Source organism: Microbacterium sp. 1154 (assembly GCF_031455375.1).
GTDB lineage: Bacteria > Actinomycetota > Actinomycetes > Actinomycetales > Microbacteriaceae > Microbacterium.
In genome coordinates this window covers 167,662-280,035 of sequence record NZ_JAVDSN010000002.1, presented here as the reverse complement: position 1 = coordinate 280,035, position 112,374 = coordinate 167,662, and the positions used below count along the sequence as shown (strand labels likewise).

Below are 112,374 nucleotides of genomic sequence, written 5' to 3'. Positions count from 1 at the left end.
CCATGATTCTGACACTCGCGTGCTGGTTTATTTCAGGCGGCAGGGCACGCTTCGTGACCTACGCCATCGAAAACAACGACCTCAGAACCCTGCTCGGCGGCGGCGTTCGGGCCCACCTTCTGCGCTACATCGTCGGCGGGTTTTTCGCTCTCACGCTCCGGCGGGTGGCCTATGGCAGTGAGACGGCCAAATCGACATACGCGTCGCTCCCTTGGTTCGCGAAAGTGCCAAGTTGCGTCATTCTGGAGCTACCTGCAGATGGCCTCACAGCATCTCAGCCGGGGCCGCGGTCTGGTGCTTTGTTCGTCGGACGCCTCGAGGAACGCAAGGGCATTCTGGAGTTGATGGCCGCGTGGGCCGAAGTGGAGCGTGTGTGCGAAGACGACATTCTCATCGTTGGCGACGGACCGTTGCGCTTCTCGGTGGAGTCTTGGGTGGAGGAACGGCCCGAGTCGCGCGCGTACGTGTCACATATCGACCACACGGACCTTGAAGGGACGTACTCATCACGCAGCGTGCTCGTAGCTCCGTCGAAGAGGGATGGGCGGTGGCGCGAGCAGATCGGGCTCCCCATAAAAGAGGGCCTGGCCAGGGGGATGACAATCGTCACCACACCCGAGACGGGACTCGCCCGATGGTTGGAGGAGCAGGGTCATTCGGTCGCGCCGTTGTCGGGCTTGCCTTCAATCCTGCTTGCCGCGATGAAGGCACCACTATCGCCGGTGAGGGTTGTTGGGGCACTCCCGCCTACGGACGGAAGAGAGCAGGCCGACGCTTGGCTTAAGGGAGAAACATGTTGAGCGACGTCGTCGCCATAGTTGTCCACCATAAGCGCCACGGTGACATCGGTTCTGTCGTTCGTTCCCTAGCGTCCGCGGGCATCGAGCACGAGCGCATCGTTGTCGTGGATAACTCTGAGACCCCCGGACTGGAGGCTCAGCTGGAAAGGGACGTGCAGCCAGCCCGTTTGCTCATCGTTGAGAACCGTGGATACGGCGCGGCCGTAAATGACGGGTTGGCTCTCATCGACACGACCTGGCCCGACGTGCCGTTCGTGTTGGTAGCAACGCATGAAGTCTCGGTCGATGGGGCGTCCCTTTCGGCCTTGAGGCAGGCGCTCGTCGACGCCCCAGATCTGTCCGCAACGGGACCGACCCTTCTTTCTGAGGGAACCGACCGTCATCAGGTGTGGTCACAGGGTGGGACATTCACCCGGTGGGGGCGGATGCCAAATCACGTTCGACATGACCGCTCGCGTGCGGCGACGGTGCAGCGTGCCTGGCTGGACGGCGCGATTATCCTCTATAGGCGCAGCAGCCTGACGGCTCGTCCGTTTGACGAAGCTTTCTTCCTCTACATGGAGGAAGTGGACCTGCACCTTCGGCTGGGGTACGCATCGACGCCGGTCGCGTGGGTGCCCGACGCGCACGCGTTCCAAACTTCGAGCGGCACACCGCCACGGCTGTTTGCTCGAAATCTGCGGTACCTTCACGCTAAACATCGTTTGAGCTGGCTCGGAGCACGAGCGCTCTTGCCAGTGATGCGGCGAGCAGCGGGCTTGGCATCGAGGGGCGAATGGCGCCAGGTCAAAGATCTGATGCGCGGGCAGACGGAACGCTTGCCACGAGCCCAACCGCACGTCATCTTCCTCAATCCGCTGGGGACTGCGCTTGCACACTACGCAGCGGAGTTCCGTTCTGTGCTTTCGTCTGCAGGGGTGTCCGCCACCTTCATCTCCATCCCGGAGCCCAGCAGCGCGGGCGACGGTCGGGTGAAGTGGCTCCTCCGCTACGCCCGTAGCCTCCACCGCGCAAAAGCACTCTCGCGCGGGTCGGACGCACATCTCGTGGTCGCTTGGCCCGTGCTGGGGTTTCTTGATTCATTGCTCATCGGCGCTGTCGCCAAGAGCGCCTACCAAGTCATCCACGATCCGACACCGCTCGTGCGGGCGGTCGGGTACGGGAAGGTGAGCCGTCTTGTCGCCAGGTCCTTGGGCAGGAGGGTCGACTACATCACCCACAGTCCGGCCGCACTGGCCGAAATGCGAGAGTTCGGCTTTCCCCTCAGCCGTCTTGCGCTCGTGAAGCATCCGGTCGTTCCGCCTAGTGCACCGTGGCCTCGGAGCGGGCAGATCACCGTGCGGGTTTTGGGGCAGTACAAGGCGGACCGCGACGTCGAACTCATGGGGGCGGTAGCTCGCGAGAACTCCGATGGCTGGCGGTTCGAGGTCTGCGGGCGCGGGTGGCCGAATGTTGAGGGGTGGACGCGAGACCCTCGTTTCCTTACCGAGGTTGAATTCGAGGAGAAGCTGAGGACTGCTCATGTGCTCCTGGTTCCATACCGTCGCTTTTACCAGAGCGGTGTAGCTCTTCGCGCTATGGAACTGGGCACGCCGGTTGTGGCTCCTGCAGGTTCTGTCCTTGATCCGTTGATCGCGCCTGAGCACCGCGTTGCACCTGGCGGCTCTTCGGGCCCTGACGCTGTGCGCGCTGCCGCCCTTTCATCGGAGGATGACTGGAAGCAGGCATTCATTTCCTACCGTGCCTCCGCCGTACGCGAGGTACAGATGCTCTTCGGTGCCACCGGATGATGCGCACTCGAAGCGAGCGCATAGTTGTGGTGACGACGGCCCCCGCTGATCGCGCCAGTGAATGGAGTGGGCAACAGGGCGTGGAGCGCGTCGTCACCCTTCGCAACCCCAGTTTGTCGGGCAGGCGGTTCGGGAAGCTCGCACTTGGGCTGGGGATGGACGCCCTTGCCCTAGCACTGAAGACGCGCCTGAGGGTCGCCTCTCGGACCATGGTGCTCACGACCAATCCGTGGATCGCAGTCTCGCTGCGCTTCTTAGGGCACCGCAACTTGGTCTCGCTAGGAATCTTTGCGACGCCCGGCTCGCGGACGTGGACCCTTTTCCGACGCGTTATCCCGCACTGCTCCATGATTGTCATGTCCACGCTCGAGCGGGACAATTGGCGGGCTGAGGGCGGTACGGCGGCGTATGTGCGGTACGGGAACTCGTTCCCGTACCCGCCGCCGGCGTCGGGGCCTCGTCCGGGGAGCACCGTGCGAATTTTCATCGGCGGGTCCTCCGACCGCGATCACGCCTTGATCGATCGCATCGCAGCGGAGGTGCTCGACTCGGGCGCCGACATCCACCTGACGATTGCCGTCGGCGACGGGCCGACTACCCAGCGGTCAGGCCAAGCCGAGGTTCGAAGGTTGGCTACCTTGTCCCAAGAGGAGTTCGGTGAGGAGCTTCGGAACGCGACTGTGTCTTTCCTTCCTCTGGAACAGAGCGGGCGGTCAGCAGGCCACATGTTCATCGTGGGCTCTCTGCAGGTAGGAACGCCGGTGCTGTATACCGAGACGGAGGGCATGCGCGAATACGGGGATGCACTCTTCTGCCGTCCCATACCGCGCGGTGTCTCGCCCTTGAAGTACTTGCTAGAGGGCGCAGCGTCCTTGCCCTCTGCTCACGACACGCACCAATTCTGGCGAGCGAACTTCTCGCGGAAGAGCTTCGTTGAAGCGGTTCTCGATGCGTCGCGAGCGATGAGCGCACTGAAGAACGCTGATGACTGATTCACCGGACAGACCTCGCAACCTGCGGCGCGGTGCGATGTCGCTGCTGGGTGGTCAATGGGGCAAATACTTGCTCCAGATCCTGTCCTTCGTGGTTTTGGCACGACTGCTGAGCCCGTCGGATTTCGGACTCGTCACGATGGTGACGGCGGTGCTGGGGCTGGCAACCGTGCTGGGCGACATGGGGCTCAGCATGGCAGCTCTTCAGCGGGAGTCCCTGACGCAGGGTGAGAAGAGCAACCTCTTCTGGCTGAACGTGCTCACGGGGCTTATCGCGACCATTCTCGCCGCGGCAGCGTCACCTGTGCTGGCTGTGTTCTATCAGCGCTCGGAAGTGCTATGGATAGGGCTCGCCATCTCGGTGACTTTCCTCCTGAATGGGGCGAGCGTGCAATCGAAGGTCGAGATGAACCGGCGCGGCCGGTTTGGCGCTCTGGCCTCAATCGACCTTGGATCTCAGGCCGTGGCATTCGCCTCTGCCGTGATTCTGGCGCTCGCCGGCGCAGGATACTGGGCGCTGGTGGTGCAGAGCGTGGCGGCGGCGCTTGTGGGGAGTGTCTGGGCGATGGCTCAGGGCAAGTGGATTCCTTCTCGGTGGTCATCTACCGATCCGGTCAAACCGTTCCTTCGATTCGGGTTGAGCACCTTGGCCTTGCAGGCGGTCAACTATGTGTCGGTGAACGTGGCGAACGTCGTGTTGGGGCGCACGATGTCGTCGGCCGCGGTCGGCATTTACGGCCGGGCGACGCAACTTGTGTCGCTCCCCGTTCAGCAGCTGGCCTCGCCCCTTACCCGCATATCGCTCCCTTATTTGGCCGACAAATCGCGCGTGTCGCAGAATGCCCTCCTTTCGGCCGCAGTCACGATCCAGCACGTGCTGGTCGTCGCTCTTCTCGGTGCCTTGAGTCTGCTCGCAGCTACAGCGGACCCGCTCGTGCCCCTTCTGTTGGGTTCTGACTGGGCGCCTGCGGTCCCACTAGTTCAGATCCTTGCCGTAGGCGGAGCGTTTCAAGCCCTCGGTTATCTGTACTACTGGCTCTTCTTGTCCACCGCGCGAACGGCCTCGCTACTCGCATCCGAGCTGCCAGGCAGGATTTTTCTGATGGTGCTGGTTCTCGTGGCCTGGCCCTTCGGCTTGGCCGCGGTTGCGTGGAGCTTCTCGATCGCGCAGATGATCATCTGGCTCACGGGTACGCTCTTCTTCGTTCATCGCACCGGCGTGGCGGCCCGCGTCTTGGTGAGAGCTGCCGCTCCGACGACGTTGCTTTACGCCGCGGCCGCGTCCGCCGCAATTCTCGTCGGGCAACTCGTGCTCATCGACTCGTCGGTACTTCGAGTGATCATTAGCGCGACGGTTTGGCTAGCCGCCTGCGGATTGGGCTTCACGCTTGTTCCGAGCTGCCGTCGCGCAATCCTCAGCGCGGCAGCAGTGATCAAGAATCGGAAGTCCGCATGAGTCCCGACGCGAATTTTGCTGTCCTTGCCTATCCCTCAAACAGAGAGGCTCTGTCGAATCCCTACGTTCGACTGCTTTATGACGAAGCAGCTGGCGGGCATTTCCAGATTGAGTCCTTCTCCATCCGCGGAGCCCTGATGCGGAGGGCAGACATCGTTCATCTGCACTGGCCAGAGTGGACCATCGTGCAACGGTCGCCGTGGAAGGCCTACCCACGGCTTCTCGCCTTCATGGCGGTGATATGGCTCGCAAGGGCTCGTGGCGCAGCGATCGTTTGGACGGTCCATAACCTGCATCCACATCGCCGTGTTTCGCGTCTGCGGGAAGCATTGCTGTATACATTCCTTCGCCGAGCGGTCGACCGCCAAATCCATCTGACGGAGGCCACGCATCGCGCGATGGAGGACACCCAACACCCGGCACGCGTACGGCGCCGCACGGTCATTGAACATGGTGCGCTGGTGGACCGAGCTTCCGTGCCAGAGCCGGGCGCTTTCAGGCAGAAGAACGGTGTTCCCGCTGATGCGCGGCTGATTGTTTTCTTCGGCGGCATAGACCGGTACAAGGGCGTGCCTGATCTCATCTCCGCGTTCGGAGAGCTCGACGACCCGAATAGTCGACTTGCTATCTGTGGCAAGTTCGCTGATAGGAGCATCGAGCGGCAGGTGTTGGAAGCGGCGAGAACCGACAATCGGGTTCTTGTGCGGCCGGGCTACCTCCCGGAGGAAGAACTGGCGCAACTCGCCGCGGATGCTGACCTCATCGTGCTCCCGTATGCCGCCGGCTTGAACTCAGGGAGCGTGTTCTACGCGCTGAGCGTGCCCCGCCCCGTGCTTGTGCCCCGCACGGACACCTTCGTCGCCGTATCGCGAGCAGTCGGAGACGGCTGGGTGCACACATATCGCGGTCTTCTCACGTCTCAAGCCATTGAGGCTGCATTGAGCTCTAGGACGCCTCCAGCGCATCCAAAAATCCCGTCTTGGCGAACCATTTGGTTGCAGACCGAAGCTGTCTACGCCGAAGCGATCGCAGAGCGCCGCGGGCGTGCATGACTGAGCGCGTTCCAGCGCGTTCGGAGGATACGACTGCGCAACCTCGAGGGTGAGAAGCAAAGGCGCAACGGGTTTTCGCGTCTTTTTGCAGTCCGCCCCACATTGATGACGCCGTCGCAGCAGTGTCCACGTCGGTCATCGTGCTGACCTTCGACCCTGCAGTGCCCCGATGCTCCCGGTGTACGGTGCACGGGCGCACAGCTCGTCGTCGGAGCGCTCGTCGTGACTGAGCCCCGCCTTGGCCATCAGCCGACGTCGAAACGCTTGCTGACCGTTTGAAGCGCACTAGCTGAAAGGCAGAAGGCCCCGGATCTTTCGATCCGGGGCCTTCTCTTTGTTGCGGGGGCAGGATTTGAACCTACGACCTCTGGGTTATGAGCCCAGCGAGCTACCGAGCTGCTCCACCCCGCGGCACAAGAGAAAACATTACCCGCAGATGAACCAACCCGCAAATCCGGGCATGCGGCCCGGGAGTGTCGCGACAGAATAGCCAGGTGAGCAGCAATATTGATGATTTCGCCGACGGGCGCCCTGAGACCCCCGCGCAGCGAGCAGACCGCAACTGGAACGAGATTCTGCAGGAGTTACGGGTGCTGCAGACCGGTACACAGATCCTCACGGGCTTCCTTCTGGCCCTGGCGTTCCAAGCGTCGTTCGCCGAGCTCGAGGCCGCCCAGCGGGTGCTCTACCTCGTGCTCATCTGCCTCGCCGCACTGAGCGCGGTGGTTGCCCTCGCACCCGTAGCGCTCCACCGCGCTGTGTTCCACCTCCAGGTCAAGCCGGTGCTCGTGAGGGTCGCGCATGACGCGCTCCGCGGGGCGCTCGCCCTGGTCTCTCTCTTGCTAGTAGGTGTGGTCGCGTTCGTCTTCGACGTCGTCGTGGGTCTTGGGGCGGCCGTGGTGTCCGGGGTCGTGCTCGGTGTGGTCATCCTCGTGCTGTGGATCGTGGTGCCGATGTTCGTCCGGCACCGGGGGAGGGAGAGTGCGCGATGAGATACGAGACCCTGGGAAACGTCGTCGTACAGTTCGCGCCGCCCGCCTCGCGCGAGGGCACCTCGCGGACATCGCTCGCGTGGCTGCAGTTCGCGGAGCCGGCGGCGTCGTCTTCTCGGATTGATCCAGTACTTCGTCGACTCCTTCGGTGCCTCGCTCGCCGAGAACGCTGAGAACCTCGACGGGCCGTGCGTGCGCAGACAGCGCTGGCAGCCGAGCTCGACGTGGGCGTGGTTGCGGGTCTCGTCGAAAAGGAGGATGACGGTCGCCGGGCGCGGAAGACCGTTGTCGCGATCGGATTGGATAACATTCGATTCGCGTAACGGAAGGTACATCTGTACGACGCGTTTGATCAGCTCGAGTCTGATTGGGTGGCGCCAGGGGAAATCGTCCCGCCTGAGGTGTTCGAGGTGCCGGGCCTGCGGTTCGGTCGCATGACGTGCCAAGGCCTGCGGTTTCCTGAGGTGTCGCGAACACTGGCCGACGCACAGGCCCCGACGTCGCACTGGTTCCCGCGGGGTGGGTGCGCGGCCCGCTGAGAGACCACCATTGGAAAACGCTGTTGACCGCGAGGGCGATCGAGAACACGTTCTTCGTGGCCGCGGCTGATCATCCGCCGCCGCTCGAAGTTAAACACTCGATGATCATGGACCCGCAAGGCGTCATGTTGGCTCAGGTGGGCACGGCGGCCGATGTCGCGGTGGCGTGCGTCGATCTGGCTGCGGTTGAATGGGGGCGATATGTGAACCCCCCGCTGGAGCTGCGGCGCTACCGGGTGACAGCTTGACAGAAGCGGTGAAACGTTCGGCGCGTGTTCTCCGTCGCTCGCGGTGCACCTGGTGGCTTCGCCGGGCGGCACTCAGCTGAGCAGGGCGCGCGGCCGGCGCATCGCGGCTCGTTTTTTTGGCAATGAATCCGCCTGAACTGAGCTGCGAAGGGCATTGATTGGCTTTGTTCCTCCCATCGGTTGCTCGGACGATTTGTGATCCTGCTGAGTGAAGCACAGGCCCAAGGCGAGGGCGTAGAGGGAGAAGCCTGCAGGCCACGAGAGCACGTCAAAGGTGAAGAAAAAGATTGTCACCGCTATCAGCGGCTTTCGGATTGCATCGCGCTGGCAAAGAGCGACCACAACGGTCACTACGAGCGTCACAAGACCCAGTATTCCTGTGGTGGCGAGTGTCGTCACGAGTTGGTTGTCGATAGCGAAGAAGTTGCCGGTCTGCAGCAGACCTTGGGTGAACAGGTTATCGACCGATCCGACTCCGTTGCCGATTATCACGTTCGCTGGTTGCTGAGTGATAAGTTTTGGTACCGCCTCCAACGCGCCGCTACGATGGCCAACGGAGTCACCTTCCAAGAAGCTGGTGACTATATTACCGGAAAAAAATCCTGTTGCGGCGAGGAATAACGTAAGCAGAAGCGCGCTGAATGAGCCGACGACTACCCGCGTTGCCCGACTGCCGCCAAGCGAAAACAGAAGTAACGCAACAGCGACAATGATTCCCGATCGGCTTCCCGTAGCAAAAAGGCCGGCTGACAAGAGGATGAAAGATGCGGTTTTCTGAGGGCGTGTGAATTTGGCCTGCTGGCTGAGTACGAGAGCTACGGCTAGCAGAAGTAGGAGAGCCAGCATGAGCGGGTGGCCCATTGTGCCTTCGCCGCGCGTTAGGCCCGGTAATAGCTGATGGGGGTAGATGACGGGGTTTTCCCACAAGCGCGGTGCTAGGCCCACCATCTCGAGCAGCGCGTAGATGGCTTCCAGTGTAGACACGCCGACGATGAGTCGTATCAGGAAGATTCTCTCGCTCGGTAATGAGGCGAGCCAGATGACAAGAAGGCTGGCGCCGGGGAGTGCCGCGGTCACTAGTTCGGTCATTTGTGCGGTTTGCGGATGCAGGACGGTGGCGGCGGCGGCCAACGCGACGTAGGCGGCGACCAACCACGAGCCTCGCCGACGAGACGCGTCGAAGCGGCGACGCAGGAGCACGAGAAGCGCGGCCACCGATGCCACCGCGAGAACCCCGTTCTTCGTGCCCGTTTCGGAAACGTAGAAGGTCGGTATGAGAACCACGGCCGCCACTACGAGGCTCCCCGCTATGGCGGACACCCAATCTCTTCGGCACGTCAGCAGGACAATCACGACGAGCGCGGACACGGCCAACGCGGCGGTTATTTCCAGCACGTCTCGAAGGCTACTCTCACCGAGGGCCTGGTGACGTGCGCGCGCGCAATGGCGGCCAGTCCCGCGCGCTGCGTCGGCCTGTTCGCGCCGCGCCTCGATTGCGATTCGGTGGCGCCTATGCTTCGCATATGCCTGAACGCCGTGCACGCGACAACACGCTCGACTTCCTCCGCTTGTTTGCAGCCCTCGTCGTGGTTGTTGCGCACTCCCAAACTGACCTGCGCGCGCCGTTTGCTTGGGGCGCGTCCGAACTGGTCGACGGTGTCGGAATGTTCTTCATCATCTCTGGCCTGCTCGTCTACAAGTCTGGCGAGAGTATCTATCGTCGGACCGGCCGGTGGCGTGACTTCTTTTGGAATCGGTATCTGCGTGTTGCTCCTGCTATCTACGTTTTCGCTGCGTCCGCGCCTTTCCTCCTCGTCGCACTAGGTGCGGTGGCCCTGCCGGCGCTCGCAAATCCCGAGATGATCGTCTGGTTGGGGGCGTCCTTCGTTCTGCTGCCTAACTACGATCCTTCAGTCTGGCAGGACTTCGGAACGGGGGTAATCAACGGGCAGTTATGGACTATCCCGGCGGAAGTTAGCTTCTATCTAGTGGTGCCGTTGCTGGTCCTCCTTGCGCGTCGCTTTGGCTTCTGGGTGATGCTGACGCCCATGATTGTGCTTTCCATCGTGGGCCCGCTGCTCTCTGCGCAGGGCGGCTTGCTTCAGACGGTCGTGCACCACACCTTCCTCGAGAAGGCTGCATTCTTCACTGTGGGCATCTTCTGGGCGCGCTACTGGGGGCGTGTGCCTGCCAATTGGTGGCTATTCGGTGTTGTTCTCGCCGTCTATCTGCCCGTCAAAGTATTTGCCCTCCAGACTGACGTAGTTGGCCCAATCGAACCTCTTCTCATTGCCGTTCCGCTCGGCTACCTCGTTGTCCAATTCGGCTACAACGGTCCACTGGTTCTGGCGCGGCTCACTCAGCGCCTTGGGGACCTGAGCTACGGCACCTATATCTGGCACGTGCTTGTCATCAACGCCTTTATCTGGTTCGGGTGGACGGACGACTGGTGGCTGGTGCTTATCGTGGTCGGAGTGACCCTTTTCGTGGCCTGGTTGTCATGGCACCTAGTCGAGAAGCGCGCGCTCTCCCTCAAGCGAACGACCTCGCGCGAAGGCGTGGCTGCAGTCGCACAGAGTGCGGCGGACGCGTAGAAATCATGAAGTAACGTGCCTCACGTGGACTCGATGTCCCGGTCCGACCAGGGAGCGTCAGTTACTGGTTCGACTGATGTCGCGCTCGCGACTCCATTGTCGGCAACAACGCAGTGGGTGGCGGTTTCGGCATTCAACCGCAGCCCTCAGTTGAACGTCATCCCCGCCAACCGCCCCGCCGCGTCCTCCAGCACTTCCACCCGCTTGCACGCGGCGAACCGCACCAAGGTCGCGTACTCGCCGCGGTGTGCGGGCGTGACGAAAGCGGTGAGCGGAATGCCGACCACACCGGCGCGGGCGGGCAGCTCGCGGCAGAACGCGTCGGCGTCGGTGGCGCCGAGCGGGGCGGCATCCACCACCGTGAAGTACGACCCCGCGGGGGTCGAGACGTCGAAACCGGCGGCGCGCAGACCGGTGCCCAACAGGGCGGCCTTGGCGGCCATCTCCGACGCGACCGAGGTGAAGAAGGCGTCGGGCAGGCGCAGGCCCACGGCGATCGCCGGCTGGAACGGCGAACCGCCCACGTACGTCAGGTACTGCTTCACGGCGAGCACGGCCGACACGAGGTCGGCGGGCCCGGTGACCCACCCGGTCTTCCATCCGGTGAGCGAGAAGGTCTTGCCGCCCGACGAGATCGACACCGTGCGCTCGAAGGCACCCGGAAGGGTGGCGATCGGCACGTGCGGTCCGTCGAACACGAGGTGCTCGTACACCTCGTCGGTGACGATGATCGCGTCGTGCTGGTGGGCCAGGCGCACCACCTCGTCGAGCACCTCGCGCGAGAACACCGTGCCGGTGGGGTTGTGCGGATCGTTCACGAGAATCACGCGGGTGCGATCGGTGACCGCGGATGCCAGCTGCTCCAGGTCGGGCTGAAAGTCGGGCCACCGCAGGGGCACCGGCACGAGCTTCGCGCCCGAGAGGGCCACGCAGGCCGCGTACGAGTCGTAGTACGGCTCGAACACCACGACCTCGTCGTCGGGGGAGTCCACGAGCGCCAGCAGGGTCGCGGCGAGCGCCTCGGTCGCCCCGACCGTCACGAGCACCTCGCGCTGCGGGTCGAGCTCGATCCCGTAGAAACGCCGCTGGTGCTCGGCGACGGCGGCCAGCAGGTCGGGAAAGCCGCGCCCCGGCGCGTACTGGTTGATCCCCGACGAGATGGCCGAGCGGGCGGCATCCAGAACCGCTTCCGGTCCGTCCTCGTCGGGGAAGCCCTGCCCGAGGTTGAGGGCGCCGGTCGCCGCGGCGAGAGCGCTCATCTCGGCGAAGATCGTGGGAACCGACGAGTTGTCGGGCGCGAGCAGACCCGCGCCTCGAGCGGTGCGCTGCCAGGCGCCGGGAATGTGTCGCATGGATCCAGGATGCCGCACCCTCGTGCAGCGCAAGAGGGAATGCCACGCGGGTCTCTCCTGCTAGACCCATAGAGACGGCCCACGCCCGTCATAGGTGGTCCACAGGATCGGTGGTCATCGTAGAAGCACCTGGAACAAGGAGCATCCCATGAGCGACACCACGGACAACCGTCCCGAGGGCAACGACAACAGCCACCAGAACAACTCGGCCGCGAACGGCGCCGTTCCCGCGTCGCCGCAGCCCGAGTCCACCACCCCCGCCGCCCCGCGCTACGACGCGCCGCCGGTCCCCACCCGCTCGCCGGCCTCGGCCGCCGCAGCCTGGCCGCCGCCCGCCGCGGGTGCTGCGCCCCAGCAGCCCTTCGCGCAGCACCCCGGGTACGCCTCGGCCCCCTCGGGCGCGACGTCGCCCACCGGCCAGGCCTTCGGCCCTGCCGCAACCGACGCGCACCCCACGCTCGCGATGCCCTCGTCGACCTCGACCGCCCCCCGCAAGAAGGGTTCGGCGCCGCGCATCGCGGCCCTGCTGGTCGCGGCCGCCCTCGTCGGCGGTGGCGCGGGCCTCGGCGGCACGTACGCCGGCCTGAACCTCTGGGGCGGGTCGAGCTCGTCCGTCGCCTCGGGACCGCAGGCCATCACGGTCAATAACCCCGACAGCGTCAACAACACCTCCGCGGTCGCCGCGAAGGTGGTGCCGAGCGTCGTCACCATCAGCGCCACCGCCGGACAGTCGGGCGGTACCGGTTCGGGCGTCATCCTCAGCCAGGACGGCTACGTGCTCACCAACACCCACGTGGTCACCCTCGATGGCCAGAGCGGCAGCGCGAAGATCTCGGTCACCACCTCCGACGGCAAGGTCTACGCGGCCACGGTCGTCGGCACCGACCCCACCTACGACCTCGCGGTCATCAAGCTCGACAACGCGTCGGGCCTGACCCCGATCGAGTGGGCCGACTCGTCGAAGCTCAACGTCGGCGACAACGCCATCGCCATCGGCGCCCCGCTCGACCTGCCCAACACGGTCACCACGGGTATCGTCAGCGCGCTCAACCGCTCGATCCAGGTCGCCTCGTCGGCCGCGCCAAGCGACGGGTCCGATCAGCAGCAGGACCAGGGCCAGGGCGGCGAGAGCCCGTTCCGCTTCGACTTCGGTCAGGGCGAGCAGCAGCAGTCGACCAACCAGACCATCAAGATCGCCGTCATCCAGACCGACGCCGCCATCAACCCCGGTAACTCGGGCGGGGCGCTCGTCGACAACCAGGGCAAGCTGATCGGCATCAACGTCGCCATCGCGAGCGCCGGCGGGTCGTCGTCGGGCGGTCAGTCCGGCAACATCGGCGTCGGCTTCTCGATCCCCTCCGACATCGCCAAGCGCGTCTCGCAGGAGATCATCGACAACGGTTCCGCCTCGCACGGCCTGCTGGGTGCCTCGGTTCAGGATGCCGCGTCCATCCAGGGAGCGACCACGACCGGTGCCTACATCGCCGACGTCTCGAGCGGCGGCGCCGCCCAGGCCGCAGGGCTCCAGAAGGGCGACGTGATCACGAAGTTCAACGGCATCCCGATCACGAACTCCATCGACCTGACCGCTCAGGTGCGCGCTCTCGCCGCCGGCAGCAAGGCCGAGGTCACGTACAACCGCGGCAACCAGGAGAAGACGGCCGAGGTCACCCTGGGTTCCATGCCCACGAGCTGACCCGCTCACCACGAAAGAACGCCACCCCGCCGGATCGCGCGGGGTGGCGTTCTTCTGCGCGTCGGGGCGGCGTCAGTGCAGCGGGGCTAGACGCCCGATCGCCGCGAGGGGGATGCCCACCCAATCCGGACGATTGCGCGTCTCGTAGATGGCCTCGTAGACCGCCTTGTCGAGTTCGAACGCCTTCAGAAGCGCGTCGTCGTCGGCGCGCGGGCGGCCCGTCGTTGCGGCGTAGCCGTCGAGAAACGCCTGCTGCGCCGCGATGACCCACGCGCGGACGGCGTCACCGTCATCGTCGGCGACGGCGCCCGAGACGTAGTCGAACGATCGGAGCATGCCGGCGACGTCGCGCACGGCGACATCGGGCTGCAGGCGTTCGTTGATCGGTCGAAGCGGCTCGCCCTCGAAATCGAGCAGCACCCAGCCGTTCGAGGGGGTGTCGAGCACCTGTCCGAGGTGCAGATCGCCGTGGATGCGCTGCAGATCCGGCCACGGACCGTAAAGGGCGTTGTCGTACACCTCTTGAATCTGTTCCGCGTACGGGGCGAGCTGGGGTACTTCCATCAGCGCGATCGTGAGGCGGCGCTCCCAGGCGTTCGTCACCGACGAGCGGTCGGCAGGGCTCGGCTTCAGCGTCGAGAACTGCTGGGCCAGAGCCAGGTGCATGCCGGCGACGCTCGCGCCCAACGCGTAGGCGCGCTCCGAGAAGTCGTCGCCTGCGGCGGCCGCGTCCAGGGCGACGCGCCACGCATCCTCGACCCCCTCGAAGAACTCCTGAGCGAACGCGAGCGAACCGCTCACCGGAACCCCCTCGGGGGTCATCCACGTGCCGCGCACCTCGCCGATCGCTCCGGGGACGAAAGTGGCCCCACCGGCGGCCAGAGCGGACTGAAGTTCGACGTCGGGATTGATCCCGGGGTTAACCTGCCGGAACAACTTGCAGATCACCGGGACGCCCGATTCTTCACCCTCAGGCCGGTAGATGATCGAGGTGTTCGACTGCTCACCGCTCAGCACGCGAGCACTCACGCGTGCGGCCAGGGGGCGTCCGTTGGTCGCTCCGAGCGGGATGCCACGGAACCCGTCTTCCTCCGAACCCGCGTCGCCGCCCGCCGTCACCAGCGCGTACAGCGCATCGGTGAAGGCGGGGTCGGTCGTGGCATCCGTCCACACCAGCGCCTCACCGGCGGCGCCGATCAGGCTTCCCGGGGGAACCGAGCCCTCGGGCCGCCGCGCGACGGGTACCTGGTAGACGATCGCCGGCTGCACGGCTTCGTCGCGCACCAGCAGCAGTCGCGCGTCGACGGCGTCGAGCGGCCAGTCGGCCACGAGAGTCAGCCGCGGGTCGCGGCCCTTCGTGCCGTACCAGCGTTGCCGCGGCATCCAGACAGCGAGGAGTTCGAGGAGGTCGCCCATGCGGCGAGGCTAACGCGCCCCGCCGTCCTGCGCGCAGGTCTTGCGCGCGGCCCCGTCTCGATGAGAGAGGGTGAAATTCAGGATGCCGGCGCCTCCTCCGCGCCGCCCGCCTCGAGCTCCGATGAGTCGGTGCGGCGCGAACGGCGGGGGAGAGCCCGGCGAGCGATGGCTTCGCCGGCGCGACGCACGCCGCCGAACGCGGCGCGCTCGAGACGCTCCGCCCCCGGCTGAGGCTCGAGATCGGCGGGAAGCGTGAGCGGGGGAGCGCCGAACGCCCGCCGCGCGTTGACGAGCACGCGACGGCCGAGGATGTGATTGCCCGCCCCGCCCACCACGGCGCCGACGCCGAACGGCAGGGCCTTGCCGATCCACGACGCACCCCCGCGGGTGGCGAACTGGCGCACGAACGTCGTCTTGAGCCGGTCGACGAGGGGACCGACCATCGCGCGCGGAAGCGTCTTCGTGACCATCTCGCCCCAGTAGCTGGAACGCGTGCCCCCGCGACCGGCGGCTTGAGAGGCCAGCTGCGAGACGAGGTCGATGCCCTCCTTGCCCAGCATGAGCGCGAGCACCAGGGCGCGACCACGGTCGGGGTCCTGAACCACGATCCCGTGCACCTCGGCGACCGACTGCGCGTACAGAGCGGTCGCCTCGAGGAAGCCCACCGTCTCGACGCCGCTGAGCGCGAGTGTCACGCCGGTTCCGATCCCGGGGACCACGGCGGTCGCACCGACGGCGGCTCCGCCGGTGGTGACGGCCGCGAGATAGCGACGCTCGAGGATCTTCAGGATCTCGTCGACCCCGGCATCCGGATGCCGCAGACGGATGCTGCGCAGATGCGCGAGCACCACGGGGCGCTGCACCGACAGCACCCGATCGAGCATGCGGATGGTGCGCGGGTGCTCCTCCGACCCCACCGGGGGGAGGCCGCCCTTCCAGGGGGCGTCGTCGGGCAGGGTGTGGATGCGGTGCACCTTCTCGGCCATGCATCCATCCTCACCCGATGAGCGCGTCGGGCGGGGGTGCTTGACGGCGGGGCGGCGGGTGTCGGGGTCCTCGGGCCTGGGGCGGGGTCTGGGGGCGCCACACATTTTGGCGACTCACGCGGGGGACCGGGGGCGGCGGGATGCCGGAAGAGGGCGTCATTCGTTCGGATGAAATGTTTCACGCTGGTCCCGGGGCTTTTCGTTATCTGTGAGTGTGTGCGGCGCGCGACCCGACGTCGGGCGGTGTCGGAGGGGGTTGGTAGTTTGGTGCGATGACAGCGTCGCTGCCGGTGCCCCCCGAAAAGTCCTCCGCAGATACCGAGGGCGCGTCGGCGAGCGCCGAAGCCTCGGTGTCGCCTCCGCCGAAGCCCCGCACGCCCCGCGCGACGACTCCGCGCGCTCCGCGTAAGCCTGCCGCTGCCGCCGCGACCGACGGTGCGGAAGCCAATTCGGCTGAAGCGCCGAAGCCGGCTGCCAAGCCGCGTGCTCCGCGCACCACCGCCGCCCGCGCCGCCTCGGGTACGGGCACCACGGCCCGCACGCCCGCGGCGAAGAAGCCCGCGGCGCCGAAGAAGCCGGCGGCCCCGCGTGCGACGGCCGCGTCGAAGGCCGCGGGCTCGACCACTGCGAAGGCGGCTGCTGCCGCGAAGCCCGCTGCCGCCAAGCCCGCCGCCGCGAAGCCCGCCGTGCCGAAGAAGCCCGCCGCTCCGCGCCAGACGGCGGCGGCCAAGGCCGCGGCGGCGAAGGCCGCGGCGGCGAAGGCCGCGGAGGCAGCGTCGGCTGCGGAGGCTGCGTCTCTCGACGTGCCGAAGGGTGAGGCGGCCCTCGAGGCGCCGAAGGCCGGCATCCCCCCGCTCCTTCCCGACGACATCGTGGTGCCGCCGCGCCCGCCTTTGCCCGCGACCGAGGCGGCGCTCGCCGGTGCCGCGCCCGCGGACGCTGTGGGGGAGGAATCGGTTGAGGAGACCGTCGCCGACCCCGCGCCGGCGGATGTCGCCATCGAGGAGCCGGTTGTCGAGACTGTCGCTGACCCCGCGCCGGCGGATGTCGCCGTCGAGGAGTCGGTTATCGAGACTGCCGCTGACCCCGCGCCGACGGACGTGGCCGTCGAGGAGCCGGTTATCGAGACCGTCGCTGACCCCACGCCGGCGGATGTCGCCGTAGAGGAGCCGGTTGCCGAGAGCGCCGCTGACCCCGCGCCGGCGGACGTGGCCGTCGAGGAGCCCGCGATCGATGTGGCGGACGCGTCCGAGCAGAGCGCATCGTCGTCTGAGCGAGCTGTGTCGTCGACGGCGGAGGTGGTGACCGAGACGCCCCTCGAGCCCGACGTTCCCGCCGAGCCGACGTCCGAAGACGATGGCGAGACCGCGGATCCCGCGCCCGCCTCCGTCGACCGCGCGACCTCTTCCGAGGATCCGACTCCCGCCGACGTGCGCATCGACGAGGTCGAGTCGGCGCCCACCGACACGGACCTCTCCGTCGTTCCGTCGTCCAGCGATGCTGGCGTCGACGAGGTGGATCCGGTCGCCTCCGACTCCGACCTCCCGGTCGAGCCGACGCCGACCCAGGCGCCCGAGACGACCGTCGTCGGTGCGACGCCCGCCGTCGAAGACGGACAGACGGCCGTCTTCGACGTGGCGCCGGCCGGACCCCTCGCGGAACCCGAGGCGCACGAGGCCCTGACCCACGACGATGACGCCCTCGAACCCGCCGCGACCGTCGCGGAGCCCGCGGTCGAGGTGTCCACGGCATCCGCTGACGAAACCGCCGTCCCGGCCCTGGCCCTGCGCACGATCACGAAGAGCTTCGGCGAGCTGCGCGCGGTCGACGCGGTCGACCTGACCGTGCCCGCGGGCGCGTTCTACGGCCTCGTCGGGCCGAACGGCGCCGGCAAGACCACGACCCTGTCAATCATCGCGGGACTCCTGCGTCCCGACGGCGGCACCGTCACCATCAACGGTGTCGACGCGGCCAAGCGCTCGCGCGAGGCGAAGAAGCTCATCGGTGTGCTGCCCGACCGGCTGCGCACCTTCGACCGTCTCACCGGCCGTCAACTGCTGTCGTACTACGGCGCGCTGCGCGGCCTGCCCGCGGCGCTCGTCGAGAGTCGCATCGCCGACCTCGCCCGGGCCTTCGACCTCGTCGAGGCGCTGTCGCGCCCGGTCTCGGACTACTCCGCCGGTATGACCAAGAAGGTCATGCTCGCCGGCGCCATGATCCACTCGCCGCGCCTGCTGGTGCTCGACGAGCCGTTCGAGGCCGTGGACCCGGTGTCGAGCGGTGTGATCCTCGACATCCTCGGCACCTACGTCGACCACGGCGGCACGGTCATCCTCTCGAGCCACGGCATGGAACTCGTCGAGCGCGTCTGCTCGCGCGTCGCCGTCATCGTCTCGGGACAGGTGCTCGCCGAGGGCACCGTCGACGAGGTGCGCGGTGAAGGAACGCTCGAGGAGCGCTTCCGCGAACTCTCCGGCGGGCTCGGCGACGTGGAGGGCCTCGAGTGGTTGCACACGTTCTCCGCCTGAGGCTCGCGATGATGCTGGGCGCCCTCCGGGGCGACCGGCGCGACGTCGTCCGGCGTGCCATCGGCGTCGTCATCCTGATCGCCGCCACCGTCGTCGCTGCGCGCAGCGCCGCCGGTCTCGCGGATGCCAGCCCCCTCACCACGGCGGTCGTCACCGTTCTCGCGGGCTCGGCGGTGACGCTCGGCTTCGCGGTCGGTCCTCCCGTCACCGCCTCGATCGACCCGCTCGACCCGCGACGCTTCGCCGTCGTCGGCCCGGAACCCCGACCCCTCGCCGGGGCGCTGCTGCTGGCCGGGTTCCTCAGCGTGCCGGTGCTCGTGGTGCTTGTTCTGGGAGTCAGCCTCGCCATCGCCTGGGGCGCGCACGGGGCGTCGGCCTGGGCGAGCGTGGCATCCGTCGTCCTGGGCCTGACCACCTGTGTGCTGTTCGCGCGCGTGAGCATGGCACTCGGCGCGCTCGTGCAGCGGCCGCGGCAGTCGCGCGAGCTGATCGGCGTCTACCTGATCGCCGTCCTCGTGGTCGTCGTGCCGGTCGGCGTCTTCCTCGGGTCGCTCGAATGGCGGGGCGTCGTGCCCTCGCAACTCGCGTCGGCCGCCGAGATCCTCGCCTGGACCCCCATCGGCGCCGCGTGGGGCATCGCCCTGGCGCCCTCGGCGGGGGCGGCCGTCGGCAGCCTCATCGTGGCAATCGCCACCGTCGTCGTCTTGACGCTCGCGTGGTTCGCGCTCGTCGACGTCCTGCTCACCACCACCCGACGCCCGGTCGCCGTGCGCGAGCGAGGCGGACTCGGTTGGTTCGCGATCCTGCCCGGCACGCCCGGGGGAGCGGTCGCCGCCCGCAGCCTCTCGTACTGGCTGCGCGACCGCCGGTACATCGTGAACGTCATCATCGTGCCGATCGCCGCCGTGGTCTCGACGGTGCCGCTCCTCGTCGCCGGCGTCCCGTTCGAGCTCGCCGTACTGCTGCCGGTGCCGATCATGGCGCTCTTCTTCGGATGGCTGCCGCACAACGACCTCGCCTACGACTCCACCGCCCTCTGGATGCACATCGCGAGCGGCATGCGCGGGGCTCCCGACCGCATCGGGCGTCTCGTGCCGGTACTGCTCATCGGCATCCCGATCCTCGCCGTGACCCTGCCGCTCGCCATCGTCGCCCACGGGCGCTGGGCGATCTTCCCCGCCATGGTCGGCGTCTGCGCGGCGCTGTTCCTCGCTGGTCTGGGACTGTCGAGCATCTCGTCGGTCGTCGCGCCGTACGCGGTCTCGCGGCCGGGCGACAGCCCCTTCCAGCAGCCGCAGCGAACCGGCTCGGGCGGCGTCGTCGCCCAGGGGCTCGTGATGGCCGGAGCGATCGCGGCCGCCTCACCCGCAGCGTGGCTCACCTGGCAGGCGGTCAACGGCGAGACCATCGACACGATGTTCGCCCTGTGCGTCGGTATCGGTGCGGGAGTGATCGTCCTCGTCATCGGTGTCGCCATCGGTGCCGCGCTGTTCGAGCGTCGTGGAACGCGTCTCATGGAGTTCGCCGAAGCGACGTGAGCCGGGCCTCGACCGACCCTTCGGGGCCGACCGCGGCTACACTGGCTCTCCATGAGCACGCCTCTCGACAGTCCCGACAGCGGGGGTCTCGCGACCCTGGATCGCGAGCTCGAAGAGCTCATCCGCGAAGAGAACATCGAGCCCGGTGATCACGAGCGCTTCTCCCATTACGTGAAGAAGGACAAGATCCTCGAGTCGGCCCTCAGCGGCAAGCCGGTGCGGGCTCTGTGCGGCAAGAAGTGGACGCCGGGGCGCGACCCCGAGAAGTTCCCCGTGTGCCCGCAGTGCAAAGAGATCTACGAATCCCTCATCAACTGAGCGCCTCGCGCGCGGCGGCCCGGCCCTCACCCCGCGTGAGACGCCACTTTCTGTCGCCGAGCCGCGCCCTGGGCGGCAGTTTTCGGCCCCTCACGCGGGGGTGTAGCGCGTGAGGCGCTCGGGTTCGGGTTCTACGAGGCGTCGACCCCAGCCGACCCACGCGGCAGACCTCTACCCGCGTGAGGGGCCATTTCTTGTCCCCGAGCCGCGTGCTCGGCGACAGTTTTTGGCCTCTCACCCGCAGGCGCAGCTCCCTCCGGCGTGAGGCGCCGGTGGCCTTCACCGCGCTTCGCGGTACTCCGTCGGTAGCGCCGGGTCGGCCTTGCTCAGCGCGAGGGCACGCACGGGCAGCTCCTCGCGGACGCGTGCGTGATGAGCCCGAGCGGCCTGCACCCCGTCGGAGCCGAGAGCGCCGGCATCCGCCTCTCCGTTCTGCATCAGGGTCGCCTGCAACGCGCGGGCGTCGGGGTGCTCGGCCGCGGTCGACAACTCCTCGAAGCCGTCGCTGACGACGATGAGCTCCGAGGTCGCGGTGCCCGAGTCCAGCGTGCGGAACGCGGCCTTGCGTCCGCCGTGCGAGGCCTTCTGCGCGGAGGCCTTGGCGACGCCCACCCACGAGCCGTCGGCGGCCTCGCGAGCGACGAGCTTGAAGACGAGCCCCGCGGTGGGAACCCCCGAACCGGTCGCAACCGACGTGCCGACGCCGTAGGAATCGACGGGGGAGGCCGCCAGGGCAGCGAGGGCGTACTCGTCGAGGTCGCTCGTGACGGTGATCCGCGTCTTCGTCGCGCCCAGGTCGTCGAGCAGTGCGCGCACCTCGCCCGCGACGATCGGCAGGTCGCCCGAGTCGATGCGCACCCCGCCCAGGTCGGGGCCGGCGACGCGCACGGCCGTCTTGACGCCCTCGGTGATGTCGTAAGTGTCGATGAGCAGCGTTGTACCGGCGCCCAGCGCGTCGACCTGCGACCGGAACGCGTCTTCTTCAGTGTCGTGCAGCAGCGTCCAAGCGTGGGCGGCGGTACCCATGGTGGGCACGCCCCAGCGCCGGCCGGCCTCGAGGTTGCTGGTCGCCGAGAAGCCGGCGATATACGCGGCGCGCGCGGCGGCGACCGCGGCCTCCTCACTGGCACGTCGCGAACCCATCTCGGCGAGCGGTCGATCGCCCGCGGCGACACTCATGCGGGCGGCGGCGGTGGCGACGGCGGAGTCGTAGTTGAGGATGCTGAGCGCGAGCGTCTCGAGCAGCACGGCCTCGGCGAACGTGCCCTCGATCGTGAGCAGGGGAGAGCCGGGGAAGTAGACCTCGCCCTCGCGGTATCCCGTCACCGAGCCCGTGAACCGGTAATCGGCGAGGAAGTCGAGGGTCTTGGCATCCACCACCCGGTTGTCGCGGAGGTAGCGCAGCTCGTCGTCGCCGAAGCGGAAGTCGCGAATCGCCTCGAGAAGACGCCCCGTGCCCGCGACGACCCCGAACCGACGGCCACCCGACAGGCGCCGCCCGAACACCTCGAACACGCAGCGACGCGAGGCCGTGCCGTCGCGGAGGGCCGCGTCGAGCATCGTGAGTTCGTACCGGTCGGTGTGCAGGGCGGTGCTACGGCTCATGGCGCCAGCCTATTCGGGCCCTCGCACCGCGCCCGTGCGCCGCGTCGCCGCTTGACACCGGGTCGGTGTGCCGAACTCCGGAGGTCCGGCGGGCGGAGGGGCTCAACGGGAGCTGAACAGCGGTCCGGTCCCGACCATCGGGGCCCGAGACGCCCGGCTCCGGCGCCGTCCCGCGCGTAACTCCTGATTCCTGCGCCCCGTCACCCTCGCCAACGCCCGCGCGAGCCCGCACCGCCCGCGTTCTCAGGAGTTACGGACGCCCCGCCCACCCAAACCGGCGACGCAACCATCCGGACCCCGGCACGCCCCCGGCCCGAGCGGCCCCCGCCCGATAGGCTGGCTCCCTATGAACGACGCGCCGATCGGGATCTTCGACTCAGGGGTCGGCGGACTCACCGTCGCCCGGGCCGTGTCGCAGCAACTGCCGCGCGAGTCAATCCTCTACATCGGCGATACCGCTCGCTCGCCCTACGGTCCGAAGCCCATCGCCGACGTCCGCAAGTATTCGCTCGAGGTGCTCGACACCCTCGTCGAGCAGGGCGTCAAGATGCTCGTGATCGCGTGCAACACCGCCTCGGCCGCCATGCTCCGCGACGCGCGTGAGCGTTACGACGTGCCCGTGGTCGAGGTCATCGGCCCGGCCGTCCGCACCGCCATGTCGACGACCCGCAACGGCCGCATCGGCGTGATCGGCACGGTCGGCACGATCGGCTCGCGCGCCTACCAGGACATGCTCGAGGTCAACGAGCGCCTCACGGTGTTCGCCGAGGCCTGCCCGCGCTTCGTCGAGTTCGTCGAGGCCGGCGTCACCGACTCGCCCGAGGTGCTCGCCACCGCCGAGCAGTACCTCGCACCTCTCCGCCACGCCGGGGTCGACACCCTGGTTCTCGGCTGCACGCACTACCCGTTCCTCGAGGGGGCCATCAGCTACGTGATGGGCCCCGACGTAAGCCTCGTCTCGAGCGACAGCGAGACCGCGAAAGACGTCTACCGCCAGCTCGTGTCGCGGGATCTCCTCGCGACCCCGGATGCCGTGCCCACCGCCCGCTACGAGGCCACGGGATCGTCGGCCGACGATTTCCTGCGCCTGGCGCACCGCCTCATGGGCCGGGAGGTGCGCGAGGTGCAGCTCGTGCAGACCGGCGCCATCGACCTGCCGCGCTGAGTCGCGGCATCCATTCCCGTTCCCCTGGAGGACCCATGACCCGCAAAGACGGTCGCACCAACGACCAGCTCCGTCCCGTCACCATCGAGCGCGGGTGGTCGGCTCACGCCGAAGGTTCCGCCCTCGTCACGTTCGGCGGCACCAAGGTGCTGTGCACCGCGTCGTTCACGAACGGCGTGCCGCGCTGGCTGACCGGCAAGGGCAAGGGCTGGGTCACGGCGGAGTACGCGATGCTCCCGCGCGCGACGAACAGCCGTAACGACCGCGAATCGATCAAGGGCAAGGTCGGCGGTCGCACGCACGAGATCTCGCGACTCATCGGCCGCGCGCTGCGTGCCGTCGTCGACACCAAGGCCCTCGGCGAGAACACGATCGTGATCGACTGCGACGTGCTGCAGGCCGACGGCGGTACGCGCACCGCGGCGATCACCGGTGCCTACGTGGCCCTCGCGGATGCCATCGCCTGGGGCCGCGAGAAGAAGTTCATCGGTCAGCGCGCCGAGGTGCTGCGCGACTCCGTCGCAGCGGTGTCGGTGGGCATCATCGACGGCGAGCCGATGCTCGACCTGGCGTACGTCGAGGACGTGCGCGCCGAGACCGACATGAATGTCGTCGTCACCGGTCGGGGGCTGTTCGTCGAGGTGCAGGGCACGGCCGAGGGTGCGCCGTTCGACAAGCGCGAGCTCGACCAGTTGCTCGAGCTGGGCGTGAACGGGTGCGCCGAGCTGCGCGGCATCCAGACGTCGGCGCTCGAGGGCTGAGATGTCCCGCATCGTCCTGGCCACGCACAACCCGCACAAGGTCGAGGAATTCCAGGCGATCGTCGCCGAGGTGCGTCCCGACCTCGAGGTCGTCGGCTACGACGGCCCCGAGCCGGTCGAAGACGGCGTGACGTTCGCCGCGAATGCGCTCATCAAGGCGCGCGCCGCGGCGGCGCACACGGGGTTGTCGGCGCTGGCGGATGACTCCGGCGTGGCCGTCGACGTCTTGGGCGGTTCGCCCGGGGTCTTCTCGGCGTACTGGGCGGGACACAAGAAAGACGCGACCGCCAACCTCGAACTGCTGCTCGACCAGTTGTCGGATGTCGCCGACCCGCACCGCACCGCGCAGTTCGTATCGGTCATCGCGCTCGTGCGCCCGGACGGCGGCGAGCAGACGGTCGAGGGCCGCTGGCCCGGACGCCTCGCGACAGCACCCGCCGGCCCCGGGGGCTTCGGCTACGACCCCGTCTTCATCCCCGACGGCCAGCCCGCGGGGCGGGAGCGCACGGTCGGTGAGTGGACGGCGGCCGAGAAGAACGCCGAGTCGCACCGGGCCCGCGCGTTCCGGGAGTTGGCGCCGCTTCTGCGCGAGCTCTGAGCGCGAGAGCGACACCCGTTCTCATTCCCGACTACGCCGAACCCCGGCGGCCGGACCTGTGCCCGTTCTAGCCTGGAGCTATGCACGATCACGCGCCCTCCGGCGGCATCCGGGATGCCGGCAATCGGCGCCTGCTCGCGACCGCCCTGGCCCTGACGGCCACGGTAATGGTGGTGCAGATCGTCGGGGCGATCCTCACCGGATCGCTGGCGTTGCTCGCCGACGCCGCGCACATGTTCACCGACGCGGCCGCCCTGGTGGTCGCGCTGATCGCCACCGCCATCGCGGCACGGCCGGCGGATGACCGCCGCACCTTCGGGTACCAGCGTGCCGAGGTGCTGGGGGCGCTCGCCAATGGCGTGATCCTCATCGTGCTGTGCGCGTGGGTGGGTGTCGAGGCCGTGCAGCGGCTGCTCGCTCCGGCCGAGGCGGAGGTGCAGGGCGGGCTCATGCTCGTGGTCGCGACCGTCGGCATGATCGCCAACGCCGTGTCGATGTTCCTGCTGTCTCGCGCACAGAAGCGCAGCATCAACGTGCGCGGTGCCTACCTCGAAGTGCTGGGCGATCTGATCGGGTCGGTCGCCGTGATCATCGCGGCCCTCGTCATCATCACGACGGGATTCGTGCAGGCGGATGCCATCGCCTCCCTGCTCATCGCGGTGCTCATCGTGCCGCGAGCCATCGGGCTGCTGCGCGAGGTCGTCGTGGTGTTGACGGAGTCGGCGCCGGTGGGGGTGCACGTGGCCGAGATCCGCGAGCACCTGCGTGAGGCCGACGGAGTCGTCGATGTGCACGACGTACACGTGTGGCAGCTGACGCGGGGAGCGCCGGTATTCAGTGCCCACGTGATCGTCGAAGACGCCGCGCTCACCGACGGCCGGGCCGCCGCGATCCTCGGTTCCCTGCAGACGTGCCTGGCGGATCACTTCGACGTCGAGCACTCGACCTTCCAGCTCGAACCCGCGGGGCACGTGGAGCACGATTCGCGTCACGCGTGACCGTCGGTGCCGTGCGTTAGCCTGCCGTCAGGCACCCGTACCCACGGAAGGTTCCGCATGTTCTCCTCTCTCGTCATCGACCACTGGCTGCCGGCCGCGTCGGACTCCCTCTCCGACGACGAAGCGATCGTCGTCGTGGACGCAGAGCTTCCGGAGAACCGCTCGGTCTCGGTCCTGCGTCTCGACGACGGAGCCACCATCGTTTCGCTGACGCCCGATCGCGCGGTGCAGATCGGAGCGGTCGACGGTGAGCGGTTTCCCGCGGACACGGCGGGGGAGCGCATCGAGGCCTCCGGCATCGTGCTGAACGATCCCGACCACCTGTTCTACCTGCCGGTGGAAGAGCACGCGAATGTCGCGTCCACTGTCCCCGGCACGAACACGCGCCGCCTCTCGGTCGCCGATGCCGAGGTGTTCGCCGCCCTCGAAGCGGCGGCGCCCGAGGACGATCTCGACGAGGCGTTCGTCGAGATCGACCACTGGCTCGTCTTCGGCACGTTCATCGACGGTCGGCTGGCCGCCGCCGCGAGCATGTACCCGTGGAGCGGAACCCGTCTCGCCGATCTCGGGGTCCTCACACTGCCGGAGTTCCGCGGTCGCGGTCTCGCCCGAGCGACCGTGCTGGCGATGGCCGCCGACGCCCTGGAGCGCGGGTACGAGCCGCAGTACCGATGCCAGCTCGATAACGCGCCGTCGGTGGCGTTGGCCCTGGCCTCCGGCTTTCGCCGCTTCGGTGAGTGGATGGTGATCGACGACTGATGCCCGGGCCATCTCCCGGGCATGAAGGCCGCCACAGCACCAATAGCACGGAGCTGACGCGGGTCGAGACACGCGCCTGACGTCGCGACACCCGCCGGCGACGGTCAGTCCTCCCGCACGACCTCGCCCGGGTCCTTGTCCGGCCGCAGGCCCCGCCACCGCGCCTGCCGCAGGATGCCGCCGGGTGTGAACTCCGCGAACTCCACCTCGGCCACGAGCTCGGGCCGGACCCACAGGGCATCGCGGGCGTCGGCTGCCGGCACTCCGACGAACGGGTCGGTGTCGGCGCGCAGCGGCTCCAAGAGGTCCGTGAGCCGGGCCAGCGTCTGCTCGCCGAATCCCGAGCCCACTCGGCCCGCGTACCGCAGGCCGTCCGCCGTGGGCACCCCGACCAGCAGGGAGCCGATCGTGCCCGCGCGGTTGCCCTTGCCCGGCCGGATCCCACCGATCACGACCTCTTGCGTGCGCGAGTGTTTGACCTTCAGCCACTGCTCCGACCGCACGCGGCGCCGGTAGGTGGAGCCCGGGTCTTTCACGACGACCCCTTCGAGCCCGAACCGGCCGCTCGTCGCGACCGCGGCATCCACGTCGTCGAACACCGGAGGCACGACGACAGGCCCCCCGGCGCGACCGGCCAGCTCTTCGAGCACTTCTCGCCGGTGGGACAGGGGCAGGGATGCCACGTCTCGGCCACCCGCCGACAGCACGTCGAACAGGTACAGGTGCACGGGGGTGCGCTCGGCTTCAAGGGCGATCTCTCGCGGCTTCGCGAGGTTCATCCGTTTCTGCAGCAGCGGGAAGCTCGGCCGACCCTGCTCGTCGAGGGCGACGATCTCGCCGTCGAACACCGCCGGGTCGGAGCCGAGTCCCAGATCGACGCTCGTCAGCTCGGGGTAGGCGGCGGTCAGGTCGTTGCCGTTGCGCGAGCGCAGGCGCAGACGTTCGCCGTCCCAGATTCCCAGACCCCGGATGCCATCCCACTTCATCTCCACCCAGGGCGTGCCGCCCCAGCGCTCAGCGGCGGCGCGGGCGATCCCGGCCGTGGAAGAGGTGGCGAGCATCGGCTTGAGGTCGGCGACGCGGGGCGGCGAGGCGGCGGGTGGGGAAGCCGCGGGTGGCGTAGCGGCTGATGCGGGAGAGGCGGCGCGGCCCCCGTCGGAGGAGCCGTGGTCCAGGGGCACGACGGGCTGTCCGTCGCTCTGCGGTCGGCCCGCGGCATCCGTCTTCATCCGGTGCAACAGCCACTGCGACTTCTCGCCGTGCCCCTCGGTGCGGATGAGGGCGAAACGCACGCGGCCCAGCGGGCCGCCCTCTCGGCCCTCGAGGGTGGCGATCACCTCGTCGTCACGCCACTTCTCGAGGTCGTAGGTGCCGGTGTCCCAGACGGTCATGATGCCGGCGCCGTACTCACCACGGGGGATCTCACCGGCGAAGTCGAGGTACGGCAGCGGATGGTCCTCGGTCATGACGGCCAGGCTGTTCTTCGCCGTCGTCGGCGGAACGCCCTTGGGCACGGCCCAGCTGACGAGCACGCCGTCGCGTTCGAGGCGCAGGTCCCAGTGCAGGCGCGACGCGTGGTGCTCCTGAATGACGAACCGGGGGAGTCCCTCGGGCGCAGGAGCGCCGTGCGGTGTCTCGGGGACCGGTTCGGGAGTCTTCCCGGCCGTGCGCTTCGCGATGTAGGCACGCAGGGGGCCGTGCACCGCGTCGACGGGCGCCAACGGATCATCGGGACGCTCGAGCACCTCGCTGAACAGCAGATGGCGCAGGTCGGGGTCGTCGAGCTCCGCCCACGTGCGCGGGGCGGCGACGTACGGACGCGGGCGCCCGCGCAGGGAGTACGGCGCGATCGTCGTCTTCGAGCCGTTGTTCTGGCTCCAGTCGATGAAGACCTTGCCGGGGCGCGCGGCCTTCGACATCTGACTGACGACGAGGTCGGGATGGTCGGCCTCGATCGCCCGGGCGAGTTCTTTCGCGACGGCGCTCGCCGCATCGCTCGACTGTCTGCCGTCGAGCCGCGCGTACAGGTGGATGCCCTTGCTGCCGCTGGTCACCGGCAGCGGGTCGAGACCGATGTCCTGCAGGATCGCCCGGGCCCACCGCGCGACCTCGGCGCATTCGGCGAGGCCCACACCCGGTCCGGGGTCGAGGTCGAGCACGAGGCGGTCGGGGTTCTGGCGTCCGCCCTCGCTCGAGAACCGCCACTGCGGCACGTGCAGCTCGAGGCTCGCGACCTGCGCGAGGTAGACCAGGGTGGGCAGGTCGTCGACGAGCGGGTAGTCCTTCGCGCCGCTGGAGTGATCGATCGGGAAGCGACGCACCCACGTCGGAGCGCCGGGTTCGAGGGCCTTGGCGAAGAACGGCTCGCCGGGGCTGGCATCCGTCCCCACTCCGTCGGGCCAGCGCTTGCGGGTCAGCGGACGGTCGGCGACGTGCGGGAGCAGCAGGGGAGCGATCCGCGAGTAGTAGTCGACCACCTCGCCCTTGGTGGTGCCGGTCTCGGGGTAGAGCACCTTGTCGAGGTTCGACAGACGCAGGCGGCGACCGCCGATACGCACCGTCTGCTCCGTCATCGCCCCAGCGTAGGGCGAGGACGGTGACGCGTACCCAGGGGGTTGCGAGCGGGCGGTGCCGGGCTCCGGTGAACGGGGGCTAGTCCGGGGCGTGGGGGGTGAGGGGCTGTGGATGCACCGGGGCCTAGGACGGGCGCGAACCCGGTTCGCAAGGGTCTCGGCATCCGCACCCCATCCGGTGTTCACTGGTCGCATGCGATCGATCTGGAAAGGCGCCCTGACCTTCGGCCTCGTCAACGTGCCCGTCAAGGTGTACTCGGCGACCGAAGACCACGACGTCTCGCTGCACCAGGTGCACAACAAGGACGGCGGCCGGATCCGCTACCAGCGGATCTGCGAGGTCGACGGCGAGGTGGTGCCGTACCAGGACATCGACAAGGCCTACGACGACGGCGAGCAGACGGTCGTGCTCACCAAGGACGACCTGGCGTCGTTGCCCAGCGAACGCAGCCGGGAGATCGAGGTCGTCGAGTTCGTGCCGAGCGATCAGGTCGATCTGCTGACGCTCGACAAGGCGTACTACCTCGAGCCCGACTCCTCCTCTCCCAAGGCCTACGTCCTGCTGCGCAAGACACTGGAGCAGACTGACCGCACCGCGATCGTCCGCTTCTCGCTCCGGCAGAAGACCCGGCTCGCGGCCCTCCGCGTGCGCGGCGACGTGCTCGTGCTGCAGACGCTGCTGTGGGCCGACGAGGTGCGCGAGGCGGCGTTCCCGTCGCTCGACGAGAGCGTGCGCATCTCGGCGAAAGAGCTCGAGATGTCGGCATCCCTCGTCGACAGCTTCTCGAAGGACTTCGACCCCGAGGAGTTCACCGACGAGTACCAGGCCGAGCTGCGCACCCTCATCGACGCGAAGCTCGAGCAGGGCGACGCGATCGACACCGACGCGACTTTCGGCAAGAAGGAAGAGGAGGACGGCGGTGAGGTCATCGATCTGATGGAGGCCCTGCGCGCGAGCGTCGAGCGGAGCCGCGCGGCCCGATCGGGCGTCACCGACAGCGGCAAGTCCGACCAGAAAGACAAGGCCGCCGACACGAAGCCGGCGGCCAAGAAGAAGAGCGCGAAGGCGTCTTAGCGCGTCGGCTGGTCGCCGTCTTCGAGGGTCTTCGCGTCGAGGGTGAGCGATTCGGCCTCGGCGGGGGTGACGGCACCCTCACGCTTGGCGGCGGCGCGCTCACGGAAGTAGTGGATCGCGATGAAGATCGCCGTGCCGGCGACGGCGGCGAGCAGGATCACATCGATGTACTCGGTGACGATGTCGCGGATGAAGGGGATGTAGCCGACCAGGTAGCCGATCATCGTCAGGCCGATGCCCCAGATGACCGCGCCGATCAGGTTGTACAGCGAGTACTTCTTCCACGGCATGTGGCCGACACCCGCGGCGATGGGCGCGAAGGTGCGCACGACCGGCACGAAGCGGGCGAGGATGACGGTCAGACCGCCGAACCGCTCGAAGAAGGCGTTCGTGCGTTCGACGTTCTTCTTGCTGAACAGCCCCGACTCTTTGCGCTCGAAGATTGACGGGCCCGCCTTGTGGCCGATGAAGTACCCGACCTCACCGCCGACGAACGCCGCGAAACCGATCGCGAGGGCGACCCACCAGGCGTTGAGCCCGAACACGCCGTTCGGGGCGGCGTCAGTCGAGTGCGACAGCAGGCCCGCCATGATCAGCAGGGTGTCGCCCGGCAGCAGGAAGCCGATGAGCAGACCGGTCTCGGCGAAGATGATGAAGCAGACGACGAGCAGCGCCCACGGCTGCGAGTTGGTGATGATCGTCGCGGGGTCGAGCCACGGGAGCAACGAGCTGGTGGTGTGGATCACATCGGTCCCGTCGGGTCGGAAGGGTGCAGAGAGCGGTTACCGTGCGGAAGGGGGGACTTGAACCCCCACGCCCGAAGGCACAGGAACCTAAATCCTGCGTGTCTACCGATTTCACCACTCCCGCGAGTGTGCTCATTCTAAGCGGGCGACGCGCTCCGACGTTGTGAAGCCGCCGTCAAACGCGGCGCTCGTCCGGTAGCCGCGACACGCCGGAGGAATGTCTCCGCCCGCTTCGACGCTGGATCCGGCATGAAGGCGATCACGTACTCTCAGCCCGGTGACTCCTCCGTCCTCTCGCTCGAGGAGCGGCCTCTGCCCGAACCCGCCGCGGGAGAGGTGCGCGTGCGCCTCACTGTGTCGGGCGTGAACCCCACCGACTGGAAGGCCCGCGCCACGACGGGGCGTCCGCTCCCCTTTGACGAGGTCACCCCGAACCAGGACGGAGCGGGAGTGGTGGATGCCGTCGGCGAGGGCATCGACGAACTGTCGGTGGGACAGCGGGTGTGGGTGTACCTCGCCGCGCACCAGCGCCCGTTCGGCACGGCGGCGGAGTACACCGTGCTCCCCGCGTCGCGTGCGGTGCCCCTGCCGGACAGTGCGTCGTTCGAGCTCGGCGCCAGCCTCGGCGTTCCCGCGATGACCGCGCACCGCGCCCTCACGGTTCACGAGGACGCACCTTCGCGTCTGGCTCCCGGTGCGCTGGCCGGGCGCACGGTGCTCGTCCAGGGTGGTGCCGGGGCCGTCGGTCACGCCGCCATCCAGCTGGCCGCCTGGGCCGGAGCCACGGTCATCGCCACCGTGAGCAGCGTCGAGAAAGAGGCTCTGGCCCGCGCGGCCGGCGCCCACCATGTGCTGCAGTACCCGAGCGAGTCGCTGGCCGACGGCATCCGGGAGCTCGCCCCGAACGGCGTCGAGCACATCGTCGAGGTCGCCATCGCCGACAACGCCGGTCTCGACGTCGAGGTCGTCGCCAATCACGGGACGATCGGCTACTACGCCGACAACGGCGGGGCCGATTTCACCGCCCGGGTGCGCGAGAGCTTCGCCAAGAACGTCCGCTGGCAGGGACTGCTGCTGTACACGGTGGGGGAGCGGGCACTGCTCGCCGCCGCCGAGGACGTCGCGGCGGCCGTCGCCGACGGAGCGCTCCCGGTCGGGGACGACGCCGGGCTGCCGCTCACGTGGTTCGCGCTGGACGACACCGCCGCGGCGCACGACGCGGTGGAGCAGGGCGCGTTGGGCAAGGTGCTGATTCGCGTAGGGGAGTGAGTGCTCCTCTCGCGTGAGGGGTCAGAGTTCGTCGCCGAGGAGTGCCCCGAGCGACGGAGAGTGGCCCCTCAGGCGGGCGTGGCGCGGTCAGCGGGAGCGCGGGACGTAGCGGGGAACCCAGCGGATGAAGCCGGCCGCCCCCAGGACGGCGATCACCCCCATCGCGCCGACGCCGACCGAGAGGGATGCCATGGCCGTCAGGGCCGACACGATCAACGGGGCCACCGCGCCGCCGCCATCGGTCAACGTCCTCCAGGAGCCGAGGAACGCCGCGGGATCCGTGGGGGGAGCCACGTCCGCGCCAAGGGTGAGCAGGATGCCGCTCGACAAGCCGTTGCCGACCCCGAGGACCGCGGCGAACATCGCGTACCACATGGCCGCCGACGACAGATCGTGCGTGAACGACAGGGCAAAGAAGCCCGCGCCCATGAGGACCATCGCCGGGAGGGCCGCCCACAGACGACCGAAGCGGTCCATCACCTGACCGCTCGCGTAGAAGAGGGCGAAATCGATCGCTCCCGAGACGCCCACGACCACGGCGATGGTGCCGGCATCCATCCCGAGGGAGACACCCCACAGGGGCAGGACGACTTGGCGCGCCGAGCGCACGGCCGACAGCGACGAGGCGGCGAGCCCCAGGCGCGCCAGCACTCCGCGGTACCGCCACATCGTGCGGAACACCCCGACACGTTCCACCGTGGGGATCGCGCCGGTGACGGGCTCGCCGGTGTCCTCGGCGTCGCGGGAGTCGCCCGCACCTGCTCGGGTGGGCGCACCCGCGCCGACCGGGATCGCCTTCTCGGGGTCGGGGCCGAAGAACACGAGCAGGATCGTGGCGACCTGGCAGACGGCGAAGAAGACGATGGATGCCGTCTCGGTGCCGAAGACCGCCAGGAGCGCCGCCGAGATGAACGGGCCGACGAACATGCCGAGGCGGAACGTGCCACCCAGCAGCGAGAGAGCTCGCGCCCGGAACGTCAGCGGGACGCGCGTGGTCATGAACGAATGGCGCGCCAGGGCGAACGAGGCCGCGCAGAAACCGATGAGGAACACCGCCGCGGTGAAGAACGCCAGCGACTGAGCGAACACGATGCCGAGGAGCCCCGCGAGCACCACGATCCCCGCCACGCCCATCGTCAGGCGCTCGCCGAAGCGGGCGACGGCCCAGCCCGCGGGGATGTTCCCGCACAGCTGCCCGACCACGAGGGCGGCCGCCACGAGCGCGGCGAGGGCGACGTCGGCGCCGAGGCGGTTCGCGATGACGGGGATGAGGGGGATCACGGCTCCCTCGCCCAGGGCGAAGAGCAGGGTGGGGCCGTAGATCATCGGTGCGAAGCGCACCAGCACGTTCCGGGGAGAGTCGGCTGTCACTGTCTCCACGATAGGCTTGATCTCAAATGCTCGAACTCGATTTGACCGCCGACATCCAGGCGCTGCGCTCGACCTTCGCCGATATCCAGGCCGTGGTCGACGTCGACGCACTCAAAGCCGACATCGAACGCCTCAGCGACGAGGCCGGTGCCCCCGACCTCTGGGACGACGTCGAGAACGCTCAGAAGGTCACCAGCCGCCTCAGCCATCGCCAAGCGGAGCTCAAGCGCGTCTCGGAGATCGAGCAGCGCCTCGACGACCTCGAGGTGCTCGTCGGGCTCGCGATCGAGATGGACGACGAGGAGTCCGCCGACGAGGCCCGCCGCGAACTCGCTTCGCTGAAAGACGTGATCGGCCAGCTCGAGGTGCAGACGCTCCTCGACGGCGAGTACGACCCCCGTTCCGCTGTCGTGACGATCCGCTCCGGCGCCGGCGGCGACGACGCCACCGACTTCGCCGAGATGCTGCTGCGCATGTACCTGCGCTGGGCCGAACGCCACAAGTACCCCGTCAAGGTCATGGACACCTCCTACGCCGAAGGCGCCGGCATCAAGTCGGCCACCTTCGAGGTCGACGTCCCCTACGCCTACGGCACGCTGTCGGTCGAGGCGGGCACCCACCGCCTCGCGCGCATCAGCCCGTTCGGCGGTGCCGACAAGCGCCAGACGAGCTTCGCCGCGGTCGAGGTCATCCCCGTGATGGAAGAGGCCGTCGAGGTCGAGGTCCCCGAGGGCGACATCCGCGTCGACGTGTTCCGGTCGTCGGGGCCCGGCGGTCAGTCGGTCAACACCACCGACTCCGCCGTGCGCATCACGCACCTCCCCACCGGCCTCGTCGTGTCGATGCAGAACGAGAAGTCGCAGATCCAGAACCGCGCCGCGGCCATGCGCGTGCTCCAGACGCGCCTGCTGCTGCTCAAGCGCGAAGAAGAGGCCGCGAAGAAGAAAGAGCTCGCCGGCACGATCACCGCGAGCTGGGGCGATCAGATGCGCTCGTACTTTCTCTACGGTCAGCAGCTCGTGAAAGACCTGCGCACCGGCTACGAGGTCGGCAACCCCGCGGTCGTCTTCGACGGCGACCTCGACGGACTGATCGCGGCCGGCATCCGCTGGCGCAAACGCAAGGACGACGACTGAGCCCGTTCGCTCTCGACAGCAAGCCCTCTGGATGCCGGCACCTCGGCATCCAGAGGGCTTTCTCCGTTTCGTGACACGGCGCGTCCTGTCGGCGTGCCCGGGGCCCGCGCTTAGGCTCGTCGAGCCATGATCCGGTTCGAGAACGTCACCAAGCGGTATCGCGGCACCGCGAAGCCCGCCCTGAACGCCGTCGACTTCGAAGTGCAGCGCGGGGAATTCGTCTTCCTCGTCGGCGCTTCGGGCTCCGGCAAATCGTCGTGCCTGCAGCTCATCCTGCGCGCCGAGACACCCAGCGACGGTCGCGTCGTGGTGCTCGGCCGCGACCTGCGTACGCTGTCGAACCGCAAGGTTCCCTACTTCCGCCGCCACATCGGTTCGGTGTTCCAGGACTTCCGCCTGCTGCCGAACAAGACGGTGCACCAGAACGTCGCCTTCACGCTGCAGGTGACCGGAGCGTCGCGCGGGTTCATCCAGCAGGCGGTGCCCGAGGTGCTCGCGCTCGTCGGTCTCGACGGCAAAGAGAAGCGTCTGCCGCACGAGCTGTCGGGTGGAGAGCAGCAGCGTGTGGCCATCGCGCGCGCCCTCGTGAACCGCCCCCAGGTGCTGCTGGCCGACGAGCCGACCGGAAACCTCGACCCCGGCACGTCGATCGACATCATGCGCCTTCTCGCGCGCATCAACGCCGGGGGGACGACCGTCGTCATGGCGACCCACGAGGCCGGGTTCGTCGACCAGATGCAGCGTCGCGTGATCGAGCTGCGCGGCGGCGAGATGGTGCGTGACGAGCGTCATGGCGGGTACGGCGACACGTCGAGCCTGCCGCGCCTGGCACCCGAGATCGAGCGCGGTGCGGCGGCCGTGGCGGCCCTGACGGCCGTCCTCGAGGTGCAGCGAGAGGTGACCGGGCTCACGGGTCCGGTCGAGCCGCTCACGAAGCCCGGTGCCGAGCCCGCGTCTGCGGCGCCGCGGTCGGATGCGGCTCCCGCCCCCGCGGCATCCGCGGACCCCGCCCAGGATGCCGAGCCCGACGCGCCCGCCGCCGTCGAGCCCCGCGAGCCGGGCACGAACACACGCTCCATTCCGGTCACCCGCCCCGACGTCGATGCTCTCGGTCTCGCCGACCGGCTCGGCTTGGGCGAGAAGAAAGACCGCAACGACGAAGTGGGACCCACGTCATGAGGTTCGGGCTCATCCTCTCGGAGGCCTTCACCGGTCTCCGCCGCAACGCGTCGATGGTGATCTCGGTCATCCTCGTCACCTTCGTGTCGCTGACCTTCGTCGGCGCGGCGATGCTCATGCAGATGCAGATCGGCAAGATGCAGTCGTACTGGGCCGATCGTGCCCAGGTGGCGGTGTTCATGTGTGCGGCGTCGTCGAACGCCCCCACGTGCGTCGCGGGCGAGCCGGCGACGCAGGACCAGATCGACGCGGTGAAGGCGACGCTCGACGGGCAGGCGCTCGCGCCGCTGATCCGCGACTACACCTTCCAGACCAGCGACCAGGTGTTCGAGAACGCGAAGCAGCAGCTTCCCGAGGACATCGCCGGTGTCGTGACGGCGGACCAGTTCAACGCGACCTTCAGCATCAACCTGGTCGATCAGAGTCAATCCGACGTCATCGCCGAGGCCTTCAGCGGCCAGAACGGTGTCGAGGCGGTCACCGACCAGCTGCAGTACCTCGAACCCCTGTTCCAAGCACTCACCGTCGCGACCTACGTGGCCGTCGGCATCGCCGGTCTCATGCTGATCGCCGCCGTGCTGCTGATCGCCACGACCATCCGTCTCTCGGCCTTCGCGAGACGTCGAGAGCTCGGCATCATGAGGCTGGTGGGTGCATCCAACCGCTTCATCCAGACACCGTTCGTCGTCGAGGGTGTGCTGGCCGCGCTCATCGGTTCGGCCCTGGCGAGCGTGGCGGTGTGGGCGATCGTCGGAGTCGGGGTGAACCAGTACCTCCGGGACCGGATCGGGTTCATCACGTCGTGGGTGGACTTCGGCGACGTGGCGATCGTGATTCCGCTCCTCGTCGTGATCGGTATCGTGCTCGCGGCACTGAGCGCGAGCTTCGCCATCCGTCGCTGGCTCCGCGCCTAGCATCCCGCGGCGCCGCGCTCGGCCGGCATCCGGTGGGGGTAAACTGTAAGGCTCTGTGTGCCCATAATCATGAGGAGGTGGCACCATGCCTCGTGAGCAGGGTGAAAAGCTCATCGCGTCGAACAAGAAGGCGCGTCACGACTACGCCATCGAGAAGACGTACGAAGCCGGATTGGTGCTCACCGGCACCGAGGTGAAGTCGTTGCGCCAGGGGCGCGCGAACCTGACCGACGGCTACGCCTATATCGACGGCGGCCAGGCCTTCCTCGACGCCGTGCACATCCCGGAGTACTCGCAGGGGCACTGGACGAATCACTCGGCCAAGCGCACGCGCAAGCTGCTGCTGCACAAGGAAGAGATCATCAAGCTCTCGCACGCGGTGTCGGCGGGCGGATACACGCTCGTGCCGTTGCGGCTGTACTTCCTCGACGGGCGCGCGAAGGTCGAGATCGCGGTCGCCAAGGGTAAGCGCGAGTTCGAGAAGCGCCAGACCATCCGCGAGCGCGAAGACAAGCGCGAGGCCGAGCGCGCGATGCGCACGAAGAACCGTCTGGGCGAGTAAGCCCCGCCGGTCACTCGGCGCGGAAGCGCCCCTCGACGACCGACGTGACGACGATCTCGGGCGGCTGCAAGCTGAACGACGGTCCGCCGCCGGGTCCCGACGCGGCCATCATGCGCGCGCCGAAGGGGGTCGGAGCCTCCGGGTTCGCGGCGAGCAATCCGGCATCCGCGATCTCGACGGCGGAGACGGATGCCAGCCCCAGAGCGTCCGCGTACGCGGTCGCGCGCTCCACGGCCACATGCACGGCGTCGGCGGCGACCTCGCGCTCGACTCGCGCGCGGGTGGTGGGGGACAGGCGCCACTCCACCGCGGTCACCTGCACGTCGTCGGACTCGGCGACGTCACTGAGCCACCACGACAGCGCCCCGGCGTCGGTGAAGGTGGCCGACAGCTCCACCGCCGCGTGATGGACAAGGGGGAGCTGCGCGCCCTCGTTGTTCCACGGGCGGTCGGACCAGACCGAGACGCGGGCGCTCGACCACTCCGACACCTCTCCCGATCGAAGGTGGGCGACCAGACCGTCCTGCACGCTCGCGGCGCGCTCCTGCGCCCGCTCGACGACCGGACCGCGCGACGGACCGTCGGTGGACACGGTCACGCGGACGGCAGCCTCTTCGGCGCGGGCGCGGGCGTTGCTCTCGCCCCGGACGGTGATGACGACGTCGCTCATGCGGTGAGCCTACGGGACAGGGGGAGGCGGCCCCGGTCAGGCGGGCGGCTGGAGCAGGTCGAGTTGGGAGCGCACGACGGCCCAGCGCACCTCGGAGCCGCTGAAAGAGTAGGTCTCGCCCCAGCCGTCGTCGTCCTTCGCGCTGCCGTCGTCGGAACGCATTCCCCACTGGACGGCGTCGGAGGTGTCGACGCGCTGGAAGCCTTCCGCCTCGAGAGCACGTTGAGCGGCAGCGGCTGTCGTGGCGTCGATCGGCGCCCACGCGAGGTCGATGACGTTGTCGGTCGCGACCTCGGGTCCGGCTCCGAAGCGGCAGCTGAGCTGACCGGTGGGCGCGCCCTGGGGGAACCTGTCGAAGGGGCTGTGACCGATCTCACGGCCCACCATGTTCCAGCCCACCCAGCCGTTGTCGGAAACCGTCTGACGGAACGCGGGGGTGATGACGTCGTCGCACGAGGTGTACACGACCGGTGCGACGTCGGGGGTGGCGGTGGGTGATACCTCGGGGCTCGGCGAGATCGTCGCGGTCGTCGTCGGCGACGGGGACGGAGACGGGGTGGCTGTCTCGGCGGCCGGCTCCGGTGACGCGGTGCAGGCGGAGAGAGCGAGTACGCCCCCGAGGACGAGAGTGAGCGGGAGCAGCGAGGGGCGAGTGGTCATGGCTCTGAACGTATCGACAACGCAGCCTCGATGAAGACCCTTTCCGGCGTCGTCATCAGATCGTTGCGCGTCGAGCGGGAATCATCGCGCCCACGATCCGTTATAGACTGTGACGCTCGGGAGCTTCGGCTGCCGAGGTGGTAACTCAACAGTGTGACAACGGCCGCTCCATCACGGAGTTCCTGGGGCTGATCGGTTTCGACAGCGCCTGCGAACCCGCGAGAAGCGGGCCGAGGATGTGGGGTTATCTCGTAAACGCTCCCTGCAAAACAATAAGTGCCAATGCTAAGCGCACTGACTTCGCCCTCGCTGCGTAAGCGAGCCCGATAGTCCGTCAGGCCGTGTGCGACCCCGCCACGGAATCTGGCGTCATTTAGGGGTCTTGCTGTGTGACGGCGTCTGGACGTCACGCGGGACTTTTCCCAGGCTGGGCTTGTCGACTTAGGTGTCTGTGACAAAGGTCGGAGCCGAGTAGAACGTCTGCACAGACTGCGCCCGGAGAAAACGCGGAGACCCAGCGTTGGACGGGGGTTCGATTCCCCCCAGCTCCACGAGCCGTTGTCATATGAAGAAGTCCCCATCTTCGCCCGTTTCGGCGAGGGTGGGGACTTTTTCGTGTGCGCTCAGCCCGCCGCGCGCGTGTGGATGTCGCTCTCACCCGAGACACCGTTGAGCTCGAGGTAGACGCGCCCCTCGGTGCGGGTCAGCGTCGCCGTGTTGCGCCGCTCGATGGCATCCGCGAGCTTCTCGACGAAACCGGGCTCGAAACTGTGCAGCAGCACCTCGTCGGCGCGGTGGATGCGCTTGCCCGCCCAGGGCGCGGCGACCTTCTCGGGGTCGCGGTGCGTGTACACGGCGACCCGTTCGGCTTTCATGCTGCCGGCGTGGAGGCGAGCGGCATCCGGGGCTCCCACCTCGACCCAGGCGACGAGCGCGCCGGTGAGATCGCGGACCATCACGGCGGGCTCGTCGGTGGCGGCGACGCCCTCGCTGAAGCCGATGCCCTCCTCGTACTCGAGGCAGTACGCCAGCACGCGCGTCAGCATGTACGGAGCCGTCTCGGAGGGATGCCGCGCGACGCGCAGCGGCAATTCGTCATAGACGCCGCGGTCAACGTCTGAGAGCTGCACCGTGAAGGTGTGAATGGTCGAGCCGATAGCCACGAGGATCGAGCCTACGCGGTCGGACCCGTGTCAACGGATCGGAGGACGCCCGTGCGTCCCCGTGAACCAGCTAGCGTCGAGGAATGCCCGACCCGCGTACTACCCGCATCGACATCGGTCCGTTCCACCTCGAACCGGTGCCGGACTCGGCGCGGTGGCGGGCCGGCGCGCGCGATGAGGGCGCTCCGGTCGAGGGCGGGTGGAGCGACTGGGTCGCTCTCGCGCACCGCGTGCTGCGCGCCGACGAGCTGTGGCGGGGCCTCGAAGCGCGCGGAGACGCGTGGGACGAAGGGTTCGCGGCGGCGACGGACACCACCGCGGTGAATCCGTACCGGTAGGCCCGCCCTACTGCGGGGTCTCGACGAGGAGCAGGCTCTGGCGGGTGTCGGCGAACTTCACCCAGCCGTCGCCGAACAGGTAGGTCAGGCCGTAGCCGTCGGCTCCACGACCGCCGAGCCAGTCGGGATTCTCGGTGACGTAATCGCCGGTGGCGTCGCGCTCGAGCTTCCAGCCCGAGGCGACGAGGTCTTTCTCGGCCTGCTGGGCAGTCGCGTCGTCGATGGGCGCCCAGCCGAAGATCTGCACGCGGTCGGAGGCGACCTTCGCGTCGCCCCACTTGCACTGGATGCCGTCATCGAGGGTGGTCGCACCGATGCGGAACGGCTCTTCCTGGGAGGTCCACCCGAGGCTCTTGAAGTCGTCGACGGTGGACGTCGGGATGATGTTCTCGCAGGTCGGATCGATGGGATCCGTCGTCGGGGTCGAACTGGCGGCGGCGTCCGGCGTGGGCGCATCGCTCGCCGTGGCGCTGGCGGCGACGCTGGGGGCGGTCTCGGGCATCGAGGTGCAGCTGGCGAGTGTAAGAGCCGCGAGAAGCCCGGCGGCGGCGAGAAGCGGCGAGCGTGAGCGGTTCATCGCGCGTCATCCTCATGCAGCAGGGCGAAGAAGTCGTCGTGCAAGAGGCCGTTCGTCGCGAGCGAGGATCCGGCGTCAAGGCGATCGGTGCCGTCGAACGCGGTGAAGCGTCCGCCGGCCTCGCGGACGATGGGGGCGATCGCGGCGATGTCGTACTCCTTCACGTCGAACTCGGCGACGAGCTCGAGGCGGCCCTCGGCGAGCCACATGTAGGGGAGGGCGTCACCGTACGCGCGGTCGCGCCACACCGCCCGAGCGAGCTTCTCGAGGGTGGGGACGAGATCGACGTCGTCCCACTGCTCGATGCTCTGGAAGCTGATGCTGGATGCCGAGATCTCATCGATCGCGGACACCGAGATGCGTCGGGTGTCGCCGGCGGCGGTGGTGGTCCACGCGCCGTGTCCGGTGGCGGCCCACCAGCGTCGGCCGATGGCGGGTTGGCTGACGACCCCGACCCGGGGGACGCCGTCCACCGTCAGCGCGATGAGGGTCGCCCACACCGGGATTCCCCGCATGTAGTTGTGGGTGCCGTCGATCGGGTCGATCACCCAGCGCCGGGATGTGTCGCCCGAGGTTCCGTACTCCTCACCGAGGACGGAGTCGCCGGGGCGCTCGGCATCCAGGATCTGTCGGATCGCGCGCTCGGTGGCGAGGTCGGCCTCGGTGACGTGCGTGCGGTCGGGCTTCGTGTCGATCCGGAGGTCGGGGGAGTCGAAGCGCTCCATGGCGACCGCGTCGGCGGCGTCGGCCAGACGAAGGGCGAGCGCGAGATCGTCGGTCAGGTCCGCGAGGGGCGCGGCGGGCTCTTCGATAGGAGACACGGGTCAAGGATAACCGGCGTACCTGGCTCGATTTGGTGTGCTCGAGTCACGCCTGGTAGTGTCATTCCTCGGCGCGGAGAGCGAAACTCCGGCCGAACGGAACGCACCTCTAGCTCAATCGGCAGAGCAACTGACTCTTAATCAGTGGGTTCTGGGTTCAAGTCCCAGGGGGTGCACCAAGAAACCGCCTCACACCAGGCATCACTGGTGTGGGGCGGTTTGTCGTTTCGCCCATGCAAGATTACTTGCGGAGCGAGCGGTCGAATCGAGTCGGCCAGGCGAGCGCTGCACTCCTGATGATGACTACCCAGCCCAGGAAGAACGCGGCCAATCCTCCGACGAGCGCGAGCGCGGGCCAGAAGAAGTCATAGGCCGGAATCGGCTTCGGAGATGCTTCGCCGAAGATCGGCACGTAGCTGAACCATGCCCCGAACACCTGGACACCCATGCCGATGATCTGAGACCCCTTGACCACGGTAAGCACCATGCCACCCACGAGGAGGGCTGCGCCGCCGACCAGGAGGCCGGTGATAGCCATGCCGCGCTGCCCAGCCTTCATGTGTCCCCCAATGCAATCGCGTGCCGCGATTGTGGCACGCGCCGCATGCGTTACCGCGTACGCGACGTGCGAAGAGCGGTGAAGACTGCGTCGCGACCCTCGCGCCTGAGTTCTCGGCGGGGGTCGCCCCCTTGGCACGCGCGCATGCGTCAGGCGGCGCGTTGCTCGGTCCGTGCATCGATGAGCGCGATCTCGTGCGGCTGCCATCCGTACTCGTAGATCAGATACGTCGTGAGCGTCTGCAGCGGTGACTGGAGGGTCGTGGAAATGCCGTGGCGCGCATTTCGTGCCTCGGGGTCTCGGTGGCGGACGGCGATCTGAAGGTCGGACACGAGTTCTCGGGCGCGCAGGATCCCGTAGGCGTCGACGACGAGACGCCAATCCGCGATGGTCAAGGTCGTCCACGCTCGCGAGGCCGCTGTGGCGTCGCGAGCGACGGGGAGGAAAAGCAGAAGAATGGCGGCGGCGACGCCGGCGTTGGCGAGGAGCGCCGCAGCCAAGGTGCTCACGCCGAACGGCGCGGCGCCGAAGACGGCGTCCGGCCCGTTGGTCAGATAAGCCAGCGCGCGCGTCGCGCAGTGGAGGGCGTAGAAGACCGTTGCGACGGCGACGACGATGCGGGGTGGCCGGGGTAACGCCCTGTTGCGCAGTGCCAGTGTCGCGCAGGCGCCGCAGGCGAGGGCGAGCGTGCAGAGCAGCACGATGCGCGCTGCGTCGGGTGGAAGCAACACCGAACTCGTGGCGACCGTCAGCCCCGCGAGGAGTGTTGCGCCCGCTGCGGAGCGTGCGAGACGCTCCCGCGTCATGGTCATCGCGACGCACATGAGGCCGATGGACAGAACGAACGTGGTGTCAGCGGGGAAGCTGGCAGCGACGACGTTCACATCGCGGTCTCCGATGAGACGCATGAGGGCCGACCCGACGGAGAGCGCCGCGGCCGCGGCCGCGATTCTCAACGCGGCGGCGCGGGGATCCAGGGGGCGGGGTCGGGCGAAGGAGTACGCAGCGACGACGATGGCGACAGCGACAGAGACGATGACGATCCCCACCGACGACAGCAGCATGATTCCCCGTGACCCCCGGCTCGGAACGCTACTGGGGGATCCCGCGCCTTTCAAATCGCGCGCGGCTACCCCGCGCAATCCTCCTGCGCCGGGTCTGTGCGCCCGGCAGGATGGATCGACGCGCCGCACGCGGCGCACGACGGACCCGGGAGGTTTCGATGGCCGATGACGAGATGTGGGATGTCACCGACATCCAGGGGACCCCGACAGGGACGTTGCACCGACGCGGCGATGGTCCCGTGCCGGCGGGGTCGTTCCACGTCGTGGCATCCGTGTGCCTGGTGTCGTCGAGTGGGCGCGTGCTGATGAGCCTGCGGGCCGCGGGTAAGGACTACCCGTTGGCGTGGGAGTTCCCCGCCGGCAGCGCCCTGCGCGGAGAGACCAGTCGTACGGGCGCGGTGCGCGAGCTCGCCGAAGAGACCGGCATGGTGCGCTCTTCTGACGATCTCGTGCTCGTCGGACGCGTCGTGGAGGAGAGCGCTCTGTTCGACCTGTGGGTGGCTCGCATCGAGGGCGAGCCGGCGCCCGTGCCCGACCCGGAGGAGGTCCAGGATGCCGAGTGGGTCACCCTCGACGTCGTGCACCAGCGGTGGCAGGACGGTGTCTTCGCGACTCCGTGGAACGCCCGTTTCGATCAACTGTGGGAGACGCTGGAGCAACGGGTCGCAGAGATGCGCGACCGCGTCGACGGCGTCTGACACCGCAGCCGGCCGATCCCTTCACCCGGGACACCCACGAAGCATCCCCTCCGCGGCACACGTGCCTGGCGGAGGGGATGTCCGTGTGCGGGATGGGTCATCTCCGCACCTGCGGGGCGTGGCGCTTACGGCACCTGCACCAGGAGGTTCGGCGAGGTGAGGGCGTTGCTGATGCGGCCCGACACGGCATCGCCCAGGATCGTCGAGGTCACGTCCGCGGGAGACGCACCCGGCGACTGCTGGAGGACGAGCGCGGCGACACCCGCGACGTGCGGTGAAGCCATGGAGGTACCCGAGATGGTGTTGGTCGTTCCGTTCAGCCAGGTCGAGGTGATGTCGACTCCCGGAGCGAACAGATCGACGCAGCTGCCGAAGTTCGAGAACGACGCCCGGGCGTCGGTGCGCGAGCTGGCGGCGACCGTCAGCGCCGAGGCGGCGGAGGCCGGCGACGAGGTGCACGCGGGCAGGGAGTCGTTGCCCGCGGCGACGGCGACCGTGATGCCCCTGTCGGTCATGCGCTGGACGGCCTCGTTGGTCGCCGAGCTGTACGTGCCACCCAGGCTCATGTTCGCCACGGCCGGTCGTGCGGCGTTGCTCGCGACCCAGTCCATGCCGGCGATGACGCCCGACGTCGATCCGGAACCGTCGCACCCGAGGACGCGTACCGCGACGAGGTCGACGTCGGTCGCGACCCCCCAGGTCTCGCTGCCGACGGTACCGGCGACGTGCGTGCCGTGGCCGTTGCAGTCGTCCGTGCCGCGCCCGTCGGAGATCGCGGTGTAACCCGGGGTCACTCGGCCCGTGAATTCGGGATCGGCCGGCACGATGCCTGTGTCGATGATGTACGCGGTCACTCCCGCGCCGGTGCCGTCCGGCGTATAGGAGTCGTCGAGCGGCAGGTCGGGCTGATCGATGCGATCGAGTCCCCAGGTGACCTGCGTCGTCATCACGGAGTCGCGCTCCACGCTCTCGATGAGGGGGCTCTGCGAGAGGAGTTCGGCTTGGGAGGGGCTCAGTGTGGCGACGAAGCCGCCGAGGGCGTCGAACGTCCGCGTCACCGCTCCGGCGGGAAGGAGCGCGCCCAGCCGTTGGGAGATGCGGTCGACGGCGGTGCCGCCCTCGAGCATGACGATGTAGTCGTCTTCCACTTCGGGTGCGGCCACCGCTGCCGGGGCGAGGCACAGAGCGGTGAGCGCTCCGGCGACGGTGACGACGGCGGATGCGATGGTCCGCCGGGATCGTGCACGGGTCGTCGATGACATGGGGATCCTCTCTCGCCCGACGTGGCGGGCTCGCTCGGCGCCGACCGGGGGAACGGCGCTGACTCCGGGGGAAGTCATGCACCGAAGGTAGGACGCGGGACGCCGGATCCGAGAGCTTCTCCGAGAGAATTTACGTTACCGAAACGGGACAGCCGTTTCGTTTTCGGTCGTCATGATCGTCCGCGCGTGGAAGTGACGGGAAGTCGGCCTGGCGCAACGGAGGGGCCGAACCCTCCGGTCCGGCCCCTCCGCGGCGGGTGTTGCTGCCTGAGCTCAGGCCGCGTCCCCGATGAGAACGGCGGCGCCCTCGTCGGCGGCATCCGCGTGCGTTCCGTCGACGTGCGCGAGCAGGCGCCGGCCGAACAGGATGCACGCGGCCGAGATCACCACCGACACCGCGGCCATCACGTAGGGCACCCCGGCGCCGTACGCGTGCCACAGCAGCGCTGCGAGCGGGGGAGCGACCGCACCGCCGAGGAAGCGCACGGCCGAGTATGCCGACGACGCCACGGAGCGGGGCAGGTCGGTGGCCTCCATGACGGCCTCGGTGAGCGCGGTGTTCACGACGCCGAGGACGAGACCGCCCACGATGATGCAGACGACCAGGGCCACGGCCGACGAGACGATGAACGCCGCGACGAGCAGGTCGAGAGCCAGCAGGGGGAGGGCGATCAATAGCACCGTCGTCAGACGGAGGCGGCGAAGCAGCAGGGGAGCGACCCACACGCTCGTGATCGCGAGGCCCAGGCCCCACCCGAAGAAGGTCAGGCCGATGCCCATCGCCCCGAACCCCAGCGGGAACGGCGAGAACGCCAGCAGGGTGAAGAAGCCGATGTTGTAAAACAGCGCGGTCGCGGCGAGGATCGCCAGCGCTGGACGACCCAGGGCGCGGAAGGGAGCGCTGAAGGGGAGGGGCTTCCGCTCGGGAGCGGGCCCGCGCAGCAGCGCGAGCACCGCGAGGAACGCGATCGCCATGAGCACCACCACGCCGAAGAACGGCCCGCGCCAGCTGACCTCGCCCAGGATGCCGCCGAGCAACGGCCCCACGGCGATACCGAGGCCCAGAGCGGCTTCGTAGAGGATGATCGCGGCCGAGCTGCCGCCGGACGCGGCTCCCACGATGGTCGCCAGCGCCGTGGAGATGAACAGGGCGTTGCCCAGACCCCATCCGGCGCGGAAGCCGATGACGGCGTCGACGCTCCCGCTGATGGCGCAGAAGAAGGCGAAGACGACGATCAGACCGAGACCCACCAGCAGGGTCGCCTTGGCGCCGATGCGGCTCGAGATCCAGCTCGTGACGAGCATCGCGAGACCGGTGACCACGAGGTAGCTGGTGAACAGCAGCTCGGTCTCGACCGGAGACGCCTTCAGGGCGTCGGCGATCGCGGGAAGGATCGGGTCGACCAGGCCGATGCCCATGAAGGCGACGACGCACGCGAAGGCGACCGCCCACACCTGCGCCGGCTGTTTCCAGACGCTGGGCGCCTTGCTGACTGCTGCGGTACCGGCGCTCACCGGACCACCTCCTCTTCTCGTGCGGCGCCCACGAGGGCTCCGCGATCTTCGGTCGTGTCGGCGTCGTCTTCGTCGTCGGGGGTTTCGTCGTGACCCGTGGCGGTCGGCACCATCCCCACGCGCCGTGACAGCGCGCTGGCGGTGAGGCTCACGGCATCCCATTCGCTGTCCGAGAGGTCGGCGACGTGGGGCGCGAGGGCGGCGCGGAACTGCTCGTACCAGCCGTCCAGCGCAGTGAGGCCCTCCGGGGTCGCGGCGATGACGCTCACCCGCGAGTCCTCGGGGTGCCGTCGTCGCTCGACGAGGCCGGCCGCGTCCAGCTGGTGGACGAGGCGGGTCATGCCGGGCTGCGTCACGCGACTGAGCCTGGCCAGATCTCCCAGGCGCTGCGGGCCGTGGTCCCGCAGCAGGGTCAGCGTGCGCCACTGCGCGGCGGGGGCCTCGGTCTGCGTGTCGAGAGCGGCGATCCGGGTGAGCGCGTGCACCGCGAGCAGCAGGGTCTGCAGGTCGTCGTCACGGGTCATGCATAGAAGTATACCCCCGGTATATACCTGGGGTATCTATCGGTGGCGAGTCAGCGTGATGAGATCCGCGACGACAACTGATGCGCGTGCGCAAGCAGGGTCCGACCCAGCTCCGCGAGGCGCTCGCCGCCGAACCGGAAGTCGACTCCCGTCAGGCTGAGCGCCCACTGCGGGTCTCCCGACCGGGTGAAGACGGCCGCGCCCAGTCCCCAGCTGCCCTCCACGATCAGCCCCGGATTGACCGCGTACCCACGGGCCTGCGTGTCGCGGATCCTCGTGCGCAGGCGCTCGGGGGAGTGCGACGCCCCCCACTTCGCGGGCAGTTCCGGATGCCGCTCCAGGTAGGCGTCCACATCGTGCGGGGGCAGGAACGCCAGGATCGCCAACCCCGCCGAGGCCACTCCGAGCGGGAACCGCACCCCCTCCGACAGGACGAACGAGCGGATGGGGAAGCTCCCGTCCTCGCGAACTAAGCAGACGGTCTCGTCTCCACGTCGCACCGAAAGGAACGCGCTCTCTTCCGTCCGCACGGCGAGCGAGCGCACGATGTCGCGAGCGGTCGAGGTGATGTCGAACCGGGATGCCGCGACATTCCCCATCAGGTACAGCTCGGGTCCCGGGAGCCAGCGCCCCGTCGTTTCGTCGCGGTCCACGAGCCCCTCGGCGCGCAACGCGCTCAGCAGGCGATGCGCGGTCGGCCGGGTCAGGTCGGCACCGCGGGCGAGATCGCCCACGGTGGCTCCGTCGTGGCCGGCGGCCGTGACGAGCCGCAGGAGCCGCGCCGCTCGCGAGATCGCCTGTGCGCCGGGCACGGAACGGGAATCGCTGTCCACGATGTGGACGCTACGCCGCACGCCATCCACATGACAAGCACCGGGTCGCTCGCACGGCGGTCGGAGAGCCACGGTGAAGAGACACCCGATCGAAGGAGTTCGCGTGATCGACAAGACCGTCGCCACCGCCGTCGAGGCGGTCGCCGACATCCCCGACGGGGCCTCGCTGGCCGTCGGCGGGTTCGGATTGTCCGGCAACCCCATCGCCCTCATCGAAGCGTTGCTCGCGCAGGGCACGCGCGACCTCTCGGTCGTGTCCAACAACTGCGGCGTCGACGACTGGGGGCTCGGGATCCTGCTGGGCGCCGGGCGCATCCGCAAGATGACCTCGTCGTACGTGGGCGAGAACAGGGAGTTCGAGCGCCGGTTCCTCTCCGGAGAACTCGAGCTCGAGCTCACCCCGCAGGGCACGCTCGCCGAGAAGCTGCGCGCCGGCGGCTCCGGGATCGCGGCTTTCTACACGCAGACCGGGGTGGGTACGCAGGTGGCCGACGGCGGGCTACCGCAGCGGTACGACGGGTCGGGAGGCATCGCCGTGGCGTCCCCGGCCAAGGACGTCCGCGTCTTCGACGTGGACGGCGAGCCCCGTGAATTCGTGATGGAAGAGGCCCTCACCACCGACTTCTCGCTCGTGCACGCGTGGAAGGGCGATCGCCACGGCAACCTCGTCTTCCGCAAAGCCGCGCGCAGCTTTAACCCCCTCGCCGCGATGGCGGGACGCACCTGCATCGTTCAGGTCGAGCACCTCGTCGAGCCCGGCGAGATCGACCCGGATGCCGTCCACCTCCCCGGCGTCTACGTCCACCGCATCGTGGAGGTCGGCGAGATCGAGAAGCGCATCGAGAAGCGCACGGTGCGCGAGGGGAACCACTGACCATGCCTCTGACCCGCACCGAGATGGCGGCCCGCGCCGCCCGCGAACTCGCCGACGGCTCGTACGTGAACCTCGGCATCGGCCTGCCCACCCTCGTGCCCAATCACGTCCCCGATGGCGTCACCGTCGTTCTGCAGTCCGAGAACGGCATCCTGGGCGTCGGGCCGTACCCGAGCGAGGACGCGGTCGACGCCGACCTCATCAACGCCGGTAAAGAGACCGTCACGACCCTGCCCGGTGCGGCCTTCTTCGACTCGGCGCTGAGCTTCGGCATGATCCGCGCCGGCAAGATCGACGCCGCCATCCTCGGGGCGATGCAGGTGTCGGCATCCGGAGATCTGGCGAACTGGATGATCCCCGGAAAGATGGTCAAGGGCCCGGGCGGGGCGATGGACCTCGTCCACGGCGCCGCGCGCGTGATCGTGCTGATGGAGCACGTCGCCCGGGACGGCTCGCCCAAGATTGTGCAGGCCTGTTCGCTGCCGCTCACCGGTCGCGGCGTCGTCGATCGCCTCATCACCGACCTCGCCGTCCTCGACGTGACGGAGGATGGACTCGTGCTCGTCGAGCTCGCCCCCGGGGTGAGCGTCGACGAGGTGCGGGCGGCCACCGAGCCCCCGCTGACCGTGAGACTCACCGAGGAGATCGCATGACCACCGAGAACGACGTCGTCATCGTCGCCGCGGCCCGCACCCCCCAGGGCCGCCTCAAGGGGCGGCTCGCCCCGCTCACCGCCGTGCAGCTCGGCGCCGCCGCCATCCGCGGAGCGCTCGAGCGCGGCGGCATCCCGGCCGAGACCGTCGATGCCGTGCTCGTCGGACAGGTCCTGCAGGCCGGGGCCGGACAGAACGCCGCGCGCCAGGCCGCGATCGCTGCCGGCATAGGGTGGGACGTCCACAGCGCCACGATCAACAAGGTCTGCCTGTCGGGCCTCACCGCGATCATCGACGCCGCGCGCATGCTGCGCCTCGGCGACGCCTCGGTCGTCGTCGCCGCGGGCATGGAGTCCATGACCCGTGCGCCCCACCTGCTGATGAACTCGCGCGACGGCTACGCGTACGGCTCCGTGGAGGTGCTCGACCACATGGCGTACGACGGCCTGACGGACGCGTACGACCGAGAGAGCATGGGCGCCTCGACCGAACGCGCGAATGCCCGGTACGAGGTCACCCGGGAAGCCCAGGATGCCGTGGCCGCCCGCTCCCACCAGCGCGCTGCCCGAGCGCAGGCCGAGGGCGTCTTTGACGCCGAGATCGTTCCGGTCGAGATCCCGCAGCGCAAGGGCGATCCGGTCGTCGTCACCGCCGACGAGGGGATCCGCGCCGATACCACCGTCGAGACCCTCGCGAAGCTGCGACCCGCTTTCGCGGAGGGCGGCTCGATCACCGCGGGAAACGCCTCGCAGATCTCCGACGGCGCCTCCGCGGTGGTCGTGACCACTCGCGCGGTGGCCGAGCAGCACGGGTGGGACGTGTTGGCCGTCGTGGGGGCCGCGGGCCAAGTCGCCGGTCCCGACAACTCCCTGCACGATCAGCCCGCCCGCGCGATCGCCCGGGCGCTCGAGAAGCAGGGCATCTCGGCACCCGACCTCGATCTCGTCGAGATCAACGAAGCCTTCGGCGCCGTCGTCGCCCGTTCGCAGGCCGAACTCGGGCTTTCCGACGACGTCGTCAATCCGCACGGCGGCGGCATCGCGATCGGTCACCCCATCGGAGCCTCGGGCAACCGCCTCGTCGTGCACGCCGTGCACGAGCTGGTGCGGCGGGGGAGCGGCACGGCCGCGGTGGCGCTCTGCGGCGGCGGCGGTCAGGGCGACGCGCTGATCCTGACCCGCTGACCTCTCGCGCACAGACGACGGACGGATGCCGCGACCGCGAGGTCCCGGCATCCGTCCGACGTTCTGTGGGTCAGCGCGCGAGGCGCTTCTTGAACAGCTTCTCCTGCTTCTTCGACACGGGGGAGTCGCCCGCGATCACGCGGCCGCGGCGTGCCCGACGCGTGTCGACGACGGCCCCGATCGCGAGGGCCAGCGTGATGCCCCAGCTGAGCCAGGCGAGAGCGGTGCGCCAGGTGAACGGCTCGTCGTTCTTGAGGCTCCGCAAGAGGGTGACGCCGCCGGTGATGGCGCTGAGAAGACCGGTTCCGAAGATGTACTGCCGCATGCGCCCAACCTATCGAGCGGCACGGCCGGGCGCGGCACCTTGACACGAGAGGCGTCGGCCGTCGGACCGCTCTATCGCATGGCGTCCACCCCCTCGACGGATCCGAGCGCGCTGTTAGCCTGAGGACGATCCCCGAGGAGGACCTGTGACCCAGGCCGATTTCGTCGTCGTCGCCAACCGACTGCCCGTCGATCGCACCCCCGACGGAGAGGGGTGGAGACGCTCACCCGGCGGTCTCGTCACCGCTCTCGAACCCGTGATGCGCCGCGCCGAGGGCGCCTGGGTGGGGTGGGCCGGACAAGCCGACGCCACCGTCGAGCCCTTCGACTTCGAGGGCACGCACCTCGTTCCGGTGACCCTGTCGGCCTCCGACGTGCAGCTGTACTACGAGGGCTTCTCGAACGACACCATCTGGCCGCTGTACCACGACGTCATCGCCGAGCCCACCTACAAGCGCGCTTGGTGGGACGCCTACGTCAAGGTCAACGAGCGCTTCGCGAAGGCGGCGGCCGACGTCACCGCCGAGGGCGGCATCGTCTGGGTGCAGGACTATCAGCTCCAGCTCGTCCCCAAACTGCTGCGCGAGCTGCGCCCCGACCTCACGATCGGGTACTTCCACCACATCCCCTTCCCCGCCTACGGCTTGTACTCGCAGCTCCCGTGGCGCCGGCAGGTGCTCGAAGGACTGCTGGGCGCCGACGTCATCGGCTTCCAGCGGGTCGCCGACGCGGGCAACTTCGCCCGGGCCGTCCGGCGGCAGCTGCGGTACGAGACCAAGGCCAGCGGCATCCTGGTCCCCGACGCGTCGGGCGGCACGCGCGTGGCCCTCGCGAAGGCGTTCCCGATCTCGATCGACGCCGACTCGTACATCGAACTCGCGCAAAAGCCCGAGATCCAGCAGCGCGCGAAAGAGATACGCGAGGGGCTCGGCAACCCGCGCAAGATCCTGCTCGGCGTCGACCGTCTCGACTACACCAAGGGCATCCGCCACCGTCTGAAGGCGTGGGGCGAGCTGCTCGAAGACGGCCGCGCCACGGTCGAGGACGCCACCCTCGTGCAGGTCGCGAGTCCCAGCCGCGAACGCGTCGACGCGTACGTCCAGCTGCGCGACGAGATCGAGATGACCGTCGGACGCATCAACGGCGACTACGACACCACGACGCACACCGCGATCCGCTACCTGCACCAGTCGTATCCGCGCGAAGAGATGGTGGCGCTGTTCCTCGCCGCCGATGTGATGCTCGTCACCGCCCTGCGCGACGGCATGAACCTCGTCGCCAAGGAGTACGTCGCCAGCCGCATCGACAACCGCGGAGTGCTCGTGCTCAGCGAGTTCGCGGGTGCGGCCGACGAGATGGGCAGCGCGCTGCTGATCAATCCGCACGACATCGACGGCCTGAAAGACCAGATCGTGCGGGCGATCGACATGCCCGCCGCCGAACAGGGTCGCCGCATGCGGGCCCTGCGCAAGCGCGTGCGCGACCACGACGTCGAGGACTGGTCGCGGGAGTTCCTCGAGGCTCTGTCGGTCTTCCACGAGAAGTCGTCGAGCGCCGCCGCGGCGGCCGAGGTCGGCGAGGGCGACGACGGCTCGACCCCCGAACGCGAGCCCATCGACGAGACGGATGCCGAATGACCGCCGCCGACGCGGCCATCGAGGCCGTCGCCACCACCGAGACGCTGCTGATCGCGCTGGACTTCGACGGCACCCTGTCGCCGCTCGTCGACGAGCCGATGTCGGCGCGGATGACGCCGGGTGCGCGGGCCGCGATCGACGCCTTGGCCGCGCTGCCGCGCACGGTCGTCGCTCTCGTGTCGGGCCGCTCGCTCGGGCACCTGCGCGAGATCTCCGAGCACGACGACGCCTCCCCGATCTGGCTCGCCGGCTCCCACGGCGCGCAGTTCTGGGTTCCCGGGGAGGGAATCCAGGCCGCCGGTGACGACGAGACCGACATCGCATTGCGCGACCGCCTGCAGAAAGAGGTCACGGACCGCACCGCCGACATGCACGGGGTCTGGATCGAGCCGAAGGAGTACGGCCTCGGCGTGCACACGCGCACCGCGGATGCCGGCACCGCCGACGCCGCGCGCTCGCTCGTCGATCAGCTGCTCGCCGACGAGGCGCCCTCGTGGCGTCGACGCACCGGACACGACATCCTGGAGTTCTCGTTCCGACACGAGGGCAAGGACTCGGCGGTCGCGCACCTGCGCGAGCGGGTGGGCGCCTCGGCCGTGCTGTTCGCCGGAGACGACGTCACCGACGAAGACGCCCTGAACTCGCTGAACGCCGGTGATCTCGGCGTGCGCGTCGGTGGGGGAGAGACCGCGGCGACGCTGCGTGTCGCGGACATCGACGCTTTCGTGGCGGTGCTGGAGGACGTCGCACGGCTGCGCCGCGCGCACATCCACTGAATCGACGCCGGATCGACCGGCCCTGTTCGCATCACGTCCTCGGCGCGCGCAATAGACTTCGACAATGCCCGCACCGCAGAATCCGAACACCGGCGAGTTCGACATCAAGCCCCGCAGTCGCGTCGTCACCGACGGCATCGAAGCCACCACCTCCCGCGGAATGCTCCGCGCGGTCGGCATGGGCGACGAGGACTGGGACAAGCCCCAGATCGGCATCGCGTCGAGCTGGAACGAGATCACCCCCTGCAACCTCAGCCTCGACCGCCTCGCGCAGGGCGCGAAAGAGGGCGTGCACGCCGGCGGCGGCTACCCGCTCCAGTTCGGCACCATCTCCGTCTCCGACGGCATCTCGATGGGCCACGAGGGCATGCACTTCTCGCTCGTCTCGCGCGAGGTCATCGCCGACAGCGTCGAGACCGTCATGATGGCCGAGCGCCTCGACGGTTCGGTGCTGCTCGCGGGCTGCGACAAGTCGATCCCGGGCATGCTCATGGCATCCGCCCGACTCGACCTCTCGAGCGTCTTCCTCTACGCGGGCTCGATCGCACCGGGCTGGGTCAAGCTCAGCGACGGCACCGAGAAGGACGTCACGATCATCGACTCGTTCGAGGCCGTCGGCGCGTGCCTCGCCGGCAAGATGAGCGAGGCCGACCTCAAGCGCATCGAGTGCGCGATCGCCCCCGGCGAGGGAGCCTGCGGTGGCATGTACACCGCGAACACGATGGCGTCCGTCGCCGAGGCCCTGGGTCTCAGCCTCCCGGGCTCTGCCGCCCCGCCGTCGGCCGACCGCCGCCGCGACTACTTCGCCCACCGTTCGGGCGAGGCCGTGGTCAACCTGCTGCGTCAGGGCATCACCACGCGAGACATCCTCACCAAAGAGGCGTTCGAGAACGCCATCGCTCTCGCCATGGCGCTCGGCGGCTCGACCAACGTCGTGCTGCACCTGCTCGCCATCGCGAACGAGGCCGAGGTCGAGCTGAACCTCCACGACTTCAACCGCATCGGTGACCGCACGCCGCACGTGGCCGACATGAAGCCCTTCGGCCAGTACGTCATGAACGACGTCGACCGTCACGGCGGCATCCCCGTCATCATGAAGGCGATGCTCGACGAGGGCCTGCTGCACGGCGACGCGCTCACCGTCACGGGCAAGACGCTCGCCGAGAACCTCGCCGACCTGAACCCCGACCCGGTCGACGGCAAGGTCATCCACTCGTTCGACGACCCGATCCACGCCACCGGCGGCATCACGATCCTCCACGGTTCGATGGCCCCCGAGGGTGCCGTCGTGAAGTCGGCCGGCTTCGACGGCAACGTCTTCGAGGGTCCCGCGCGCGTTTTCGAGCGCGAGCGCGGCGCCATGGACGCCCTCGAGGCGGGCGAGATCACCGCCGGTGATGTCGTGGTCATCCGTTACGAGGGTCCCAAGGGCGGCCCCGGCATGCGCGAGATGCTCGCGATCACCGCCGCCATCAAGGGCGCCGGGCTCGGAAAAGATGTACTACTGTTGACGGACGGACGATTCTCAGGCGGCACAACCGGCCTGTGCATCGGCCACATAGCTCCCGAAGCGGTGGACGCAGGTCCTATCGCCTTCGTGCGCGATGGTGATCTGATACGGGTCGATATCGCCGCTCGCACTCTCGACTTGATCGTCGATGACGCCGAGCTGAGTTCCCGCCGCGAAGGCTGGGAACCGCTTCCCCCGCGCTATACCCGTGGCGTTCTGGCCAAGTACTCCAAGCTCGTGCACTCCGCCGCGGAGGGCGCTGTCACGGGCTGACGGCCGTCCCCCTTCTCACCTTCTCCCGGTTCTCGAGGTACTCCCATGTCCATCGATTCCCCTACGGCGGCCGTGCCCCGGCCGCCCGCCCGCACCGCTCCGGCGCCCGTGATGACGGGAGCGCAGGCGGTCGTCCGCTCGCTCGACCTGCTCGGCGTCACCGACGTGTTCGGTCTGCCGGGCGGCGCGATCATGCCCGTCTACGACCCGCTCATGGATGACAAGCACGTGCGCCACATCCTCGTGCGCCACGAGCAGGGCGCCGGCCACGCGGCCGAGGGCTACGCCGCGGCATCCGGAAAGGTCGGTGTTGCGATCGCGACATCCGGCCCCGGCGCGACGAACCTCGTCACCGCGATCGCCGACGCCTACATGGACTCGGTCCCGCTCGTCTGCATCACCGGCCAGGTCTTCTCGACCCTCATGGGGACGGACGCCTTCCAGGAGGCCGACATCGTGGGCATCACGATGCCGATCACGAAGCACTCGTTCCTGGTGAAGTCGGCCGACGAGATCCCCGGCGCGATCGCCGCGGCGTTCGAGATCGCCTCGACCGGCCGTCCCGGCCCCGTGCTCGTCGACATCACCAAGGACGCGCAGCAGGCCGAGGCGCCGTTCGTGTGGCCGCCCAAGGTCGACCTGCCCGGGTATCGACCGGTCACCAAGGCGCACGGCAAGCAGATCCAGGCCGCGGCCCAGTTGCTCGCCACCGCCAAGAAGCCCGTGCTGTACGTGGGTGGAGGCACGATCCGCTCGAACGCGTCCGCCGAGCTCAAGGTGCTCGCCGAGGCCACCGGTGCGCCGGTCGTCACGACGCTCATGGCGCGCGGCGCGTTCCCCGACTCGCACGAGCAGCACCTCGGCATGCCGGGAATGCACGGCACCGTGCCCGCGGTCCTCGCCCTGCAGGAGAGCGACCTCATCGTCTCGCTCGGCGCCCGCTTCGACGACCGCGTGACCGGCAAGGCGGCCCTCTTCGCGCCGCACGCGCAGGTGGTGCACGTCGACATCGACCCCGCCGAGATCTCGAAGATCCGCACGGCCGACGTGCCGATCGTAGGCGACCTGCGCGAGGTCCTCGTCGACCTCGACGCCGCTTTCCGCGTCGCCGATGCCGAGCACCCGCACGACTACACCGAGTGGTGGACGTACCTGAACGGCCTCCGCGAGGAGTTCCCGCTCGGCTACACGCCCACGACCGACGGTCTGCTGTCGCCGCAGCACGTGATCCAGCGCATCGGCGAGATGACCGGTCCCGAGGGCGTCTACGCCTCGGGCGTCGGTCAGCACCAGATGTGGGCGGCGCAGTTCATCAAGTATGAGCGTCCGAACGCGTGGCTGAACTCCGGCGGCGCCGGCACGATGGGCTACGCGGTCCCCGCGGCCATGGGTGCCAAGGTCGCCCAGCCCGAGCGCGCCGTGTGGGCGATCGACGGCGACGGCTGCTTCCAGATGACGAACCAGGAGCTCGCGACCTGCGTCATCAACGACATCCCGATCAAGGTCGCGATCATCAACAACTCCTCGCTCGGCATGGTGCGTCAGTGGCAGACGTTGTTCTTCGACGGCCGCCACTCGAACACCGACCTGAACACGGGACACGGCACGCGCCGCATCCCCGACTTCGTCAAGCTGGCCGAGGCCTACGGATGCCTGGCGATCCGCGTCGAGAAAGAAGACGAGATCGACGCGGCCATCCAGCTTGCTCTCGACACGAACGACCGTCCGGTCGTCATCGACTTCGTCGTGAGTGCCGACGCGATGGTGTGGCCCATGGTCCCGCAGGGCGTCAGCAACAGCTACGTCCAGTACGCGCGCGACCACTCGCCCGCTTTCAACGAACAGGAGGACTGAGATGTCACGTCACGTTCTGAGCCTCCTCGTCGAGGACAAGCCCGGTCTGCTCACCCGCGTCGCCGGCCTCTTCGCCCGACGCGGCTTCAACATCGAGTCGCTCGCGGTCGGCGTCACCGAGGTGCCCGGCCTCTCGCGCATCACGGTCGTCGTCGACGTCGAGGGCCTGCCGCTCGAGCAGGTGACCAAGCAGCTCAACAAGCTGATCAACGTCATCAAGATCGTCGAGCTCGACCCCGCGAGCTCGGTCCAGCGCGAGCACGTGCTCGTGAAGGTCCGTGCCGACAACGCCACGCGCTCGAACGTGGTCGAAGTCGTCAACCTGTTCCGTGCTTCGGTCGTCGACTACGCCCCCGACGCGATGGTCATCGAGATCACGGGCGACTCCGGCAAGGTCAGTGCCTTCCTCAAGGCGATCGAGCCCTTCGGTGTGAAGGAGCTCGCGCAGTCGGGCCTTCTCGCCGTCGGCCGCGGTGGCAAGAGCATCACCGAGCGCGTCCTGCGCGGCTGAAACTTTCCCGACTTCCACTCACCAGCGGCCCCTGAGCGGGGCCACGATTCAAGGAGAAACATCCTCATGGCAGAGATCTTCTACGACGACGACGCCGACCTCTCGATCATCCAGGGCAAGAAGGTCGCGATCGTCGGCTACGGCTCGCAGGGTCACGCGCACGCGCAGAACCTCCGCGACTCCGGCGTCGAGGTCGTCATCGCGCTCAAGGACGGCTCGAAGTCGGCCGCCAAGGCGCAGGAAGACGGCTTCGAGGTCAAGAACGTCGCCGACGCCGCCGAGTGGGCCGACCTCATCATGATCCTGGCGCCCGACCAGCACCAGCGCTCGATCTTCGCCGACTCCATCAAGGACAAGCTGACCGAGGGCAAGACCCTGGCCTTCGCGCACGGCTTCAACATCCGCTTCGGCTACATCGACGCCCCCGAGGGTGTCGACGTCATCCTCGTCGCCCCGAAGGCCCCCGGCCACACCGTTCGTCGCGAGTACGTCGCCGGCCGTGGCATCCCCGACATCATCGCCGTCGAGCGCGACGCCTCGGGCTCGGCCTGGGACACCGCACTGTCGTACGCCAAGGCCATCGGCGGCACCCGCGCCGGCGTCATCAAGACGACCTTCACCGAAGAGACCGAGACCGACTTGTTCGGCGAGCAGGCCGTGCTCTGCGGTGGCATGAGCCACCTGGTGCAGGCGGGCTTCGAGACGCTCGTCGAGGCGGGTTACCAGCCGCAGATCGCCTATTTCGAGGTCCTGCACGAGCTCAAACTCATCGTCGACCTGATGTGGGAGGGCGGCATCGCCAAGCAGCGCTGGTCGATCTCGGACACCGCCGAGTACGGCGACTACGTCTCGGGCCCGCGCGTCATCTCGTCCGACGTCAAGGCCAGCATGAAGGCCGTCCTCTCCGACATCCAGTCGGGTGCGTTCGCCGAGCGCTTCATCGCCGACCAGGACAAGGGCGCCCCCGAGTTCCTCGAGCTCCGCGAGAAGGAGCAGGGTCACCCCATCGAGGCGACCGGTAAGGAGCTGCGCGGTCTGTTCGCGTGGAAGCAGCAGGACACCGACTACGTCGAGGGCTCGGCCGCGCGCTGATCTCTCCGTCACGAACGCCCCGGGACCCCGCCGTCCCGGGGCGTTCGCTTTTCGAAGGGGACGGATGCCGCGGACCCGGCGAACGGCGGGGCGCAGCCCCATCGCGGGGAACGCCGCTACCGTGGAGCCGTGAGCACTCCGCGTGATGACGACGCCCTCTCCTGGGACGGTGACGACGACCCCACGCTCGACGTCGGCGAGAAGCACGTGCCGACGCGCCCCGCAGGCGGGGAGTCGGGGGTCGAACCCGAGCCTCTGCAGCCCGAGGCGTCCGGCCCCGCGCCGGCCACTCGGCATCCCGAGCCCGTCGCCCCCGAGCCGGTCGCTGCCGACGCGACCGACGATGACGGTCCGGATGCCGCCCACGCGGCGCCCCTCGGGAACGTCGGCCTCGTCGGGATCGGCATGGTCGCCGCGACCTTCCTGCTGTTCGCGATCGGGTGGCTTCTCGCGGGACTGCGCCTGAACGGCCTGGGTCTTCCCATCCCGTCGGTGACCGTCATCGCGCTCACGATCGGTGCCGCTCTCGCACCCGTCGTGTGGTTCGTCGCCGTGCTCGCACTGACCCGTAGCTGGCGCACCTGGCAGCGGTTCCTGCTGCTGATCGTGGGGATCGTGCTGCTCGTTCCCTGGCCGTTCCTGTCGTTGGGAGCCTTCGCATGAGCACTCCCGCCCGCACCCGCCACCTCCCGACCTGGCTCCTCGTCACGATCTCTGGCCTGTTCGGCCTGTTCTACGCGTACGTCGTGTGGAGTTCGGTGGCTCTGCTCATCCAGCAGGTCAACGGCCCCCTCGGGCTGAACGGTCTGGGCTGGTTCGTGTACATCCTGCCGATCGTGTTCCCGCTCATCGCCTTCGGTGTCGCCTTCGCGATCGGCCAGCGCCGCAGGGCCGGAGAACTCGCTATCGCGCTCCTGGCGGGTCTGACCCTGTCGGCGGCGTTCTGGCTCGCGATCGTCGGCTACGGCACGACCTCGTACGGGCTGTACGGCGGCTGATCCGCCCGGGTCGCGGCATCCGGTATCCGATGCCCGCCGCGCGCGCGTCGCCCCGGGTCGCTGTCGCTCCTCTGGTCGCGAGACTGCATCTCGCCGACATCTCGGTGTCAGGCTGACGCGCGTTTGTCAGCGGGTTGCCGCCTCACAGTCTTGGATGGCGCGGCTGCGGGGCGCGTCGTCGTCGGCCGTCACACGGTCGGGGGCGGCTCCGCCCCCGCGCTAGGCTGGCAGACGGCCCGCACGGGTCGCGCGCCCGGTTCGCGCCGGTGGTGTGCGACGGTGCGCGGCAGACCCCAGCACCGTTTCGAAGGACGCATCCGTGACGAAGCCCGTCGTGCTCATCGCCGAAGAACTCTCTCCCGCCACGATCGACGCGCTCGGCCCCGACTTCGACGTGCGCAACGTCGACGGGACCGACCGCCCCGCACTGCTCTCGGCTCTGGCCGAGGCTCACGCGGTGCTCGTGCGCTCGGCCACTCAGATCGACGCCGAGGCCCTCGCGGCCGCGCCGTCGCTCAAGGTGGTCGCCCGCGCCGGTGTCGGCCTCGACAACGTCGACATCAAGTCGGCCACCGCAGCCGGCGTCATGGTCGTCAACGCGCCGACCTCCAACATCATCTCGGCCGCCGAACTCACGGTCGGCCACGTGCTGAGCCTCGCGCGCCGCATCCCGGCCGCGCACGCCTCGCTCGCCCAGGGGCTGTGGAAGCGCAGCTCGTTCACCGGCACCGAGCTGTTCGAGAAGACGATCGGCATCATCGGCCTCGGCCGTATCGGCGCGCTCATCGCGGCGCGCCTGCAGGGCTTCGACATGCGCGTGATCGCGTACGACCCCTATGTCACCGCGGCTCGAGCGCAGCAGCTCGGAGTGCAGCTCGTCTCGCTCGACGAACTGCTCGAGCAGAGCGACTTCGTCACCATCCACATGCCGAAGACGCCCGAGACCACCGGCATGATCGGTGCCGAGCAGCTGCGCCGCATGAAGAAGACCGCGTACGTCATCAACGTCGCCCGCGGTGGCCTCATCGACGAAGAGGCGCTGTTCGAGGCGCTCACCACCGGCGAGATCGCGGGAGCGGGTCTCGACGTCTTCTCGACCGAGCCCCCGGCGGAGGGCGGCCCCGCGCGCAAGCTCCTCGACCTGCCGAACGTCGTCGTCACCCCACACCTCGGTGCGAGCACCGAGGAAGCGCAAGAGAAGGCGGGCGTCTCCGTCGCGCGCTCGGTGAAGCTGGCGCTCGAGGGAGACCTCGTCCCGGATGCCGTGAACGTCGCCGGCGGCGCGATCGACCCCTTCGTGCGTCCCGGCATCGCGCTCGTCGAGATGCTCGGCCAGTTCTTCAGCGGTCTCGCCGATAGCGCCCTCACCAGCCTCGACATCGAGGTGCGCGGTGAACTCGCGCAGTACGACGTCAGCGTCTACCGTCTCGCGGCGCTCAAGGGGTACTTCAGCCGGATCGTCAGCGAGAGCGTGTCTTACGTCAACGCCCCGCTGTTCGCCGAGCAGCGCGGCGTCGAGGCGCGTCTGGTCGTAGAGGCCGAGAGCCCGCTCTACCGCAACATCACGATCCTCCGCGGCACGTTGGCCGACGGTTCCACCCTCGAGGTCGCGGGGACGCTGGCCGGCACGCGGATGGTCCCCAAGGTCGTCTCGATCAACGGCTACGAGATCGAGGTGCCCATCGAGCAGCACCACGTCGTCATGCGCTACGCCGACCGTCCGGGCATCGTCGCCATCTACGGCCAGAAGCTGGGGGAGGCGGGCATCAACATCGCGGGCCTGCAGGTGGCGGCTCCAGATGCCACGGGCCGGGCGCTCTCGGTGCTGACGGTGGACTCGCCCGTTCCCGACGAGATCCTCGGCGCGATGCGCGAGGCCGTCGGCGCCGACCTGTTCCGGCAGATCGACATCGTCGAGGGCTGAGGCCCCGGTCGTTCGGGGGAGGGGGTCGCTGCGGCGGCCCCCTCTTTCGTCGGTTCTGGGTGGGCGCGTCGGCAATTCTGGGCTCGCGCACAACCGTCCGGTTCACACTGCGCGAGTGGCTCTCGTCCTTCGCGTCGTCTCCGCCGTTTTCGGCATCCTGTTCCTGGTCGCGGGGGTGGCCGACGTCGTGCGCCGCACCCCGTGGGGCTTCCTCGGCGTGATCGGGGGAGCGCTGATCCTGCTCGGTGTCGTCCTCGACCTGCGGCGCGAGCGCCGGGAGCGTCGCGCGCAGCGAGAGAGAGCGCGGGAGGAACTCTAGGTCGCCGCGGCGACGACCCGGGCGATCAGTGCGTCGAGGTCGGCGCCTTCGAGCGCGGGACCGGCGACGGCGTTCAGATCCAGGACGGCGTTGAAGTACAGCCCGTCGCTGACCAGTAACACCATCTGCAGCGCCGTCTCGTCGCGCGTGTGCGCGCGCAGGCTCTCTTCCCAGAGCTCGCGGACACGGCGGAGGGATGCCGAGGCGGCATCGCTGCCGTTCTGGGCGAGGCGGGACACGGCGAGGATGGTGACGTCCAGCGGCGACCCGGTGTTCTGTGAGGAACGCAGGTGTGCCGCGACGACCCCCTCGTCGGATCTTTCGATCTCGGCAACGTCTTCTTCGGCGAGCCGCTCGAGCCGTTCGACGAGGGCCGCCTCGAGAGCGCTCTTCGAGCTGAAGTGGTAGAGCAGGCCGCCCTTCGACACCCCGGCGCCGCGAGCGGTGGCATCCACCGTGGCGGCGCGCTCGCCCTCGTCGACGAGGATGCGGCTAAAGGCGTCGAGGACGGCTTCGCGGGCGAGAGGGGGTCGGCTCATGACTCCTCGATCGTAGTGGCGGCGGGGTGGGTTGCTCTGATACTATACCGGCTGGACGGTTTAGAAACGGACTCCCTCATGCTCACCACGTTGCCCACCTCGGAAATCGCCGTGACCCGCGCCGGATGGCGGGGGTGGTTCGCGCTGGCCGTGCTCATGCTGCCCGTGCTGCTCGTCTCGGTCGACAACACGGTGTTGAGCTTCGCGCTGCCCGAGATCGCGCTGTCGCTCCAGCCCTCGAGCATCGAGCAGCTGTGGATCATCGACGTCTACCCGCTCGTCCTCGCCGGACTCCTCGTGACGATGGGCACGCTGGGCGACCGTTTCGGCCGCCGCCGCATGCTGCTCATCGGGGCGACCGGTTTCGCGGCGGTGTCGGCGCTGTCGGCGTTCGCCCCCACCGCGGCGCTGCTGATCGCCGGTCGCGCGCTCATGGGCGTGTTCGGCGCCATGCTCATGCCGTCCACCCTGTCTCTGCTGCGCAGCATCTTCCGCGACCGGGACCAGCGTCGGGTCGCGATCGCCGTCTGGGCCTCCGGGTTCTCTGCGGGAGCGGCGCTCGGCCCGATCGTCGGCGGGTTCCTGCTCGAGCACTTCACCTGGGGCTCGGTCTTCTTGATGGCCGTGCCCGTGCTCGTCCCGCTGCTCGTCCTCGCGCCGTTCTTCGTGCCCGAGAGCCGCGACCCGAAGCCCGGCCGGTTCGACCCCCTCAGCGTTCTGCTGTCTCTCGCGACGATGGTTCCGATCGTTTACGGCATCAAGAAGCTCGCGGTCGACGGACCGATGTCGCTCGCTCCGGTGCTCTTCGTCGTCGGCGTGGTGTTCGGGTGGCTGTTCGTGCGCCGCCAGCGCCGTTTGGCGACGCCCATGCTCGACATGACCCTGTTCCGCCAGGGGACGTTCTCGGGCGCCATCCTGGTCAACCTGCTCAGCGTCGTCGGCCTCGTCGGCTTCCTGTACTTCGTCGCGCAGCATCTGCAGCTGGTCGTCGGTCTGTCCCCGATGGTCGCGGGCTTCGCCCTGCTGCCGGGACTCGTGCTCATGATCGTCTCGGGGCTCGCGGTCGTGCCCGTGGCGAAGAGATTCCCCGCGCGCATCGTCGTGCCCGTCGCCCTGTCGTTCTCGGTGATCGCCTACGTCATGGTCGCCCTGTCCACGGCCGACCTGGTGCTGCTCATCGCCGCCTTCGCCCTGCTGGGCGTCGGTATCGGCGCCGCTGAGACCGTCTCGAACGAGTTGATCCTCTCCAGTGCCCCTTCGGCCAAGGCGGGCGCGGCCAGCGCCGTCTCCGAGACTGCGTACGAGGTCGGCGCCGTCCTCGGCACCGCCGTGCTCGGCGGCATCCTCGCCGCGTTCTATCGGGCGCAGCTCGTTCTGCCCGCCGGGCTTCCGGATGCCGCGGCTCACGCTGCCCGCGAGACCCTCGCCGGAGCGGTCTCCGTCGCCGACACCCTCGACGACGTCGCGCTGGCCGAGGCCCTGCGTGCCGCCGCCGCACACGCCTTCGACTCGGGCGTCGTCGTCACCGCACTCATCGGCGCGGCGCTGATCGTCGTGGCCGCGGTCGTCGCTGCCACTACCCTGGGAGGATCCCGCAGCGCGTCGAAGAAGTGACGTGCCCGAGCTCTGAGGAGAGCGATGTCGCGTGTCGTGAAGCTGGCCGTCATCCCCGGTGACGGCATCGGTCCCGAGGTCGTCGCCGAGGCCGTGAAGGTGCTCGACGCCGTCACCGCCGGATCCGACGTGTCGTTCGACAAGACGCCGTTCTCGCTGGGGGCGGGTCGCTTCCTCGAGACCGGAAACACTCTCACCGACGACGACCTCGCCGCGATCGCCGCACACGACGCGATCCTGCTCGGCGCCGTCGGGGGAGTGCCCGGCGACCCCCGCCTGAAAGACGCGAACATCGAGCGCGGCCTGCTGCTCAAACTCCGCTTCGAGCTCGACCATTACGTCAACCTGCGCCCGTCGAAGCTCTACCCGGGGGCCACCGGACCGCTTGCGGAGCCGGGCGAGATCGACTTCGTCGTGGTGCGCGAGGGAACGGAGGGGCCGTACGTCGGCAACGGCGGATCGATCCGCCGCGGCACGCCCCACGAGGTCGCGAACGAGACCTCGGTCAACACCGCCTACGGCGTCGAGCGCGTGGTCCGCTACGCCTTCGCTCTCGCTGAGCGCCGCCGCCACAAGCTCACGCTCGTGCACAAGACGAATGTGCTCGTGCACGCGGGTGGCATGTGGAAGCGGATCGTGGATGCCGTGGCATCCGAGTTCCCCGGGGTCGACGTAGACTACCTGCACGTCGACGCGGCAACCATTTTCCTGGTCACGAACCCGAGCCGCTTCGACGTGATCGTCACCGACAACCTCTTCGGCGACATCCTGACCGACCTGGCCGGCGCCGTCACCGGTGGCATCGGCCTCGCCGCTTCGGGCAACATCAACCCCGACGGCGCGTTCCCCTCGATGTTCGAGCCCGTGCACGGTTCGGCGCCCGACATCGCGGGAAGTCAGAAGGCCGACCCCACGGCTGCGATCCTCTCCGTCGCCCTCCTGCTCGACCACCTCGGGCTCACCGACGAGGCCGCCCGCGTGACCCGCGCGGTCGAGGACGACATCGCCAGCCGCGACGGGGTCCGCACCACCGCCCAGATCGGCGACGCCATCGCCGAGCGCGTCCAGGCGTAACCTGGACCGATCGGCGAGCATCGCCTCCGGCACTCGAGAAGCTTTGGACAACGAATGACCACCATCGACACCGATCCCGACACCGGACTCGAGCCCCTCGAGTTTTCCGTCACGCGCAACCTCGCCGCCAAGAACGCGGCCGACCGCGACGCGATCCTCGCCAACCCCGGCTTCGGGCAGAGCTTCACCGACCACATGGTCGACATCTGCTGGTCGGTCCGCGGCGGCTGGCACCGCCCGCGCGTCTCGCCCTACGGCCCGATCTCGCTCGACCCCGCCGCGGCGGTGCTGCACTACGGCCAGGAGATCTTCGAGGGCATCAAGGCCTACCGCCACGCCGACGGCTCGGTTCACACCTTCCGCCCCGACCAGAACGGCCGCCGTCTGCAGCGTTCGGCCCGCCGACTCGCGCTCCCCGAGCTGCCGGTTCCGTACTTCCTGCAGTCGCTCAAGGAGCTCATCGCCCTCGACGGCGCGTGGGTCCCCTCGGGCGACGACCAGAGCCTGTATCTGCGCCCGTTCATGTTCGCGAAAGAGGCGTTCCTCGGCGTCCGCCCCGCGCACAAGGTCGCCTACTACCTGATCGCGAGCCCCGCGGGCGCCTACTTCAAGGGCGGGGTGAAGCCCGTCTCGATCTGGCTCAGCGAGGACTACTCGCGTGCCGGCAAGGGCGGCACGGGTGCGGCCAAGACCGGCGGCAACTACGCCGCGAGTCTGCTTCCCCAGTCCGAGGCGTACGAGAACGAGTGCGACCAGGTCGTCTTCCTCGACCAGGACCACAACGTCGAAGAGCTCGGCGGCATGAACGTCGTCTTCGTCTACAAGGACGGCACGATCGTCACACCGCAGTCCGACTCGATCCTCGAGGGCATCACGCGCGACTCGCTCCTGCAGCTCGCCCGCGACCGCGGTCACCACGTCGTGGGACGCAACGTCTCGCTCGACGAGTGGCGCGAGGGAGTGGCATCCGGAGACATCGTCGAGGTGTTCGCGTGCGGCACCGCCGCGGTCGTCACCCCGATCGGCGTGCTCAAGGGTCGCGACTTCATCGACGAGCAGCCCACGGGCACCCTCGCGCTCGAACTGCGCGAGGAGCTCACCGACATCCAGTACGGCCGCGCCGAAGACAAGCACGGCTGGCTGTATCGCCTCGACGCGTAGCGTCGCGCACACGGAGGGGCTCCCGGATGCCGGGGGCCCCTCCTCCGTTTCGTCGCGCGATGGACGTGTGGGCGAGAGACCCCCGTGGCGCGTCCCCGGGAACTCGCTCTGCACGTGTTTATGCGCGTGGATAGCGTTTATGCGTTGGGTGCTGGCGCCCCGCGGGGTCGCGCATGACCGCGTGTGGGCAAGCGTGGGCGGGCAAGCGTGGGCGGGCGAGTGTGGGTGGGCGAGTGCATCGGCGTCTCGGCGGAGCCGGGAGGTGTCGGGGGCCGTGGATAGGCTGGCACCGTGAAGATCGCTCGATTCAGCTACCAGGATGCCCTTCGCTACGGAATCGTCGACGACGGCGAGCTCGTAGTCCTCGCCGGCGACCCGATGTTCGCCGGGTTCGACACGACGGGGGAGCGCGTGCCGCTCGCCGACGTGACCCTGCTCGCACCGGTGATCCCGCGCTCGAAGGTCGTCTGCATCGGCAAGAACTACCACGACCACGCGGCCGAGATGGGCGGCGAAGCACCGGCAGAACCGCTGATGTTCCTCAAGCCCAACACATCGGTCATCGGCCCCGACGACGTCATCGTGCGCCCCACGAGCCTGAGCTCACACACCGAGTACGAGGGCGAGCTCGCCGTCGTGATCGGCCGCATCGCCAAGAACGTGCCCGCCGAGCGCGCGAGCGACTACATCTTCGGCTACACCGTGGCCAACGACGTCACGGCCCGCGATCTGCAGCGCACCGACGGACAGTGGTCGCGCGCCAAGGGCTTCGACACGTTCTGCCCGGTCGGGCCGGTCATCGAGACCGACCTCGACCTCGACGCCGCCGCGATCACCACGCGCGTCAACGGCGAGGTGCGACAGCAGGGTCCCGTCTCCGACATGATCCACGGCATCGGCGCGCTCGTCGCCTACGCCTCCGCGGTGTTCACGCTGCTCCCCGGCGACCTCATCCTCACGGGCACGCCGGCCGGTGTCGGTCCGTTCGCAGCGGGCGACACCGTCGAGGTCGAGGTCAGCGGCATCGGGATCCTGCGCAACACCGCGCGCGATGCCTGACACCCGCGCGGCGGCGGGAACGGTGCTGACAGAGCGCGATCTCGCCGCCACGCAACGCCGCACGGTCCGGGTGCTGGCGGCCGGTCAGGTGCTCACGGGGGTCGCTTTCGGTGCGACCCTCTCGCTCGGGGCGCTCCTCGCCGCCGACCTGTCGGGTCAGGAGGCGCTGTCGGGCTTCGCGACGGCGTCGGTCACCCTGGGCGCGGCCCTCACCGCGATCCCCCTGGCTCGTCTGGCCGGTCGCCGCGGCCGACGTGTCGCGCTCACCACGGGCAACATCGCGGCCCTGATCGGCATCGCCGTCGTCATCGCAGCCGCTGCGCTCCGACTCTTCCCGCTTCTGCTGGTCGGGATCGCCCTGATAGGCGCCGGCAACGCCGCGACGCTCCAGTCGCGTTTCGCCGCCACCGACCTCGCGACCACCGCGCGCCGCGGGCGCGACCTGGCCACGGTGGTGTGGGCGACGACCGTCGGCGGGGTCGTCGGTCCGCTCCTGCTCGCGCCCGGCGAACTCATCGGGGCGAGCATCGGGATGCCGCGCCTCACGGGTGCGTACCTCTTCTCGTTCGCGGCCCAGGTCTGCGCGTTCGCGCTGTACGTGCTCGTCCTCCGGCCCGACCCGCTGCTGCTGGCCCAGCGCGTCGAGCGCGAGAAGTCGGCATCCGTCGCCTCTCCCGCCCCTCGGGCGGACCGGCCGGGTCTGGCGCGCTTCGCCATGGTGGCGGTCGCTGCGTCGCACGTGACGATGGCGTCGGTCATGGCGATGACCCCGGTCCACCTTTCGCACATCGTCGCCCCGGATGCCGTGACTCTCGCGGTGGGCGTCACGATCGCCGCGCACGTGTTCGGGATGTACGGGCTGTCACCCGTCTTCGGCGCTCTCGCCGACCGCTTCGGGCGCGTCCGTGTGATCATCCTCGGCCAGGTGCTGCTCGCGGCGTCCCTGGCGGTTGCGGCGACGCTGCCCGACTCGCAGCTCGGGGTGCTCGTCGCCCTCGTGCTGCTCGGCCTCGGGTGGAGCGCGGCGACCGTGTCGGGGTCCGCTCTGCTCACCGAGGCGACGTCCCTCGCGCTGCGCCCGCGGCGTCAGGGCCGCAGCGACACGCTCATGACGGCCTGCGCGGCCGTGGGCTCGGTGCTGGCCGGTCTGATCCTGGGGGCCGTCGGATACGACGGCCTCGCGCTGTGGGCACTGGTGCCGGTGGCCGTCGTCTGCGCGGGCGCGGTCGTCGTGCGCGTGCGTCAGCCCTCGCCACAGGGTGAGTGACCGGGGCCCCTCGCTCCGGCATCCGCCCCGGGATTGACGCACACTCGACGCAGCGCGCCGCCGGTCGCTCAGATCGCGTAGACCAGGCCATCGAACGCCGACAGGTCCTCGCCGCCGCGGACACCGAGGGCGTGCAGCGCCCGGTCGACGTCGAGCTCGTCGTTGAAGACGTGGAACGCCACGCGGGCGCGTCCCGCGCGACCCGACGCCGTGATTCCGTGGGCCGTGAGCTGCGCGAGGGCCTCGCCCGTGGCATCCGGCCAGGTGACGATCGCCGAGGGGCGCTCGGGGTGCTCGAGGCCGAGGCCGTCGCGGAAGCGCGCCGCGAGTCCCGTCACGTGCGCATAGGTCGCGGTGATGTCGGCGTCGGCGAAGAGGGCGAGGGCGGGAGCCGCCCCGGTGAAGGCCTGCCAGGCGGGTGAGACGTCGAAGCGGCGGGCATCGGCGGCGAGCGTGCCCCCGGTGCCGTAGCAGGACGACCACGGGTCGGCGCCGGAGTACCAGCCGGCCTGTACGGGACGGATCTCGCCGCCGAACGCGGGAGTGAGCGTCAGGAACGACACCCCGCGCGGGCAGCAGAGCCACTTGTAGGCGTGGCAGACGGTCGCGTCGAACATCGTCGCGTCGACGGGGAGCCACCCGGCGGCCTGCGTCAGGTCGCACAGTGTGCGCGCTCCGGCGCGGGCGGCCGCGGCGGCGATCCCGACGGCATCCGCCACCTCTCCGGTCGCCGACTGCACGAGCGAGAAGGCCACGAGCCACGTTTCGGGCGAGATCGCGGCGGCCAGTTCGCGCAGGGGAGCGGTGCGCAGCCGCACGCCCCGGCCCACGTGGGCGAACGGCGCGACGAGCGACGAGAAGTCTCCCTCGGCGCACAGCACCTCGGCGCCGTCGGGCACGGACGCGGCGATGAGAGACACCTGCACCGAGGTCTGCGAGCCGATCGCGACGTCGCCGACCGGAGAGCTCACGAGGTGCGCGTACGACGCCCGGGCCTCTTCGACCGCCTGCGACGCGGCGACCACGTCGGGGCGACCGGATGCCGCGGACTCGAGGTCGGCGCGGACCGCGTCCACCGTGGCGCGCGACGGCAGGCCGAGGGTGCAGGCCGCGAGATAGTCGCGACCACCGGCGAAGTGCGAGGCGAGGTTGCTCATGAATCCAGGATCGCGTCGCCCATGTCATTGCACTAGAACAGGTGTTGCATGAGAACCATCACTTCTGCTTATGTATGGCCATGCCCGACATTGACGACTCCCTCGACGCGAACGCCCTGCGCGTGGTCAAGGCGATCGCCGACACCGGGTCGATCACCGCCGCCGCCCGCCTTCTCGGCTACAGCCAACCGGCCGTGAGTCAGCAGCTGCGCCGTCTGGAGCGGCGCGCCGGGATGCCGATCGTCGAACGTGTCGGGCGAGGCGTGCGTCTCACCGAGGCGGGGTCGATCCTCGCCCGCCACGCCGCCGCCGTCACCACGGCTCTCGACGCGGCCGCCGGAGACCTCGCCGAGCTGCGGGGTCTGCGGGCCGGTCGCGTACGGATCGCCGCGTTCCCGTCGGCGTCGTCGACGGTCGTTCCGCGCGTCATCGCCGCCGTGACCGCTCGCCGACCGGGTGTGTCCATCAGTTTCGTCGAGGCCGAGCCGCCCGAGGCCATCGCCGCCGTTCGCGAGAACCGCGCCGACATCGCCCTCACCTACAGCTACCCCGGCGACCGCCGCGAACATCTGGAGTCCGCGGCATCCGGACTCGCGGCCCGGCTCATCGGCGCCGACGACACCGTGGTGGTCGTTCCCGCCGACCACCCCGCGGCAGCCCATGACCCCATCGATCTCTCGCGACTCGCGGGGGAGCGGTGGATCGCGGGCTGCCCGCAGTGCCGCGGCCATCTGCTCGAGGCGTGCGGACGCTCGGGGTTCATCCCCGACATCGCTTTCGAAACCGACAACTTCATCGCCGTCGAGAACCTCGTCGCCCAGGGTGTGGGCATGGCGATCCTGCCGCGGATGGCCGTGGCATCTCTCCCGATGCTGTCGGGCATCGCGGCGCCGCGGCTGCCCGCCGCCGAAGCGCGGACCCTGCACGTGATCACCGCTCGGGGAGCCGAGCACGTGCCCGCGGTCGGAGCCGCACTCGAGGTCATGGGCGAGGTCCTGGCCGATCATCTGCGGCACTCGGGAAGCGCCACCGCCCGCCGATAGGATCAAGGGGATGTCTGCCACGCCCGATCCCCGCACCACGACCGCCTCCGGCACCGACGTTCGCGTCCGCTTCTGCCCCTCACCCACGGGGTTGCCGCACGTCGGTCTCATCCGCACCGTCCTGTTCAACTGGGCCTACGCCCGGCACAACGGCGGCAAGCTCGTCTTCCGTATCGAAGACACCGACGCCGCGCGCGACAGCGAAGAGAGCTACCAGCAGCTCCTCGAGGCGCTGCGCTGGATGAACATCGACTGGGACGAAGGCGTCGAGGTCGGCGGTCCGCACGCGCCGTACCGTCAGTCGCAGCGCCACGAGATCTACCGCGAGGTGCTCGACAAGCTCATCGCCGCGGGAGCGGTGTACGAGAGCTACTCGACCGCCGAAGAGATCGACGCGCGCAACGAGGCCAACGGCCGCGCCAAGCAGCTCGGCTACGACAACTACGACCGCGACCTCACCGACGAGCAGAAGGCCGCCTTCCGCGCCGAGGGGCGCGAGCCCGCGTGGCGCGTGCGCGTACCCGACGAAGACCTCACCTTCGTCGACCTCATCCGCGGCGAGGTCACCTTCCCCGCCGGATCGTTCCCCGACTTCGTGATCGTGCGCGCCGGCGGCATCCCGCTCTACACCTTCGTGAACCCGGTCGACGACGCGCTCATGGGCATCACCCACGTCATCCGCGGCGAAGACCTCATGCCCTCCACCGCGCGTCAGCTCGCGTTGTACCGCGCGCTGCTCGACGCCGGGGTGACCGACTACCTGCCGCGCTTCGGGCACATGCCGCTCGTGCTCGGCGAGACGGGCAACAAGAAGCTGTCCAAGCGCGACCCGCAGGCCGACCTGTTCCTGCAGCGCGAGAAGGGCTTCATCCACGAGGGTCTGCTCAACTACCTCTCGCTGCTCGGATGGTCGCTCTCGGCCGACCGCGACGTGTTCTCGCTCGACGAGATGATCGCCGCCTTCGACATCGCCGACGTCAACCCGAACCCGGCGCGCTTCGACCAGAAGAAGGCCGAGGCCATCAACGGCGACCACATCCGGATGCTGGATGCCGAGGACTTCGCCGCCCGCATCGTCCCGTACCTCGCAGGTGCGGGGTACATCGCCGAGCAGCCGAGCGACGAGCATCGTGCGCTCATCGCGCAGGCGGCTCCTCTCGTGCAAGAGCGCGTGCAGCTGCTGGGCGAGGTGCCGGGGATGCTGGGCTTCCTCTTCGTCTCCGACGTCGACTACGCCGACGACGCCCTCAAGGGTCTGCCCGCCAACGCGGCCGAGGTGCTCACGGCATCCGTCCGCGCTCTCGAAGGTGTCGACGACTTCACCGCCGCTGCCGTCCAAGAGGCGCTGTCGGGTGCGCTCGTCGACGATCTGGGCCTCAAGCCTCGTGTGGCTTACGGTCCGCCCCGCGTCGCCCTCACCGGACGCCGTATCTCGCCGCCGCTGTTCGAGTCGATGGAACTGCTCGGCAAGGCCGAGTCGATCCGTCGCCTCGAAGCGCTGGTGGCGCACCTGGGCTGAGCACACCGCGCGACGATCCCCGTGACCCTGACGGTCGCGGGGATCGCGTGTTTTCGGGCGCTCGGAGGCGCTGGACTCGGAGAATGCGACGCAGATCGGAACTTTCGCGCCGGACGTCCGCGTTCCGCGCGATTCTCCGTCATCGGCGCCCGGCGAGGAGCGGCCCGGGACGCGCCCGGGACGCGCGCAGCGAGGCGCCGGTTTGGTGCACGGCCCGCTGTCGCGTAAGCTTGATCCTCGGCACGAGTTACGGCTCGAAGCCATTGGGGTATGGTGTAATTGGCAACACGGCGGTTTCTGGTTCCGTTGTTCTTGGTTCGAGTCCAGGTACCCCAGCTTCACGAAAAGGCCCGGTGATCGTTCAGATCCCGGGCCTTTCGCGTGCGTGCGAAGAGCCGGCATCGGCCGTTTCGAGGCGAACCGTAGGATGACCCGATGCGCCTCCGCTCGCTCGCCGTCCTCGCCGCGATTATCGCCGTGGCCGTCCTCGCGGGGTGCAGTGCAAGCCCGGCGGGAGCGCCCACGCCGTCCGGCTGCGACGCGACCCCGTCCCTCGAGCCGGGCACGAGCACCCCCCTCTCGGTGACGGTCGACGACGCGCCCCGCAGCTACACCGTGCACGTCCCCGCGACGCTCGCGGCGACCAGCCCGACGCCGCTCATCCTCGCCTTCGCGGGATACCGCATGCCGGCCGGGCAGTTGGAGCAGCTCACCGCCCTCGACGACAGCGGCGCGGTCGTCGTCTACCCGCAACCGGCGAGCACCGCGGCGGGCACCGGGTGGCAAGGGGCGCCGTACTCCTCGGGCGCCGACGACATCGCTTTCACCTCCGCGTTGCTCGACGATGTCGCGTCGCGCTTGTGCATCGACGCGAAGCGCGTGTTCGCCGCGGGCATCTCGAACGGTGGCGGCTTCGTGTCGCTGCTGTCGTGCGCAATGCCGGAGCGCATCGCCGCCTTCGCGGTGGTGTCCGGAGCCATCTATCCCGCGACCAACGCGCCCTGCCCGAGCGGGCCCCCTGTGCCCGTGATCGAATTCCACGGCACCGCCGACGACGTCATTCCCTACGACGGCGGCACGCGGCACGAGGCGACGGTCGCGCCCGTACCGCTGTGGCTGTCGCAGGTGGCGACGCGCAACGGCTGCGCGTCCGACCCGCGGTCCGACACCGTCGCACCGGGCGTGACGAGACAGACCTGGACCGGATGCCGTGACCGCGGCGCCCTTATCCACTACCGGCTCAACGGGGGAGGGCACGTCTGGCCCGGCGGCCCGGATCCGAGCCAGCTCGCGGCCACGCCCCTGATCGAAACGTTCTTCACAGCCCACCCCCTGCCGTGACGCGCCGGGCGGAGAGAGGATAGGGACATGGGACTCTTCGTACAGCGACCCGAGGAACCGAGCGAGTGGGCGGGGCTCCCCGGCGAACCTGCTCGACCGAAGACGCGGGCGGAGCTCCTCCCCGACGACGAACAGCCCGCGCCCGTTCCGGGACTGCTCGACCTCGGCGGCTCGTCGGTCACCTCCGTCGAGATCCCCCTCGGGGACTGAGCCCGGCGCGCGCTCGGCGCGATCAAAGACTTCCGGGGTTAGCATCCGAGCGAGGGACGCAGACCGCGCCCTCTCGGCGGAAGAAGGTCCCCGTGCAGCGCTCCCTCGCTCTCCGGCTCGCCCTGGTCGTCACGGCGGTCGTCGTGCTCGCGGGGTGTGCGCCCACGGCATCCGACGCTCCCGCCGTTCCCGCCGTCGAGGCGCCCAGCCCCGCCGCATCGATGGACGATCAGGCCTTTGCGCCGACGGTCGCCTCGCCCGAGGACCTCGACGGCAAAGACGCGACGGTGAAGATCGGCACCTCGCTCGTGGTCGCCGTTCCCGACGGCACCGAGGCCGAGTGGACCGGGTCGACGGCCGATAACGCTATCGCCGACTTCTCGCCCGGAGGACCGTCCGAAGGGTCGGTCTTCCGCCCCGGGTTTCTGCCGCACGCGGTCGGGAAGACCGACGCCACCCTCACAGGTCCCGACGGCAAGACGATCCGCTTCACCCTGTCCGTCGTCGCGCCCTGAGCGCCCGCGTCGGGGGCCGCGCCAGGATGCAGGCGGCCCGTTCGAACGGGATCGTGGAGCGCCCCGTCACGGCAACCGGGCAGGCCTTCCTGCTGCCCTCGCCCGGCCTTATCGTGCACCGGCTCGGTGTCGTACGAGACCGAGCCGAGTGCCAGATGAGCCCGTGACGACTCGTCCCGGACCTGGCTCGTCGTCGAATGGGCGACCTCCGACGCGCGTCGGCGAGCGCCACGCCCGAGAATCTGTTGCCCCGTGTGGTTTCGTGTTGTATCGTGTGGGAATCTTCGAAGGAGATCCCCGTGTACGCAATGGAGCGCCAACAGCTCATCGAGCGCGAACTGCGCGAGATCGGACGTGTCAGCGTCGTCGATCTGGCTCGCCGCTTCGACGTCACCACGGAGACCGTTCGTCGCGACCTCGACCGTCTCGAGGGGCTCGGCTCTCTGCGCCGCGTGCACGGCGGCGCCGTCGACATCGGTCGTGCGAGCACGGCGGAATCACCGCTCACCGAGCGTCGTGAGCGTCATCGCGACGCCAAGCGCGCCATCGCCGCCGAGGCTGTGACCCTGCTCGGCCCCGACTTCCGCGGCTCGATCTTCCTCGACGCCGGTAGCACGCCCGCCGCGGTCGCCGCGCTCCTCCCGGCCGCCCTCGGGGCGGGGATCGGCGGTGTCGAGGTCGTGACGCACTCCCTCGAAGCCGCACACCTGCTCGCCGGTGAAGAGCGTGTCCAGCTCACCACGATCGGCGGACGCGTTCGCGGCGTCACCGCCGCAGCGGTCGGGGCTCACACTGTGCGCACCATCGGTCAGCTGCGTCCCGACATCGCGTTCGTGGGGACGAACGGCCTGAGTGCCGGTTTCGGTCTGAGCACCCCCGATCCCGACGAGGCCGCCGTCAAGGCCGCGATCATCCAGTCCGCTCGTCGCGTCGTGCTCCTCGCCGACGCGGCCAAGTTCGGCGAAGAGCTTCTCGTGTGCTTCGCCCGACTCGACGAGCTCGACGTGCTCGTCACCGACGCCGCCCCTCCCGCGGCGCTTTCCGAGGCCCTCGAGGCCGCCGATATCGAGGTACGCGTCGCATGATCGTCACCCTGACCGCCAACCCGTCCGCCGATCGCGCCGTCGTGCTGTCCGAGGCCCTGCAGCCCGGCGAGGTGCAGCGCGCCCTGTCGTCGCGTGAGGACGCCGGGGGCAAGGGCGTGAACGTCGCCCGCGTGGTGTCGGCAGCCGGTGCACCCGCCCGCGCGGTAGTGCCCGTCAACGCACACGACCCCTACCGCCTGCTGCTCGAGGACACCGGCATCGCCCTCGACGTGATCGAGGTGGCCGGGCGTGCCCGCGCCAACCTCACCATCACCGATCCCGTGGGCGAGACCACCAAGCTCAACCTGCCGGGTGCCGAGCTCTCGGCCGCCGAGGCCGAAGCTCTCGTGGCGGGAGTCGTCGCCGCCTCCGAGGGCGCCACGTGGCTGGTCCTCGCGGGATCGCTGCCTCCCGGCGTGCCGACCTCGTTCTACGCGGACCTCATCACCGCCGTCCGTGAGCGGTGGGGGAGCGCGGCTCCTCTCGTCGCGGTCGACGCCTCGGGTCCGGCTCTCGCCGCGGTCGTCGAGACCGCCCGCCCCGACCTCATCAAGCCCAACCACGAAGAGCTGGCCGAACTCGTCGGCGAAGAGCCGCAATCCGACGACGACGTGATCGCCTCCGCGTCACGCCGCGCGCAGTCGCTGGTCCCGGACCGCGTGGCATCCGCCCTCGTCACTCTCGGCGCCAATGGTGCCCTGCTCTTCACCGCCGAGGGCACCTGGCGCGGACGCGCCCCCAAGATCCAGGTCTCCAGCACCGTCGGCGCGGGCGACAGCTCGCTCGCCGGCTACCTGCTCGCCGACCTCGAGGGGACCGCGGCCCCCGACCGTCTCGCGCGCAGCATCGCTTACGGAGCGGCCGCCGCCACTCTGCCGGGCACGCAGGCGCCGACCCCCGACGATCTGCCTTCGGGCGCGATCGCCGTCACCGAATTCCCCACCCCCATCGCAACATCCTGACCACGGAGGTCACTGACAATGTCCGACATCATCACTCCGGAGCTCGTCACTCTCGACGTGCCCCTGGGCACCGACAAGCAGTCGGTGATCCGCGCCCTGGCCGAGCGCGTCGTCGCGCAGGGCCGCGCGCGCAGTGCCCAAGAACTGTTCGACGACGCCTGGGCGCGTGAGCAGAAGGACGAGACCGGCCTGCCCGGCGGCATCGGCATCCCGCACGCGCGCAGCGCCTCGGTCACCGAGCCCACCCTCGCCTTCGCCCGGCTGACCCCCGGGGTCGACTTCGGCGCGCCCGACGGTCCGGCCGACATCGTGTTCCTGATCGCCGCCCCCGAGGGCGCCGACGAGGCGCACCTGTCGGTGCTCTCGCAGCTCGCGCGCAGCCTGATGAACAACGACTTCATGTCGGGTCTGCGCTCGGCGCAGACGCCCGCCGAGGCCGTTCGAATCATCACGGATGCCATCACCCCCGCCGACGCCCCGGTCGCTCCCGCAGCTCCCGCCGCAGCCGCCCCGGCCGCGACGCGCGCCGAGGCCCGCACGACCGTCAAGACGAAGAAGATCGTCGCCGTCACAGCCTGCGCCACCGGCATCGCCCACACGTTCATGGCCGCCGACGCGCTCACCGCCGCCGGTGCCGAGACCGAGGGTGTCGACCTCATCGTCGAGCCCCAGGGTTCCAGCGGATACAAGGCTCTCCCGCAGAGCGTCATCGACGACGCCGACGCCGTCATCTTCGCGGTCGACGTCGACGTGCGCGAGCCCCAGCGCTTCGCGGGCAAGCCCGTCGTCCGCGCCGGCGTCAAGCGCGGCATCGAGCAGCCGAAGCAGCTCATCGCCGAGGCCCTCGCCGCCAGCGAGAACCCCAACGCCGCACGCGTGCAGGGCGGTGCCGCCGCGGCATCCGCGTCCGACGCTCCCGCGGCGCAGCAGTCGGTGGGCCGTCGCATCCAGCGCTGGCTGCTGACCGGTGTCAGCTACATGATCCCGTTCGTCGCCGGTGGCGGTCTGCTGATCGCGCTCGGCTTCCTGCTCGGCGGCTACCAGGTGACGGCGAACGCGTCGAACGTCATCATCCAGAATTCGCTGTGGGATCTGCCGACCGAGGGCATCACCTCGCCGCTCGGCCCGATCGGCCAGTACCTGGGTTCGGTCGCGTTCATGATCGGCGCGACCTCGATGGGCTTCATCGTCGCGGTCCTCGCGGGCTTCATCGCCTACGCCATCGCCGACCGCCCCGGCATCGCCCCCGGTTTCGTCGCCGGTGCCGTGGCCGTGCTCATGAACGCCGGCTTCATCGGCGGCATCATCGGCGGTCTGCTCGCGGGCTTCATCGCCTGGTGGCTCGGCCGCTTCGACGCTCCGCGTTGGTTGCGCGGTCTCATGCCGGTCGTGATCGTGCCGTTCCTCGGGTCGATCTTCGCCTCGGGCCTGATGATCCTCTTCCTGGGCCGCCCGATCGCGGCTCTCATGGCCGCTCTCACCGAGGGCCTGACCGGTCTCGCCTCGAGCGGAGCCGGAGCCATCGTGCTCGGCGTCATCCTCGGCCTCATGATGTGCTTCGACCTCGGCGGACCCGTCAACAAGGTCGCCTACGTCTTCGCCACCACGGGCCTCGCCGCCGCGACCCAGACGAACACCACCCCGTATCTGATCATGGCCGCGGTCATGGCCGCCGGTATGGTGCCTCCGCTCGCGATGGCGCTCGCCTCGACGCTGCTCGCCCGCAAGAAGTTCACGCCGGTCGAGCGCGAGAACGGCGCGGCCGCCTGGCTGCTCGGTGCCTCGTTCATCTCCGAAGGCGCGATCCCGTTCGCCGCGGCCGACCCGCTGCGCGTCATCCCCGCCTCGATGGTGGGCGGCGCGATCACGGGCGGTCTGAGCATGCTGCTCTCGGTGCAGTCGTTCGCCCCTCACGGTGGCATCTTCGTGTTCTTCGCGATCAACCCCTTCTGGGGTTTCGCCCTCGCAATCGTGGCGGGTACCGTCGTGACTGCGCTGATCGTCGTCGCCCTCAAGGGCATCGGCCGCAACACGCAAGACGCCGCCGTCGCCGAGGCTGCTCCCGCAGCCACGGTCGCCGCGTAACACCCCGTCGAATCGGAAGGATTCACCATGGCAGAACGTCAGGCCACTATCGCGAGCGCCTCGGGCCTCCACGCCCGCCCCGCGAAGCTCTTCGTGCAGGCCGTGCAGGAGAAGAAGATTCCCGTCACGATCGCTGCCGAGGGCGGTGCCGACCTGAACGCCGGCAGCATCCTCTCGCTCATGGGCCTCGGGGCCGGTCACGGCACCGTCGTGACGCTCAAGGCCGAGGGCGAGGGCGCCGAGCAGGCGCTCGACGAGCTCGTCGCCCTTCTCGAGACCGATCTCGACGCACAGTAAGCACTTCTCGGTAGAACACCGGATGCCACGGGCCTGAGGCTCGTGGCATCCGGTGTTTTCGTGTGTCGGTGTGTGCCGTGCTCCGGACGACTCCGTCTCGCGGGGCGTTGCTGCGCTGAACGGGAGCGCAGGTGCTGGAAGGTTCCGGAGCCCGGTGTGCCGGGTTCGTCAGACCTCGACGGAGTCGCCCGGCTTCAGGTCGACGAACGAGCCGCCGTTCTGCTCCACCGCCCACGTCAAGCGTGCGTCGCCCATCTGCTTACCGGCGACCGAGAGGGTCATGTCGTGCGTGGCGAAGACGCGCTCGGGCTTGACGTCGAGGACGTAGTCGATGGCGTCGCCGACCTTGAGCCACGGCGCTCCCACGGGGGCCGCGAGCAGAGCGATCTTCTTGTGCTTGGGAACGGTGAAGGAGTCGCCGGGGTAGAAGAACGTGTCGTTCACGAGAACGCCGACGTTGTCGACGACGGGGATCGAGGAGTGGATGACCGCGTGCTTCCCGCCGAAGAACTCGAGGTGGAAGGGCCCGAGGTCGAGGGTGTCGCCCGGGTTCACCACGGTGACATCGAAGCCGGCCGCGGCGTCGCGCACGCCCTCGGGGCCGTAGATCGGCACGCCGGGGTGGGCCTTCTGCAGGCGGGTGAGGTGCTCCGGCGTCCAGTGGTCGGCGTGCTCGTGGGTGATGACGATGCCGTCGAGGTTCGTGAGCTCTTCGAGGGGCGAGGTGAAACTGCCCGGGTCGATCACCAGCGAGTGACCGGATTCGACGAGGACGAGGGCGGCGTGTTCGTGCTTCGTGAGGCGCATGATGAAAGTCAACTCCTGTCGCCGCGAGACAGGCAAGCTCTGGCGCTGCGGGTGAACAGCGTGCAACGGGTCTTCCGTCCGGAGCCGTCCCGCGGTACCGTGGCCGGACACGCCCGAGAAGTCGATGGCTCGGCCTCGATTTTGCGTGGGCGTCAACTGTCATGCATACTTAGATGGTTGACGACGCGGCCCCATCGTATAGCGGCCTAGTACGCCGCCCTCTCACGGCGGTAACGCGGGTTCGAATCCCGCTGGGGTCACCAACACGAAAGAAGCCTCGACCGAATGGTCGGGGCTTCTTTCGTTGCCGGGGGTGCCCGGACTCCGCAACAGAATCGGAGACGTGCACCACAATCGGATGCCAGGACTCCCGGCATCCGATTCCGTTGCTCCGATCCGACTCCGGTGCAGAGTAAGCGCGGCTCAGCTTTCGCGTTCGGCTCGGCGGCGCCGCACCAGGAGGCGAACCCCCCACACCACCGCCAGGACCACGCCCGCCACCGCGAGCCACGGCAGCAGGAACCCGAGGCCGATCACGATCCCGTTCATCGTGGCGACGAGACCGTTCCAGCCGGCGCCGAGGCCGTCGCCGAAGCCGGCGGGGTCGGCGGCGACGGCGGGGGAGCGCTCGACGAGTTGCACGCTCAACGACGACATCGCGACCTGCGACTCGAGCGACTGCAGCACCTGCCGGTCGGAGTCGAGCTGCGCCTGACGCTCGGCGAGAGCGGACTCGGCGGTGATCAGGTCCGACACCGAGCCGGCCTGCGCCAGCAGCTGCGTCAAGCGCGCCACCAAGGCCTCGCCGGCCGCGACGCGTGCGCGCAGGTCGACCGTCTGCTCGGTCACATCGGAGCGACTGACCGTGGTGCCGGTGACCTCTCCGACCTGGCGAAGGCCGTCCATCGTGCTCGTGAGCGCGGCTGCCGGAACGCGCACGGTGATCCAGCCCGAGGATGCCGCGGGGCCCGTCGCCGAGCCCTCGAAGGGCACCGCGCCGGTGGCGCCGCCGAGCTGCGACGACTCGACGTACCCGCCCGCCCCGGTCGCGGCGGCACCGATCTCGTCGATCGCCGCCGCGATGTCGTCGACCTCGACCGTGCCGGACCCGGTCGCGACGATGTAGCGGGTCGCGGCGTCACGTGCCGCCGCGTCGCCGGAGGCCGCGTCTGCTGAAGAGGACGACGACCCCGCGGCATCCTGACCGGGAACGACGGGAACGATCGGTGCGCGTTCGAAGCCGTCGGCGTATTGGTCGGTCAGCCCTTCGCCGCTGGCCCCCACGATCGCCGACCCGCCCGCCCCGGAGGAGGAGGCCAGCGAGGGTCCGATGACGGCGGCGACAACGACGACGGCCGCGGCCGCCCCGACGCCCGTCCAGATGCCGCGGTGGCGCCGACGTGTGCGCTGGCGGTCGTCGGCGATGCGGCCGAAGACCGCCTGCTCGATGGCGTCCCTCCGCTCGTCCGAGAACGGGGGAAGCGTGGGCGCGGTCATGGGGTCTCCGTCTCGATCGCGGTGGCGCGCACCCGGGAGCGGATGCGCGAGAGCCGGTTGCGGACGGTGCCGTGAGAGACGCCCAGCGAGACGGCGGCGGCTTCGTATCCGTAGCCCTCGGCGGCGCACAGGCGGAAGATCTCGCGGTCGAGGTCGCTGAGCCGGTCGACCTCGGCGAGGATGGCCGACACCGTCTGCGCCTGCACGACCTGTGCCTCCACGTCGACCGCCGAAGGGATCTCTTCGCTCAGCGCGTCGTGCGAACTGTGACGGCGACGAGCCCGCAGCCGGTTCTGCGCCTGCAGCCGGCAGACGGTCGCGAGCCACGGCAGCAGGGACTCGCCCTCCAGCCGGAGCGACGGGATCTTGCGCCAGGCGACGACGAACGTCTCCTGCACGACGTCTTCCGCGTCCGCCGCGTCACCGACCAGGCCGAAGGCGATCCAGTACACCGGCCGCGCGTACGCCCGGTACAGCTCGCGATAGGCGACCTCCGACCCGCCGGCGGCGCGCGCCACGAGGGCCCTGTCGTCGATGACGTCGTGGGTCATGGCATCCGTTCCGCTCTCCGGGTGAGCCCCGGGAGCACTCTCTCATCCAGAGGTGTCCGACCGCGCCGGATCGTCTCACGGATGTACGCACGGAATGAGCAGTACGTGCACAAGCCGCGGCGCGAGCGGGGCGGGCGGATAAACTCGAGCGTTTCCCCCCGATGAAAGGCCCGCGATGGAGCTGCAGCTCGACCCTCTCTTCCAGACGATCACGCTCGTCGTGCTCGTGCTGATCCTGGTCGCCGACCTGCTGATCATCCTCAAGCGGCCTCACATTCCGGCGCCGAAGGAGTCGACGCTCTGGGTCGTGTTCTACGTGACCCTCGCGCTGATCTTCGCGGGGGTGTTGTGGATCGTGGCCGGGGGAGAGGTCGCCGGGCAGTTCGTCGCGGGCTGGCTGACCGAGTACAGCCTCTCGATCGACAACCTGTTCGTCTTCGTGCTGATCATGGGCCAGTTCTCGGTGCCCCGCCGCTACCAGCAGGAGGTGCTGATGGTGGGCATCATCATCGCGCTCATCCTGCGCGGTGCGTTCATCCTCGTCGGCGCGACGATTATCGAGAACTTCAGCCCGATCTTCTACCTGTTCGGTGCGTTCCTCGTGTACACGGCCATCCGCCAGGCCTTCCCGGGAGACGACCACGACGACGACTCACAGAAAGAGAACCTGATCGTCCGGACGCTTCGCCGTCTCCTGCCGATGAGCGACGCCTACGACGGTAAGAAGGTGATCACGCGGGTGAACGGCAAAAAGCTCTTCACGCCCATGATCATCGTCTTCGTCGCGATCGGCGTGACCGACCTGCTGTTCGCAATCGACTCGATCCCCGCGATCTTCGGTATCACGCAGAGTCCGTTCATCGTCTTCACTGCGAACCTCTTCGCGCTGATGGGTCTGCGGCAGCTGTACTTCCTGCTGGGCGACCTGCTCGACCGCCTGAAGTTCCTGCACTACGGCATCGCCTTCATCCTCGCCTTCATCGGCGTGAAGCTCATCCTGCACGCGATGCACGTCAACGAACTGTCGTTCATCAACGGCGGCGAACCGATCGAGTGGGCGCCCGAGATCTCGACGTGGGTCTCGCTCGCGGTGATCGTGGTGTCGATGGCCGTCGCGACCATCGCGAGCCTGATCGCCGCGCGTCGCGAGCCCGCTGCGGGGGAGTCTCAGGATGCCGCCGCCGCGGTCGCCGACGAGAAGGGGACGCCGAAGACGGTGGAGCAGCCCGAGCGCGACTGACGCGGCCGCTGTGTCGCGGGCCCCTCAGCGCAACCGACGGGGGCGTCGGGTGCCGGCATCCGGGACCTAGAACGCCCGCAGATTCGCGTGCAGGCCGCCGTCGACGAACTCCTCACGGAGGATGCCGCGCCGCCGGAGGATCGGCACGAGGTCGTCGAGAACGCGGTGCACGGTGACGGGGTGCAGGTCGCCCCACAGCAGGACGCCGTCGTTGCCCCACTCGCCGAGTTCCTCGATACGGTCGGCGAACTCGTCCGCCGTGCCCACGAAGCCGGAGCCGTCGTTCAGACGCCCCAGCCGTGCATGCGCACCCAGGAGCGTCCGCAGCGGAGCGTCGTCGTCGTGCTTCCCGACGAGCCGCTTGATGCTGCCCTCCGACACGTGGTCGCCGAAGATCGACCGATCGAGCGGTTTGTCGAGATCGAGCCCGGTCAGGTCTGTCTCGAGATCGCTCGATTGCCTGCGTGCGATGGCGATCAGGGCCTCCTCGTCGGGGTGGGCGGACGCCGCGACCAGACGATCCGCCTCGTCCGACGATGACACAAGTACCGGCTGGATCGCGAAGAGGATCTTGATGTCGGACGCGGCGCGCCTGGCCGCCCGTGCGGCGGTGTGGATCCGCTCGCGGTATCCGCGGATGCTGGCCTCGTCGAGAGGCGCGAGGGCGAGCTGCACGTCGGAGTTGTGCCCGGCGAACGAGAGACCGCGCCCCGACCCCCCGGGCGAGACGATCGCGGGCTCGCCATCGGTGAACGGGATCGCGTTCAACGGCCCGTCGAACCCGAAGTACTCGCCGCGGTGGCGGGTGGCATCTAGTCTCGTCCCGTCGGCGTAGACGCCGGACTCCTCGTCGACGACGAGGGCGCCCTCGCCCCAGCTGCGCCAGAGCTGACGGATGCCGTCGAGCCACTCCTCTGCCCGGTCGTACGCCGCGTCATGCCCGAGCTGCGGCGCGGTCGAGAAGTGGCGTGCGCTGCCGGTGTCGGTCACGACGTTCAGGCCCAGACGGTGCCCGCTGAGGTGCTGAAGCGTCGCGAACTGCCGGGCCGCCGTGTACGGCAGGTACGCCGCGGGGTTCACCGTGGGCACGACCCCGAGATGTCTCGTCGCGGCGAAGAGGTACGGGGCGAGCAGCAGCGGATCGTGCTTGGGCCCGCCGAACGCGTGCCGGACGCGCAGGTCGATGGTCTCGGCGCTGCCGAGCGAGGGGGCGTCCTCGATGATCAGCAGGTCGAATCCGGCCTGCTCGAGCGTGCGCGCCGAGTCCTGATAGAGCCCCGGCTCGGTCCAGCGATGATTCCACCGGAGGTACGGGTGGCCCCATCCGTGCGGACCGAAGCCGCGCGCCAGGAACCAGCCGAAATGCTGCAGCCGGCTCACAGGACGACCGTCTCGCGCTCGACGACGGGGACGCCCACGAGCGCCTGCTCGAGGTCGGCGAGCAGATCGTCGATGTCCTCGATCCCGATGGACAGACGGATCGTGCCGGGGAACACCCCCGCGCTCTCACGCTCTCCGACAGTCCGTGCCGAGTGCGAGGTGCTCTGCGGGTGCAGGACGAGCGAGCGCACGTCGCCGAGGTGCGTCATGTGCGTGATGACCTCGACCGACTGCACGACGTGGCGCGCCGCCTCGAGGCCGCCCCGCAGCGTCACGGTGAACACCGACCCGGTGCCGCGCGTGAGGTACTGCTTTCCGAGGTCGAAGTCGGGGTGCGACTCGAGACCGACGTGGTCCACGCGCTCGACCTCGGGGCGCTGCTCGAGCCATCGCGCGACGGTGAGGGCGTTCTGCGACTGCCGCTCCACGCGCAGGCTCAGCGTCTCGATGCCCTGGCCGATGAGGAAGGCGTTCAACGGAGACGGCGACGGACCGAATCGCGGCGCAGCGCTCTCGCGGATGTACGCGCCGCGGGCACGAGGGCCGTGCTTCTCGGCGTAGCTCGCCCCGCCCAGGCGGTCGGTCTGCACGAGGTGCGGGAAGAGGTGACCGGATGCCGCGGCGTCGAAGCGACCGTCGTCGACGATCACCCCGCCGAGCACCGCACCCTGTCCCGCGAGGAATTTGCTGGCGGAGTGCACGACGACGGCGGCGCCGTGCTCGATCGGGCGAAGGAGGTAGGGGGTCGTGAAGGTGCTGTCGACGACGAGGGGGATGCCGTGCTCGCGGCCGATCGCCGAGACGGCGGCGATGTCGAGGACGTCGTTGCGGGCGTTCGAGAGCGTCTCGGCGAATAGGGCGCGGGTGCGCGGGGTGATGGCGTCGCGCCAGGCGGCGAGATCACCCGTGGGGACGAAGGTCGTCTCGATGCCGAGGCGTGCGAGATTGTCGAGGAGCAGTCCGCGCGTGCCCTCGTAGATGTGCTCAGAGACCACGACGTGGTCGCCCGCCCCGGCCAGAGCCAGCAGGGCGACGGTGACCGCCGCCTGGCCGCTCGAGACGAGGACGGCCTGGTCGCCGCCCTCGAGTGAGGCGAGACGCTCCTCGACGGCCTGGATCGTGGGGTTGCCCGTGCGGGTGTAGCCGAAGCCGGCGCCGGTGCCGAAGTGCTCGGCCGAGGCGTCGAGGTCGTCGAAGGTGAAACCCGCCGTGAGGTAGATCGGCGTGGCCCGCGGCGAGGCCTGCGCGGTGGCCGAACCCGCGTGCACCTGGCGGGTCGAGAATCCGGTGTCGGCTTTCGCGGTCATGGGTCACGCTCCGTTTCGCGGGGTCGGGGCGGGCTCTCGGGTCGGGCCCTTCCCGACGGGGTGACGGGATCGGCCCAGGCTCGCACGGCGGAGTCGCCGACGGCGAAATGTGCGGCGCTCTATTACACGTGCCGCTCACGACGCGGACATCGTGGCGCGGCCGGCGCGGGTGAGCCCGGTGGTATCGTGACCGGGTGCGGATCGCTCGCCTCCTCCTTAGCGGCCGCGACGAGACCTTGTTCTAGGCCTCTCTCGTCGCGGAGTTCGTCGCGGGCCTCACACCCCTCCCGAGGAGAAACGCAAACATGAGCACCACCCCGATCGACGGCATCCGGATTCCGGACCGCCCCCGCACCCTGGCCGAGAAGGTCTGGGACGACCACCTCGTGGTCAAGGGCGAGAACGGTCAGCCCGACCTCATCTACATCGACCTGCACCTCGTGCACGAGGTCACCAGCCCGCAGGCCTTCGACGGTCTGCGTGCCGAGGGCCGACCGGTGCGCCGGCTCGATCTGACGATCGCGACGGAAGACCACAACACCCCGACACTCGACATCGACAAGCCGATCGCCGACCTCACGAGCCGGACGCAGATCGACACCCTGCGCCGCAACGCCGAGGAGTTCGGCGTCCGCATCCACTCGTTGGGTGACAAAGAGCAGGGGATCGTGCACGTCGTCGGTCCGCAGCTCGGGCTGACGATGCCCGGCATCACGGTGGTCTGCGGCGACTCGCACACCTCGACGCACGGCGCTTTCGGCGCGATGGCGTTCGGTATCGGCACGAGCGAGGTCGAGCACGTGCTCGCCACGCAGACGCTGCCGCTCAAGCCCTTCAAGACGATGGCGATCACGGTCGAGGGCGACCTCAAGCCCGGCGTCACCGCGAAGGACATCATCCTCGCCATCATCGCGAAGATCGGCGCCAACGGCGGGCAGGGCTACGTGCTCGAGTTCCGCGGGAGCGCCATCCGATCCCTCTCGATGGAGGGGCGCATGACGATGTGCAACATGTCGATCGAGGCCGGCGCTCGCGCGGGCATGATCGCCCCCGACGAGACGACGTTCGCCTACGTGAAGGACAAGCCGCACGCCCCACAGGGTCAGGACTGGGACGACGCGGTCGCCTACTGGCGCACGCTCCCCAGCGACGAGGGCGCAGTCTACGACGCCGAGGTGTTCCTGGATGCCGACGAGCTCGAGCCCTTCGTCACGTGGGGGACCAACCCGGGTCAGGGCGTGTCGCTGTCCGACGTCGTGCCCATCCCCGCCGACATCGCCGACCCCAACGAGCGCGCCGCCGCCGAGCGGGCCCTCGAGTACATGGACCTCGAGGCCGGCACCCCGATGAAGGACATCCCCGTGGATGCCGTGTTCATGGGCTCGTGCACGAACAGCCGCATCGAAGACCTCCGGGCCTTCGCGTCCGTCATCCAGGGTCGCACCAAGGCCGAGAACGTCCGCGTCATGGTCGTTCCCGGTTCGGCGCGCGTGCGCCTCGAGGCCGAGGCGGAGGGCCTCGACAAGGTCTTCGTGGATTTCGGTGCCGAATGGCGCTTCGCCGGGTGCTCGATGTGCCTGGGCATGAACCCCGACCAGCTGGCTCCGGGGGAGCGCTGTGCGTCGACCTCGAACCGCAACTTCGAGGGTCGCCAGGGCAAGGGAGGCCGCACGCACCTCGTGTCGCCGCTGGTCGCCGCCGCCACCGCCGTGCGCGGGACGCTGTCCAGCCCGGCGGACCTGGATCCCGTCCCCGCGGAGACCGTTTCGACCGGGGCGGAGGCCTGACATGGAGAAGTTCACCACGCACACCGGTGTCGCCGCGCCGCTGAAGCGTTCGGCGGTCGACACCGACCAGATCATTCCCGCGGTGTTCCTCAAGCGCGTCACCAAGACCGGCTTCGACGACGCGCTGTTCGCGAACTGGCGTCAGGATCCGGACTTCATCCTCAACCAGGACGCCTACCGCTCGGCATCCGTCCTCGTCGCCGGTCCCGACTTCGGCACGGGGTCCAGCCGTGAACATGCCGTGTGGGCCTTGCGCGACTATGGCTTCCAGGTGGTACTGAGCCCGAAGTTCGCCGACATCTTCCGTGGCAACTCGGGCAAACAAGGCCTGGTCACCGGAGTGATCACCGAAGACGAGGTTGAACAGATCTGGGCGGTGATCGAGGCGAACCCCGGCATCGAGATGACCGTGGACCTTACCGCGAAGACCGCCTCGGTGGGAGACCTCCAGGTCTCGTTCGAGATCGACGATTACACTAGGTGGCGGCTTCTCGAAGGGCTCGACGACATCGGGCTCACGCTGCGTGACGAAGACAAGATCACGCAGTTCGAGGCGCGCCGCGAGGCATGGCGGCCGCGGACCCTCCCGGTCCGCTGAGCCCGATCGACCCGATCGGGTCGATCTGCCGCCCCTCGTCCACGAAGTGAGGTCCACCCCCCTATGAGCACACTCGTTTCCGACACCGGAGAACACCCCATCGGGCAGCCGGACTGGGAGGCAGCGGAGACGCTCGCCATCCGCGGCGGTCGTCCTCTGCGCGGAACCGTCGAGGTCAAGGGGGCGAAGAACCTCGTCACCAAGGCGATGGTGGCGGCGCTCCTGGGCGAGACCACGAGCACGCTGCGTGACGTGCCGATGATCAGCGACGTCAAGGTGGTGCGTTCGCTCCTCGAGGTGCACGGCGTCACCGTCACCGAGGGTGACGAAGAGGGCACTCTGCACCTCGACCCCTCCGGCGCGGTCGCCGCGCACTTCGAAGAGATCGACGCGCACGCCGGTGCCTCTCGCATCCCGATCCTGTTCTGCGGGCCGCTGCTCCACCTGCTCGGTGAGGCCCTCATCCCCGACCTGGGGGGATGCCGCATCGGCGACCGCCCGATCAACTTCCACATGGACGCGCTGCGCGCTTTCGGCGCCGTCGTCGACAAGAGCTACGAGGGGATCCGCATCACGGCCCCCAACGGCCTGCACGGCGCCAACATCACGCTGCCGTACCCGAGCGTCGGCGCCACCGAGCAGGTGCTGCTCACGGCCGTCCGCGCCAAGGGCGTGACCGAGCTGCGCAACGCCGCGATCGAGCCTGAGATCATGGACCTCATCGCGGTGCTGCAGAAGATGGGCGCGATCATCTCCTACGAGCCCAACCGCGTCATCTTCATCGAGGGCGTCGACAAGCTCGTCGGCTACGACCACCGCGCGATCTTCGACCGCAACGAGGCCGCGTCCTGGGCGTGCGCCGCCCTGGCGACCGACGGCGAGATCTTCGCCAAGGGCGCTCGCCAGCAGGACATGCTCACCTTCCTCAACGTCTTCCGCAAGGCCGGCGGATGGTTCGACGTCCGCGAGGACGGCATCCTGTTCCGTCGGGGCGATTCGCTCAAGCCCGTCATGGTCGAGACCGATGTGCACCCCGGCTTCATGACCGACTGGCAGCAGCCTCTGATCGTCGCCCTCACGCAGGCTCCGGGCACCTCCACCGTGCACGAGACCGTGTACGAGAACCGCCTGGGCTTCACCGAGGCGCTGAACAAGATGGGCGCCGACATCGTCGTGCACCCCAAGGGCATCTCGAGCCCCGACCGCCGGGTTCCCCGCCGCGACCTCGAGCAGGCCGCCGTCATCAACGGACCGACGCCGCTGCACGGCGCCGACGTCGAGGTGCCCGACCTGCGCGGTGGCTACAGCTACGTCATCGCCGCTCTCGCGGCCGAGGGCGAGTCGACGGTGCGCAACATCGGCATCATCCGCCGCGGGTACGAGAAGTTCCTCGAGAAGCTCACCGCGCTCGACGCCGACTTCGACGTCGTGGGCTGACGCCGGTGGCCTCGACCCCCGAGAAGAGCCGGCCGAGCGCCTTCTGGCCGCTCGCGGCGATCATCGTCCCAATCACGGGGCTCTTCGCCCGGATCGAGATCCGCGGCGCGGAGAACCTCCCGCGCGAGGGCGCATACGTGCTGGCTCCGAACCACAACTCGGAGTTCGACCCCGTGATCGTCGCGGTCGCCGTCTGGCGACTGGGCCGCGCTCCGCGGTTCATGGCGAAGGAAAGCCTCTTCAAGGTCCCCGTGCTGGGGACCGCACTTCGGGCGACCGGCATGGTCCCGGTGCCGCGCACCTCGACGAGCGCGAACCAGTCGATGAAAGCCGCGGAGCAGATCGCCCGCGACGGACGCGGCGTCATCGTCTACGCCGAGGGCACGCTCACGCGTGATCCCGAGCTCTGGCCGATGCGCGGCAAGACGGGCGCGGTGCGACTGGCCCTCGCGGGCGATCTGCCGCTCATCCCCATGGCGCAGTGGGGCGTGCAGCAGATCCTGCCACGCTACGGGAAGCTGAAGTTCCCGCGCCGCGCGCACGTCATCGTCGAGTTCGGCCCCGCGATGGACATGAGCGCCTACACGGCGACACCCACGCAGCCGGCCACGCTGACGAAGGCGACCGACGCGATGATGAACGAGGTCACGGCGATGCTCTCCGGCATCCGGGGTCTTCCCGCCCCCGCAGAGCGCTGGAACCCGTCGCAGCACGGGCAGAACGAGACGGGCCGTCTTGAGTCGTAAGAACGTGCTCCCCGCCGCGGGCCCCCGGGTCGCCGTCGTCGGCGCCGGAAGCTGGGGCACGACGTTCGGCAAGATCCTCGCAGACGGCGGAGCCTCGGTCGTCATGTGGGCGCGTCGCCCCGAGCTCGCCGCCGAGATCACCGAGTCCAAGCGCAACAGCCGCTACCTCTCGGGCATCAACCTGCCGCGCACGATGACGGCGACGACCGATCTGGCCGAGGCCCTGCGCGGTGCCGAACAGATCTACCTGTCCGTGCCGAGCCAGTCGCTGCGTGAGAACCTCGCCGCGATCCGTCCGCTCGTCGAGCACACGGGCGTGCCTCTCGTCTCGCTCATGAAAGGTGTCGAGAAGTCGAGCGGCCTGCGCATGAGCCAGGTCATCGAGCAGGTTCTGCAGTGCGACCCTGCCCGCATCGCGGTGGCATCCGGTCCGAACCTCGCGCTCGAGATCGCGCGCGAGCAACCGACCGCCGCCGTCATCAGCTCCCTGAGCCCCGAGACGGCCGAGGCGGTGGCCCGTCGCGCGCGCAACCGGTACTTCCGCTCGTTCGTGAACACCGATGTGATCGGCACCGAGTTCGGCGGAGTGCTGAAGAACCTCATCGCGGTGGCCATCGGCATCGTCGACGGCGTCGGCTACGGCGAGAACACCAAGGCTTCGATCATCACGCGCGGCCTCGTCGAGATGACCGACTTTGCCGTGGCTCAGGGCGCCCAGCCCGAGACGCTGCAGGGTCTCGCCGGCCTCGGCGACCTCATCGCCACGTGCCAGTCGCCCCTCAGCCGCAACAACACCGCCGGGCGGCTGCTCGGCCAGGGGTACGGCTACAAAGAGGTCGTGGCCCAGATGCAGCAGACCGCCGAGGGGCTGGCATCCGTGGCTCCCGTTCTCCAGCTCGCGAAGCAGGTCGGCGTCGACATGCCCATCGTGCAGCAGGTGAAGATGGTGCTCGATGGGACGATGGACCCGCGCGACATCGCACCGCACCTGACGACAGACGACGACCAGCCGCAGGGCGAGAGGACGCAGAATGATCAAACCGGTGGTGGTGGTGCTCTTCGGCGGGCGCTCCAGCGAGCATTCGATCAGTTCCGCCACGGCGGGCGGGGTGCTGCGGGCGATCGACCGTGACCGCTTCCGGGTGATCCCCGTCGGCATCACCCGCGACGGCGCCTTCGTCCTCGAAGACGACGACCCCGACAAGTTCGCTCTCATCCCCGATGCGCTGCCCGAGGTGCGCGACAACGGTACGCGCGTGCGCCTGCCCGATTCGACGCTCTCGCGCGAGTGGACCGTGACCGACGGCGAGGTCACGCGCTCCCTCGGAGACGTCGACGTCGTGCTGCCGATCCTGCACGGACGTTTCGGCGAGGACGGCACGGTGCAGGGTCTGCTCGAGCTGCTCGGCATCCCGTACGCCGGCGGCGGTGTGCTCATGTCGGCGATCGGCATGAACAAGCACGTGACGAAGCAGGTGCTCCGGGCTGCGAACGTCCCCGTCGTACCGTGGGTCGCGGTGACCCGCCGCGACCTCGCCCGCGACCGCCAGCTGTGGGAGCGCCGCATTCGCGCACTCGACCTCCCCGTGTTCGTCAAGCCGAACGAGGCCGGCTCGAGCGTCGGCGTCACGAAGGTCTCGCGCTGGGAAGACTTGGATGCCGCTCTCGACACCGCCTTCGCCGAGGACGGCCTCGTGCTGGTCGAGAAGGCGATCGTTGGCCGTGAGGTCGAGTGCGGCGTGCTGCCCGGGCGCGACGGGGGTCCGGTGCGCGTCAGCGTGGCCGGCGAGATCGTCGTCACGGGTCGGGAGTTCTACGACTTCGAGGCCAAGTACCTCGGCGCCGCCGGCGTCGAGCTCGTGTGCCCCGCCGACCTCCGCGACGGCGAGCTGGCCGAGATGCAGCGCATCGCCGCCCAGGCGTTCGAGGCGATCGGAGGCCAGGGGCTGGCACGCGTGGACTTCTTCTACACCGGCACCGAGTTCTACGTGAACGAGGTGAACACCATGCCCGGGTTCACCCCGATCTCGATGTTCCCCACGTGCTGGATCGCTTCGGGCCTGTCGTACCCCGACCTCATCAGCGATCTGCTCGACGCGGCGCTCGAGAGGGTTTGAGTCGCGCGTACCCGTTGCGGCAGCCGCGGGCATTGGGAGCGGATGGCGGCGGGGCGTGGATGCGCGTTCATCGCGCTGACCCGTCTCCCGCCGTCGCGCGTCCGGCTCTGCCGGACCCCGGTTACGGGGTCGGCGTCGGCGTCGGCGCGGCGGTGGCGTCGGATGCCGAGGTGCACACGGCACCCGTCGCCGGCAGGTACGAGCGGATGAGGGGCCCGAGGGCCTGCGCGACATCGGCGCTGCTCGCGGCCTGATAGTCGAGGTAGACCTGGATCGCGGGGCTCCGTCCGAAGGTCGTGAGCGTGTAGCGGTTCTCAGACGCCTGGGATTCGTCGACGAGCCAGTCCACGCCGTCGAACGCCCGGCAGGGCAGGGTCGAGGGCCCCGGCGTCTCGAGCCCGCAGGTCATGAGGATCGCTGACGGATCGCCCCACGCGCCGGTCGACTGCGCGTCGGTCCAGCGGCGCTCCTGGCCGGAGATCGTCTTCGGCAGGCGCGAGGTGATCTCGGCGCACGCGGGGTTGTTCGCGTCCTTCGCCGGCTGCATCGCGACCGTCGTGCTGCACGCAGCGAGTCCCGGGAGGAGAGCTGCGGCGGCGAGGAGCGCGAGGAGGCGGGAGGAGCGGGGCACCCCTCCAGGCTAATAGCGTGGGGGAGTGACCGACGCCGAGACCACCCGTGCAACCACTGTGGGAGAACTGTCCGAGGGACAGATCCTGCGCGGCATCCTGGATCGTCTTCCCGCCTCGACCGCTCCGGTCGGTCCGGGGGACGATGCCGCCGTGCTCGCCGTTCCAGACGGGCGGGTGGTCGCGACGACCGACACGCTCGTGCACGGCCCGGACTTCCGCTTGGCGTGGTCGTCGCCGTTCGACCTCGGCTTCAAATCGGCGGCGGTCAACCTCGCCGACGTCGCCGCGATGGGTGCACGGCCGGTCGCCCTGCTCGTGGCGCTCGCGATGCCCGATGACACGCCCGTCGCATTCGTTCGCGGGTTCGCCGACGGTCTCGCTGCCGCATGCGCGGAGCTCGCCCCCGGGTGCGCGGTCGAGGGCGGCGATCTCACCGTCTCCGACACGCTCACGATCGCCGTCACCGCCCTCGGCAGCCTCGACGGCCGTGACCCGGTGCGCCGATCCGGTGCGCGGGCGGGCGACGGGGTGTACGTGATCGGTGAGCTCGGCGAGGCGGCGCGGGGCCTCGAGGTGCTGTTCGGGCGGTTCACGGATGCCGAGGATGTCCCTGTGGTCGTCACGCCCGAGGCGCGCGCGGCGCTCGGCGCCGACGATGCGCGCGGACTGTCGCGTCAACTCGCACCGCGCCCCCCGATCGCCGATGCCCTCCGCGCGGCGGACGCGGGCGCCACCGCCATGATGGACATCTCGGACGGCCTGGTGCTCGATGCCACGCGCCTGGCGGACGCCTCGGACGTCACGATCGCCCTCGACTCCGCGACGCTCGGCGACGACGTCGAACGCGCGCTCGGCGGGGGAGAGGACCACGGGTTCCTCGTCACCTTCTCGAGCGATGCCGAACCGCTGGGTCGTCGAGTCGGGACGGTCGTGGCGCGTGAAGCGGACGCGGTCACCGTCGACGGTCAGCCGTGGTCCGGTCGCTCGGGGTGGGACCCCTACCGCGACTGGGACGCCGGCCGCGGCTGATGCTCACGGTTCCTGCGGTCGCCCCCACCACATGGTGGTGTCGCCGTAGGCGCGGTCGCGGTCGGCTTCCAAACCGGCGGCGGCCCAGTCCGGGGCGGCAGAGCGCTTCGCGCGCTCGACGATCACGGTGGCGTCGGCGCTGAGGCGCGGCGCGAGGGCGATGAGAGCTCGGGTCAGGTCGTCGTCGCTGAGGTCGTAGGGCGGGTCGAGGAACACGAGATCCCATTCAAGCCCGGATGCCGTGAGGAACGTCGTCACGTTGGCCCGGTGCACACGCGCGGGGGCATCGACGCCCGCGGTCCGCACGCGATCGGCGTTCTTGCGGATCAGAGCGGCGGCGGGGGCCGACAGCTCGACGAGGTCCGCCGAGGCGGCGCCGCGGCTGAGGCTCTCGAGCCCGAGAGCGCCGGAACCCGCGAAGAGGTCGGCCACGCGGGCATCGTCGAGGAGCCCGGCGGACTCGAGGGCTCCGAACAGCGACTCCCGGACGCGGTCGCTCGTGGGGCGAGTGCCCTTGGGGGGAACGTCGAGAAGGGTGCCTCCGGCGCGGCCCGAGATGATGCGCGTCACCTCTTCAGCCTAGAGTCCTCGATGCCACGGCCCCGTGCGCGCACGCGCGGTGATGTCGGAGGGCCTGCCTAGACTCGGAACATGCCCGGATTCTCGCTCGCCTCGCGTCTGGACGGCGCCATCGGCGGCAAGACGGCGACGGCGTTCGAGAAGGCGTTCAGCGTGAAGACGGTGGGCGAGCTCCTCGAGCACTACCCCCGGCGCTACGCGCGACGAGGCGAGCTCACGCTCATCGACTCCCTCCCGCTGGGAGAGCCGGTCACGATCGTCGCCGAGGTCGTCAGCGCCAACGAGCGTCGTATGCAGAACCGTCGCGGATCGCTCCTCGAGGTCGTCATCAGCGACGGAGACGGGCGCATGTCGCTGACGTTCTTCAACCAGCCGTGGCGCCTGAAAGACCTGACGCCGGGACGCCGCGGCATCTTCTCGGGCAAGGTCGGCGAGTACCGTCGTCAGACCCAGCTGACGAACCCCGATTACGAGCTGTTCGACGACATCGCCGAGGCCCGCGCCGAGGCCGAGGTGACGGCGAAGCGGCCCATCCCGATCTACCCGGCGACGAGTTCGATCCCGAGCACGCTCGTGCAGAAGACGATCTCCCTCGTCCTCGACGGACTCGGAGAGGTCGACGACCCGCTGCCCGACGACGTGAGAGCGCGCCGGGGGCTCCTCCCGGCCCGAGCGGCCCTCGAGCAGATCCACAGGCCCGAGAGCGACGACGACATCCCGCCCGCCATCGCGACGTTGCGCATGCACGAGGCCTTCGTCCTGCAGACGGCGCTGCTGCAGCAGCGCCAGTTCGTCCGGGCCCTGTCCGCAACGAAACGTCCCGCCGCCCCCGGAGGCCTCCTCGAACGCTTCGACGCCATCCTGCCGTTCGAGCTGACCCCCGACCAGCAGAGCGTCGGCGCCCAGCTCGAGGCCGATCTCGTCGCCGATTGGCCGATGAACCGCCTCGTCCAGGGCGAGGTCGGCTCGGGCAAGACCCTCGTAGCGCTGCGTGCCATGCTGCAGGTCGCCGAGTCCGGCGGGCAGTCCGCTCTCATCGCCCCCACCGAAGTTCTGGCGGGCCAGCATCTGCGCTCGATCGCCCGCATGCTCGGCCCCGAGCTCGCCCCCGAGATCATGCCGACGCTCCTCACCGGGCAGATGCCCGCCGCCGAACGGCGCAAGGCGGCGTTGCGGGTCGCGTCGGGCCAGGCGCGCATCGTCGTGGGCACCCACGCGTTGCTGAGCGCCACCACCACATTCGCCGACCTCGGTTTCGTCGTCGTCGACGAGCAGCACCGCTTCGGCGTCGACCAGCGCGAGGCCCTCCGCGCCAAGGGCAGCTCCCCGCACACGCTCGTCCTGACGGCCACCCCGATTCCGCGCACGGTGGCGATGACGGTGTTCGGCGACCTCGACGTCTCGACCATCCGCACCATGCCCGCCGGGCGCGCCGGCATCCAATCGTTCGTGGCGCCTTTGGCCGAGAAGCCGGCCTGGTTCGCCCGCGTCTGGGACCGCGTCGCCGAAGAAGTCGCTTTGGGGCGCCAGGCCTTCGTCGTGTGCGCGGCGATCGACTCCGACCAGCTCACCGCCGACGAGAAGACCGACGAACCGGCCGACGCGCCCGCCGCGTCAGCGGAGAGCGCGCGCACGCGCTGGGGGGTCGTGCAGGTCGAGGCGCTTCTCACGCGGTTGCCCACGTTCGACGGCATCCGGGTGCAGATCCTGCACGGCAAGATGCCCTCCGACGAGAAGGATGCCGTCATGCAGGCCTTCGCGCGCGGAGACATCGACGTGCTGGTGGCCACCACCGTGATCGAGGTCGGCGTCGACGTGCCGAATGCCTCGACGATGGTCATCCTCGAGGCCGACCGCTTCGGCGTCTCGCAGCTGCATCAGCTGCGCGGACGCGTGGGTCGAGGCGGTCTCCCGGGCCTCTGCCTGCTCGTGACCGAGGCCTCGCCCGGCACGTCGGCGCGCGCCCGCGTCGAGGCCGTGGCCGCGACGCTCGACGGCTTCGCCCTGGCCGAGGTCGACCTCGACCTCCGCGGAGAAGGCGACGTGCTCGGCGGCGCGCAGTCGGGGGCGCGCTCTTCGCTGCGCCTGCTGCGGGTCGTCACCGACGCCGATCTCATCACCGAGGCCCGCGCCGAGGGAGAGCGGCTTCTCGCCGACGATCCGGGTCTGCTCCGGCATCCCGGACTCGCCGCGGCTCTCGAACGCCGCGTGGGTGTCGAGGAGCGCGCCGCTCTGGCGAAGTCCTGACCGCCGGGTCGTTCCGAGGGTCGCGTCGGTAGGCTGGCCGCATGGACCCCCGGATCGCCGTCGTTCCCGGCTCATTCGACCCGCCCACCCTCGGCCACCTCGACGTCATCCGCCGCGCGGCCGGCCTTTTCGACCAGCTGCACGTGCTCGTGGTCCACAACCCGGGCAAAGAGGCGATGCTCCCGATCGCGCAGCGGCAGAGCCTGCTCGAGCGGTCGATCGCCGAGGCCGGCGTCGAGGGCGACGTCATCGTCGCCGCGTGGAGCATGGGCTTGCTCGTCGATTACTGCACCGAGGTGGGGGCGAAGGTGCTGGTGAAGGGCATCCGCTCGCAGGTCGACGTGGCGTACGAGACGCCGATGGCGATCGTGAACCGCGACCTTGCGCACGTCGAGACGGTATTCCTGCTGCCCGACCCCTCGCACGCGCTCGTCTCGAGCTCGCTCGTGCGTCAGGTGGCCGGGCTCGGCGGCGACGTGTCGCCCTACGTCCCTCCCGCCGTCGCGCGCTTCCTCGACACGGGGGCCCGCGGCATTTGACGCGCCGCACCGCCCGTCCAGAACCCCGGCATAAACGCGATCCGTGCCGAGAAACGCGCTCTGCCCGCGTTTATGAGCGTTGAAGGCGTTTATGCGTGATCTGCGGGAACCCCCGGGCGCGCCGACCCGGCCCGGCCCGCACCCAGGGGCGCACGGGTAGCATTGACGACCGTGAGAACCCGCCGACCCGGACCCTTCCAGCTCCCCGTACGCGACATCGAGCGCCACCCGGGCGAGATGCGCGAGCACACCCTCGACATCCCGACCCCCGAGAAATGGGGTGAGGGCCTGACCGCCGTCGCCGAGGCCGAGGTGCTCGAGCTCGACGTGCGTCTCGAGTCCGTGCACGAGGGCATCCTCGTGTCGGGCACCGTGGACACGACCGCGACGGGCGTGTGCGGACGCTGCCTCATCGACATCACCGAGCCTGTCGAAGTCGAGTTCCAGGAACTTTTCGCGTATCCTGGGAACGAAGCGAGTGACTTCGACGTTCAAGACGACCACGTGGATCTTGAAAATCTGGTCCGGGATGCCATTGTCCTGTCGCTTCCGTTCCAGCCGGTGTGTCAGCCGGACTGCCCCGGGCTCGACCCGAACACGGGCGAGAGGCTGACGGAAAGCCCCGGCACCACGGAGCAGGAGCCTGTCGATCCTCGATGGGCTGCGCTCCAGCAGTACACCCCAGACGAAGGCGATGCGCTCCGCGCCGCCCCCAAGACAGAGAAGAGCTAGTCATGGCAGGTAACCCCCCGAAGCGGAAGGTCTCCCGCTCGAACACCCGCTCGCGTCGTGCGCAGTGGAAGGCTGAAGCCCCCGCGCTGGTCAAGACCATCGAGAACGGCAAGGTCGTCTACAGCCGTCCCCACCAGGCGAAGGTCGTCACCGACTCGCAGGGCACCGAGCTCTTCCTCGAGTACAAGGGCCGCAAGGTCGCCGACGTCTGATCGGCGATTCGTGACGCGTAAGAACGTCGAGCGCACAGCGCTCACCGAGAAGCTCGGGGTCGAGATCGACCCCGAGCTTCTTTCTCTTGCTTTGACGCACCGCTCGTTCGCCTACGAGAACGGCGGCATCCCGCACAACGAGCGTCTCGAGTTCCTCGGCGACTCGGTGCTGGGCCAGGCGGTGACGGTGCGGCTGTTCACACGGCATCCCGACCTCGACGAGGGAAGCCTGGCGAAACGCCGTGCGAGCGTGGTCTCGACCGTGGCGCTGGCCGAGGTCGCTCGCACCATCGGCCTCGGTGAGCATGTCCTGCTCGGCCGCGGTGAGATCCTCACCGGCGGGCGCGACAAGGACTCGATCCTCGCCGACACCATGGAGGCGCTGATCGGCGCGACCTTCCTGTCGGCCGGTCCCGACGCCGCCACCGCGATGGTGCTGCGCCTCGTCGAACCGCTCCTGGCTGATCCGGAGCGTTACGGCGCGGCGATGGACCCGAAGACGAGCCTGCAAGAGATCGCCGCCCGCCTGGGACTCGCCGCTCCCGCATATGTGGTCGAGGCGACCGGCCCCGACCACGACCGGCGCTTCACCGCGACCGTCACGACGGGCGACGTCGTCACCACGGGTGTCGGGTCGAGTAAGAAGCACGCCGAAATGGCCGCCGCCCTTGCCGCGTGGCGCGAACTCGACGCGCGTGCCTGAGCTCCCCGAGGTCGAGGTCGTCCGAGCCGGGCTCGAGCCCGCCGTGACGGGGGCCCTCATCGCGTCGGTCGACGTACGAGATGAGCGTGCCCTGACCCGCCACACGGGGGGAGCCGCGCATTTCGAAGCGGAGCTCACCGGGAGGCGCATCACGTCCGCCGTGCGGCGGGGCAAGTTCCTGTGGATGCCGGTGGCCGACGACGAAGCCATCGTCACCCACCTCGGCATGAGCGGGCAGATGCTGCTTCGTTCCCCCGGAGCGCCGGAAGAGCGCCACGAGCGCATCCGCATCGAACTCGAGCACCCGACCCACGGTGCCCTGTCGGTCGTCTTCGCCGACCAGCGCACCTTCGGCTCGCTCGCGGTCGACCAGCTCGTCGATACACCGGACGGTGCGGCGGGTGGGCGCGGTTCCGACCTGACTCGTGTGCCGACGCAGGTCGCCCACATCGGTCGCGACCCTCTGGACCCCGCATTCGATGCCGCAGGGTTCCGCGCCCGCCTCGCTCGGACGTCGTCCGGGATCAAACGCGTGCTCCTCGACCAGACGGTGGCGAGCGGGATCGGCAACATCTACGCCGACGAATCGCTGTGGGCCGCGCGCATCCACCCCGAGACCGCGGCATCCGATTTGCCCACCCGCGCCGTCAACCGCCTCCTCGGCGAAGTGCAGGCGGTCCTCGAGAAGGCCCTCGCCGAGGGCGGGACCAGCTTCGACGCGCAGTACGTGAACGTGAACGGTCAGGCCGGGTACTTCGCGCACTCGCTGAACGCCTACGGGCGCACGGGGCAGCCGTGCCCACGATGCGGGCGCCCCATCGTGCGGGTGTCGTTCATGAACCGCTCGAGCCATTTCTGCCCGCATTGCCAGAAGCGGCGCTGAGAAAAGAGACGTCATGTGGTTCTCGCGAGCACGTTCCGATACCTCACGGCTCGCGGTTCCCGCGGTCTCGGCATCCGTCGTCGACCTGACGACGGATGACCCGTCCGAGAACCGCGTACACCGGATGCTCGACGAACTCGGGGTGCCGTGGGCCGTGCCCCTGCGCGAAATGCCGACTCGGTTCGGTGTAACGCGTCATCCCGTCTACGACTGGGATGTCATTACACTTCCGCTTCCGAGGCTCGCCCTGCCCGGCATGCTGTTCCCCTTGTCGAAGAACGCTTCTCGTCTCGCGGCGCCCAGCCCCGCCGACGTTTTCTCCACCGCCGTATCCGTGGCAGATGACCCCCGCATCAATGTCGAGGCGGCCGTCGAGTTCTTCTCCGCATGGCTCGGTGAAGCACCCATCGAGGCTTTCGGCCGCTCCGCGTTCCGTGCGGCGTGGACCGCAGGTCCTGCGTCCGTGTCCCTTCAGGCGACCGGACCCGATCCGTGGTACCCCCTCGAACCGTCGGAGGCGGACCGACGTGAACCTCGACTTCGTCAGGCGTGCTCCGTCGTGATCGAACCAGGTTTTCGCCCGGCGCTCTCCGTCCTCGAGCGGGAGCAGCTGGGTGGCTCCAGGCTTCTCCTGCGCCTCGACGATGACGCGGCTCTGCGCACTCTGGACGACCTCAGCCGCCAACGGTCCTCCGTGACCAGCGCGCCGTTCGCGCGCGAACCGGATGATTCGTGCCGGCGTCTGCTGGCCGGTCTGCACGTTTCTGCTGACGGACGGATGCTCGTCGTCTGTCGCGAGCAGCTCCTCGTCATCCCTCGAGACCGAGTCACCGCGGTGCGAGTGAGCAAGCTCACTCGAGCGCGGGGTCCGGCGGGAAGCTGGCTTGATCTCATCTGCGTGGACGAGGCGGCGGACGACGGCCTGAGCGCCGTCACCGTCCTTGAGAAGGGCCGAGCCGACCAACTGGACGGACGGGCGCGAGGTCTTGGGGCCAAGCTCGGAGTCCCGGTGGACATCCGGCCCGCGCAGCCGAACGCGTGACGCCTGGCACCCTACGATGAAGGGACCGCCGGGGCGGCGAGACAGGGGAACCCATTCCGCTGCGTCCGGCACGGCAGTGGTCGAAGGACGAGGTGTGAGGTGGGGCGTCACCGACGAGGAGCCATCGCGGTCGTCGTCGTTGCGGGAATGATCGGATTGACGAGCTGTGGCCCGTCGCGGGCCGACCTCATTCCGCACGACGCTGCCAGCGGTGGCCAGACGCTCAGCGAGGCGCGGTCCGCAATGGATCAGATCCCCGGTCTGACCATCGACTTCCAGGGTGGGGAACGCCCGAACATCAAGGGCAACACCGGCTACGACATCGCGGTCACGGTCGATCCCGGTTATCGGATCGTCGATGGTCCCGCCCTGGTAACCTTCCTGACAGAATCGGCGTGGTCGGTGCGGGACGGATACCTCCCCAACACCCAGGTCTCTCTGACGGTGACGGACGACCCGGCGAACGGTTTCGACGTCGCGAAGGCCGCTGCTGCGGCGGAGTGGATCGAGCCGAGAGGCCCTGTTTCTGCGCCGGACGGCTTCACCGTGGCCAATGTCAACACTGTCGAGGGGTCACCTGCCCGCGTGCGGTTGGGCGATTGGCCCGGCCAGGTTCCGGCCGTCCCGACCGGGGTCACCGCCGCGCGATGACAGCGCGGTGGAGGGACGAGCGCCCCGCCCCTCCACCGCGTCACAGAACCTTCTTCCACACTCCTTCGTACGAGATCGGTGCGAAACCGATCGCCTCGTTGATCGAGAGCATGGGCCGGTTCTCTTCCGCGTTGTACGTCATGACCCGCGGCGAGTCCGGTGCGATGTCGTGCCAGGCGAGAAGCCCGGCGCACTTCACCAGCATGCCGAGGCGGTGACCGCGGTGGGCGGCGACGACGAGCGTGTCCTCCTGGCTGGTCGCCGTGGTGCGGTCCTTACCGATGACGAGTTCGTTGAAAGCCGCGAGCTCGCCGGTATCGACGTGCTGTGCCGCGGTGACGAGCATGTGCCTCCCGGCGTCGAGGTACCCGGCCTCGTATCGGCGGACGCGGCCGGCATCCCAGACCTCCTCGTCGAACTCGAGGTCCGCCGACGGGGCATCCGTCACCATGCGGGACTTCATCCATGCGAAGGCGTCGACGAACTCGTCGGGCGTGGGCAGTGCCCATTGGACGACCCGGTAGCCCGAGGCCGCCTGCTCCGCCTCGGCAAGAAGGGTCTCGAGCCGCGGTCGTGCGCCGGCGAGATCGAGCGAGCTGACGCGCACGATCTGTTCGAGCGAGAATCCGGATGCCAGCAGGAACCGCGCCGCGTGATCCCGCGGGATCGAACCGAACCCCGTCGGTGCGTCGAGGCGCGGTCCGTCCGCGGCGGGATGCTCGGCCCACGACTGCAGGACGGTACGTCCGTTCTCGCGGGCGACGTTCTCGATGACGGCGTACGCGGCGCGTCCGATCCCGTTGCCCCACGCGGAGCGGCGCAGTTCGATGAGCCAGAACCCGGTGCGGGCGCCTTCTTCTTGCGGGAAGTCGAGACCCACGCGCCCGACGACCTCGCCGTGGAAGACGGCGATCCACGCGTACCGCTTCATCTCGGGCTGGGGCTGGTACAGGGGGAGGAGCTCGTCGGCGGGCATGGACGAATCGTCGTGCCCTGAGATCTCGGAGTAGACCAGGTTGCGGAGGCGGACCATCTCGCGGAAGTCCGCGGCATCCGGATCGTCGATGCGGGCGGGGATGTGAAGCGGGCGCAGCTCGAGGCCGGCGGGGAAGGAAGTCATTCGAAGGTCTTTCGTCGGATGAGACGGGGGAGGGGTGGGGTCGGCCGAGAGGCCGACCCCACCGGGATCAGAACGGCGGGCGGCTGAACGCCGCGGCGCTCTGCCAGGCACGCTCGCGGCGATCACGCTCGGCAGCGGCGTCGCGCGCCCGGAGGGCTTCGATCGCACGGTGGTCGAGGGCGCGAGCCCGGTTGGCGTGGCGGGTCAGCAGCCACAGACCCAGGCGCAGCGACAGCCGGTCGAAGAGGCCGAGGGGTCGGTATGCCGTCGTGTCGAACGTGACGGTCGACGGAGTGGCAGGGGTGGAAGGCGCGGCCGAGGAGTGCTGCGGCGCACGCGTGAACAGGGCGTTCATGCGGAAGCTCCGTAAGAAGATCTAGCGAGAGAGAAGCGCGTCGAGCAGAGAGCTCACGCGGGGCGGACGCAAAGGGTCCGGGTGGCCGACGTCGAAAAGACGCCGCTCACGAGAAGCGGAGACGCGAGGCGTCTCGACGCGACGGAACTATGCCTGACGAGGGGGCATGCCGACGGCGGTGGTCACTCCCGTGGCGTATGCGGAGAGCACGGAGACGGCGGTGAAGCCTGAGGCGGTGAAGCCGGTCGTGGTGCGAATCATGGAAGTAACCTCCTTTCGACGTCGGTTGCGACCTCAGACGCTAGCGAAGGCTGTCAGGCAATGTCAAGCTTTTGCCCAGATTCGATCGCCTCCCGGGCGGGTCGGGCATGACGGTCCGGCCCGCCGCCGCGGAATCCCGCGGATCTTCGACTACCGTGAGGCGAGGCCCGCGTAGGGGTCGGGGCGGGGAGAAGGGCGGGTGACATGCACCTGAAGAGCGTGACGCTCAAGGGCTTCAAGTCGTTCGCCCAGTCGACCACCTTCGCCCTCGAGCCGGGCGTGACGTGCATCGTGGGCCCCAACGGATCCGGAAAGTCCAACGTCGTCGACGCGCTCGCGTGGGTGATGGGGGAGCAGGGGGCGAAGACCCTCCGCGGCGGCAAGATGGAGGACGTCATCTTCGCCGGCACTTCGACACGTGGTCCGCTGGGCCGCGCCGAGGTGCAGTTGACCATCGACAACGCCGACGGGGCGCTGCCGATCGACTACAGCGAAGTCACGATCAGCCGCACGCTCTTTCGCACCGGTGCGAGCGAGTATGCGATCAACGGGCAGACATGCCGCCTGCTCGATGTCCAAGAGCTCCTGAGCGACTCGGGTCTCGGCCGCGAGATGCACGTGATCATCGGGCAGGGCCGCCTCGACACGGTCTTGCAGGCTTCGGCGGAAGACCGACGCGGCTTCATCGAGGAGGCCGCGGGCATCCTCAAACACCGCCGCCGCAAAGAGAAGACCGTCCGCAAGCTCGAGGCGATGGAGACCAATCTCACGCGCCTCAGCGATCTCGCCGGTGAACTCCGCCGGCAGCTGAAGCCGCTGGGCAAGCAGGCCGAGATCGCCCGCGAGGCGGCCACGATCGCAGCGGTCGTGCGCGACGCGAAAGCGCGTCTGTATGCCGATGAGCTCGTGCGTCTGCGCGCGGAACTCGCGGACGCGGCCCGCGCCGAGAGCGAGCGGCACACCGAGCGACTGGGCCTGCAGGAGCAGTCCGAAGGACTGCGCGGGCGAGTGGAGCGCCTCGAGAACGATCAGCGATCCGAGGCGGTCGACCGCGCGCGCGGTGTCGCCTTCGCGCTCGAGCAGGTGCAGGAGCGGCTTCGCGGGCTCTACACGCTGGCGGGCCAGCGTCTCACCCTCCTCGGCGACGCCGAGGTGGACCCGTCGGACTTCGCCCCCACGGTGACGCAGTCGATGATCGACGACGTCCGCGCCGAGATCGACGACATCGCCGCGGGCCTCGGAGATGCTCAGGATGCCGCGGCCGAGGCGGCCCGCGCGGTGACGCGCGCCCGCGCTGACCTCGACGCGCTCGACGTCGAGATCGCCGCACAGAGTGCCCTGGTGTCCGAGCACGACATGAAGATCACGAGTCTGCGGGGCGCGGCGAACGCGGCGAACTCCGCCCTGACGGCGGTCCGCGCCGGCGTCGACCGGCAGCAGCGGGCGCTCGACGCTGCTCTCGCCCGACGGGCGGAGGCCGAACAAGCCCTCGCCGAGCTCGACCCCGACGTAGTGCCCGAAGCGTCGACCGCGGAGCACGCGGCCGCCTACGAGCGGGCGCAGCGCGACGCCAACGACGTGGAGGCGCGCGTGTCCGGTCTGCGCGAGCGCTTGCATGCCGCCGAGCGCGAGCGCGACGCGCTCACCGCGCAGACCACCGCTCTCGGGCGGGCCCTGGACGTCCGTAACGCGGCCGCCGACCTCATTGCGGCGGGGGGCCCCGGCATCCGGGGTCTGGTCGGCGATGACGTCAAGGTCAGAGCGGGCTACGAGGCGGCGGTGGCCGCGGTGCTCGGTACCCTCGCGGAGGGGCTGCTCGTCGACGACGCGGCGGCGGCGTTCACCGCGGCGCGAACGGCAGCAGAAGCCGACCTCGGTCTGGTCGAGATCGCGCTGGCGGACGCCCCGGCACCGACGGCCGACCTGCCCGTGCTCGACGGCGGCGTCGCCGCGTGCGATGTCGTCACGGCGTCGCCCGGGGTGCTCGGCATCCTGGCCCGAGTTCTCATCGTCGACGATCTCGACGCGGCGCACTCCGCGCAGCCGCGTCTGCCGCACGACGTCACGGTCGTCACCCGCGCGGGCGAGGTCGTGACCGCACGGACCGTCCGCGCGGGCTCGGGGTCGGGGCGGTCGCGCCTCGAACTCGCCGCCGAGCGCGACGCCGCCGCCGAGCGGCTCGACGAGATCGTCGTGATCGCCGACTCGCTCCGCGAAGCCCTCGCGGACGAGCAACGTGCCCAGGTCGATGCGCGACAGCGCACGAAGGACGCCCTCTCGACCCTCCGGTCCCACGACGCCGCTCTCGCCGCTCACGCCGAGAAGGTCAACCGCGTCACCGTGCGCCACGAAGCCGCCGTCGCCGAGTGCGACCGGCTGGCCGCGGGCCTCGCGCAGACCGAGGGCGCCGTCGCCGAGGCGGAGGACGCGGCGCGTCGCGCCGACGAGGCGCTCGCGCGCGCCCTCGAGGCTCCGCGCCCTCTCCTGGACGCTTCGGCGCGCGAGGGGATGGCGGCGGACGTCGAGGCTGCGCGCGAGACCGAGATGCGCTCCCGCCTCGACATCGAGACGCTGAAGGAGCGGGTCCGAGCGGGCGAGGCGCGCATCGTGCAGCTCGAACAGCAGCGGGAGCGCGAGCGCGCAGCCGCCGCGGAAGCGGCTCGGCGCGCCGTGCTGCGTCGCGCGCAGCGGGAGATCGCCGCCGAGGTCGCGGGAGAACTCCCCGCCCTCCTCGACTCGGTCGACCGATCGGTCAGTCAGGCGCGCGTCGAACTCGCCGCGGCGGAGTCCGCCCGCACCGCCATCACCGAAGAGCTCGCGCGGGCACGAGCCGACGAAGCCCTCGTGCGCGAGCGCCTCGCGAGGCTGACCGAGAGCGTCCACGGGCTCGAGCTGCAGATGCACGAGAAGAAGCTGCACGTCACGGGGCTTCTCGAGCGCGTCCAGTCCGAACTGGCACTGGACGAGAGCATCCTCGTCGCGGAATACGGCCCCGACCAGCTCATCGCGACGGACGACGCGGACCAGGGCGTCCGCTTCGAGCGCGCCGCTCAGAAGCGCAGACTCCAGGATGCCGAGCGCAAACTGTCTCAGCTCGGTCGCGTCAACCCGCTGGCTCTGGAGGAGTTCGCCGCGCTGGAACAGCGACACGCTTTCCTCACCGAGCAGCTCGCCGATCTGCAGCAGACCCGTGCCGATCTGCAGACGATCATCGCCGACCTCGACGAACGGATGCAGACGATCTTCGTCGCCGCCTTCGAGGACACGCGTGCGGCTTTCACCGAGATCTTCCCGATTCTCTTCCCGGGTGGGGCGGGCAGCATCTCGCTCACGGATCCCGACAACCCGCTGACCACCGGCATCGAGGTCTCGGTGCGCCCGGTCGGCAAGAAGATCGAGCGACTCTCGCTCCTCTCGGGAGGCGAGCGGTCGCTCGCGGCGGTGGCGTTCCTCACCTCGATCTTCACGGCACGCCCCAGCCCGTTCTACATCCTCGACGAGGTGGAGGCAGCGCTCGACGACGCGAACCTGGGCCGGCTGCTCGGGGTGTTCGAAAAGCTGCGTGCGAGCAGTCAGCTCATCGTCATCACCCACCAGAAGCGCACGATGGAGATCGCCGACGCGCTCTACGGAGTGTCGATGCGCCAGGACGGTGTCTCCGCGGTGGTGGGCCAGAGGATCGGCGATCGAGCGGTCTCACGCGCGGCGCGAGAGCCTGTCGCGAAGGCCCCCGACGAAGCGGCCCCCGTAAGCTGAAGCAATGGCTGAGAACTCCTGGTCGCTGGGCCGCGCGCTGCGCGGGCTGTTCGTCAAACCCACGATCGATGAGACGACGTGGGACGACCTCGAGACGGCGCTGCTCACGGCCGACTTCGGCCCCGACGTGACCGAACGCCTCGTCGACGAACTCCGCGAGAAGGTCGAGCGCTTCCGCACGACCGATCCGCGCGACCTGCAGCGCATGCTGAAAGAGACGCTCGAAGAGCACTTCGCGAAGTTCGATACGACGCTACGGCTCACCGAGCGGCCCGCGGTCGTCCTCGTCGTCGGTGTGAACGGCGTGGGCAAGACCACGACGATCGGCAAGTTCGCGAAGTTCCTGCAGCGCTACGGCCGCACGGTCACGGTGGGAGCCGCCGACACCTTCCGTGCAGCCGCCGTCGACCAACTTGCGACCTGGGCCGAGCGCGGGGGAGCGACCATCGTCCGCCCGCAGCACGAGGGCCAGGATCCGGCATCCGTCGCCTTCCAGACCGTCGCGCATGCGAAAGAGACCGGCACCGAGATCGTGCTCGTCGACACGGCCGGTCGACTGCACACCAAGGGCGGGCTCATGGACGAGCTCGGCAAGATCAAGCGCGTCATCGAGAAGCAGGCCCCGATCGCCGAGGTGCTCCTCGTGCTGGACGCCACCACCGGCCAGAACGGCCTCATGCAGGCCCAGGCCTTCCTCGACAGCGCCGGAGTCACCGGTCTCGTCCTCACGAAGCTCGACGGCTCGGCGAAGGGCGGCTTCGTGCTCGCGGTGCAGGAGCGCACCGGCATCCCGGTGAAGCTCCTCGGTCAGGGCGAGGGCATCAACGACCTCACGGGCTTCACCCCGCACGTGTTCGCGGCCTCTCTCGTCGACTGACCTTTACCGCACGCATCGACCCGGGCGGGTCGTCTTCCCGAACACCGGGCGGAATGCTTACATGGAGTCATGGCCATCGAGCACGACTTCTTCGGACTCCTCGAGTCGGGCCCCGACGGGTCGATCTTCTGGAGCGAGAACGTCGAGTTCGGCGATCAGAGCGTCACGGTCGACCTGACGGCCCCCGACCAGGACGACGTGTCGGCTGAGGCGCTCGACGTCGCGGCATCCATGATCTCTTCCCTCGAAGCCATCGATTTCGCCGCTCGCAATGCGATGGTGAACGAGCTCGACTCGCGCACGAGCGAGGTGACCGAGTACATCCTGCAACAGCAGGCGACGCTGGGCGAAGAGCTCGAGGACCTGCTCACCGACGTCTCGGGAGACACCCACATCGACGTCATCAAGGCGCTGCAGCTGATGAGCATGACCATCCTCGCCGACGAGCACGGTGGTGCCGACCCCTTCGCGGTGCTCGAGTACGCGCTCGACCCCGACGCCACCGACGACGTGCTGCTGGTCAACCTCGCCTCCGACGGCAGCGTGCAGTCGGTCACGAGCGCCGACTGAGCGCATGCAGACCTTTCTGCCGTACCCCTCGTTCGTCGACTCCGCCCGCGCCCTCGATCTCAAGCGCCTCGGCAAGCAGCGGGTCGAGACGTTCCAGCTGTTGCGCGCGCTGACCGTCCCCGATCACGGCTGGCGGCACCACCCCGCGGCGAAGATGTGGGACGGACACCTTCCCGCCCTGGTGTCCTACGGGCTCGTGATGACCGACGAGTGGATCGCCCAGGGCCGCGCCGACACCGTCCGCGAGAAGATCCGTGTCTTCGCGCCCGAGGTGGACGGCCTCGCGCAGACCGAGCTCGATCTTCCGCCCTGGATCGGCGACGAGGCGTTCCACCTCGCCCACCGCTCCAATCTCATCCGCAAGGATGCCGAGTTCTACGTCCCGCGGTTCGGCGACGTCCCCGACGACCTGCCGTACGTCTGGCCCGTGTGAGGTCGACCGTCACACCGCCTGGGCGAAGCCGGCGTCGGCCGAGGCGATGTCCTTCGCCAGGTGCGCCAGGTGCGGGGGGATCTCGCGCCCCTTCGACACCATCGACTGCGCCCACAGGCGTCCGGCGCGGTACGACGAGCGCACGAGGGGGCCGGCCAGGACTCCGAGGAAGCCGATGCGCTCTGCTTCCTCCTTGAACTCGACGAATTCGGCGGGCTTCACCCAGCGCTGCACCGGAAGGTGACGCGGGGTGGGGCGCAGGTACTGGGTGATCGTGATGATGTCGGTACCGGCGGCGTGCAGGTCTTCGAGGGCCTGGACGACCTCTTCGGGCTCCTCGCCCATGCCGAGGATGAGGTTCGACTTCGTGATGAGCCCCGCGTCGCGCGCGGCCGTCAGCACTCCGAGCGAGCGCTCGTACCGGAACGCGGGCCGGATCCGCTTGAAGATGCGGGGAACCGTCTCGACGTTGTGGGCGAACACCTCGGGTCGCGACGAGAAGACCTCGTCGAGGTGGGAGACGTTGCCCGAGAAGTCGGTCGCGAGGATCTCGACGCCGGTGCCCGGGTTCTCGGAGTGGATGCGTCGCACCGTCTCGGCGTGCAGCCACGCGCCCTCGTCGGGGAGGTCGTCACGGGCGACGCCGGTGACGGTGGCGTAACGCAGCTGCATGCGCGTGACGCTTTCGGCCACGCGGCGCGGCTCGTCGCGGTCGTAGTCGGCGGGCTTGCCGGTGTCGATCTGGCAGAAGTCGCATCGGCGCGTGCACTGCGAGCCGCCGATGAGGAAGGTCGCCTCGCGATCCTCCCAGCATTCGAAGATGTTGGGGCAACCGGCCTCCTGGCAGACCGTGTGCAGCTCCTCGGTCTTCACGAGATTCTGCAGGGCGGTGTACTCGGGCCCCATCTTGGCCTTGGTCTTGATCCACTCGGGCTTGCGCTCGATCGGCGTCTCGGCGTTGCGCACCTCGAGCCGGAGGAGCTTGCGGCCGTTGGGAGCGGTGGATGCCGGGGCCCCGGCGTTCCCGGTGCCGCAGGCGGTCACGCCGCCACCGCCGCGTACTCGGCGCGGAACACGCTCTCGATGGCCGGGACGAGATCGGCGGGGGACACGTCGGCCCCCCGCACCTCGCTGACGGTGGTCACTCCGGCATCCGTGATCCCGCACGGCACGATGTGCCGGAAACCGGCGAGGGTGTTGTCGCAGTTAACGGCGAAGCCGTGCATGGTCACTCCTTTTTCGACGCGGACACCGATCGCCGCGACTTTGTCGACGCCGAGCGGACGGCGAACCCATACGCCGCTGCGCCCGTCGACGCGGAAGCCGTCGACCCCCAGCGTGCCGAGGGCCGTGATGAGAAGGGCCTCGAGCCGGCGGACGTGAGCGACGACGTCGAGGGGTTCGGGAAGGCGCACGATCGGATAGCCCACGAGCTGACCGGGGCCGTGCCAGGTGATCTTGCCGCCGCGATCCACGTCGACCACCGGCGTGCCGTCGTCGGGGCGCTCGTGCGCCTCGGTGCGCTTGCCGGCCGTGTAGACGGCCTCGTGCTCGAGCAGCAGCAGGGTGTCGGGCCGGGTGCCCGCCACGATGTCGGCGTGCACACGACGCTGGTGCGCCCACCCGTCGAGGTAGGGGACGTAGTGCGGGGCCAGGCCCATGTGGTGGATGTCGATCATCGACCGCCTCCGATGTTGGATTGCGTCCAACAATACACGCGGGATCGGCCCCTAGGCTGGGGCCGTGACCCCCGAGCCCCGAAGCGGACGACCGCGCGCCTCGTCGCGCGAAGTGCTCTCGGAGGCGGCGTGCGAGCTGTTCCTCGAGCAGGGGTACGACGCCACGAGCGTGTCCGACATCACCCGCCGCGCGGGCGTCAGCCGTTCGAGCTTCTTCAACTACTTCTCGGCGAAGAGCGACGTCCTCTGGTCGGGTCTCGACGAGCAGATGGATGCCGCCGCCCGGCGCCTGCGGGAAGGTGACACGGTCGACGAGGCGGTGACCGGCATAGGAGCGGGCCTCGCCGCCGATGCGCTCGCTCTCGCGATCACCAATGCCGAGGCGATGGGCATTGCGATCGAGCTCGACCGGGACCGTGCCGTGCGACAGTTCCGGCTGCAGCGCGAGCTCGCGGCGCGCCTCGTTCGCGACGGCATGCCCGCTCTCGCCGCGGAGGTCAGGGCGGGTGCTCTGTCGGCCGCGGTGCTGGCCGCGGTGTGGGCGTGGGCGGATCGCACGGGTGCGGGGCGTCCGCTGAACGAGGTGCTGGCGGAGGCCGTGGCGCTGGTCTGATGCGCGCGGATGGGGCCGCGGTGCGCGACTCCACCGATTCGCGCAGAGTCCGCGGCATCCGGTGCCGACGGGCGGAGGTCGTGCAGATCGTCGAGGTCGCGCGGGGCGCGGCGGGGATGGCGGCAGCGCCACCGGCGGCACCCGCGTAAACTCGACTCATCATGGCGACTTTCGGCACCCTCTCCGACCGGCTCACAGAGACCTTCCGCAACCTCCGGAAGAAGGGCCAGCTCACTCCCGCCGACGTCGACGGGACGGTGCGCGAGATCCGCCGTGCCCTGCTCGACGCCGACGTCGCGCTGCCCGTGGTCAAGGAGTTCACCGCCGCCGTGCGCCAGCGTGCCCTCGGCGATGAGGTCAATCGTGCGCTGAACCCGGCGCAGCAGGTCGTGCAGATCGTCAACGACGAGCTCATCGGCATCCTGGGCGGTCAGCAGCGTCGTCTGCAGTTCGCGAAGAACCCGCCCACGGTCATCATGCTCGCCGGCCTCCAGGGTTCGGGTAAGACCACCTTCGCCGGCAAGCTCGCCAAGATGCTCGAGAAGGACGGTCACACCCCGCTCCTCGTCGCGTGCGACCTCCAGCGCCCCAACGCCGTCAACCAGCTCCAGGTCGTCGCCGAGCGCGCCGGGGCCACCATCTACGCTCCCGAGCCGGGCAACGGCGTCGGCGACCCGGTCAAGGTTGCCCGCGACGGCGTCGCCTACGCCACGCGTCAGCAGCACGACATCGTCATCATCGACACCGCCGGCCGCCTCGGCGTCGACGCCGAGCTGATGAAGCAGGCGTCCGACATCCGCAAGGCGACGAGCCCCGACGAGGTGCTCTTCGTCATCGACGCGATGATCGGTCAAGATGCGGTCAACACGGCGAAGGCGTTCCAGGACGGCGTCGACTTCACCGGCGTGGTGCTGTCGAAGCTCGACGGTGACGCTCGCGGTGGCGCGGCCCTCTCGGTCGCTTCGGTCACCGGTCGTCCCATCATCTTCGCCTCGACCGGTGAAGGCCTCGACGACGTCGAGCCCTTCTACCCCGACCGCATGGCATCCCGGATTCTCGATCTCGGTGACATCCTCACCCTGATCGAGCAGGCGCAGTCGGCTTTCGACGAAGCCGAGGCGATGAAGGTCGCCGAGAAGCTCGCGACCGAGACCTTCACGCTCGAGGACTTCCTCGAGCAGATGCAGCAGATGAAGAAGATGGGCTCCATGAAGAAGATGCTCGGGATGCTCCCGGGCATGGGAAACATGAAGCAGCAGCTCGAGAACTTCGACGAGCGCGAGATCGACCGCACCGAGGCGATCATCCGGTCGATGACCGTGGTGGAACGCCGGAACCCTAAGATCCTGAACGGCTCGCGTCGCCTGCGCATCGCGCGCGGCTCGGGCATGACCGTCACCGACGTCAACCAGCTCGTCCAGCGCTTCGACCAGGCGGCGAAGATG

The 112,374-nt window shown here is 69.2% G+C and carries 108 protein-coding genes, 5 tRNA genes and 1 other RNA gene (2 of these 114 cut by a window edge); 79 read left to right on the top strand and 35 right to left on the bottom strand.

Features of this window, described 5'->3' with window-relative positions:
* From J2X55_RS10600 to J2X55_RS10580, 5 genes are all read left to right on the top strand, one after another.
* Positions 1–800, top strand: the 3' portion of a protein-coding gene (locus J2X55_RS10600) for a glycosyltransferase (protein WP_309823318.1). The gene continues 217 nt to the left of window position 1, outside the view; the window shows 800 of its 1,017 coding nt (coding positions 218–1,017); its start codon lies beyond the left edge, outside the window; it ends in the stop codon at positions 798–800.
* Positions 794–2,590 (top strand): glycosyltransferase, encoded by a 1,797-nt coding sequence (locus tag J2X55_RS10595; protein WP_309823316.1) that lies wholly within the window; start codon positions 794–796, stop codon positions 2,588–2,590. The genes J2X55_RS10600 and J2X55_RS10595 overlap by 7 nt, the downstream gene beginning before the upstream one ends.
* An 80-nt stretch (positions 2,591–2,670) precedes the next feature.
* The gene (locus J2X55_RS10590) at positions 2,671–3,582 is read left to right on the top strand and encodes a hypothetical protein (RefSeq protein ID WP_309823314.1); all 912 of its coding nucleotides are present in this window, start codon (positions 2,671–2,673) and stop codon (positions 3,580–3,582) included.
* On the top strand, positions 3,575–5,038 hold the full coding sequence (locus J2X55_RS10585) for a lipopolysaccharide biosynthesis protein (RefSeq protein WP_309823312.1): 1,464 nt from the start codon (positions 3,575–3,577) through the stop codon (positions 5,036–5,038). The genes J2X55_RS10590 and J2X55_RS10585 overlap by 8 nt, the downstream gene beginning before the upstream one ends.
* The gene (locus J2X55_RS10580) at positions 5,035–6,090 is read left to right on the top strand and encodes a glycosyltransferase (RefSeq protein ID WP_309823310.1); all 1,056 of its coding nucleotides are present in this window, start codon (positions 5,035–5,037) and stop codon (positions 6,088–6,090) included. The genes J2X55_RS10585 and J2X55_RS10580 overlap by 4 nt, the downstream gene beginning before the upstream one ends.
* A gap of 337 nt (positions 6,091–6,427) precedes the next feature.
* Here the strand turns inward: J2X55_RS10580 and J2X55_RS10575 are convergent.
* Positions 6,428–6,501, bottom strand: a tRNA-Met gene (locus J2X55_RS10575).
* Positions 6,502–6,584: 83 nt separating this feature from the next.
* On the opposite strand from J2X55_RS10575, the gene J2X55_RS10570 reads away from it, so the two are divergent.
* The 3 genes from J2X55_RS10570 (at position 6,585) to J2X55_RS10560 (ending at position 7,869) form a co-directional block, all read left to right on the top strand.
* Entirely contained in the window at positions 6,585–7,082 is a 498-nt protein-coding gene (locus J2X55_RS10570; RefSeq protein ID WP_309823309.1) for a DUF6328 family protein, read from the top strand.
* Between the two features lie 371 nt (positions 7,083–7,453).
* Entirely contained in the window at positions 7,454–7,621 is a 168-nt protein-coding gene (locus J2X55_RS10565; RefSeq protein ID WP_309823307.1) for a hypothetical protein, read from the top strand.
* Entirely contained in the window at positions 7,606–7,869 is a 264-nt protein-coding gene (locus J2X55_RS10560) for a nitrilase-related carbon-nitrogen hydrolase (protein WP_309823306.1), read from the top strand. The genes J2X55_RS10565 and J2X55_RS10560 overlap by 16 nt, the downstream gene beginning before the upstream one ends.
* Before the next feature lie 72 nt (positions 7,870–7,941).
* Here J2X55_RS10560 and J2X55_RS10555 read toward each other — a convergent pair whose 3' ends face one another.
* Positions 7,942–9,264, bottom strand: coding sequence for an O-antigen ligase family protein (locus tag J2X55_RS10555; protein WP_309823304.1), 1,323 nt, complete (start codon positions 9,262–9,264; stop codon positions 7,942–7,944).
* Between the two features lie 128 nt (positions 9,265–9,392).
* On the opposite strand from J2X55_RS10555, the gene J2X55_RS10550 reads away from it, so the two are divergent.
* Entirely contained in the window at positions 9,393–10,463 is a 1,071-nt protein-coding gene (locus J2X55_RS10550; protein ID WP_309823302.1) for an acyltransferase, read from the top strand.
* 146 nt (positions 10,464–10,609) lie between these two features.
* Here J2X55_RS10550 and J2X55_RS10545 read toward each other — a convergent pair whose 3' ends face one another.
* Positions 10,610–11,815, bottom strand: a complete 1,206-nt coding sequence (locus J2X55_RS10545; RefSeq protein WP_309823300.1) for an aminotransferase class I/II-fold pyridoxal phosphate-dependent enzyme — start codon at positions 11,813–11,815, stop codon at positions 10,610–10,612.
* A 148-nt stretch (positions 11,816–11,963) separates the two neighbouring features.
* Here J2X55_RS10545 and J2X55_RS10540 point away from each other — a divergent pair, with 148 nt between their 5' ends.
* The gene (locus J2X55_RS10540; RefSeq protein WP_309823298.1) at positions 11,964–13,511 is read left to right on the top strand and encodes a trypsin-like peptidase domain-containing protein; all 1,548 of its coding nucleotides are present in this window, start codon (positions 11,964–11,966) and stop codon (positions 13,509–13,511) included.
* 72 nt (positions 13,512–13,583) lie between these two features.
* Here J2X55_RS10540 and J2X55_RS10535 read toward each other — a convergent pair whose 3' ends face one another.
* Together J2X55_RS10535 and J2X55_RS10530 are read right to left on the bottom strand one after the other, a co-directional pair.
* On the bottom strand, positions 13,584–14,927 hold the full coding sequence (locus tag J2X55_RS10535) for a maltokinase N-terminal cap-like domain-containing protein (protein ID WP_309823295.1): 1,344 nt from the start codon (positions 14,925–14,927) through the stop codon (positions 13,584–13,586).
* A 77-nt stretch (positions 14,928–15,004) separates the two neighbouring features.
* The gene (locus J2X55_RS10530; RefSeq protein ID WP_309823294.1) at positions 15,005–15,913 is read right to left on the bottom strand and encodes a hypothetical protein; all 909 of its coding nucleotides are present in this window, start codon (positions 15,911–15,913) and stop codon (positions 15,005–15,007) included.
* Positions 15,914–16,185: 272 nt separating this feature from the next.
* Between J2X55_RS10530 and J2X55_RS10525 the strand changes: the two genes are divergently transcribed.
* Genes J2X55_RS10525 through J2X55_RS10515 form a run of 3 tightly spaced genes read left to right on the top strand, consistent with a single transcriptional unit; the run spans position 16,186 to position 20,297 of the window.
* The gene (locus tag J2X55_RS10525; protein ID WP_309823292.1) at positions 16,186–18,441 is read left to right on the top strand and encodes an ATP-binding cassette domain-containing protein; all 2,256 of its coding nucleotides are present in this window, start codon (positions 16,186–16,188) and stop codon (positions 18,439–18,441) included.
* An 11-nt stretch (positions 18,442–18,452) separates the two neighbouring features.
* Positions 18,453–19,979, top strand: a complete 1,527-nt coding sequence (locus J2X55_RS10520; RefSeq protein ID WP_309823290.1) for a hypothetical protein — start codon at positions 18,453–18,455, stop codon at positions 19,977–19,979.
* 51 nt (positions 19,980–20,030) lie between these two features.
* Positions 20,031–20,297, top strand: a complete 267-nt coding sequence (locus J2X55_RS10515) for a DUF3039 domain-containing protein (protein ID WP_056230575.1) — start codon at positions 20,031–20,033, stop codon at positions 20,295–20,297.
* A 279-nt stretch (positions 20,298–20,576) separates the two neighbouring features.
* Here J2X55_RS10515 and J2X55_RS10510 read toward each other — a convergent pair whose 3' ends face one another.
* Complete coding sequence (locus tag J2X55_RS10510; protein WP_309823288.1) at positions 20,577–21,902, bottom strand: nicotinate phosphoribosyltransferase; 1,326 nt, start codon at positions 21,900–21,902, stop codon at positions 20,577–20,579.
* A 346-nt stretch (positions 21,903–22,248) separates the two neighbouring features.
* Here J2X55_RS10510 and murI point away from each other — a divergent pair, with 346 nt between their 5' ends.
* The 5 genes from murI to J2X55_RS10485 all read left to right on the top strand — a co-directional run bounded on the left by murI (position 22,249) and on the right by J2X55_RS10485 (position 26,183).
* The gene (gene murI / locus J2X55_RS10505; RefSeq protein ID WP_115917828.1) at positions 22,249–23,067 is read left to right on the top strand and encodes a glutamate racemase; all 819 of its coding nucleotides are present in this window, start codon (positions 22,249–22,251) and stop codon (positions 23,065–23,067) included.
* Positions 23,068–23,102: 35 nt separating this feature from the next.
* Positions 23,103–23,828, top strand: coding sequence for a ribonuclease PH (gene rph / locus J2X55_RS10500; protein ID WP_115917830.1), 726 nt, complete (start codon positions 23,103–23,105; stop codon positions 23,826–23,828).
* 1 nt (position 23,829) lies between these two features.
* Complete coding sequence (gene rdgB, locus J2X55_RS10495) at positions 23,830–24,426, top strand: RdgB/HAM1 family non-canonical purine NTP pyrophosphatase (RefSeq protein WP_309823287.1); 597 nt, start codon at positions 23,830–23,832, stop codon at positions 24,424–24,426.
* Between the two features lie 80 nt (positions 24,427–24,506).
* The gene (locus J2X55_RS10490; RefSeq protein WP_115917834.1) at positions 24,507–25,424 is read left to right on the top strand and encodes a cation diffusion facilitator family transporter; all 918 of its coding nucleotides are present in this window, start codon (positions 24,507–24,509) and stop codon (positions 25,422–25,424) included.
* Between the two features lie 57 nt (positions 25,425–25,481).
* Positions 25,482–26,183 carry a GNAT family N-acetyltransferase gene (locus tag J2X55_RS10485; protein ID WP_309823286.1) on the top strand — a complete coding sequence of 234 codons (702 nt, stop codon included), beginning with the start codon at positions 25,482–25,484 and terminating at the stop codon, positions 26,181–26,183.
* 104 nt (positions 26,184–26,287) lie between these two features.
* Here the strand turns inward: J2X55_RS10485 and J2X55_RS10480 are convergent, their stop codons facing one another.
* Positions 26,288–28,756, bottom strand: a complete 2,469-nt coding sequence (locus J2X55_RS10480) for an ATP-dependent DNA ligase (protein WP_309823284.1) — start codon at positions 28,754–28,756, stop codon at positions 26,288–26,290.
* A 193-nt stretch (positions 28,757–28,949) separates the two neighbouring features.
* Between J2X55_RS10480 and J2X55_RS10475 the strand changes: the two genes are divergently transcribed.
* Complete coding sequence (locus J2X55_RS10475; RefSeq protein ID WP_309823282.1) at positions 28,950–29,831, top strand: Ku protein; 882 nt, start codon at positions 28,950–28,952, stop codon at positions 29,829–29,831.
* On the opposite strand, the gene J2X55_RS10470 is transcribed toward J2X55_RS10475, so the two are convergent.
* On the bottom strand, positions 29,828–30,577 hold the full coding sequence (locus J2X55_RS10470) for a DedA family protein (protein ID WP_115917842.1): 750 nt from the start codon (positions 30,575–30,577) through the stop codon (positions 29,828–29,830). The two genes, J2X55_RS10475 and J2X55_RS10470, sit on opposite strands and share 4 nt — an antisense overlap.
* A 42-nt stretch (positions 30,578–30,619) precedes the next feature.
* Positions 30,620–30,701, bottom strand: a tRNA-Leu gene (locus J2X55_RS10465).
* Between the two features lie 125 nt (positions 30,702–30,826).
* On the opposite strand from J2X55_RS10465, the gene J2X55_RS10460 reads away from it, so the two are divergent.
* Complete coding sequence (locus tag J2X55_RS10460) at positions 30,827–31,846, top strand: NADPH:quinone reductase (RefSeq protein WP_309823279.1); 1,020 nt, start codon at positions 30,827–30,829, stop codon at positions 31,844–31,846.
* A gap of 87 nt (positions 31,847–31,933) precedes the next feature.
* Here the strand turns inward: J2X55_RS10460 and J2X55_RS10455 are convergent, their stop codons facing one another.
* A complete protein-coding gene (locus J2X55_RS10455; RefSeq protein ID WP_309823568.1) occupies positions 31,934–33,172 on the bottom strand; it encodes an MFS transporter in 1,239 nt (412 codons plus the stop codon).
* Between the two features lie 71 nt (positions 33,173–33,243).
* On the opposite strand from J2X55_RS10455, the gene prfB reads away from it, so the two are divergent.
* From prfB to smpB, 4 genes are all read left to right on the top strand, one after another.
* Entirely contained in the window at positions 33,244–34,353 is a 1,110-nt protein-coding gene (gene prfB / locus J2X55_RS10450; protein ID WP_115917846.1) for a peptide chain release factor 2, read from the top strand.
* 126 nt (positions 34,354–34,479) lie between these two features.
* Positions 34,480–35,532, top strand: coding sequence for a cell division ATP-binding protein FtsE (gene ftsE, locus J2X55_RS10445; protein ID WP_115917848.1), 1,053 nt, complete (start codon positions 34,480–34,482; stop codon positions 35,530–35,532).
* Complete coding sequence (gene ftsX, locus J2X55_RS10440) at positions 35,529–36,446, top strand: permease-like cell division protein FtsX (RefSeq protein WP_115917850.1); 918 nt, start codon at positions 35,529–35,531, stop codon at positions 36,444–36,446. The genes ftsE and ftsX overlap by 4 nt, the downstream gene beginning before the upstream one ends.
* Before the next feature lie 85 nt (positions 36,447–36,531).
* Positions 36,532–37,008, top strand: a complete 477-nt coding sequence (smpB, locus tag J2X55_RS10435; RefSeq protein ID WP_074696877.1) for an SsrA-binding protein SmpB — start codon at positions 36,532–36,534, stop codon at positions 37,006–37,008.
* A 10-nt stretch (positions 37,009–37,018) separates the two neighbouring features.
* On the opposite strand, the gene J2X55_RS10430 is transcribed toward smpB, so the two are convergent.
* Together J2X55_RS10430 and J2X55_RS10425 are read right to left on the bottom strand one after the other, a co-directional pair.
* Positions 37,019–37,678, bottom strand: a complete 660-nt coding sequence (locus J2X55_RS10430) for an SIMPL domain-containing protein (protein WP_309823274.1) — start codon at positions 37,676–37,678, stop codon at positions 37,019–37,021.
* 36 nt (positions 37,679–37,714) lie between these two features.
* The gene (locus tag J2X55_RS10425) at positions 37,715–38,338 is read right to left on the bottom strand and encodes a hypothetical protein (RefSeq protein WP_115917854.1); all 624 of its coding nucleotides are present in this window, start codon (positions 38,336–38,338) and stop codon (positions 37,715–37,717) included.
* Between the two features lie 184 nt (positions 38,339–38,522).
* On the opposite strand from J2X55_RS10425, the gene ssrA reads away from it, so the two are divergent.
* Positions 38,523–38,892: a transfer-messenger RNA gene (gene ssrA / locus J2X55_RS10420) on the top strand.
* A gap of 69 nt (positions 38,893–38,961) precedes the next feature.
* On the opposite strand, the gene J2X55_RS10415 is transcribed toward ssrA, so the two are convergent.
* Entirely contained in the window at positions 38,962–39,501 is a 540-nt protein-coding gene (locus J2X55_RS10415; protein ID WP_309823272.1) for a YaeQ family protein, read from the bottom strand.
* 83 nt (positions 39,502–39,584) lie between these two features.
* Here J2X55_RS10415 and J2X55_RS10410 point away from each other — a divergent pair, with 83 nt between their 5' ends.
* Positions 39,585–39,839: a hypothetical protein gene (locus J2X55_RS10410; protein WP_115917858.1), complete on the top strand. Its 255-nt coding sequence runs from the start codon at positions 39,585–39,587 to the stop codon at positions 39,837–39,839.
* 7 nt (positions 39,840–39,846) lie between these two features.
* Here the strand turns inward: J2X55_RS10410 and J2X55_RS10405 are convergent, their stop codons facing one another.
* Together J2X55_RS10405 and J2X55_RS10400 are read right to left on the bottom strand one after the other, a co-directional pair.
* Positions 39,847–40,416 (bottom strand): hypothetical protein, encoded by a 570-nt coding sequence (locus J2X55_RS10405; RefSeq protein ID WP_115917860.1) that lies wholly within the window; start codon positions 40,414–40,416, stop codon positions 39,847–39,849.
* Positions 40,413–41,237: an inositol monophosphatase family protein gene (locus tag J2X55_RS10400; protein ID WP_115917862.1), complete on the bottom strand. Its 825-nt coding sequence runs from the start codon at positions 41,235–41,237 to the stop codon at positions 40,413–40,415. Before J2X55_RS10400 ends, J2X55_RS10405 begins: the two co-directional genes overlap by 4 nt.
* 103 nt (positions 41,238–41,340) lie before the next feature.
* Between J2X55_RS10400 and J2X55_RS10395 the strand changes: the two genes are divergently transcribed.
* Positions 41,341–41,416 (top strand) — tRNA-Lys (locus J2X55_RS10395).
* 62 nt (positions 41,417–41,478) lie between these two features.
* Here the strand turns inward: J2X55_RS10395 and J2X55_RS10390 are convergent.
* Both J2X55_RS10390 and J2X55_RS10385 read right to left on the bottom strand, forming a co-directional pair.
* Positions 41,479–41,796, bottom strand: a complete 318-nt coding sequence (locus tag J2X55_RS10390) for a hypothetical protein (protein WP_309823270.1) — start codon at positions 41,794–41,796, stop codon at positions 41,479–41,481.
* Positions 41,797–41,945: 149 nt separating this feature from the next.
* A complete protein-coding gene (locus J2X55_RS10385) occupies positions 41,946–42,860 on the bottom strand; it encodes a hypothetical protein (protein WP_115917866.1) in 915 nt (304 codons plus the stop codon).
* A gap of 158 nt (positions 42,861–43,018) precedes the next feature.
* Between J2X55_RS10385 and J2X55_RS10380 the strand changes: the two genes are divergently transcribed.
* Positions 43,019–43,558, top strand: a complete 540-nt coding sequence (locus tag J2X55_RS10380) for an NUDIX domain-containing protein (protein ID WP_181906447.1) — start codon at positions 43,019–43,021, stop codon at positions 43,556–43,558.
* A 125-nt stretch (positions 43,559–43,683) separates the two neighbouring features.
* Here the strand turns inward: J2X55_RS10380 and J2X55_RS10375 are convergent, their stop codons facing one another.
* From J2X55_RS10375 to J2X55_RS10360, 4 genes are all read right to left on the bottom strand, one after another.
* Positions 43,684–44,820 carry a S8 family peptidase gene (locus tag J2X55_RS10375; protein ID WP_309823267.1) on the bottom strand — a complete coding sequence of 379 codons (1,137 nt, stop codon included), beginning with the start codon at positions 44,818–44,820 and terminating at the stop codon, positions 43,684–43,686.
* A gap of 273 nt (positions 44,821–45,093) precedes the next feature.
* Positions 45,094–46,335 carry an MFS transporter gene (locus J2X55_RS10370; protein ID WP_309823265.1) on the bottom strand — a complete coding sequence of 414 codons (1,242 nt, stop codon included), beginning with the start codon at positions 46,333–46,335 and terminating at the stop codon, positions 45,094–45,096.
* Positions 46,332–46,859 (bottom strand): MarR family transcriptional regulator, encoded by a 528-nt coding sequence (locus tag J2X55_RS10365; RefSeq protein WP_309823264.1) that lies wholly within the window; start codon positions 46,857–46,859, stop codon positions 46,332–46,334. The genes J2X55_RS10370 and J2X55_RS10365 overlap by 4 nt, the downstream gene beginning before the upstream one ends.
* Positions 46,860–46,909: 50 nt before the next feature.
* Positions 46,910–47,692, bottom strand: a complete 783-nt coding sequence (locus tag J2X55_RS10360; protein WP_309823263.1) for an IclR family transcriptional regulator — start codon at positions 47,690–47,692, stop codon at positions 46,910–46,912.
* 103 nt (positions 47,693–47,795) lie between these two features.
* Between J2X55_RS10360 and J2X55_RS10355 the strand changes: the two genes are divergently transcribed.
* The 3 genes from J2X55_RS10355 to J2X55_RS10345 are packed head-to-tail and all read left to right on the top strand — an operon-like array spanning position 47,796 to position 50,403.
* The gene (locus J2X55_RS10355) at positions 47,796–48,566 is read left to right on the top strand and encodes a CoA transferase subunit A (RefSeq protein WP_309823261.1); all 771 of its coding nucleotides are present in this window, start codon (positions 47,796–47,798) and stop codon (positions 48,564–48,566) included.
* Between the two features lie 2 nt (positions 48,567–48,568).
* A complete protein-coding gene (locus J2X55_RS10350; RefSeq protein WP_309823259.1) occupies positions 48,569–49,219 on the top strand; it encodes a CoA transferase subunit B in 651 nt (216 codons plus the stop codon).
* Positions 49,216–50,403: an acetyl-CoA C-acetyltransferase gene (locus J2X55_RS10345; RefSeq protein ID WP_309823257.1), complete on the top strand. Its 1,188-nt coding sequence runs from the start codon at positions 49,216–49,218 to the stop codon at positions 50,401–50,403. The genes J2X55_RS10350 and J2X55_RS10345 overlap by 4 nt, the downstream gene beginning before the upstream one ends.
* A 70-nt stretch (positions 50,404–50,473) precedes the next feature.
* On the opposite strand, the gene J2X55_RS10340 is transcribed toward J2X55_RS10345, so the two are convergent.
* The gene (locus J2X55_RS10340; protein ID WP_115917882.1) at positions 50,474–50,728 is read right to left on the bottom strand and encodes a hypothetical protein; all 255 of its coding nucleotides are present in this window, start codon (positions 50,726–50,728) and stop codon (positions 50,474–50,476) included.
* A gap of 145 nt (positions 50,729–50,873) precedes the next feature.
* On the opposite strand from J2X55_RS10340, the gene J2X55_RS10335 reads away from it, so the two are divergent.
* The 10 genes from J2X55_RS10335 (at position 50,874) to J2X55_RS10290 (ending at position 61,621) form a co-directional block, all read left to right on the top strand.
* Positions 50,874–52,364, top strand: coding sequence for a trehalose-6-phosphate synthase (locus J2X55_RS10335; RefSeq protein WP_309823256.1), 1,491 nt, complete (start codon positions 50,874–50,876; stop codon positions 52,362–52,364).
* Entirely contained in the window at positions 52,361–53,140 is a 780-nt protein-coding gene (gene otsB / locus J2X55_RS10330) for a trehalose-phosphatase (RefSeq protein WP_115917886.1), read from the top strand. The genes J2X55_RS10335 and otsB overlap by 4 nt, the downstream gene beginning before the upstream one ends.
* Positions 53,141–53,204: 64 nt before the next feature.
* Complete coding sequence (gene ilvD / locus J2X55_RS10325) at positions 53,205–54,923, top strand: dihydroxy-acid dehydratase (protein ID WP_115917888.1); 1,719 nt, start codon at positions 53,205–53,207, stop codon at positions 54,921–54,923.
* Between the two features lie 45 nt (positions 54,924–54,968).
* On the top strand, positions 54,969–56,777 hold the full coding sequence (locus tag J2X55_RS10320; protein WP_309823254.1) for an acetolactate synthase large subunit: 1,809 nt from the start codon (positions 54,969–54,971) through the stop codon (positions 56,775–56,777).
* 1 nt (position 56,778) lies between these two features.
* Positions 56,779–57,288 (top strand): acetolactate synthase small subunit, encoded by a 510-nt coding sequence (ilvN, locus tag J2X55_RS10315; RefSeq protein WP_115917892.1) that lies wholly within the window; start codon positions 56,779–56,781, stop codon positions 57,286–57,288.
* A 66-nt stretch (positions 57,289–57,354) separates the two neighbouring features.
* Entirely contained in the window at positions 57,355–58,380 is a 1,026-nt protein-coding gene (gene ilvC, locus J2X55_RS10310) for a ketol-acid reductoisomerase (protein ID WP_056230637.1), read from the top strand.
* Positions 58,381–58,509: 129 nt separating this feature from the next.
* Entirely contained in the window at positions 58,510–59,043 is a 534-nt protein-coding gene (locus tag J2X55_RS10305; protein ID WP_115917896.1) for a DNA polymerase III subunit gamma/tau, read from the top strand.
* Complete coding sequence (locus tag J2X55_RS10300; protein WP_115917898.1) at positions 59,040–59,378, top strand: bacitracin resistance protein; 339 nt, start codon at positions 59,040–59,042, stop codon at positions 59,376–59,378. Before J2X55_RS10305 ends, J2X55_RS10300 begins: the two co-directional genes overlap by 4 nt.
* Positions 59,379–59,697: 319 nt before the next feature.
* Positions 59,698–61,302 carry a phosphoglycerate dehydrogenase gene (serA, locus tag J2X55_RS10295; RefSeq protein WP_309823253.1) on the top strand — a complete coding sequence of 535 codons (1,605 nt, stop codon included), beginning with the start codon at positions 59,698–59,700 and terminating at the stop codon, positions 61,300–61,302.
* Between the two features lie 115 nt (positions 61,303–61,417).
* Complete coding sequence (locus tag J2X55_RS10290) at positions 61,418–61,621, top strand: hypothetical protein (RefSeq protein ID WP_115917902.1); 204 nt, start codon at positions 61,418–61,420, stop codon at positions 61,619–61,621.
* Here the strand turns inward: J2X55_RS10290 and J2X55_RS10285 are convergent.
* A complete protein-coding gene (locus tag J2X55_RS10285; RefSeq protein WP_309823250.1) occupies positions 61,618–62,160 on the bottom strand; it encodes a TetR/AcrR family transcriptional regulator in 543 nt (180 codons plus the stop codon). The two genes, J2X55_RS10290 and J2X55_RS10285, sit on opposite strands and share 4 nt — an antisense overlap.
* Positions 62,161–62,238: 78 nt before the next feature.
* On the opposite strand from J2X55_RS10285, the gene J2X55_RS10280 reads away from it, so the two are divergent.
* From J2X55_RS10280 to J2X55_RS10260, 5 genes are all read left to right on the top strand, one after another.
* On the top strand, positions 62,239–63,774 hold the full coding sequence (locus J2X55_RS10280) for an MFS transporter (RefSeq protein ID WP_309823249.1): 1,536 nt from the start codon (positions 62,239–62,241) through the stop codon (positions 63,772–63,774).
* A gap of 24 nt (positions 63,775–63,798) precedes the next feature.
* Entirely contained in the window at positions 63,799–64,848 is a 1,050-nt protein-coding gene (locus J2X55_RS10275; RefSeq protein WP_309823247.1) for a 3-isopropylmalate dehydrogenase, read from the top strand.
* Positions 64,849–64,902: 54 nt separating this feature from the next.
* The gene (locus J2X55_RS10270; RefSeq protein ID WP_309823246.1) at positions 64,903–66,009 is read left to right on the top strand and encodes a branched-chain amino acid aminotransferase; all 1,107 of its coding nucleotides are present in this window, start codon (positions 64,903–64,905) and stop codon (positions 66,007–66,009) included.
* A 291-nt stretch (positions 66,010–66,300) separates the two neighbouring features.
* Positions 66,301–67,068 carry a fumarylacetoacetate hydrolase family protein gene (locus J2X55_RS10265; RefSeq protein ID WP_309823244.1) on the top strand — a complete coding sequence of 256 codons (768 nt, stop codon included), beginning with the start codon at positions 66,301–66,303 and terminating at the stop codon, positions 67,066–67,068.
* The gene (locus tag J2X55_RS10260; RefSeq protein ID WP_309823242.1) at positions 67,061–68,335 is read left to right on the top strand and encodes an MFS transporter; all 1,275 of its coding nucleotides are present in this window, start codon (positions 67,061–67,063) and stop codon (positions 68,333–68,335) included. The genes J2X55_RS10265 and J2X55_RS10260 overlap by 8 nt, the downstream gene beginning before the upstream one ends.
* Before the next feature lie 68 nt (positions 68,336–68,403).
* Here J2X55_RS10260 and J2X55_RS10255 read toward each other — a convergent pair whose 3' ends face one another.
* Complete coding sequence (locus J2X55_RS10255) at positions 68,404–69,492, bottom strand: aminotransferase class V-fold PLP-dependent enzyme (RefSeq protein WP_309823240.1); 1,089 nt, start codon at positions 69,490–69,492, stop codon at positions 68,404–68,406.
* A gap of 80 nt (positions 69,493–69,572) precedes the next feature.
* Here J2X55_RS10255 and J2X55_RS10250 point away from each other — a divergent pair, with 80 nt between their 5' ends.
* The 10 genes from J2X55_RS10250 to J2X55_RS10205 all read left to right on the top strand — a co-directional run bounded on the left by J2X55_RS10250 (position 69,573) and on the right by J2X55_RS10205 (position 78,549).
* Entirely contained in the window at positions 69,573–70,535 is a 963-nt protein-coding gene (locus tag J2X55_RS10250) for a LysR family transcriptional regulator (RefSeq protein ID WP_309823237.1), read from the top strand.
* Between the two features lie 10 nt (positions 70,536–70,545).
* Entirely contained in the window at positions 70,546–72,054 is a 1,509-nt protein-coding gene (gene gltX, locus J2X55_RS10245) for a glutamate--tRNA ligase (RefSeq protein WP_309823235.1), read from the top strand.
* 264 nt (positions 72,055–72,318) lie between these two features.
* Positions 72,319–72,390: transfer RNA gene (locus J2X55_RS10240), tRNA-Gln, on the top strand.
* 99 nt (positions 72,391–72,489) lie between these two features.
* Complete coding sequence (locus J2X55_RS10235) at positions 72,490–73,395, top strand: PHB depolymerase family esterase (protein ID WP_309823233.1); 906 nt, start codon at positions 72,490–72,492, stop codon at positions 73,393–73,395.
* Between the two features lie 27 nt (positions 73,396–73,422).
* Positions 73,423–73,605 carry a hypothetical protein gene (locus tag J2X55_RS10230; protein WP_115917922.1) on the top strand — a complete coding sequence of 61 codons (183 nt, stop codon included), beginning with the start codon at positions 73,423–73,425 and terminating at the stop codon, positions 73,603–73,605.
* Positions 73,606–73,697: 92 nt separating this feature from the next.
* Positions 73,698–74,120, top strand: coding sequence for a hypothetical protein (locus tag J2X55_RS10225; protein ID WP_309823230.1), 423 nt, complete (start codon positions 73,698–73,700; stop codon positions 74,118–74,120).
* A gap of 299 nt (positions 74,121–74,419) precedes the next feature.
* Complete coding sequence (locus J2X55_RS10220) at positions 74,420–75,205, top strand: DeoR/GlpR family DNA-binding transcription regulator (protein ID WP_181906450.1); 786 nt, start codon at positions 74,420–74,422, stop codon at positions 75,203–75,205.
* A complete protein-coding gene (locus tag J2X55_RS10215) occupies positions 75,202–76,167 on the top strand; it encodes a 1-phosphofructokinase family hexose kinase (RefSeq protein WP_309823228.1) in 966 nt (321 codons plus the stop codon). Before J2X55_RS10220 ends, J2X55_RS10215 begins: the two co-directional genes overlap by 4 nt.
* A gap of 18 nt (positions 76,168–76,185) precedes the next feature.
* Positions 76,186–78,252: a fructose-specific PTS transporter subunit EIIC gene (locus J2X55_RS10210; protein WP_309823227.1), complete on the top strand. Its 2,067-nt coding sequence runs from the start codon at positions 76,186–76,188 to the stop codon at positions 78,250–78,252.
* Positions 78,253–78,279: 27 nt separating this feature from the next.
* Positions 78,280–78,549 carry an HPr family phosphocarrier protein gene (locus J2X55_RS10205; protein ID WP_056230686.1) on the top strand — a complete coding sequence of 90 codons (270 nt, stop codon included), beginning with the start codon at positions 78,280–78,282 and terminating at the stop codon, positions 78,547–78,549.
* 168 nt (positions 78,550–78,717) lie between these two features.
* On the opposite strand, the gene J2X55_RS10200 is transcribed toward J2X55_RS10205, so the two are convergent.
* Positions 78,718–79,356 (bottom strand): MBL fold metallo-hydrolase, encoded by a 639-nt coding sequence (locus tag J2X55_RS10200; protein WP_309823225.1) that lies wholly within the window; start codon positions 79,354–79,356, stop codon positions 78,718–78,720.
* Between the two features lie 187 nt (positions 79,357–79,543).
* On the opposite strand from J2X55_RS10200, the gene J2X55_RS10195 reads away from it, so the two are divergent.
* A tRNA-Glu gene (locus J2X55_RS10195) sits at positions 79,544–79,619 on the top strand.
* Between the two features lie 160 nt (positions 79,620–79,779).
* On the opposite strand, the gene J2X55_RS10190 is transcribed toward J2X55_RS10195, so the two are convergent.
* Together J2X55_RS10190 and J2X55_RS10185 are read right to left on the bottom strand one after the other, a co-directional pair.
* The gene (locus J2X55_RS10190; protein WP_309823224.1) at positions 79,780–80,853 is read right to left on the bottom strand and encodes a DUF4349 domain-containing protein; all 1,074 of its coding nucleotides are present in this window, start codon (positions 80,851–80,853) and stop codon (positions 79,780–79,782) included.
* The gene (locus J2X55_RS10185; protein WP_309823222.1) at positions 80,850–81,404 is read right to left on the bottom strand and encodes a sigma-70 family RNA polymerase sigma factor; all 555 of its coding nucleotides are present in this window, start codon (positions 81,402–81,404) and stop codon (positions 80,850–80,852) included. Before J2X55_RS10185 ends, J2X55_RS10190 begins: the two co-directional genes overlap by 4 nt.
* Positions 81,405–81,579: 175 nt before the next feature.
* On the opposite strand from J2X55_RS10185, the gene J2X55_RS10180 reads away from it, so the two are divergent.
* Positions 81,580–82,644: a TerC family protein gene (locus J2X55_RS10180; protein WP_309823220.1), complete on the top strand. Its 1,065-nt coding sequence runs from the start codon at positions 81,580–81,582 to the stop codon at positions 82,642–82,644.
* 66 nt (positions 82,645–82,710) lie between these two features.
* Here J2X55_RS10180 and J2X55_RS10175 read toward each other — a convergent pair whose 3' ends face one another.
* Complete coding sequence (locus tag J2X55_RS10175; RefSeq protein WP_309823218.1) at positions 82,711–84,024, bottom strand: LLM class flavin-dependent oxidoreductase; 1,314 nt, start codon at positions 84,022–84,024, stop codon at positions 82,711–82,713.
* A complete protein-coding gene (locus tag J2X55_RS10170; protein ID WP_309823216.1) occupies positions 84,021–85,331 on the bottom strand; it encodes a PLP-dependent transferase in 1,311 nt (436 codons plus the stop codon). Before J2X55_RS10170 ends, J2X55_RS10175 begins: the two co-directional genes overlap by 4 nt.
* Before the next feature lie 305 nt (positions 85,332–85,636).
* Between J2X55_RS10170 and leuC the strand changes: the two genes are divergently transcribed.
* From leuC to J2X55_RS10140, 6 genes are all read left to right on the top strand, one after another.
* On the top strand, positions 85,637–87,118 hold the full coding sequence (gene leuC / locus J2X55_RS10165) for a 3-isopropylmalate dehydratase large subunit (RefSeq protein WP_309823213.1): 1,482 nt from the start codon (positions 85,637–85,639) through the stop codon (positions 87,116–87,118).
* 1 nt (position 87,119) lies between these two features.
* Positions 87,120–87,716 (top strand): 3-isopropylmalate dehydratase small subunit, encoded by a 597-nt coding sequence (gene leuD / locus J2X55_RS10160; protein ID WP_309823212.1) that lies wholly within the window; start codon positions 87,120–87,122, stop codon positions 87,714–87,716.
* 63 nt (positions 87,717–87,779) lie between these two features.
* The gene (gene murA / locus J2X55_RS10155) at positions 87,780–89,153 is read left to right on the top strand and encodes a UDP-N-acetylglucosamine 1-carboxyvinyltransferase (RefSeq protein ID WP_115917947.1); all 1,374 of its coding nucleotides are present in this window, start codon (positions 87,780–87,782) and stop codon (positions 89,151–89,153) included.
* Between the two features lie 5 nt (positions 89,154–89,158).
* Complete coding sequence (locus J2X55_RS10150) at positions 89,159–89,899, top strand: 1-acyl-sn-glycerol-3-phosphate acyltransferase (RefSeq protein WP_115917949.1); 741 nt, start codon at positions 89,159–89,161, stop codon at positions 89,897–89,899.
* Positions 89,889–91,031 (top strand): NAD(P)H-dependent glycerol-3-phosphate dehydrogenase, encoded by a 1,143-nt coding sequence (locus tag J2X55_RS10145; protein WP_309823211.1) that lies wholly within the window; start codon positions 89,889–89,891, stop codon positions 91,029–91,031. The genes J2X55_RS10150 and J2X55_RS10145 overlap by 11 nt, the downstream gene beginning before the upstream one ends.
* Positions 90,931–92,016, top strand: a complete 1,086-nt coding sequence (locus tag J2X55_RS10140; protein ID WP_309823210.1) for a D-alanine--D-alanine ligase family protein — start codon at positions 90,931–90,933, stop codon at positions 92,014–92,016. The genes J2X55_RS10145 and J2X55_RS10140 overlap by 101 nt, the downstream gene beginning before the upstream one ends.
* A gap of 121 nt (positions 92,017–92,137) precedes the next feature.
* Here the strand turns inward: J2X55_RS10140 and J2X55_RS10135 are convergent, their stop codons facing one another.
* Positions 92,138–92,647, bottom strand: a complete 510-nt coding sequence (locus tag J2X55_RS10135) for a DUF3515 family protein (RefSeq protein ID WP_309823209.1) — start codon at positions 92,645–92,647, stop codon at positions 92,138–92,140.
* A gap of 25 nt (positions 92,648–92,672) precedes the next feature.
* On the opposite strand from J2X55_RS10135, the gene thiL reads away from it, so the two are divergent.
* The gene (gene thiL / locus J2X55_RS10130) at positions 92,673–93,677 is read left to right on the top strand and encodes a thiamine-phosphate kinase (protein ID WP_309823208.1); all 1,005 of its coding nucleotides are present in this window, start codon (positions 92,673–92,675) and stop codon (positions 93,675–93,677) included.
* 3 nt (positions 93,678–93,680) lie between these two features.
* Here thiL and rsmD read toward each other — a convergent pair whose 3' ends face one another.
* Complete coding sequence (rsmD, locus tag J2X55_RS10125; protein WP_309823207.1) at positions 93,681–94,247, bottom strand: 16S rRNA (guanine(966)-N(2))-methyltransferase RsmD; 567 nt, start codon at positions 94,245–94,247, stop codon at positions 93,681–93,683.
* An 81-nt stretch (positions 94,248–94,328) separates the two neighbouring features.
* Between rsmD and J2X55_RS10120 the strand changes: the two genes are divergently transcribed.
* From J2X55_RS10120 to J2X55_RS10085, 8 genes are all read left to right on the top strand, one after another.
* Complete coding sequence (locus J2X55_RS10120; protein ID WP_309823205.1) at positions 94,329–96,503, top strand: ATP-dependent DNA helicase RecG; 2,175 nt, start codon at positions 94,329–94,331, stop codon at positions 96,501–96,503.
* Between the two features lie 41 nt (positions 96,504–96,544).
* Positions 96,545–97,042, top strand: a complete 498-nt coding sequence (gene coaD, locus J2X55_RS10115) for a pantetheine-phosphate adenylyltransferase (protein WP_103208883.1) — start codon at positions 96,545–96,547, stop codon at positions 97,040–97,042.
* A gap of 237 nt (positions 97,043–97,279) precedes the next feature.
* A complete protein-coding gene (locus J2X55_RS10110; RefSeq protein ID WP_309823566.1) occupies positions 97,280–97,774 on the top strand; it encodes a DUF177 domain-containing protein in 495 nt (164 codons plus the stop codon).
* Positions 97,775–97,776: 2 nt separating this feature from the next.
* On the top strand, positions 97,777–97,986 hold the full coding sequence (gene rpmF, locus J2X55_RS10105) for a 50S ribosomal protein L32 (protein WP_013586329.1): 210 nt from the start codon (positions 97,777–97,779) through the stop codon (positions 97,984–97,986).
* A 10-nt stretch (positions 97,987–97,996) separates the two neighbouring features.
* Positions 97,997–98,689, top strand: coding sequence for a ribonuclease III (rnc, locus tag J2X55_RS10100; protein WP_309823203.1), 693 nt, complete (start codon positions 97,997–97,999; stop codon positions 98,687–98,689).
* Positions 98,682–99,572 carry a bifunctional DNA-formamidopyrimidine glycosylase/DNA-(apurinic or apyrimidinic site) lyase gene (mutM, locus tag J2X55_RS10095; RefSeq protein WP_115917967.1) on the top strand — a complete coding sequence of 297 codons (891 nt, stop codon included), beginning with the start codon at positions 98,682–98,684 and terminating at the stop codon, positions 99,570–99,572. Before rnc ends, mutM begins: the two co-directional genes overlap by 8 nt.
* A 13-nt stretch (positions 99,573–99,585) precedes the next feature.
* Positions 99,586–100,614, top strand: a complete 1,029-nt coding sequence (locus J2X55_RS10090; protein WP_309823201.1) for a hypothetical protein — start codon at positions 99,586–99,588, stop codon at positions 100,612–100,614.
* A gap of 243 nt (positions 100,615–100,857) precedes the next feature.
* Complete coding sequence (locus J2X55_RS10085; protein WP_309823199.1) at positions 100,858–101,265, top strand: hypothetical protein; 408 nt, start codon at positions 100,858–100,860, stop codon at positions 101,263–101,265.
* Positions 101,266–101,305: 40 nt separating this feature from the next.
* Here J2X55_RS10085 and J2X55_RS10080 read toward each other — a convergent pair whose 3' ends face one another.
* Entirely contained in the window at positions 101,306–102,385 is a 1,080-nt protein-coding gene (locus J2X55_RS10080) for a GNAT family N-acetyltransferase (protein WP_309823198.1), read from the bottom strand.
* A 67-nt stretch (positions 102,386–102,452) separates the two neighbouring features.
* Positions 102,453–102,740: a hypothetical protein gene (locus J2X55_RS10075; protein WP_115917974.1), complete on the bottom strand. Its 288-nt coding sequence runs from the start codon at positions 102,738–102,740 to the stop codon at positions 102,453–102,455.
* Between the two features lie 465 nt (positions 102,741–103,205).
* Here J2X55_RS10075 and smc point away from each other — a divergent pair, with 465 nt between their 5' ends.
* The 4 genes from smc to J2X55_RS10055 all read left to right on the top strand — a co-directional run bounded on the left by smc (position 103,206) and on the right by J2X55_RS10055 (position 108,637).
* Positions 103,206–106,757, top strand: a complete 3,552-nt coding sequence (gene smc, locus J2X55_RS10070; protein ID WP_309823196.1) for a chromosome segregation protein SMC — start codon at positions 103,206–103,208, stop codon at positions 106,755–106,757.
* A gap of 4 nt (positions 106,758–106,761) precedes the next feature.
* The gene (gene ftsY, locus J2X55_RS10065) at positions 106,762–107,634 is read left to right on the top strand and encodes a signal recognition particle-docking protein FtsY (protein ID WP_115917976.1); all 873 of its coding nucleotides are present in this window, start codon (positions 106,762–106,764) and stop codon (positions 107,632–107,634) included.
* Between the two features lie 69 nt (positions 107,635–107,703).
* Positions 107,704–108,204, top strand: a complete 501-nt coding sequence (locus J2X55_RS10060; protein WP_115917977.1) for a DUF2004 domain-containing protein — start codon at positions 107,704–107,706, stop codon at positions 108,202–108,204.
* A 4-nt stretch (positions 108,205–108,208) separates the two neighbouring features.
* Positions 108,209–108,637, top strand: coding sequence for an MSMEG_6728 family protein (locus J2X55_RS10055; RefSeq protein ID WP_115917978.1), 429 nt, complete (start codon positions 108,209–108,211; stop codon positions 108,635–108,637).
* A gap of 9 nt (positions 108,638–108,646) precedes the next feature.
* On the opposite strand, the gene lipA is transcribed toward J2X55_RS10055, so the two are convergent.
* Together lipA and lipB are read right to left on the bottom strand one after the other, a co-directional pair.
* Positions 108,647–109,681, bottom strand: coding sequence for a lipoyl synthase (lipA, locus tag J2X55_RS10050; RefSeq protein WP_115917979.1), 1,035 nt, complete (start codon positions 109,679–109,681; stop codon positions 108,647–108,649).
* Positions 109,678–110,316 carry a lipoyl(octanoyl) transferase LipB gene (gene lipB / locus J2X55_RS10045; RefSeq protein WP_309823193.1) on the bottom strand — a complete coding sequence of 213 codons (639 nt, stop codon included), beginning with the start codon at positions 110,314–110,316 and terminating at the stop codon, positions 109,678–109,680. The genes lipA and lipB overlap by 4 nt, the downstream gene beginning before the upstream one ends.
* A gap of 64 nt (positions 110,317–110,380) precedes the next feature.
* On the opposite strand from lipB, the gene J2X55_RS10040 reads away from it, so the two are divergent.
* The gene (locus tag J2X55_RS10040) at positions 110,381–110,929 is read left to right on the top strand and encodes a helix-turn-helix domain-containing protein (RefSeq protein WP_309823191.1); all 549 of its coding nucleotides are present in this window, start codon (positions 110,381–110,383) and stop codon (positions 110,927–110,929) included.
* A 161-nt stretch (positions 110,930–111,090) separates the two neighbouring features.
* Positions 111,091–112,374 carry the 5' portion of a signal recognition particle protein gene (gene ffh, locus J2X55_RS10035; RefSeq protein ID WP_309823189.1) on the top strand. 261 nt of this gene lie beyond the right edge of the window, so only the first 1,284 of its 1,545 coding nucleotides appear in the window; the start codon lies at positions 111,091–111,093; its stop codon lies beyond the right edge, outside the window.

Excerpts from the sequence above, each read along its gene's own strand:
- J2X55_RS10455 (WP_309823568.1), bottom strand. The coding sequence starts at position 33,172 with ATGATCTACGGCCCCACCCTGCTCTTCGCCCTGGGCGAGGGAGCCGTG.
- J2X55_RS10405 (WP_115917860.1), bottom strand. The coding sequence starts at position 40,416 with ATGAACCGCTCACGCTCGCCGCTTCTCGCCGCCGCCGGGCTTCTCGCG.
- rpmF (WP_013586329.1), top strand. The coding sequence starts at position 97,777 with ATGGCAGGTAACCCCCCGAAGCGGAAGGTCTCCCGCTCGAACACCCGC.
- J2X55_RS10385 (WP_115917866.1), bottom strand. The coding sequence starts at position 42,860 with ATGCTGCTGTCGTCGGTGGGGATCGTCATCGTCTCTGTCGCTGTCGCC.
- J2X55_RS10345 (WP_309823257.1), top strand. The coding sequence starts at position 49,216 with ATGACCACCGAGAACGACGTCGTCATCGTCGCCGCGGCCCGCACCCCC.
- J2X55_RS10515 (WP_056230575.1), top strand. The coding sequence starts at position 20,031 with ATGAGCACGCCTCTCGACAGTCCCGACAGCGGGGGTCTCGCGACCCTG.
- ftsY (WP_115917976.1), top strand. The coding sequence starts at position 106,762 with ATGGCTGAGAACTCCTGGTCGCTGGGCCGCGCGCTGCGCGGGCTGTTC.
- J2X55_RS10285 (WP_309823250.1), bottom strand. The coding sequence starts at position 62,160 with ATGAGCCGACCCCCTCTCGCCCGCGAAGCCGTCCTCGACGCCTTTAGC.
- J2X55_RS10480 (WP_309823284.1), bottom strand. The coding sequence starts at position 28,756 with ATGACGGAGCAGACGGTGCGTATCGGCGGTCGCCGCCTGCGTCTGTCG.
- J2X55_RS10340 (WP_115917882.1), bottom strand. The coding sequence starts at position 50,728 with ATGCGGCAGTACATCTTCGGAACCGGTCTTCTCAGCGCCATCACCGGC.
- J2X55_RS10410 (WP_115917858.1), top strand. The coding sequence starts at position 39,585 with ATGCCCGACCCGCGTACTACCCGCATCGACATCGGTCCGTTCCACCTC.
- smpB (WP_074696877.1), top strand. The coding sequence starts at position 36,532 with ATGCCTCGTGAGCAGGGTGAAAAGCTCATCGCGTCGAACAAGAAGGCG.
- leuD (WP_309823212.1), top strand. The coding sequence starts at position 87,120 with ATGGAGAAGTTCACCACGCACACCGGTGTCGCCGCGCCGCTGAAGCGT.
- J2X55_RS10530 (WP_309823294.1), bottom strand. The coding sequence starts at position 15,913 with ATGGCCGAGAAGGTGCACCGCATCCACACCCTGCCCGACGACGCCCCC.
- ilvN (WP_115917892.1), top strand. The coding sequence starts at position 56,779 with ATGTCACGTCACGTTCTGAGCCTCCTCGTCGAGGACAAGCCCGGTCTG.
- rph (WP_115917830.1), top strand. The coding sequence starts at position 23,103 with ATGACCCGCAAAGACGGTCGCACCAACGACCAGCTCCGTCCCGTCACC.
- ftsX (WP_115917850.1), top strand. The coding sequence starts at position 35,529 with ATGAGGTTCGGGCTCATCCTCTCGGAGGCCTTCACCGGTCTCCGCCGC.
- J2X55_RS10280 (WP_309823249.1), top strand. The coding sequence starts at position 62,239 with ATGCTCACCACGTTGCCCACCTCGGAAATCGCCGTGACCCGCGCCGGA.
- J2X55_RS10205 (WP_056230686.1), top strand. The coding sequence starts at position 78,280 with ATGGCAGAACGTCAGGCCACTATCGCGAGCGCCTCGGGCCTCCACGCC.
- J2X55_RS10520 (WP_309823290.1), top strand. The coding sequence starts at position 18,453 with ATGCTGGGCGCCCTCCGGGGCGACCGGCGCGACGTCGTCCGGCGTGCC.
- J2X55_RS10585 (WP_309823312.1), top strand. The coding sequence starts at position 3,575 with ATGACTGATTCACCGGACAGACCTCGCAACCTGCGGCGCGGTGCGATG.
- gltX (WP_309823235.1), top strand. The coding sequence starts at position 70,546 with ATGTCTGCCACGCCCGATCCCCGCACCACGACCGCCTCCGGCACCGAC.
- J2X55_RS10490 (WP_115917834.1), top strand. The coding sequence starts at position 24,507 with ATGCACGATCACGCGCCCTCCGGCGGCATCCGGGATGCCGGCAATCGG.
- J2X55_RS10550 (WP_309823302.1), top strand. The coding sequence starts at position 9,393 with ATGCCTGAACGCCGTGCACGCGACAACACGCTCGACTTCCTCCGCTTG.
- J2X55_RS10275 (WP_309823247.1), top strand. The coding sequence starts at position 63,799 with ATGTCGCGTGTCGTGAAGCTGGCCGTCATCCCCGGTGACGGCATCGGT.
- J2X55_RS10460 (WP_309823279.1), top strand. The coding sequence starts at position 30,827 with ATGAAGGCGATCACGTACTCTCAGCCCGGTGACTCCTCCGTCCTCTCG.
- ilvD (WP_115917888.1), top strand. The coding sequence starts at position 53,205 with ATGCCCGCACCGCAGAATCCGAACACCGGCGAGTTCGACATCAAGCCC.
- J2X55_RS10230 (WP_115917922.1), top strand. The coding sequence starts at position 73,423 with ATGGGACTCTTCGTACAGCGACCCGAGGAACCGAGCGAGTGGGCGGGG.
- J2X55_RS10075 (WP_115917974.1), bottom strand. The coding sequence starts at position 102,740 with ATGAACGCCCTGTTCACGCGTGCGCCGCAGCACTCCTCGGCCGCGCCT.
- J2X55_RS10270 (WP_309823246.1), top strand. The coding sequence starts at position 64,903 with ATGACCACCATCGACACCGATCCCGACACCGGACTCGAGCCCCTCGAG.
- lipB (WP_309823193.1), bottom strand. The coding sequence starts at position 110,316 with ATGATCGACATCCACCACATGGGCCTGGCCCCGCACTACGTCCCCTAC.
- J2X55_RS10525 (WP_309823292.1), top strand. The coding sequence starts at position 16,186 with ATGACAGCGTCGCTGCCGGTGCCCCCCGAAAAGTCCTCCGCAGATACC.
- J2X55_RS10235 (WP_309823233.1), top strand. The coding sequence starts at position 72,490 with ATGCGCCTCCGCTCGCTCGCCGTCCTCGCCGCGATTATCGCCGTGGCC.
- J2X55_RS10190 (WP_309823224.1), bottom strand. The coding sequence starts at position 80,853 with ATGACCGCGCCCACGCTTCCCCCGTTCTCGGACGAGCGGAGGGACGCC.
- J2X55_RS10430 (WP_309823274.1), bottom strand. The coding sequence starts at position 37,678 with ATGAGCGACGTCGTCATCACCGTCCGGGGCGAGAGCAACGCCCGCGCC.
- otsB (WP_115917886.1), top strand. The coding sequence starts at position 52,361 with ATGACCGCCGCCGACGCGGCCATCGAGGCCGTCGCCACCACCGAGACG.
- rdgB (WP_309823287.1), top strand. The coding sequence starts at position 23,830 with ATGTCCCGCATCGTCCTGGCCACGCACAACCCGCACAAGGTCGAGGAA.
- J2X55_RS10390 (WP_309823270.1), bottom strand. The coding sequence starts at position 41,796 with ATGAAGGCTGGGCAGCGCGGCATGGCTATCACCGGCCTCCTGGTCGGC.
- ftsE (WP_115917848.1), top strand. The coding sequence starts at position 34,480 with ATGATCCGGTTCGAGAACGTCACCAAGCGGTATCGCGGCACCGCGAAG.
- J2X55_RS10545 (WP_309823300.1), bottom strand. The coding sequence starts at position 11,815 with ATGCGACACATTCCCGGCGCCTGGCAGCGCACCGCTCGAGGCGCGGGT.
- J2X55_RS10200 (WP_309823225.1), bottom strand. The coding sequence starts at position 79,356 with ATGCGCCTCACGAAGCACGAACACGCCGCCCTCGTCCTCGTCGAATCC.
- J2X55_RS10170 (WP_309823216.1), bottom strand. The coding sequence starts at position 85,331 with ATGACCGCGAAAGCCGACACCGGATTCTCGACCCGCCAGGTGCACGCG.
- J2X55_RS10110 (WP_309823566.1), top strand. The coding sequence starts at position 97,280 with ATGCGCGAGCACACCCTCGACATCCCGACCCCCGAGAAATGGGGTGAG.
- J2X55_RS10425 (WP_115917854.1), bottom strand. The coding sequence starts at position 38,338 with ATGACCACTCGCCCCTCGCTGCTCCCGCTCACTCTCGTCCTCGGGGGC.
- J2X55_RS10510 (WP_309823288.1), bottom strand. The coding sequence starts at position 21,902 with ATGAGCCGTAGCACCGCCCTGCACACCGACCGGTACGAACTCACGATG.
- J2X55_RS10180 (WP_309823220.1), top strand. The coding sequence starts at position 81,580 with ATGGAGCTGCAGCTCGACCCTCTCTTCCAGACGATCACGCTCGTCGTG.
- J2X55_RS10215 (WP_309823228.1), top strand. The coding sequence starts at position 75,202 with ATGATCGTCACCCTGACCGCCAACCCGTCCGCCGATCGCGCCGTCGTG.
- J2X55_RS10255 (WP_309823240.1), bottom strand. The coding sequence starts at position 69,492 with ATGAGCAACCTCGCCTCGCACTTCGCCGGTGGTCGCGACTATCTCGCG.
- J2X55_RS10365 (WP_309823264.1), bottom strand. The coding sequence starts at position 46,859 with ATGACCCGTGACGACGACCTGCAGACCCTGCTGCTCGCGGTGCACGCG.
- coaD (WP_103208883.1), top strand. The coding sequence starts at position 96,545 with ATGGACCCCCGGATCGCCGTCGTTCCCGGCTCATTCGACCCGCCCACC.
- prfB (WP_115917846.1), top strand. The coding sequence starts at position 33,244 with ATGCTCGAACTCGATTTGACCGCCGACATCCAGGCGCTGCGCTCGACC.
- J2X55_RS10090 (WP_309823201.1), top strand. The coding sequence starts at position 99,586 with ATGTGGTTCTCGCGAGCACGTTCCGATACCTCACGGCTCGCGGTTCCC.
- J2X55_RS10475 (WP_309823282.1), top strand. The coding sequence starts at position 28,950 with ATGCGATCGATCTGGAAAGGCGCCCTGACCTTCGGCCTCGTCAACGTG.
- J2X55_RS10320 (WP_309823254.1), top strand. The coding sequence starts at position 54,969 with ATGTCCATCGATTCCCCTACGGCGGCCGTGCCCCGGCCGCCCGCCCGC.
- smc (WP_309823196.1), top strand. The coding sequence starts at position 103,206 with ATGCACCTGAAGAGCGTGACGCTCAAGGGCTTCAAGTCGTTCGCCCAG.
- ilvC (WP_056230637.1), top strand. The coding sequence starts at position 57,355 with ATGGCAGAGATCTTCTACGACGACGACGCCGACCTCTCGATCATCCAG.
- J2X55_RS10595 (WP_309823316.1), top strand. The coding sequence starts at position 794 with ATGTTGAGCGACGTCGTCGCCATAGTTGTCCACCATAAGCGCCACGGT.
- leuC (WP_309823213.1), top strand. The coding sequence starts at position 85,637 with ATGAGCACCACCCCGATCGACGGCATCCGGATTCCGGACCGCCCCCGC.
- J2X55_RS10080 (WP_309823198.1), bottom strand. The coding sequence starts at position 102,385 with ATGACTTCCTTCCCCGCCGGCCTCGAGCTGCGCCCGCTTCACATCCCC.
- J2X55_RS10540 (WP_309823298.1), top strand. The coding sequence starts at position 11,964 with ATGAGCGACACCACGGACAACCGTCCCGAGGGCAACGACAACAGCCAC.
- J2X55_RS10140 (WP_309823210.1), top strand. The coding sequence starts at position 90,931 with ATGATCAAACCGGTGGTGGTGGTGCTCTTCGGCGGGCGCTCCAGCGAG.
- J2X55_RS10260 (WP_309823242.1), top strand. The coding sequence starts at position 67,061 with ATGCCTGACACCCGCGCGGCGGCGGGAACGGTGCTGACAGAGCGCGAT.
- J2X55_RS10085 (WP_309823199.1), top strand. The coding sequence starts at position 100,858 with ATGGATCAGATCCCCGGTCTGACCATCGACTTCCAGGGTGGGGAACGC.
- J2X55_RS10485 (WP_309823286.1), top strand. The coding sequence starts at position 25,482 with ATGTTCTCCTCTCTCGTCATCGACCACTGGCTGCCGGCCGCGTCGGAC.
- J2X55_RS10060 (WP_115917977.1), top strand. The coding sequence starts at position 107,704 with ATGGCCATCGAGCACGACTTCTTCGGACTCCTCGAGTCGGGCCCCGAC.
- J2X55_RS10210 (WP_309823227.1), top strand. The coding sequence starts at position 76,186 with ATGTCCGACATCATCACTCCGGAGCTCGTCACTCTCGACGTGCCCCTG.
- murA (WP_115917947.1), top strand. The coding sequence starts at position 87,780 with ATGAGCACACTCGTTTCCGACACCGGAGAACACCCCATCGGGCAGCCG.
- J2X55_RS10120 (WP_309823205.1), top strand. The coding sequence starts at position 94,329 with ATGCCCGGATTCTCGCTCGCCTCGCGTCTGGACGGCGCCATCGGCGGC.
- J2X55_RS10250 (WP_309823237.1), top strand. The coding sequence starts at position 69,573 with ATGCCCGACATTGACGACTCCCTCGACGCGAACGCCCTGCGCGTGGTC.
- J2X55_RS10535 (WP_309823295.1), bottom strand. The coding sequence starts at position 14,927 with ATGGGCGACCTCCTCGAACTCCTCGCTGTCTGGATGCCGCGGCAACGC.
- J2X55_RS10380 (WP_181906447.1), top strand. The coding sequence starts at position 43,019 with ATGGCCGATGACGAGATGTGGGATGTCACCGACATCCAGGGGACCCCG.
- J2X55_RS10055 (WP_115917978.1), top strand. The coding sequence starts at position 108,209 with ATGCAGACCTTTCTGCCGTACCCCTCGTTCGTCGACTCCGCCCGCGCC.
- J2X55_RS10580 (WP_309823310.1), top strand. The coding sequence starts at position 5,035 with ATGAGTCCCGACGCGAATTTTGCTGTCCTTGCCTATCCCTCAAACAGA.
- J2X55_RS10375 (WP_309823267.1), bottom strand. The coding sequence starts at position 44,820 with ATGTCATCGACGACCCGTGCACGATCCCGGCGGACCATCGCATCCGCC.
- J2X55_RS10185 (WP_309823222.1), bottom strand. The coding sequence starts at position 81,404 with ATGACCCACGACGTCATCGACGACAGGGCCCTCGTGGCGCGCGCCGCC.
- murI (WP_115917828.1), top strand. The coding sequence starts at position 22,249 with ATGAACGACGCGCCGATCGGGATCTTCGACTCAGGGGTCGGCGGACTC.
- J2X55_RS10300 (WP_115917898.1), top strand. The coding sequence starts at position 59,040 with ATGAGCACTCCCGCCCGCACCCGCCACCTCCCGACCTGGCTCCTCGTC.
- J2X55_RS10350 (WP_309823259.1), top strand. The coding sequence starts at position 48,569 with ATGCCTCTGACCCGCACCGAGATGGCGGCCCGCGCCGCCCGCGAACTC.